108 protein-coding genes (2 of these 108 cut by a window edge) are annotated in these 115,343 nt (G+C 66.9%); 13 read left to right on the top strand and 95 right to left on the bottom strand.

Annotated features, from left to right (window positions below; all coding sequences use genetic code 11):
• The 9 genes in view from JW958_06790 to JW958_06750 are tightly spaced (at most 32 nt apart) and all read right to left on the bottom strand, a layout consistent with a single transcriptional unit that may run on beyond the window.
• Window positions 1-844, bottom strand: the start of a protein-coding gene (locus tag JW958_06790) for a hypothetical protein (protein ID MBN1825958.1). It extends 1,583 nt beyond the left edge of the window; only the first 844 of its 2,427 coding nucleotides appear in the window; it begins with the start codon at window positions 842-844; its stop codon lies off the left edge, out of view.
• A 4-nt stretch (window positions 845-848) separates the two neighbouring features.
• The gene (locus tag JW958_06785) at window positions 849-1,526 is read right to left on the bottom strand and encodes a glycosyltransferase family 2 protein (GenBank protein MBN1825957.1); all 678 of its coding nucleotides are present in this window, start codon (window positions 1,524-1,526) and stop codon (window positions 849-851) included.
• 15 nt (window positions 1,527-1,541) lie between these two features.
• Window positions 1,542-3,044: an oligosaccharide flippase family protein gene (locus tag JW958_06780; protein ID MBN1825956.1), complete on the bottom strand. Its 1,503-nt coding sequence runs from the start codon at window positions 3,042-3,044 to the stop codon at window positions 1,542-1,544.
• On the bottom strand, window positions 3,041-4,216 hold the full coding sequence (locus tag JW958_06775; GenBank protein MBN1825955.1) for an alkaline phosphatase family protein: 1,176 nt from the start codon (window positions 4,214-4,216) through the stop codon (window positions 3,041-3,043). The genes JW958_06780 and JW958_06775 overlap by 4 nt, the downstream gene beginning before the upstream one ends.
• Window positions 4,213-5,478 (bottom strand): hypothetical protein, encoded by a 1,266-nt coding sequence (locus JW958_06770; GenBank protein ID MBN1825954.1) that lies wholly within the window; start codon window positions 5,476-5,478, stop codon window positions 4,213-4,215. Before JW958_06770 ends, JW958_06775 begins: the two co-directional genes overlap by 4 nt.
• Window positions 5,479-5,510: 32 nt before the next feature.
• A complete protein-coding gene (locus JW958_06765) occupies window positions 5,511-6,260 on the bottom strand; it encodes a CpsD/CapB family tyrosine-protein kinase (protein MBN1825953.1) in 750 nt (249 codons plus the stop codon).
• Between the two features lie 8 nt (window positions 6,261-6,268).
• Window positions 6,269-7,675, bottom strand: coding sequence for a hypothetical protein (locus JW958_06760; protein ID MBN1825952.1), 1,407 nt, complete (start codon window positions 7,673-7,675; stop codon window positions 6,269-6,271).
• Between the two features lie 16 nt (window positions 7,676-7,691).
• The gene (locus JW958_06755) at window positions 7,692-8,543 is read right to left on the bottom strand and encodes a polysaccharide biosynthesis/export family protein (GenBank protein MBN1825951.1); all 852 of its coding nucleotides are present in this window, start codon (window positions 8,541-8,543) and stop codon (window positions 7,692-7,694) included.
• A complete protein-coding gene (locus tag JW958_06750; GenBank protein ID MBN1825950.1) occupies window positions 8,540-9,166 on the bottom strand; it encodes a sugar transferase in 627 nt (208 codons plus the stop codon). The genes JW958_06755 and JW958_06750 overlap by 4 nt, the downstream gene beginning before the upstream one ends.
• A gap of 506 nt (window positions 9,167-9,672) precedes the next feature.
• On the opposite strand from JW958_06750, the gene JW958_06745 reads away from it, so the two are divergent.
• From JW958_06745 to rfbB, 5 genes are all read left to right on the top strand, one after another.
• Entirely contained in the window at window positions 9,673-10,206 is a 534-nt protein-coding gene (locus tag JW958_06745) for a dTDP-4-dehydrorhamnose 3,5-epimerase family protein (protein MBN1825949.1), read from the top strand.
• 135 nt (window positions 10,207-10,341) lie between these two features.
• Window positions 10,342-12,210 (top strand): bifunctional homocysteine S-methyltransferase/methylenetetrahydrofolate reductase, encoded by a 1,869-nt coding sequence (locus JW958_06740; GenBank protein ID MBN1825948.1) that lies wholly within the window; start codon window positions 10,342-10,344, stop codon window positions 12,208-12,210.
• Window positions 12,182-13,090 carry a dihydropteroate synthase gene (locus JW958_06735; protein ID MBN1825947.1) on the top strand — a complete coding sequence of 303 codons (909 nt, stop codon included), beginning with the start codon at window positions 12,182-12,184 and terminating at the stop codon, window positions 13,088-13,090. The genes JW958_06740 and JW958_06735 overlap by 29 nt, the downstream gene beginning before the upstream one ends.
• 104 nt (window positions 13,091-13,194) lie before the next feature.
• Entirely contained in the window at window positions 13,195-13,935 is a 741-nt protein-coding gene (locus JW958_06730) for an NTP transferase domain-containing protein (protein MBN1825946.1), read from the top strand.
• A complete protein-coding gene (gene rfbB / locus JW958_06725; protein ID MBN1825945.1) occupies window positions 13,932-14,963 on the top strand; it encodes a dTDP-glucose 4,6-dehydratase in 1,032 nt (343 codons plus the stop codon). The genes JW958_06730 and rfbB overlap by 4 nt, the downstream gene beginning before the upstream one ends.
• 217 nt (window positions 14,964-15,180) lie before the next feature.
• Here rfbB and pruA read toward each other — a convergent pair whose 3' ends face one another.
• From pruA to JW958_06460, 53 genes are all read right to left on the bottom strand, one after another.
• Window positions 15,181-16,812, bottom strand: coding sequence for an L-glutamate gamma-semialdehyde dehydrogenase (pruA, locus tag JW958_06720; protein ID MBN1825944.1), 1,632 nt, complete (start codon window positions 16,810-16,812; stop codon window positions 15,181-15,183).
• Window positions 16,813-16,951: 139 nt separating this feature from the next.
• Window positions 16,952-17,854, bottom strand: a complete 903-nt coding sequence (locus tag JW958_06715; protein MBN1825943.1) for a hypothetical protein — start codon at window positions 17,852-17,854, stop codon at window positions 16,952-16,954.
• Window positions 17,855-17,934: 80 nt separating this feature from the next.
• Window positions 17,935-18,687 (bottom strand): DUF3108 domain-containing protein, encoded by a 753-nt coding sequence (locus JW958_06710; protein MBN1825942.1) that lies wholly within the window; start codon window positions 18,685-18,687, stop codon window positions 17,935-17,937.
• Entirely contained in the window at window positions 18,684-19,292 is a 609-nt protein-coding gene (locus JW958_06705; GenBank protein MBN1825941.1) for an HAD-IIIA family hydrolase, read from the bottom strand. Before JW958_06705 ends, JW958_06710 begins: the two co-directional genes overlap by 4 nt.
• A 27-nt stretch (window positions 19,293-19,319) precedes the next feature.
• On the bottom strand, window positions 19,320-20,327 hold the full coding sequence (locus JW958_06700; GenBank protein ID MBN1825940.1) for a glycosyltransferase family 9 protein: 1,008 nt from the start codon (window positions 20,325-20,327) through the stop codon (window positions 19,320-19,322).
• Window positions 20,324-22,189 (bottom strand): ABC transporter ATP-binding protein, encoded by a 1,866-nt coding sequence (locus JW958_06695; GenBank protein MBN1825939.1) that lies wholly within the window; start codon window positions 22,187-22,189, stop codon window positions 20,324-20,326. Before JW958_06695 ends, JW958_06700 begins: the two co-directional genes overlap by 4 nt.
• A complete protein-coding gene (locus JW958_06690; GenBank protein ID MBN1825938.1) occupies window positions 22,186-23,274 on the bottom strand; it encodes a glycosyltransferase family 9 protein in 1,089 nt (362 codons plus the stop codon). The genes JW958_06695 and JW958_06690 overlap by 4 nt, the downstream gene beginning before the upstream one ends.
• 4 nt (window positions 23,275-23,278) lie before the next feature.
• Entirely contained in the window at window positions 23,279-25,600 is a 2,322-nt protein-coding gene (gene lon / locus JW958_06685) for an endopeptidase La (GenBank protein ID MBN1825937.1), read from the bottom strand.
• Window positions 25,597-26,013 (bottom strand): Hsp20/alpha crystallin family protein, encoded by a 417-nt coding sequence (locus JW958_06680; GenBank protein MBN1825936.1) that lies wholly within the window; start codon window positions 26,011-26,013, stop codon window positions 25,597-25,599. Before JW958_06680 ends, lon begins: the two co-directional genes overlap by 4 nt.
• Window positions 26,010-26,438 (bottom strand): hypothetical protein, encoded by a 429-nt coding sequence (locus tag JW958_06675; GenBank protein ID MBN1825935.1) that lies wholly within the window; start codon window positions 26,436-26,438, stop codon window positions 26,010-26,012. The genes JW958_06680 and JW958_06675 overlap by 4 nt, the downstream gene beginning before the upstream one ends.
• Window positions 26,413-27,540 (bottom strand): N-acetyl-alpha-D-glucosaminyl L-malate synthase BshA, encoded by a 1,128-nt coding sequence (gene bshA, locus JW958_06670; protein MBN1825934.1) that lies wholly within the window; start codon window positions 27,538-27,540, stop codon window positions 26,413-26,415. Before bshA ends, JW958_06675 begins: the two co-directional genes overlap by 26 nt.
• On the bottom strand, window positions 27,537-29,162 hold the full coding sequence (gene bshC, locus JW958_06665; protein MBN1825933.1) for a bacillithiol biosynthesis BshC: 1,626 nt from the start codon (window positions 29,160-29,162) through the stop codon (window positions 27,537-27,539). Before bshC ends, bshA begins: the two co-directional genes overlap by 4 nt.
• On the bottom strand, window positions 29,152-29,958 hold the full coding sequence (locus tag JW958_06660) for an SAM-dependent chlorinase/fluorinase (protein ID MBN1825932.1): 807 nt from the start codon (window positions 29,956-29,958) through the stop codon (window positions 29,152-29,154). Before JW958_06660 ends, bshC begins: the two co-directional genes overlap by 11 nt.
• Before the next feature lie 3 nt (window positions 29,959-29,961).
• Entirely contained in the window at window positions 29,962-30,507 is a 546-nt protein-coding gene (gene amrA, locus JW958_06655; protein MBN1825931.1) for an AmmeMemoRadiSam system protein A, read from the bottom strand.
• The gene (amrB, locus tag JW958_06650) at window positions 30,504-31,352 is read right to left on the bottom strand and encodes an AmmeMemoRadiSam system protein B (protein ID MBN1825930.1); all 849 of its coding nucleotides are present in this window, start codon (window positions 31,350-31,352) and stop codon (window positions 30,504-30,506) included. The genes amrA and amrB overlap by 4 nt, the downstream gene beginning before the upstream one ends.
• 98 nt (window positions 31,353-31,450) lie before the next feature.
• The gene (gene nadB / locus JW958_06645) at window positions 31,451-33,031 is read right to left on the bottom strand and encodes an L-aspartate oxidase (GenBank protein ID MBN1825929.1); all 1,581 of its coding nucleotides are present in this window, start codon (window positions 33,029-33,031) and stop codon (window positions 31,451-31,453) included.
• A gap of 9 nt (window positions 33,032-33,040) precedes the next feature.
• On the bottom strand, window positions 33,041-34,087 hold the full coding sequence (gene lpxK, locus JW958_06640) for a tetraacyldisaccharide 4'-kinase (protein ID MBN1825928.1): 1,047 nt from the start codon (window positions 34,085-34,087) through the stop codon (window positions 33,041-33,043).
• Window positions 34,084-35,319 (bottom strand): 3-deoxy-D-manno-octulosonic acid transferase, encoded by a 1,236-nt coding sequence (locus tag JW958_06635; GenBank protein MBN1825927.1) that lies wholly within the window; start codon window positions 35,317-35,319, stop codon window positions 34,084-34,086. Before JW958_06635 ends, lpxK begins: the two co-directional genes overlap by 4 nt.
• A gap of 1 nt (window position 35,320) precedes the next feature.
• A complete protein-coding gene (locus JW958_06630) occupies window positions 35,321-35,992 on the bottom strand; it encodes a lysophospholipid acyltransferase family protein (protein MBN1825926.1) in 672 nt (223 codons plus the stop codon).
• Window positions 35,989-37,170, bottom strand: a complete 1,182-nt coding sequence (gene lpxB, locus JW958_06625) for a lipid-A-disaccharide synthase (GenBank protein ID MBN1825925.1) — start codon at window positions 37,168-37,170, stop codon at window positions 35,989-35,991. Before lpxB ends, JW958_06630 begins: the two co-directional genes overlap by 4 nt.
• On the bottom strand, window positions 37,167-37,790 hold the full coding sequence (locus JW958_06620; GenBank protein ID MBN1825924.1) for an isoprenylcysteine carboxylmethyltransferase family protein: 624 nt from the start codon (window positions 37,788-37,790) through the stop codon (window positions 37,167-37,169). The genes lpxB and JW958_06620 overlap by 4 nt, the downstream gene beginning before the upstream one ends.
• Window positions 37,774-38,751 (bottom strand): Gfo/Idh/MocA family oxidoreductase, encoded by a 978-nt coding sequence (locus JW958_06615; GenBank protein MBN1825923.1) that lies wholly within the window; start codon window positions 38,749-38,751, stop codon window positions 37,774-37,776. Before JW958_06615 ends, JW958_06620 begins: the two co-directional genes overlap by 17 nt.
• 21 nt (window positions 38,752-38,772) lie before the next feature.
• A complete protein-coding gene (lpxA, locus tag JW958_06610) occupies window positions 38,773-39,567 on the bottom strand; it encodes an acyl-ACP--UDP-N-acetylglucosamine O-acyltransferase (GenBank protein ID MBN1825922.1) in 795 nt (264 codons plus the stop codon).
• A gap of 23 nt (window positions 39,568-39,590) precedes the next feature.
• Window positions 39,591-40,916 (bottom strand): bifunctional UDP-3-O-[3-hydroxymyristoyl] N-acetylglucosamine deacetylase/3-hydroxyacyl-ACP dehydratase, encoded by a 1,326-nt coding sequence (locus tag JW958_06605; protein MBN1825921.1) that lies wholly within the window; start codon window positions 40,914-40,916, stop codon window positions 39,591-39,593.
• An 11-nt stretch (window positions 40,917-40,927) separates the two neighbouring features.
• Complete coding sequence (lpxD, locus tag JW958_06600; protein MBN1825920.1) at window positions 40,928-41,980, bottom strand: UDP-3-O-(3-hydroxymyristoyl)glucosamine N-acyltransferase; 1,053 nt, start codon at window positions 41,978-41,980, stop codon at window positions 40,928-40,930.
• A gap of 123 nt (window positions 41,981-42,103) precedes the next feature.
• Window positions 42,104-42,652, bottom strand: a complete 549-nt coding sequence (locus tag JW958_06595; protein ID MBN1825919.1) for an OmpH family outer membrane protein — start codon at window positions 42,650-42,652, stop codon at window positions 42,104-42,106.
• A gap of 152 nt (window positions 42,653-42,804) precedes the next feature.
• Window positions 42,805-45,102: an outer membrane protein assembly factor BamA gene (gene bamA, locus JW958_06590; GenBank protein ID MBN1825918.1), complete on the bottom strand. Its 2,298-nt coding sequence runs from the start codon at window positions 45,100-45,102 to the stop codon at window positions 42,805-42,807.
• 82 nt (window positions 45,103-45,184) lie between these two features.
• Window positions 45,185-47,674: an ATP-dependent Clp protease ATP-binding subunit gene (locus tag JW958_06585; GenBank protein MBN1825917.1), complete on the bottom strand. Its 2,490-nt coding sequence runs from the start codon at window positions 47,672-47,674 to the stop codon at window positions 45,185-45,187.
• A gap of 180 nt (window positions 47,675-47,854) precedes the next feature.
• Window positions 47,855-48,907, bottom strand: a complete 1,053-nt coding sequence (locus JW958_06580; GenBank protein ID MBN1825916.1) for a protein arginine kinase — start codon at window positions 48,905-48,907, stop codon at window positions 47,855-47,857.
• Entirely contained in the window at window positions 48,904-49,410 is a 507-nt protein-coding gene (locus JW958_06575) for a UvrB/UvrC motif-containing protein (GenBank protein MBN1825915.1), read from the bottom strand. Before JW958_06575 ends, JW958_06580 begins: the two co-directional genes overlap by 4 nt.
• Window positions 49,407-50,132: an ABC transporter ATP-binding protein gene (locus JW958_06570; GenBank protein MBN1825914.1), complete on the bottom strand. Its 726-nt coding sequence runs from the start codon at window positions 50,130-50,132 to the stop codon at window positions 49,407-49,409. Before JW958_06570 ends, JW958_06575 begins: the two co-directional genes overlap by 4 nt.
• A gap of 12 nt (window positions 50,133-50,144) precedes the next feature.
• Window positions 50,145-51,377 carry an ABC transporter permease gene (locus tag JW958_06565; protein ID MBN1825913.1) on the bottom strand — a complete coding sequence of 411 codons (1,233 nt, stop codon included), beginning with the start codon at window positions 51,375-51,377 and terminating at the stop codon, window positions 50,145-50,147.
• A 4-nt stretch (window positions 51,378-51,381) separates the two neighbouring features.
• Window positions 51,382-52,791 carry a lysine--tRNA ligase gene (gene lysS / locus JW958_06560; GenBank protein ID MBN1825912.1) on the bottom strand — a complete coding sequence of 470 codons (1,410 nt, stop codon included), beginning with the start codon at window positions 52,789-52,791 and terminating at the stop codon, window positions 51,382-51,384.
• A 196-nt stretch (window positions 52,792-52,987) separates the two neighbouring features.
• The gene (gene prfB / locus JW958_06555) at window positions 52,988-54,016 is read right to left on the bottom strand and encodes a peptide chain release factor 2 (protein MBN1825911.1); all 1,029 of its coding nucleotides are present in this window, start codon (window positions 54,014-54,016) and stop codon (window positions 52,988-52,990) included.
• 113 nt (window positions 54,017-54,129) lie between these two features.
• Window positions 54,130-54,756: a dephospho-CoA kinase gene (locus JW958_06550; protein MBN1825910.1), complete on the bottom strand. Its 627-nt coding sequence runs from the start codon at window positions 54,754-54,756 to the stop codon at window positions 54,130-54,132.
• Window positions 54,753-57,443 carry a DNA polymerase I gene (gene polA / locus JW958_06545; protein ID MBN1825909.1) on the bottom strand — a complete coding sequence of 897 codons (2,691 nt, stop codon included), beginning with the start codon at window positions 57,441-57,443 and terminating at the stop codon, window positions 54,753-54,755. The genes JW958_06550 and polA overlap by 4 nt, the downstream gene beginning before the upstream one ends.
• Window position 57,444: 1 nt before the next feature.
• The gene (gene rimO / locus JW958_06540; protein MBN1825908.1) at window positions 57,445-58,779 is read right to left on the bottom strand and encodes a 30S ribosomal protein S12 methylthiotransferase RimO; all 1,335 of its coding nucleotides are present in this window, start codon (window positions 58,777-58,779) and stop codon (window positions 57,445-57,447) included.
• A gap of 14 nt (window positions 58,780-58,793) precedes the next feature.
• Window positions 58,794-58,979, bottom strand: a complete 186-nt coding sequence (locus JW958_06535) for a hypothetical protein (GenBank protein MBN1825907.1) — start codon at window positions 58,977-58,979, stop codon at window positions 58,794-58,796.
• A gap of 4 nt (window positions 58,980-58,983) precedes the next feature.
• Complete coding sequence (locus JW958_06530) at window positions 58,984-61,407, bottom strand: DNA translocase FtsK 4TM domain-containing protein (protein ID MBN1825906.1); 2,424 nt, start codon at window positions 61,405-61,407, stop codon at window positions 58,984-58,986.
• The gene (gene thiE, locus JW958_06525; GenBank protein MBN1825905.1) at window positions 61,408-62,031 is read right to left on the bottom strand and encodes a thiamine phosphate synthase; all 624 of its coding nucleotides are present in this window, start codon (window positions 62,029-62,031) and stop codon (window positions 61,408-61,410) included. It lies immediately after the preceding gene.
• Window positions 62,032-62,084: 53 nt separating this feature from the next.
• Window positions 62,085-62,804 carry a 2-phosphosulfolactate phosphatase gene (locus JW958_06520; protein MBN1825904.1) on the bottom strand — a complete coding sequence of 240 codons (720 nt, stop codon included), beginning with the start codon at window positions 62,802-62,804 and terminating at the stop codon, window positions 62,085-62,087.
• Entirely contained in the window at window positions 62,801-64,171 is a 1,371-nt protein-coding gene (accC, locus tag JW958_06515) for an acetyl-CoA carboxylase biotin carboxylase subunit (GenBank protein ID MBN1825903.1), read from the bottom strand. Before accC ends, JW958_06520 begins: the two co-directional genes overlap by 4 nt.
• A 42-nt stretch (window positions 64,172-64,213) precedes the next feature.
• Entirely contained in the window at window positions 64,214-65,368 is a 1,155-nt protein-coding gene (locus tag JW958_06510) for a type IV pilus twitching motility protein PilT (protein ID MBN1825902.1), read from the bottom strand.
• A 42-nt stretch (window positions 65,369-65,410) separates the two neighbouring features.
• A complete protein-coding gene (accB, locus tag JW958_06505; GenBank protein ID MBN1825901.1) occupies window positions 65,411-65,875 on the bottom strand; it encodes an acetyl-CoA carboxylase biotin carboxyl carrier protein in 465 nt (154 codons plus the stop codon).
• A 13-nt stretch (window positions 65,876-65,888) separates the two neighbouring features.
• Window positions 65,889-66,452 (bottom strand): elongation factor P, encoded by a 564-nt coding sequence (gene efp, locus JW958_06500; GenBank protein ID MBN1825900.1) that lies wholly within the window; start codon window positions 66,450-66,452, stop codon window positions 65,889-65,891.
• Window positions 66,449-66,913, bottom strand: a complete 465-nt coding sequence (locus tag JW958_06495) for a 3-dehydroquinate dehydratase (protein ID MBN1825899.1) — start codon at window positions 66,911-66,913, stop codon at window positions 66,449-66,451. Before JW958_06495 ends, efp begins: the two co-directional genes overlap by 4 nt.
• A gap of 15 nt (window positions 66,914-66,928) precedes the next feature.
• Window positions 66,929-67,495, bottom strand: a complete 567-nt coding sequence (locus tag JW958_06490; protein ID MBN1825898.1) for a tetratricopeptide repeat protein — start codon at window positions 67,493-67,495, stop codon at window positions 66,929-66,931.
• 18 nt (window positions 67,496-67,513) lie between these two features.
• Complete coding sequence (gene aroB, locus JW958_06485) at window positions 67,514-68,626, bottom strand: 3-dehydroquinate synthase (GenBank protein MBN1825897.1); 1,113 nt, start codon at window positions 68,624-68,626, stop codon at window positions 67,514-67,516.
• A complete protein-coding gene (locus JW958_06480; protein ID MBN1825896.1) occupies window positions 68,623-69,663 on the bottom strand; it encodes a DUF4837 family protein in 1,041 nt (346 codons plus the stop codon). Before JW958_06480 ends, aroB begins: the two co-directional genes overlap by 4 nt.
• A 54-nt stretch (window positions 69,664-69,717) precedes the next feature.
• A complete protein-coding gene (locus JW958_06475) occupies window positions 69,718-70,377 on the bottom strand; it encodes a zf-HC2 domain-containing protein (protein MBN1825895.1) in 660 nt (219 codons plus the stop codon).
• A gap of 26 nt (window positions 70,378-70,403) precedes the next feature.
• The gene (locus tag JW958_06470; protein ID MBN1825894.1) at window positions 70,404-71,024 is read right to left on the bottom strand and encodes a sigma-70 family RNA polymerase sigma factor; all 621 of its coding nucleotides are present in this window, start codon (window positions 71,022-71,024) and stop codon (window positions 70,404-70,406) included.
• Window positions 71,025-71,128: 104 nt separating this feature from the next.
• A complete protein-coding gene (locus tag JW958_06465) occupies window positions 71,129-71,920 on the bottom strand; it encodes a hypothetical protein (protein MBN1825893.1) in 792 nt (263 codons plus the stop codon).
• Complete coding sequence (locus tag JW958_06460; protein MBN1825892.1) at window positions 71,917-73,776, bottom strand: tetratricopeptide repeat protein; 1,860 nt, start codon at window positions 73,774-73,776, stop codon at window positions 71,917-71,919. The genes JW958_06465 and JW958_06460 overlap by 4 nt, the downstream gene beginning before the upstream one ends.
• Before the next feature lie 107 nt (window positions 73,777-73,883).
• Here JW958_06460 and JW958_06455 point away from each other — a divergent pair, with 107 nt between their 5' ends.
• Both JW958_06455 and JW958_06450 read left to right on the top strand, forming a co-directional pair.
• The gene (locus JW958_06455; GenBank protein MBN1825891.1) at window positions 73,884-74,399 is read left to right on the top strand and encodes a hypothetical protein; all 516 of its coding nucleotides are present in this window, start codon (window positions 73,884-73,886) and stop codon (window positions 74,397-74,399) included.
• Between the two features lie 22 nt (window positions 74,400-74,421).
• Window positions 74,422-75,777 carry a hypothetical protein gene (locus JW958_06450; GenBank protein ID MBN1825890.1) on the top strand — a complete coding sequence of 452 codons (1,356 nt, stop codon included), beginning with the start codon at window positions 74,422-74,424 and terminating at the stop codon, window positions 75,775-75,777.
• A 136-nt stretch (window positions 75,778-75,913) separates the two neighbouring features.
• Here JW958_06450 and JW958_06445 read toward each other — a convergent pair whose 3' ends face one another.
• Window positions 75,914-76,846 carry a 2-dehydropantoate 2-reductase gene (locus JW958_06445; protein ID MBN1825889.1) on the bottom strand — a complete coding sequence of 311 codons (933 nt, stop codon included), beginning with the start codon at window positions 76,844-76,846 and terminating at the stop codon, window positions 75,914-75,916.
• Between the two features lie 168 nt (window positions 76,847-77,014).
• Between JW958_06445 and JW958_06440 the strand changes: the two genes are divergently transcribed.
• The 3 genes from JW958_06440 to JW958_06430 are packed head-to-tail and all read left to right on the top strand — an operon-like array spanning window position 77,015 to window position 80,705.
• Window positions 77,015-78,715, top strand: coding sequence for a polysaccharide deacetylase family protein (locus tag JW958_06440; protein MBN1825888.1), 1,701 nt, complete (start codon window positions 77,015-77,017; stop codon window positions 78,713-78,715).
• The gene (locus JW958_06435; protein MBN1825887.1) at window positions 78,712-79,239 is read left to right on the top strand and encodes an acyltransferase; all 528 of its coding nucleotides are present in this window, start codon (window positions 78,712-78,714) and stop codon (window positions 79,237-79,239) included. Before JW958_06440 ends, JW958_06435 begins: the two co-directional genes overlap by 4 nt.
• The gene (locus JW958_06430; GenBank protein MBN1825886.1) at window positions 79,236-80,705 is read left to right on the top strand and encodes an oligosaccharide flippase family protein; all 1,470 of its coding nucleotides are present in this window, start codon (window positions 79,236-79,238) and stop codon (window positions 80,703-80,705) included. The genes JW958_06435 and JW958_06430 overlap by 4 nt, the downstream gene beginning before the upstream one ends.
• A gap of 52 nt (window positions 80,706-80,757) precedes the next feature.
• Here JW958_06430 and JW958_06425 read toward each other — a convergent pair whose 3' ends face one another.
• The 26 genes from JW958_06425 to JW958_06300 form a co-directional block, all read right to left on the bottom strand.
• A complete protein-coding gene (locus tag JW958_06425) occupies window positions 80,758-81,939 on the bottom strand; it encodes a hypothetical protein (GenBank protein ID MBN1825885.1) in 1,182 nt (393 codons plus the stop codon).
• 201 nt (window positions 81,940-82,140) lie between these two features.
• The gene (locus JW958_06420) at window positions 82,141-84,048 is read right to left on the bottom strand and encodes a CehA/McbA family metallohydrolase (protein MBN1825884.1); all 1,908 of its coding nucleotides are present in this window, start codon (window positions 84,046-84,048) and stop codon (window positions 82,141-82,143) included.
• Window positions 84,049-84,162: 114 nt separating this feature from the next.
• A complete protein-coding gene (locus tag JW958_06415; GenBank protein MBN1825883.1) occupies window positions 84,163-85,182 on the bottom strand; it encodes a sigma 54-interacting transcriptional regulator in 1,020 nt (339 codons plus the stop codon).
• Window positions 85,183-85,447: 265 nt separating this feature from the next.
• Complete coding sequence (locus JW958_06410; protein ID MBN1825882.1) at window positions 85,448-86,185, bottom strand: tetratricopeptide repeat protein; 738 nt, start codon at window positions 86,183-86,185, stop codon at window positions 85,448-85,450.
• A 12-nt stretch (window positions 86,186-86,197) separates the two neighbouring features.
• Window positions 86,198-86,359 (bottom strand): hypothetical protein, encoded by a 162-nt coding sequence (locus JW958_06405; protein MBN1825881.1) that lies wholly within the window; start codon window positions 86,357-86,359, stop codon window positions 86,198-86,200.
• A 54-nt stretch (window positions 86,360-86,413) separates the two neighbouring features.
• A complete protein-coding gene (locus JW958_06400) occupies window positions 86,414-87,205 on the bottom strand; it encodes a hypothetical protein (GenBank protein ID MBN1825880.1) in 792 nt (263 codons plus the stop codon).
• 43 nt (window positions 87,206-87,248) lie between these two features.
• On the bottom strand, window positions 87,249-88,631 hold the full coding sequence (locus JW958_06395) for a sigma-54-dependent Fis family transcriptional regulator (protein MBN1825879.1): 1,383 nt from the start codon (window positions 88,629-88,631) through the stop codon (window positions 87,249-87,251).
• An 11-nt stretch (window positions 88,632-88,642) separates the two neighbouring features.
• Window positions 88,643-90,067, bottom strand: a complete 1,425-nt coding sequence (locus tag JW958_06390) for a hypothetical protein (GenBank protein ID MBN1825878.1) — start codon at window positions 90,065-90,067, stop codon at window positions 88,643-88,645.
• Between the two features lie 390 nt (window positions 90,068-90,457).
• Complete coding sequence (locus tag JW958_06385; GenBank protein MBN1825877.1) at window positions 90,458-90,700, bottom strand: hypothetical protein; 243 nt, start codon at window positions 90,698-90,700, stop codon at window positions 90,458-90,460.
• A gap of 318 nt (window positions 90,701-91,018) precedes the next feature.
• Entirely contained in the window at window positions 91,019-94,000 is a 2,982-nt protein-coding gene (locus tag JW958_06380) for a sigma 54-interacting transcriptional regulator (GenBank protein MBN1825876.1), read from the bottom strand.
• Between the two features lie 147 nt (window positions 94,001-94,147).
• Window positions 94,148-94,381, bottom strand: a complete 234-nt coding sequence (locus JW958_06375) for a hypothetical protein (GenBank protein ID MBN1825875.1) — start codon at window positions 94,379-94,381, stop codon at window positions 94,148-94,150.
• Window positions 94,382-94,470: 89 nt separating this feature from the next.
• The gene (locus JW958_06370) at window positions 94,471-94,620 is read right to left on the bottom strand and encodes a hypothetical protein (GenBank protein ID MBN1825874.1); all 150 of its coding nucleotides are present in this window, start codon (window positions 94,618-94,620) and stop codon (window positions 94,471-94,473) included.
• Between the two features lie 17 nt (window positions 94,621-94,637).
• Window positions 94,638-95,369: a class I SAM-dependent methyltransferase gene (locus tag JW958_06365; protein MBN1825873.1), complete on the bottom strand. Its 732-nt coding sequence runs from the start codon at window positions 95,367-95,369 to the stop codon at window positions 94,638-94,640.
• A gap of 4 nt (window positions 95,370-95,373) precedes the next feature.
• Window positions 95,374-95,703: a divalent-cation tolerance protein CutA gene (locus tag JW958_06360; GenBank protein ID MBN1825872.1), complete on the bottom strand. Its 330-nt coding sequence runs from the start codon at window positions 95,701-95,703 to the stop codon at window positions 95,374-95,376.
• 16 nt (window positions 95,704-95,719) lie between these two features.
• Window positions 95,720-96,751 carry a phosphoribosylformylglycinamidine cyclo-ligase gene (locus JW958_06355; GenBank protein MBN1825871.1) on the bottom strand — a complete coding sequence of 344 codons (1,032 nt, stop codon included), beginning with the start codon at window positions 96,749-96,751 and terminating at the stop codon, window positions 95,720-95,722.
• Window positions 96,752-96,758: 7 nt separating this feature from the next.
• The gene (locus JW958_06350; protein MBN1825870.1) at window positions 96,759-97,487 is read right to left on the bottom strand and encodes a hypothetical protein; all 729 of its coding nucleotides are present in this window, start codon (window positions 97,485-97,487) and stop codon (window positions 96,759-96,761) included.
• 241 nt (window positions 97,488-97,728) lie between these two features.
• Entirely contained in the window at window positions 97,729-98,628 is a 900-nt protein-coding gene (locus tag JW958_06345) for a sugar kinase (GenBank protein ID MBN1825869.1), read from the bottom strand.
• Window positions 98,629-98,642: 14 nt separating this feature from the next.
• Window positions 98,643-100,397 (bottom strand): arginine--tRNA ligase, encoded by a 1,755-nt coding sequence (locus JW958_06340; protein ID MBN1825868.1) that lies wholly within the window; start codon window positions 100,395-100,397, stop codon window positions 98,643-98,645.
• A 6-nt stretch (window positions 100,398-100,403) separates the two neighbouring features.
• Window positions 100,404-100,778, bottom strand: a complete 375-nt coding sequence (gene rsfS / locus JW958_06335) for a ribosome silencing factor (protein ID MBN1825867.1) — start codon at window positions 100,776-100,778, stop codon at window positions 100,404-100,406.
• Complete coding sequence (locus JW958_06330; protein MBN1825866.1) at window positions 100,775-103,180, bottom strand: ComEC/Rec2 family competence protein; 2,406 nt, start codon at window positions 103,178-103,180, stop codon at window positions 100,775-100,777. The genes rsfS and JW958_06330 overlap by 4 nt, the downstream gene beginning before the upstream one ends.
• 299 nt (window positions 103,181-103,479) lie before the next feature.
• Window positions 103,480-103,641, bottom strand: coding sequence for a hypothetical protein (locus JW958_06325; GenBank protein ID MBN1825865.1), 162 nt, complete (start codon window positions 103,639-103,641; stop codon window positions 103,480-103,482).
• A gap of 122 nt (window positions 103,642-103,763) precedes the next feature.
• Entirely contained in the window at window positions 103,764-104,420 is a 657-nt protein-coding gene (gene rplC, locus JW958_06320; protein MBN1825864.1) for a 50S ribosomal protein L3, read from the bottom strand.
• Between the two features lie 121 nt (window positions 104,421-104,541).
• Window positions 104,542-105,999 (bottom strand): trehalose-6-phosphate synthase, encoded by a 1,458-nt coding sequence (locus JW958_06315; protein MBN1825863.1) that lies wholly within the window; start codon window positions 105,997-105,999, stop codon window positions 104,542-104,544.
• Window positions 105,996-106,790: a trehalose-phosphatase gene (gene otsB, locus JW958_06310; GenBank protein ID MBN1825862.1), complete on the bottom strand. Its 795-nt coding sequence runs from the start codon at window positions 106,788-106,790 to the stop codon at window positions 105,996-105,998. The genes JW958_06315 and otsB overlap by 4 nt, the downstream gene beginning before the upstream one ends.
• 34 nt (window positions 106,791-106,824) lie before the next feature.
• Window positions 106,825-108,066, bottom strand: a complete 1,242-nt coding sequence (locus JW958_06305; protein ID MBN1825861.1) for a glycosyltransferase — start codon at window positions 108,064-108,066, stop codon at window positions 106,825-106,827.
• Window positions 108,063-108,743, bottom strand: coding sequence for a hypothetical protein (locus JW958_06300; GenBank protein MBN1825860.1), 681 nt, complete (start codon window positions 108,741-108,743; stop codon window positions 108,063-108,065). The genes JW958_06305 and JW958_06300 overlap by 4 nt, the downstream gene beginning before the upstream one ends.
• A gap of 212 nt (window positions 108,744-108,955) precedes the next feature.
• Here JW958_06300 and JW958_06295 point away from each other — a divergent pair, with 212 nt between their 5' ends.
• From JW958_06295 to JW958_06285, 3 genes are read left to right on the top strand one after another with little or no spacing between them, the layout of a single operon-like run.
• Complete coding sequence (locus tag JW958_06295) at window positions 108,956-109,561, top strand: sigma-70 family RNA polymerase sigma factor (GenBank protein MBN1825859.1); 606 nt, start codon at window positions 108,956-108,958, stop codon at window positions 109,559-109,561.
• A gap of 7 nt (window positions 109,562-109,568) precedes the next feature.
• Window positions 109,569-110,300, top strand: coding sequence for a hypothetical protein (locus tag JW958_06290; GenBank protein MBN1825858.1), 732 nt, complete (start codon window positions 109,569-109,571; stop codon window positions 110,298-110,300).
• Window positions 110,297-110,914, top strand: coding sequence for a hypothetical protein (locus JW958_06285; GenBank protein ID MBN1825857.1), 618 nt, complete (start codon window positions 110,297-110,299; stop codon window positions 110,912-110,914). Before JW958_06290 ends, JW958_06285 begins: the two co-directional genes overlap by 4 nt.
• A gap of 208 nt (window positions 110,915-111,122) precedes the next feature.
• Here the strand turns inward: JW958_06285 and JW958_06280 are convergent, their stop codons facing one another.
• From JW958_06280 to JW958_06255, 6 genes are all read right to left on the bottom strand, one after another.
• Window positions 111,123-111,449 (bottom strand): YkgJ family cysteine cluster protein, encoded by a 327-nt coding sequence (locus JW958_06280; protein MBN1825856.1) that lies wholly within the window; start codon window positions 111,447-111,449, stop codon window positions 111,123-111,125.
• Window positions 111,446-111,916: a redoxin domain-containing protein gene (locus tag JW958_06275; GenBank protein ID MBN1825855.1), complete on the bottom strand. Its 471-nt coding sequence runs from the start codon at window positions 111,914-111,916 to the stop codon at window positions 111,446-111,448. Before JW958_06275 ends, JW958_06280 begins: the two co-directional genes overlap by 4 nt.
• Window positions 111,917-111,937: 21 nt before the next feature.
• Window positions 111,938-113,116 (bottom strand): iron-containing alcohol dehydrogenase, encoded by a 1,179-nt coding sequence (locus JW958_06270; protein ID MBN1825854.1) that lies wholly within the window; start codon window positions 113,114-113,116, stop codon window positions 111,938-111,940.
• Between the two features lie 27 nt (window positions 113,117-113,143).
• Complete coding sequence (gene fbaA, locus JW958_06265) at window positions 113,144-114,175, bottom strand: class II fructose-bisphosphate aldolase (protein ID MBN1825853.1); 1,032 nt, start codon at window positions 114,173-114,175, stop codon at window positions 113,144-113,146.
• A 241-nt stretch (window positions 114,176-114,416) separates the two neighbouring features.
• Window positions 114,417-114,980 (bottom strand): manganese efflux pump, encoded by a 564-nt coding sequence (locus JW958_06260; protein ID MBN1825852.1) that lies wholly within the window; start codon window positions 114,978-114,980, stop codon window positions 114,417-114,419.
• A gap of 41 nt (window positions 114,981-115,021) precedes the next feature.
• Window positions 115,022-115,343 carry the 3' portion of a response regulator gene (locus JW958_06255; protein MBN1825851.1) on the bottom strand. Its footprint extends 56 nt past the window's final position, so only the last 322 of its 378 coding nucleotides appear in the window; its start codon lies beyond the right edge, outside the window; it ends in the stop codon at window positions 115,022-115,024.

Genomic DNA, 115,343 nt, shown 5'->3' with positions numbered 1-115,343 from the left:
GCCGCTCGCCTCGCCGCTCCTCCCCCCCGCCGCTTCGCAGGGCGAGTTCCACGGCGAGGAAGAAGAGGAGCAGCCCCGCCTTCCCCGGGTAGCCGGCGGTCCAGAACCACTCGTCCGCCGGTCCCCCTCGATAGAGAAGCGCGAAGAAGACGGCCCCCGCCGTCGCCTCCCCACGGCCCGGGAGGAGCGCCTCCGCCAGGCGGAGAAGGACCAGCAGAATCAGCCATACGTGAAGGACCCAGAACGCCGGGTAGGTGAAGAGGGGATCCGCGCCGGCGAGCAGGCCGATCAAAGCCCAGGCGGTGTGGTTCGTTCCCTTTCGCGGGTCGAGGTTCTCGATCCGGTCGGCGTGGAAGGACTCGTGCGGGAAGGGGTCTCCCCTCTCGATCATGTGGCGCACGCCTCCCAGATGATCGTAGGCGTCGCTGATCGGCCCCGTCCGTGGTTGAGCGACGAGCACGAGAAGAAGCGCCGCCGCCCCGATTAGGATCGTCTCGACCGTGTCCCGCCGGGATCCCCCTCCGCCACCGCGGAAGGCGGCGACGAAACCGAGGGCGCCGAGCGGGAGAAAGAGCGCGGCGAGCGGCAGCCGGAGCAATTGAAAGAGAACCGCGAAGAGGGCGAGCACGCCCTGGGCGGCGGCCCAGGCGAGGGGAATACGTAAACGCCGGCCCTCGCCCGGGCGAATCGACGAGGCGATCCACCATCCGGGGAGGAAGAGCACCAGGGCGGCGGCGGCGGCGAAACGGGCCGTCTCCGGCGCCGGCATGCCGAAGCGCGCCGAGGCGGCGACGCCCCAGAGCGCCAGTATGCCGAGAATGCGTGCGATGCGATTTCCCGTCATGACCTCACTTCACGCCGAAGCGTCTCTTCGCCAGAAACATGAGGTTCTCGAAACCGTCGGACCACATGTTCAGCTTCACCTCGCCGATCCGCTCGTGATAATCGATGTGGCACTCGCCGAATCGGACGTCCCGGTGAAGCATCGCCTCGATCTTGAATTCCTCCGAGAAGGGCATGCCGTCGCTCCGCACGTCCAGCTTGGGGAAGACCCAGGAGTAGAAAGCCCACATGCCGGACTGGGAGTCGCGGATCTTGCGGAAAAAGAGGAGCAGCGTGGCCGCCGTGAGCACCCAGTTGCCCATCTGGTTCATCCCGCGCATGGAGCCGCCGCTTTGTAAGGGGAAGCGGCTGGCGGTCACGAAATGCAGGTCCTTGTCGAGGAGATAGTCCAGCACCCGGGGGATCTCCTCGGGCGGGTAGCTCCCGTCGCCGTCCAGTGTGACGACGATCTCCGACGATGCGGCGGGGATGCCGGTCTTGTAGGCCCGCCCGTATCCCTTGCGTTTCTCGAGCACCACCTTCGCGCCGAGCGACTCCGCCACCTCGCCGGTGCGATCCGTGGAGTTGTTGTTGGCTACCACGATTTCGTCGATGAAATCGGGCATTCGCTCGATGACGTATCGGATTCCCTCTTCCTCGTTATAGGCGGGAATCACCGCGGATATTGTCTTGCCTCGATACATGCGCACACTCCCGTGTCATCGGGGAATTCCCGTCGAGCCGAGCCACCACTCGATCCATCGTTTGCCCGGCAGGTTGGATCGTTCGAACAACAGGCGCTCCTCCGGACCGATGGGACGGGCGAAGCGGAACGCCGCCGCCAAAACCACCGCCGCGAGGAGGAGCAGCAAACCGAATCCCCACGCGTTCCCGGCCAGGGAGCGCAGGGGATAAAGAAGAACAAGGGAAGCCGACGCGGCGTAGCACCTTCCGAGGAACGCCCAGGGAATCGGGACCGGACCGTGCAGGTTGCGTAGCGCCGCCCACCGGAGAAGGGGCGAGATGCCGATGGCGATCGCCACCGGCGGGATCGCGCCGGGAAGCCCGTAGCGCGGAATCAGGATCAGGTCGAGCCCCAGGTTGATCACCGCGAAGACGGCGGCGAGCACCAGGTTCACCCATGTCTTCTCGATCAGATAGAGGGCCATCGAGAAAGGAGTGCCGAAGAAGGAGAAATGAAAGATGATGAAGAAGATCCGCGCGTAGGAGCCGCTGAGCGCTCGTTCGGCGCCGTAGAGAACCTGGATCAACAGATCGCCGTAGAGCGCCCCGAAGAGCGTGATCGGCGTCACCAGAAGGAAGAGGACGCGGAAGTAGTGTCCCACCATCTCTTCGATCCTGCGGCGATCCCGCGTGTACACCTCCACGAAGGCGGCGAGCACGATCGGCCAGATCGTCTCCGGTACGAATGCCAGGAGGAGTTGGGGAATCCGGTAGGCGATGTCGAAGATCCCCGCCTCCACGGGTCCCCGGAAATGGCCGAGGAGCAACGTCTCCGACTGCTGCCAGGTGATGAGGTTGAGGATCTGAATCGCCGCGAGCGGCAGGGCGTAGCGGAAGAGCCTCTTCCACTCGGGCGGGGTCGAACCGCCGGCGAGCGTGGGGCGGAGCCGGAGGATCGCCCAGACGCCGACGGCTAGGTAGGGGAGCGAAGCCGAAGCGAGTACGCCGATCACTCCCCAGCCGGCGCGAAGCGCCCCCCAGGTGATGAAGAGCACCGCCGCGCTCAGTGCCCCCTGCAGGAAGGCGAGGCGCTTGGTGCGGAAGGTGGCGGTCAGCGCCAGGCCGACCAATTGGAAGAGCATGTTCCCGGAGAGCAAGGCGACGCCCGCCAGCAGGGGCGTGCCGATCGGGCTTCCGTACATCCGGTCGATGGGACCGCGCAGAACGAAGACGAGGACGGTGAAGAACGCCCATCCCGCCCCCTGCAGGGCGAGACATCCGGTGAAGAAATCCCGCGAGCCGCTTTTCCGCGTTTCCCGTTCCGGCAGGAAGCGGTTCAGCGCGTTCCCCAGCCCGAAGCCGGCGAGGGCCCCCGCGAAGAGCACTATCGTTCGCACGATGGCGAGGACGCCGTACTCCTCCGCCGGAAGGAGCCGCACCACGAGCATCGACGTGCCCATCGAGAAGACGAAGCGGATCGCCTTCGCCGCCAGGCTCCAGGGCGCCGCGCGGGACGCCCTTTCCAATGTGCCGCTCACGATCGGTCTCCGACACGTCCCTCTCCTCCCGCGTTCCGGGCGGCCCGCTCCATCTCTCCGGCCAGGTCGAGGATCGACCGGAGGGAGCCGGGGAAGGGCCGGTTCGCGAGGAACATCGCGTCCGAGCCCGGGTCGTCCGGATGGTAGCCGTGCATCGCACGCGCGGGCTTTTCACCCATGAAGGAAGGGGCGATCACCGTTCCCGGATCGGAGAGGAAGATCGCCTCCCCGTATTCACGGCCCGGAAAGAGAACCCCCAGCTCCCGCATCTCGATGTCGGTCAGAAGCCGCCCCCCCTCCTCCCCGTCCAACAGCTCCCGGATCGCCCTCTCCGCCCCGTCGTGATGGAACCAAAACCGGGCGAAGGTGGAGTCGTAGAAGGGGAGGTAATCGCGCCCCTCCCGGAAGGGGAGCCGCCGCACCCGTTCCATCAAATCGGAGACGCGGGTATGGTCGACCATGCCGTGATCGGAGAAAACCGCCAGCGTCGTCCTCTCCGCCCCGTGGATCCGCTCCGCCTCGCGAAGCGCCTCCCGAATCCTCTCCTCGTACCAACCGATCCGCGCGCGCACCGTCTCGGCGCCGGTCCCCACTTCGTGCATCAGACCGTCCAGGCCGGCGGCGTAGAGAAAGAGGAAGGGCGTTTCCCCGCGCCGGATCTCGCCGACCAATTCCCGGAAGCTCCTCTCCTCCGGGGTGGACCAGTACCAGGAGCGGAAGGGGACGCGCGCCGCCGAGAGCCGGTCGAAGATCCCCTCCGGCCGGTCCAGACCGCCCGGCCCGAATGGAGGGCGCGTCTCGGGGAGATCGAAACGGGGGAGCAGGCGGAGGGGAACGCGGTACAGGTTGTAGTAGCCGGTCACGTCGGTGGTGTGGCGGAAGGCGTGCTTGTAGGCGGTTCGCACCCGCGCGCCGAAACGGCCCGGACGTTCGAAGGGGGCGAGCAGGCGGGCGAAGCCGAAGGGGGACTCCGTCGGGTTATGCCGGAAGAGAAACCAGCGGCCGTGTTCTTCCGGGCGGAGGCCGGAAAGGAGCGAGGGGATCGCGGCGCTGCTGAAACCGAGCACGGTCCGGAGCGGGCGGCGCTCTTCCAGTTCGGGAAGGAAGGGATGCTCCTGCAGCACCCGCCACCCGAAGGCGTCGATCAGAACCGCGATCACCACGCCGCTCATCGCTCGCTCCGCTCCCGGGCGGGTCTCGTCCCGCCCATCACCTCCCGGTCCCAGAAGGCGCACACCTCGTTCCGGAGGCCCATCCAGTCGGTTCGAAAATCGCCGGTCCGCGCCGGCCTCCGGACCGCGTTCCGGTAGGCCGCCGCCAGGTGCCGACGGTCCTCGTCGCTCTCGCCGGCGCCGTGGATCGGTCCCCAGGCGAGAAGGAGCCGGACCGCCGCCGCGTACGTCGCGTCCAGAGGGGTCGCCGGCAGCCCGGCCGCGAGTTGGCGAAGCGCCGGACCGATCGCGGTCGGTCCCTCGCGGAGGAGATACTCCCCCCAACGCCTCGCCCGCCTCGGGAAACGCGCCGCCCTGCGGCAGGCGCTCCTCTCGTCCGATCCTTCCGGGAGGCCCCAGACGCCGCGCAGCTCCCAGCGATGGATCGACTCCAAGGCGTCCCGTTTGAGAATCTGGACCCGCCGCATTCCCGCGGATCCCCCGCCGTACCGGGCCTCGATCGCCGCCGGATCGGGGCGCAGCTTCCGGTCGCACCAGAAGTGGTGTTCCTCGATGAAACCGGCCGCGGTCGGTCCCTCACCGTCGCCTCCGAAAAGAAGGCGGACCGCCTCTCTCTGTTCCTCCAGGCCGGGCGCGAAACGCCCCGCCGCGACCAGGGCGCTGGCGCCCAGATCGCGAAAGGTCTTCCCCGTCCTGTACCAGACCTCGCCCTCGGCTTCGCCGCACTCCCCCGCGGGACGGAGTTCCACCAGCTCCTCCACGGTCCGGTTCAGAAGGAGCAGGTAACCGTCGGATCCCGGGATCTCGTCGAACCGCGGTCGCGCGGCTCCATCGAGAATCGACGGGTCTCCCCAGATCGTCCTTCCCCGCCGGGCGAGCGTCGCGTGGGCGATCGTCGGGCGGAGTCGCCCGAGTCGCTCCGGCGTGATCGTCCCCAGATCCACGACGAGACCGGGCGTCTCCAGGGAGGCGAGCATCCGGTCCCTGAGCGCGGCGACCCGGCGCTTGAGGTCCTCCCCCTCCCCGCCGTCGACCACCAGGTAGAGATCGATGTCGCTCCCCGGCGCCGGTCCCTCCGCTCCCGGAAGCGCGCACGCCTCGCCGAGGGCGAGGCTGCCGCCGAGCAGGAGCGCCAGGGGACGGGCGTCGCCGAGCCGCTCCGGGATCAGAGAGACGATACGGGTGAGATGGTCCCGGTAATAACGGTCCGCCGCCTCCGAAGGGGAGAGGGGAAACCGGATTGGGTCGTTTCCGCTATGCACCACGGACCCGCGGGGTCCCGATCGGCTCGCTTCTACAGGTACCGGTAGAGGAACTTCGGGATGACGTAACGCCTACGATTCAGAACCACCCCCAGAAGATTGGCATGCGCCTCTTGAAACGCGTCCTTCGCCCTCGCAACGATCTCGCGCTTGGTCCGGTCGGACTCCACCACGAGCACCACGCCGTCGACGACGGATCCGAGAATGGCCGTTTCGGCGTAGGGAATCATGGGAGGTCCATCGATCAGGATCAGGGAGTGCCGTTCCTTGGCATCCTCCAGAAAACGGGAGAAACGAGAGACGCTGAAGAGCGTGCTCGGCGATGTGGGTGTGGTGCCGGATGGGAGAACATACAGATTCTCTTCACCGATCCGAGAGACGCACTCCGCGAGCGGACGCCGGCCGAGGAGCACGTCGGCGAGGCCCGTCTCGTTGGGGAGGTCGAAGAGGGAGTGCAGGTTCGGGTTTCTCAGGTTCGCGTCCACGAGGAGGGTGCCCTTGTCCCCTCCCGTCCCCAGGGAGGCGCCGTACTCGGTGAGCACCGTCGTGGTCCCTTCCCCCTCCACGGAGGAGACGAAGAGGATCGCCTTTCCCCGAACGCCGCTGAGCACCTTCCCGAGGGAGCTGTGCAGGGCTTCGTAATGGGTCCAGACCTTGCGGAGCTGACGGCTCAGTTCCTTCTTGCCTGAAAGGTCGGCGCGGGCGGCTTCTTCGCTTCCCGCGGACCCGTTCCCTTCCCTCTCCCGCTTCGCTTTGTTCAACGCTTCATAGATCTTGCTCATCGTCTTCCCTAGCTCTTGGAGAGGTCCCGTCGGTTCGGGATCGATGCGAGCACCGGCAGGCGTATGTGCCTCTCCACGTCCTCGCGGCTCTTGAGCGAATGGTCCATGGTCTCGATGAAGAAGGCGAGGCTGATCCCCATCAGCAGGCTGAACGCGGGGACCAGGGCGAGACGGACCGGTTCGCGCGGGTTGCTCGCCCGCGGCTCCCCCGCCTCGGCGAGGAGGGAGAGGGTGAAGTCCCGGGAGCTGACCGTCGCCACGCCGATGGTGATCCGGTTCTCGGTCAGCTTCTGGTATGCCTCGGATGCGAGCAGGATCGAGCGGTCCAGATTGTCCATCTCGCGCTCGATGCGGGGGAAGCGCCGGAACTCCTCGGCGAGTTCGTTCAGCGATCTCCGGAGCGCCTCCAGCTCGGCCCGGTTCACCTCGAGATGGCGCTCCTTGAGCTGAATGATCTGCTCCGTCTCCCGGCGGAGTTCGTCCTGCACCTCCTGGATCTCCTCGTCCAGGATCAGCACGCGCGGGTGCTGGTCCGTGAAACGGGCGAGCAGCTCGCTCCGGTCGCGGCGGAGAGTCAACAGGTCGTCCTTCAGGCGGTGGAGGACGCGGAGCCGTCCCGACGTCGCTTCGAAGGTGCCCGACTCGAAGGGGACCTCCACGTTGTCCTCATAGAAGAGCTTCTTGTTTTGCTCCAGCTCCTCCTTCGCCTTCACGTACTCCTTCTCCGCTTCGGCCAGCTCTTGCCGCAGATCCGCCTGCCGCCGGACCAGGTTGTCCTGCTGCGTCCGGAGGCGGACCGTCTCCCCTTCCTCCTGCAGAAGTTGCTTGCGGGAGGTCAGGTCCTCGAGGTTCTCCTCGGCGTCCCGGATGTGGGTGTCGAAGAACTGCTCCACGTCCGGCAGGGCGAAGAGTTCCTTATGGACCTGGATGTACGACCGGACGAGCGCGTTCGCCACGGCCGGAACTTCCTCCGGGTTCAGGGACATGTACTCGATCCCAACCACGTTCGACTCGCCGAGGAGCAGGCTCGTCACGTGATTCGGATCGATCTCGACGGGGGGGATCAGTCCGTTCCGGGTCTGCTCGTTCAGGAGATCCTGCGCCCGCCGGATCACCGGTTGGCTCTGGGCGATCTGTAGCTCCGAATTGACCGTCTCGTCCCAGGTGAGAAGGGAGATGTTGCGGTCCAAGGCGCTGTTGCGCATTCCCCGGTTCAGCAGAACCTTGGAGACGGCGCGGTATTCCGTCGGGATGCGGCTCGCGTTCCAGAGCACGAAGATGAGCGTGGAGAGGAAGAGGATCAGGACGATCCACTTTCTCCGGAAAAGCACGGTGAAGACGTCCCGTCCGGTGAGCTGGGGAGCGCCGCGCTCCTCCATCTGGAGGTCCGGATTCTCCTTTGCCTGCTGGTTCACCCTAGAGTCCCCCTCGTCAACGATTGCGATAGCCGGTCAGAACGGCGGTCTTCCAGGCCGCGTCGATGGGCGGCAGAATGGTGTCGAAGAACCGGCCCACGAAATTGCGGGTCCCCGCCATCTTGCCCATCGGCACGTAAACCACATCCATATGTCTGAGAGAAAGATCGGCGAAGATCGCGCCGTTCATGATCTCTTTCACGTTCACTTTCATGGCGATCGGCGTGCGGTCCTCCCGCATGCGGATCACCATCACGTCCTCGGTGCGCGCGTCGTCGCTCCAGCTCCCCGCCATGGCGATCGCCTGCGTGATCGTCACCGGGTTGGTCAGCTCGAACTCGCCCGGCAGCTTGACCTCGCCGAGAACATAAAACTTCTGCGAGGCGAAGCCGCTGACCACCACGTTGATGTCCGGTTCCCTCAGGTAGACCGCGTACATCTCCTTCAAGGTCTCGGCGAGTTCGCTCGGCGTCATGCCCGCCACGGGAAGGTCGCCGAGAAGGTCGAAGGACGCGGCTCCGTCCGGACGGACCTCGATCTGGAGGTTCATTTCGGGATGGGTGACGAAGCGCAGGGCGATGTTGTCCCTCGCGACGATCCGGTACTCGGGCGTCTCGGCGGAGAGATCCAGCTCATCCTCCGATTCCACGTAGAGGCTCAGCTCCTCCTGCCGCAGCTCATCGAGGCGGGCGAGCCGTTCCTCCCGCGCCTGCTCCCGGGCTTCCAGGATCTCCTCGTCCGTCGGCGTGTCCGACGGCGATTCCGGCTTGCCGGTGAAGTCCTCCTCGAAACCGGGCCGGGATCCGCAGCCGGCGCAGAGGAAGGCGATCAACAGGGGAACGACGAAGACGATCACTGTTCGTTTCACGACGCTCTCTTCCATGAAAGGACGATTCCCACCGTTCGAAGCACGATCCGCAGGTCCGTCGCCGCCGATCGCGTCCGGATGTACTCCAAGTCCGATTCGATCCAGTCGTTGAACGCGTTGGAACAGCGCTCGGTGGCCTGCCAGAGACACACGATGCCGGGTATGACCGAAAGGCGCTCCCGCTGTTCCGGCGTGTACCGCTCCACCTCTTCGGGCAGATGGGGTCTCGGCCCCACCAGGCTCATCTCGCCCCGCAGAACGTTCCACATCTGCGGGAGCTCGTCGAGGCTCGTTTTGCGGAGGATTTTACCCACCGTCGTGACCCGGGGGTCCTCCCTCATTTTGAAGAGCGGCTCCTCCGCCTCGTTCAGATCCCGCAGACTCGTCTTATAACGCTCCGCGTCTTTAATCATCGACCGAAACTTGTAAAAGTTGAACGGTTTTCCCTGTTTTCCCACGCGGACCTGCCGGAAAAATGGTCCCCCCGGCGAATCGACACGGATCAGAACGGCGAGGATCAGGAAGAGGGGCGCGAAAAGGAGCAGGATGGACGCCGAAACGATCACGTCCATCAAGCGTTTCACGGTCCGATAAATCGGACCCGCCTCTCTCGCCTGGGTCACCCCGCGGCCTCCTTCCGACCGGACCCAAATGACAGGGCCGGGCCGCGCGATCCGCGTACCCGGCCGCCTCCGATCCCAACGACACGATGCGCACTTGGGAGTGGGCTTCCGAGTCAGCCGCGCCTGCTAAAGAGCCTCCCGAAGGAAGGCGTTCCTTCTTTTCCTCCGATCCGATGGTCGCGGCGGCGCCGCTTCGATTCCGTCGCGATGGCGCACGGCCATCGGCCGCTCCTTAGCAAGGTGTCCTAGGCGATACTCCTTTCCGCTGCGAAAGATGGGCGCCGCGCCCGCCCGGATCGCTCCCGGGCGACGGTCCGGAACCCCCCCGGCCGGGGGGGAAAAGCGCGGTGGCGCGGGATGGTTCCCGCGAGCGAACGGAATCATACCAAAGGAGTTGCGCCTAGTCAACCGGATCGTGGAGAGCCGAGAGTCCCCTCAATTTCCGCTGGACGGAAGGAGCGCCGGAGGGCTACACTTTGCGGGGTTTTTCCGCCGAGGAGGGATGTATGGAACCGGTCCGCGTAGAGCCCGTCCGTGCCCGGGGGCACGCCGTCATTGGAGGTTCGGGGGCCGAGGAGGGACGGATCGCCGGTGTGGTGGTGCACCCCATCGCCCTCTACCCGGACGACCGCGGTCATTTCGCCGAGGTGTTCCGCGACAGCGATCCGGTCGCCGAGGGATTCGCGGTCCGGCAGAGTTCCATCACCCGGACCCGGGCGGGAGTGATCAAGGCGTTCCACTATCACCGTTTCCAGGACGACATCTTCTGCCCTCTCACCGGTACCGCGCGGATCGCGCTCGTCGACTTTCGCCCCGACTCTCCCACCTACGGTCGAGCCAACTCGATCTTCGCGGGGGAGCTTTACCCGAAGGCGGTGCGCATCCCCGCCGGCGTGGCTCACGGCTATGAAGTCCTCCCCGGCGCGGACCTCCTGATGGTCTATTACACCAACCAGACCTACAACCCGGGCGACGAGTACCGTCTCCCCTACGACGACCCGGCGATCGGGTTCGACGGCTGGGGCGTGCGGAACCGCTGATCCCGCCTCCGATACTCCGCCACCGCCTCGGCAACGGATTCTCTTTTCGCGCGGCGAAAAGGTATCCGGTACCGGTGTCCGCCCGCCGATCCTCCGGATAGGCGCGGGACCGTCCGCGCGCGGGAGAGGCGGAGGATGCGGATCGATTTCCGAACGAGGTTGGAGCGGAGCCCCCTGCTCTTCGACGGCGGCGTGGGGACGACCCTCTACGAGCGGGGCGTCTCGCTGAACGCCTGTTTCGATCACCTGAACCGGTGCGATGCGGCGGCGGTCCGCGCCGTTCACGAAGCCTTCCTGGAGGCGGGCGCCGAGGCGATCGAGACGAACACCTTCGGCGCCAATCCGGTCAAGCTGGAGGCGCACGGTCTGGCGGAGGCGTGCCGGGAGATCAACCTCGCCGGCGCGCGGATCGCCCGCGAGGCGGCGGGCGAGGATCGCTACGTGGCCGGCGCGATCGGCCCTCTCGGCGTGCGGACGGCCCCTCTCGGCCGGCTCGATCCGGAGAGGGCGAAGGATCTCTTCCTCGTTCAGGCGCGCGCCCTCGCCGAGGGGGGCGTTGATTGCTTTTTGTGCGAAACCTTTATCTATGTCGAAGAGCTGGCGCTCGCGGTGCGGGCGTGCCGAGAGGCGGCGCCGGATCTGACGGTGATCGCCCAGGCGACGCTCGCCGAGCACGGCGGATCGCTCACGGGGGCGCCGCCGGAGGAACTGATCCGGGAGCTGCTCCGCATAGGAGCCGACGCGGTGGGGGTGAACTGCTCCGTCGGCCCCCACGCCGTGCTGGAATGGCTCGAGCGGGCGGCGCCGCTCGCCGCGGGGGTTCCCCTCTCGGTGATGCCCAACGCGGGGCGCCCTCGCGGCGTGGACGGGCGGAACATCTACCTCTCCACGCCGGAATATCTCGCCGCCTACACCGGGCGTTTTCTGGAGGCGGGGGCGCGAATCGTCGGCGGTTGTTGCGGCGTCTCGCCCCGCCACCTGAAGGCGATGTCCCGCGCCTTCCGCGCCGCGACTCCCCGCGCGAAGGCGATCCCCGCCCGGCCGAGGGACTCGGCGCCGTCGCCGGAGGCGGAGCCGGTTCCCGTGGAGAAGAAGAGCCGTCTGGCCGCGCGGATCGCCGCCGGGGAGTTCGTCACGATGGTGGAGGTGGTCTCTCCGCGTGGCGTCTCCCCCGTCCGGGAGATCGAGACGGCGCGGAAGCTGCGCGCCCTCGGAGTCGACGCGGTCAATATCCCCGACGGGCCGCGCGCGATGGCGAGGATGAGCGCTCTCGCTCTCGCGCTTCGCGTGCACGCGGATGCGGGGATCGAAACGGTGCTGCACTTCACCTGCCGGGACAGGAACGTGATCGGCATGCAGGGGGATCTCCTCGGCGCCTGGGCGCTCGGCGTGCGGAATCTTCTCGCCGTGACCGGCGACCCGCCCAAGCTGGGGAATTACCCGGACGCGACGGCGGTCTTCGATGTCGATTCCATCGGTCTCGTTCACATCCTGAGCCGGCTGAACCGGGGGCTGGACGCGGCGGGCGATCCGATCGGAGAGCCGACCGGCTTCTTCATCGCCGTGGGGGCGAACCCGGGGGCGATCGACCCGGCCCGCGAGGCGGAACGTCTCCACGGGAAGCTGCGCGCCGGCGCGGAGTGCGTCATCACCCAGCCGGTTTTCGACCCCGAGGTGTTGGAGCGTTTTCTGGAACGGGCGGCCCCTCTCCCCGCCCCCGTGGTGGCCGGCGTCTGGCCCCTCCAGTCGCTCCGGAACGCCGAGTTCCTCAGGAACGAGGTCCCCGGCTGCGACGTGCCGGACCGTTTGATCGAGAGGCTCGCGGGGTGCCGCACACGGGAGGAGGCGCGGGACGAGGGGATCGCCATCGCGCGGGAGACCTTCCGGGCGATCCGCGGGCTTGTGCGGGGGGTGCAGGTTGCGGCACCCTTCGGGAGAACGGAGGCGGTGACCGCCCTTCTCGAGGAGATTCGGAGTGACCAACGAGAGACCCTTCCGGTTTGACGATCCGGTCCGCCCCCTTCTGATCGGCGAGAGGACCAATGTCCTCGGCAGCCGTCGCTTCCGTGAGGTGATCGAAGCGGATCGCTGGGAGGACGCGGCGGGAATCGCGGCGGCGCAGATCCGCGCCGGGGCGGGGATGATCGACATCTGCGTGCAGAGCGTCACCCGGGACGAAAGCGCGGACATGGAGCGACTGATGGAAGCGCTTCTCGGCAGGCCGGACACGCGCGTTCCGGTTCTGATCGACAGCACCGACGCGGACGTGATGGAGCGCGCGCTCGGCATTTGGCCTGAGCGGTGCGTGCTGAACTCGGCGCAGCCGGCGGAGCCGGAGCGCGCGGCGCGTCTCGCGGAGATGGCGCGAGAGCGAGGCGCGGCGGTGGTGGCCGGGCTGATCGACATCGAGGGACCCGCGGTCACGGCGGAGAGGAAGCGGGCCGCGGCGCGCGAGGCGTACCGTCTCCTCGTCGACGAGGGGGGCCTCACGCCGGAGTCTCTCTGGTGGGACGCGCTCGTCTTCCCCTGCGCCTCCGGCGATCCCTCCTACGACGGAGCGGCGGCGGCGACGCTGGAGGCGGTGGCGTTTCTGAAGAGCGAGTATCCGGGGACGAGTACGGTGCTCGGCATCTCCAACGTCAGCTTCGGCCTCCCCCCCGCCGGACGGGACGCGGTGAACGCGCTCTTCTTCCGGCGCGCCGCGCAGAAGGGGCTGGACGCGGCGATCCTGAACCCGGCCCGCCTTCCGGTCTGGGAGACGATGGACGAGGAGGATCTCGGCGCCGCCGAGGAGGCGCTCTTCCCGGAAGGGGATCCGATGGAGGCGCTGATCCGCTTCACAAGGCGTTTCCGGGAGAAGAAGCCGATCCCCTCCGGGCGCTGACGCGGCGCCCTTCCTGGACAGCGCCGCGGGACGCCTGCTAGAATCGCGCCGGTCGTTCGTGAAGGAAGAGTGTCGCCGCGTCCGGAATGGGAGGATCCTCCGTCATGAAAGGTGTCGTGCTCGCCGGGGGATTGGGCACCCGCCTCCACCCCCTCACCAAGATCACCAACAAGCATCTCCTCCCCGTCTACGACAAGCCGATGATCTACTACCCGATCCGGACGCTGGTGGACGCGGGGATCACGGACATCCTGGTGGTGACCGGCGGGAATCACTCCGGCGATTTTCTCACCCTCCTGGGAAACGGAAAGAGTTTTGGCCTCAAGCATCTGAACTACACCTATCAAGAGGGAGAAGGCGGTATCGCCGAGGCGCTCGGGCTCGCCGCGTACTTCGTCGGGGACGAGAAGGTGTGCGTGGTGCTGGGGGACAACATCCTGGAGCGGTCGATCCGTCCCGCCGTGGAGGCCTTCGAGGCCCAGCCGCGGGGCGCCAAGATCCTCCTCAAGGAGGTCCCCGATCCGGAGCGTTTCGGCGTCCCCGAACTCAGCGGCGACAGGGTGGTCCGGATCGTGGAGAAACCGAAGGATCCTCCTTCCCGCTACGCGGTGACCGGCATTTACATGTACGACTCGCGCGTCTTCGAGATCGTGCGGACGCTGAGGCCCTCGGACCGCGGCGAGTTGGAGATCACCGACGTGAACAACGCCTACATCGAACGGGGCGAGCTGACATGGGATCTCCTCGAGGGGTGGTGGACCGACGCGGGGACCTTCCCCTCCCTCTACCGGGCGAGCACGCTGGTGCGGGAGCGCGAGGAAGGGGCCGAAGGAGAGGGCGCGTGAGGATCGTCGTCACAGGCGGATGCGGTTTCATCGGTTCGAACTACGTGCTGCGGCGTTTGAGGACCACCGAGGACGAGGTGGTCAACCTGGACAAGCTGACCGACGTCTCCAACAGGGCGAACCTCGCGGAGATCGAGGCCGACCCCCGCTACACGTTCCTCCAAGGGGACATCGCGGACCGGGAGGCGGCGCGGCGCGCCCTCGAGGGAGCGGAGGCGGTGGTGAACTTCGCCGCCGAATCGCACGTGGACCGCAGCATTACCGATGCCGGCGCCTTCTATAAAACCAACGTGGAGGGGACGCTCGTCCTTTTGGAGGAGTCCCTCCGCGCCGGCGTGCGGCGCTTCGTTCAGATCTCGACGGATGAGGTGTACGGTTCCCTCGGCGCCGAGGGTTCCTTCCACGAGGAACTCCCGCTCCGGCCGAACAGCCCCTACGCGGCGAGCAAGGGGGGCGCGGACCTGTTGGTCCGTTCTTTCGTGAAAACCCACGGCCTTTCGGCGACGATCACCCGCTGCTGCAACAACTACGGTCCCTTCCAGTTCCCGGAGAAGCTGATTCCCCTCATGATCATCCGCGCGCTCGGGGACTCCCCCCTGCCGGTCTACGGGGACGGGTCGAACGTGCGGGACTGGATTCACGTGAAGGATCACTGCCGCGCGGTGGACCTCGCGCTGGAGAAGGGGGCGCCGGGCGAGATCTACAACATCGGCGCCCGAAGCGAGATGCCCAACCTGGGGATCGTCAAGACTCTGCTCCGGCATCTCGGGAAACCGGAGACGCTCCTCCGTTTCGTCGAGGACCGTCCCGGCCACGACTGGCGCTATTCCATCGACCCCACCAAGATCGAGCGGGATCTGGGGTGGCGGCCGGAGCGCTCTCTCGAAGAGGGGCTCGAGGATACGGTCCGCTGGTATCTGGATCGCCGCGACTGGTGGGAGGCGATCATGAACCGTCCCGCCTGGCGAGCCTACTTCTCCGCCATGTACGACGAGCGCCTCGCCGGCGCCCGCACCACTCCGCGGTAGTACCCGGCGCCGGAACCTTTAAGGAAGAAATGTTCGAAGGCGCACCCCGATTCGGGATCCGGAAACGATCATAAACACATGAAATAAAATGGCATGGAGACGGGGTTCGCGTCCGGGAAGAGACGGAGAATCGGTACCGGACACCTCCTCGCTCGCTCTGCGCGCGAAAAGAATATCCGGTACCGATGTTCGATGTCCGAGTCGCCTCTCCTCCCCCCTACTCCTCCGCGAGGAAGGGGTAGCGGTAGTCCGCCGGCGGAGAGAAGGTCTCCTTCAGGGTGCGGGGGCTGGTCCAGCGGATCATGTTCAACATGCTCCCCGCCTTGTCGTTGGTGCCGGAGGCGCGGCTCCCGCCGAAGGGCTGCTGGTTCACCACCGCGCCGGTCGGCTTGTCGTTGATGTAGAAATTGCCCGCCGCGTCCCTGAGCGCGCGCGTCAGATCGACGATCGCCTTCCGGTCCTGCGCGAAGATCGCGCCGGTGAGCGCGTAGGGGGAGCCGGTATCGCACAGCTCGATCGCCTTCTTGAGGCTCTTGTCCTCGTAGACGTAAACCGTGAGGACCGGCCCGAAGATCTCCTCGCGCATGCTTCGATAATCCGGTTTCTTCGCCTGGATCACCGTAGGCTCGATGAAGTAGCCGACGGAATCGTCGCAGCCGCCGCCGCAGAGAATCGTCGCGTCGGCGCTCCTCTTGGCGTGGTCGATGTATCCCTTGATGCTGGCGAAGGCGCCCCTGTCGATCACCGCGTTCATGAAGTGGGTGAAGTCCGCTGGGTCCCCCATTTTGATCGTCGCGATCTCGCCGAGGAGCGCGTCCTTGAACTTCGGCCAGAGGGAACGCGGGATGAAGGCGCGCGACGCGGCGGAGCACTTCTGCCCCTGATACTCGAAGGCGCCGCGCACGCAGGCGGCGACCAGCGCCGGAAGATCGGCGGAGGGGTGGGCGAAGATGAAGTCCTTGCCGCCCGTCTCGCCGACGATCCGCGGATAGCAGCGGTAGTCTCGGATGTTGCCGCCGATGGTCTGCCACATCCCCTGAAACACCTCGGTGCTCCCTGTGAAGTGCACGCCGGCGAGGTTCGGGTGCCGGATCGCCGGATCGCCCACCTGGCCGCCCGGTCCGGGGACCATGTTGATCACGCCCGCGGGAAGGCCGGCGCGCTTCAGGATCTGCATGATGTACCAGGCGGAGTAAACGGCGCTGCTCGCCGGCTTCCAGACCACCGTGTTCCCCATCATCGCCGGCGCGGTCGGCAGGTTCCCGGCGATGGAGGTGAAGTTGAACGGCGTGACGGCGAAGACGAAGCCGTCCAGGGGGCGCGCCTCGCTCATGTTCCACATCCCCGGCGCGGACTCCGGCTGGGACTCGAGGATCTGCTTCATGAAGAAAACGTTCATGCGGAAGAAATCGATCAGCTCACAGGCCGCGTCGATTTCCGCCTGGAAGGCGTTCTTGCTCTGGCCGAGCATGGTGGCGGCGTTCAGGGTCATCCTCCGCTCGCCGGCGAGGATGTCCGCCGCCTTCAGAAAGACCGCCGCCCGCGCCTGCCAGGGCATGCGCGACCACTCCTCTTTCGCCTTGGCGGCGGCGTCGATCGCCAGTTCCACTTCCTTCTTTCCCGCCTTGTGGTAGGAGCCGAGGACGTGGGCGTGATCGTGGGGCATCACGCACTGGGCGAGCTTGCCCGTCCGCACGGCCTTGCCGCCGATGACGCAGGGAATGTCGATCTTCTTCTTCGACAGGCGGGCGTACTCCGCCTTCAGTTCCTTCTTCTCTTTCGATCCGGGCGCGTAGCCGAGCACCGGCTCGTTCTTCGGCATCTCGATTTTGGGAATACCTTGGATCATGGTTCCCCTCCGACGAAGAGGTTCGAGGATGGCCGCGCGCCGGGCCGCGGCGGCGCGTATCTATCTTGTTCGAGAATGGCAGGTTAGCAGAACGGGCGGATTCCGTCAACCGGTTGGGAAACATGGAACCGGATACCGTTTACAGCCTCGCGCGGATTCCGGCGCTGATGAGGGGAATCAGGATCTCGTGGTGTCCCGCGAGGTCGATCCCCTCCCCCGAGGGGCGGCGGAGGACGTTCTGCGTCGGCCGGTACATCCGGTTCATGTCGCAGTTGATCGCGAGAAACTCGCCGGGAGGCGTGCCCGCGTTCTGCAGCATCGAGACCGCCTTCAGGAGCACCTCGGGGAGGATCACCGCCGAGCCGGCGTGCCAGACCACGCTCTCACCGGTGAGGCGCCCCACCGAAGCGGTGAAGGAGAGGAAGTCGTTCATCGTCGCCCGGCCGATCGCCGCGCCGTCGGCGGAGGGGTGCATGTGAACGATGTCCGTACCGAGGGCGACGTGCACGGTGATCGGGACACCCGCGTCGTGGGCGGCGGCGAAAAGGGACTTTTCCCGGTGGGGGACGTCTTTCTCCGTAAGGGCGCGCCCGATCGACTCGCCGAAGCCGAGATCCTCTTCGAGTCCCGCGCGGACCGCCCCGTTGATCCCTTCCGCCGTCTCACGGGCCATCCCGAAGATCCCCTTGGGCAGGTTTTCGGAGACGTCTTCCGATGTCGTGCCGAAGCGGGCGATCTCGTAGTCGTGGATCGCGCCGGCGCCGTTGGTGGCGAGGCCGTCCAGGATTCCGTCGCGGACGAGGGAGATGAGAACCGGCGCGAGGCCGCATTTGATCACGTGTGCGCCGAAGAGGAAGAGGACCGGCGCGCCGCTCTTCTTCGCCGCGACGATCCGATCGATCGCCCGGTTCAGATCGCGCGCGGCGAGAATGTCCGGCAGGCCGCGGAGGAGATCCTCGACCGACGCACCCTTCCCGACGGGAGACCCGAAGCTCCCGGCCCGCACCTTGTGTCCCACGCCGGCGACGGAGACGGGGCGGATCTTCTTCCGGTCGAAACGTTCGTGTCGGGAAGGCATGGGAACCTCCTAATGGTTCGATCGTCTCTCTTTTGCCTTCCAGCCTACCGGTAATCGGTCAGCACCGCCTCGAAGGCGCCGAAAACGACCTTGCTCTCCAGCTTGACCGGCATCCGCCGCGAATCGGCGGTGATCCAGATCTGCAGGCGGCCGGTCTGCTTGAAGACGCCCACCGATTTCAGGCGCGGCTCGATGCGGATGCACCGGAACTCGCCGGCCGGCGTCTTCACGGTTTCCACGTTGTGCACCTTCACGGTGATCGGCCAGTTCTTCTTGCTCGAATGATAGACGAGAGGGATCTCCGCTCCGATGACGAGGCGCCGGGTACGAAGGTCGAAGAACGCGGCGAGCACGTCGCGAGCGTCCGGGGCGAGGGGGGTCTCCTTGCCGTCGTCGTAAACGGCGACCATCCTCTCCCGGTCGAAGATCACCATCTCGTCGTCCTCGTATTTCCCCTCCCGCAGCGACTTCTCGAAGCGGAGGCTCACGAACCCCTTCGGGTCGACGCGGGAGACGACGCGGTCCCGCACCTTGAAGAAAACGTCGAAGAAGGAATTGGTGCGCGCCTGGGTGGAAAAGACCAGCGTCGAGTCGTCGGCGTCCCGTTCGGTCGTTAACTCCGCCGTCCCCGCCTTGATGATGCCGTACTCGATGGAGTAGGTGAGCTTCTCTCCGGGGCGGATCGGCCCCGGCCCGGCGGCGCCGGCCGCCGTCGCGCCGGTGAGGAGGACGAGCAATGGAAGAAGCGCGATGGTTGCGCGCGCGAGGGGCGCCCGGGCGCGAGTATGTTTATTCATGAATCATCCTTCTCGTCTTCGCGGCGCAGGATCCAGTCCACCGCTTCCTCCAGGTTTTTCACGATCGCGTCCGGCGCCGTTTTCCAGCGATCCCGGCGGTGCGCCGCCTCGCCGCGGCCGTAGCCGGTCAGCACCAACACCGTCCGGGCGCCGACGCGACTCCCGAGGAGAATGTCCGACGACGAGTCGCCCACCACGTAGGAGCGACCGGGATCGAGGTTCATTTCCCGCGCCGCCGTCCGCACCAGCCCGGTCTCCGGCTTTCGGCAACGGCAGCGCCGCGGGCGTTCCCCCTCGGTGGGATGGTGGGGGCAGACGTAGATCCCGTCCACCCGCGCGTTCCCGCGAGCGAGGAGCGTTTCCATCCGCCGGTTCGTCTCCTCCAGAACTTCCACGGGAAAGAGACCCCGCGCCACGCCGCTTTGGTTGGTGACGATCACCACCGGGATCCCGTGTTCATTCAGCCTGCGGATCGCGCGGGCCGCGAAGGGATAGAGACGGAGCCGGGAGGGATGGTTGACGTATCCGACCTGGCGGGTGACCGTACCGTCCCGATCCAGAAAGACCGCCGGCCTCCCTTCGTTCTTCTTCCGCGGACGGCTCAAAGCGACTCTCCCCCTATGCGGCCCATTCTAACCATCCGCCGGGGGCGCGTCAGCGAGAATCCGGTTCGCCGCCTCCACCACCCGGTCCGCGTCCAGACCGGTCATGCACGTGTGGCTCCGGTCCGGGAGGGGGCAGCGGTCGCCGCCGTGAAGAGAACAGGGGCGGCACTCCAGGTCGAGCGAAAGGACCACGTCCTTTTCACCCGCCGGACCGAACCCCAGTTCCGGCACGGTCGGTCCGAAGAGGGCGATCACCGGGGTGCCGACCGCGCCGGCGACGTGCATCGGCCCGGAGTCGTTGGTGATGAGGAGCGCCCCGTCCCGCAGATGAGCGACGGTGGAACGGAAGGGGATTCCCGCGAGAACGCGCGCCCCTCCTCCCGCTCCGGCGGCGACCCTCTCGAGAAGGGGCTTCTCCCCCTCCGATCCGAGGAGCAAGATCGGCCGCCCGCTCTCCCGGCCGATCCGGCGGGCCGTCTCGGCGAAGCGCTCCGCGGGCCATCGCTTGGTCGCCCGTCCCGCGCCGGGCGCGAAGAGGACCGCACCCGGCGTCCCCTTCTCCTCCACCGGGAGCAGGCGGGGAGGATCGCGCCGCACCGCCGTGCCGAGACGCTCCACCGCGTCCAGGTAGCGGTCCCACACCGGGCGGGAGTGTTCCCCCTTCCCCCTCTTCCATCGGACCAGCGCGCGCCGCCGCATGGTGAGGCGCGGGTAACGGACCGTCCGCCCCGGCCCGGTGAGGAGCGCGAGCCAGCGGCTGCGCGTGTTTCCCTGCAGGTCGACGACCCGGTCGTAGCGCCTCTCCGGCAGGGAACGGGCGTAGCGAAGGAGGGCCCCCGCGCCGCCGCCGCCGAAAGGGAGCACCCGGTCCACGCCGGGGAGAAGCTCCGCCATGCCGGCCAGCTCTTCCTTTACGGCAAAATGAATCGCCGCCTCCGGGAAGGCGGACCGGAGCTCCCGCGTCGCCGCCGCGGCGAGCACCAGGTCGCCGAGTCGCCCCCAGCGGATCACCAGGAAGGATCGCGGGCGGCTCAAACCGTCCCCCCCGATTCGGATCGGAACTGCATATCGAAGAGTTTCCGGTAGACGCCCCCCTCGCGGAGAAGGGCGCCGTGGGTTCCCTGCTGGATCAAGCGTCCCCTCTCGAGCACGGCGATCCGGTGCGCCCGGAGAATCGTGGAGAGGCGATGGGCGATGACGAGGGTGGTCCTGTCCCGGACCAGTTTCTCGACGGCGTCCTGCACGAGCGCCTCCGACTCGGCGTCCAGGCTCGACGTCGCCTCGTCCAGGATCAGAATCGGCGGATTCTGCAGGATCGCTCTCGCGATGGCGAGGCGTTGCCTCTCGCCGCCGGAGAGGCGGACCCCCCGGTCGCCGACCACCGTGTCGTACCCCTCCGGGAGCCGCTCGATGAAGTCCGCCGCGTTCGCCGCGCGCGCCGCCTCTTCGATCCGCGTCCGCGGAATGTCGGCCCGCCCGTAGGCGATGTTGTCGCCGATGGTCTCGTTGAAGAGGATCGTCTCCTGGGTGACGATCCCCATGATCCCGCGGAGCGAGGCGAGGTCGAATGTGCGCAGATCGACGCCGTCCAGAAGGATCCGCCCTTCGGTGGGGTCGTGGAACCGGGGGAGCAGGTCCGCCAGCGTCGACTTCCCCGCGCCGCTCGGCCCGACCAAGGCGACCATGGCGCCGCTCGGGATCTCCAGAGTGACGTCGCGGAGCGCCGGCGCTCCGTCGGACCCGTCGTAGAGGAAGGAGACGTGGTCGTAGAGGATCGACTCCCGCACAGCGGCGGCGCGCCGTCCCTCCTCGGGACGCGGTTCCGGCGGCGTATCCAGGAGCTGGAAGATCCGCGTCGCCGCGCTGATTCCCTGCTGCACCACCGTGTTGGTATGCGAGAGCTTGCGGATCGGCTGCATCATGTTGAGAACAGCCGCGAGGAAGAGAAAAAACCCCTCCGGCCCGAGCCCGGCGCCGGCGATCACCTGCCGCCCGCCGTACCAGAGAACGATCACCGATCCGACCACGCCGAGCTGCTCCGCCACCGGACTGGCGAGCACCGCGAAGCGGCGGAAACGGAGGAAGGAGTTGAAGTAGTCGCCCGTGTAGCCTCGGAAACGCGCTCCCTCGTACTCCTCGGTGGCGAAGGCCTTCACGATACGAATGCCGGTAATCGTCTCCTGGAGGCTGCTGGTGATGCGCGCCATGTCCTCCTGAAAACGGGTGCTGTACTTGCGCAGTTTGCGGGAAACTTTGCTTGTGAAGAGACCGAGCAGGGGAAAGATGATGAAGGAGAGAAGCGCCAGGCGCCAGCTGACCACCGCCGCGACGGCCACGTAGACCAGGAGCAGCATGACGTTTTGGATCGCCTGGGTGAAGAGGACCGAAACCATGTCCTTTACGAGCGTTACGTCGTTGGTGATCCGCGAGATCAGCTCCCCCGTGCGGGTCCTCTCGAAGAAGGCGAGGGGGAGAAAGGTGGTGCGGCGGTAGAGGTCGTCCCGGATGCTTTTAATGGTCCTCTCCTGCAGCGTGATCATCAGGATCTGCTGCAGGTAGTTGAAAGTCCCCTTGAGCATAAAAACGAGGAAGATGCCGACGCACACCTTGAAGAGCGCCCGCTCCGGCTCGTCGTCGGCGAATAGGCCGAGGAAAACGTCGCGCCCGCGCGCCTTCCAGGCATCGAGCACCGGGGCCGAAAGAGGCGTGTCGCCGGCGGGCGCCGCCGCGATCTCCGCCTCATCGAGTTTGCCTTCGAAGAGGATCTTGGTGAACGGGAGAATCATGCCGACGGTGACGCCGCTGAAGAGCGCGAAGAGGAAGGTGCACAGGAGCGCGGCGATCCCCTTCCGCCACCAGGGGAGCACGTAACGGAAGAGCCGGAGGAACTCGTTCACGGCTCGGCGTCCACGCCGTCGCCGGCCAGAGTCTCCACGGCCCGGAGAAATCCCTCCTCGGTGATCTCCTTGTGGAGCGGGATGATTACCGCGGGGGCGCCCGCGGGGGGGAGAAAACGCGGATCGGTCTTCTCGGGGAAGAGGCCCACCGTGGGAATGCCGACGGCGACGCTGTAATGGAAGAGGGGCGTGTTGGAGGAGACCACCAAGTCGGATCGGGAGAGGAAGGCGACCGCCTGGGCGAGATCGTCGGTTTGGGCGCGGTAAGGCTCGAGGAAATCGAGACGTCTCTCGAGTTCCTCCGCGCGGTGGCGTTCCTCCGGCGACGATACGATCAGCACGCGCGCCCCATAGGCGCGGGAGAGGAGGCGTGCGATGGCGACGTACTTCTCCATATCCGGCTCGCGGCCCGGTTCCTCCGCGCCCGGTTCGATCGCCACGAGGAGGCGGTCCGATCGGGGCTGCCAGAAGTGAATCAATCGCTCGGCGCGGCGCGCGTCCGCCTCGGGCACCTTCCAACGGACTCGGTCGTCCAGAAAGCCGAGGAAACAGCCGGTGACGGCGCCCACCATTTTGAGCAGCGACTGGGCGAGGTAGGTCTCCCCCTCCGGCGGCGCGACCTCGAAGTTGAGAAAAGGAGCGTGATCGCCGCGGCCGAAGCCGAGGCGGATCGGGGCGCCCGACTCGAGAGCGACGGCGAGGAGCGTCGGATCGGGCGGCGCGTCGAGGAGGAGGAGAATCCGCGGGTCGTGCTCGGCGATCGCGCGCCCGGTCCGGCGGATCTCGCCGATGCGGGCGGTTCCCCGCTTGGGGGAGATGGCGAGCGCCTTGTCGGCGATGCCGTCGCGCCGGAAGACGGGGACGTTCTCCGGGCCGCCGACGAGAAGAAGCTTCACGCCGGGGTGTCGTTCGCGAATCAGGCGGAGCGACGGGAGGACCAGCGGAGGAAGCCGCGGGTCCCCGCCGAGAAGAACGGCGATCCGTTCCGGCTTGCGAAGCGTGTCCTGCACCGCGATCGGTTCGGAGGAAACGCGGCGCCGGGAGCGGACACGGCGGTAGCGGAGAAGGAGGTCGAGAAGATCCACGGACTCACCTCCTCCCCGGTTTGGGCAGGCAGGCGATCGGGAAGACCTCGTCCACGTGTTCCACCGGCACGATCTCCAGGCGGCGCAGGACCTCCTCCGGGACTTCTCTGAGTTCCGGCTCGTTGCGCGCCGGCACCACCACGAGGCGGATCCCCGCCCGGTGGGCGCCGAGAATCTTCTGGCGGATTCCCCCCACCGGCAGGACCCGGCCCCGCAGGGTGATCTCGCCGGTCATCGCCACGTCGTGCCGCACCGGCGATCCGGATAGGAGCGAGTAGAGCGCGACGACGATGGCGATCCCCGCCGAGGGACCGTCCTTGGAGACGGCGCCGGCGGGAACGTGGATGTGGATGTCCCGCCCATCGAGAAGGTCCGGCGGACCGCCGTGTCGATCAACGAAACTTCTAACATAAGATAAAGACGTCTCAGCCGATTCGCGCATGACCTCGCCCAACTGCCCCGTCAGCTGCAGCGATTGGCGGCCCGGCAGGATCGTCGCCTCGATGAACAGGATCTGCCCTCCCGCCGGCGTCCAGGCGAGGGCGGTGCTGGTCCCCACTTCGGGGCGCCGCGCCTTGATCTCGGGGAAGTACTGCGGCGTGCCGAGGTAACCCTCCAGGTCCTCCTCCCCCACCGTCACCCGCGTCTCCTCTCCTCGAAGGAGCGCGGCGGCCCGTTTCCTGCAGATCGCGGCGATGCTTCTCTCCAGGTCACGAAGCCCCGCCTCGGCGGCGTACACGTCGATGATCCGGCGGATCGCGCGGCGGCGGATCTTCAGCCGCGACGCCGCGAGGCCGTGCCGCTCGAGCTGCTTCGGGATCAGGTGCTTCTCGGCGATGGCCACCTTTTCCGCGGTGGCGTAGCCGGGGAATTCGACGATCTCCATCCGGTTCAGAAGCCCCGGCGGAATCGTGTCGGTGCTGTTGGCGGTCGTGATGAAAAAGACCTCCGAGAGATCGAAGGGAAGACTCAGATAGTGATCGGAGAAGCCGCGGTTTTGTTCCGGATCGAGCACCTCCAGGAGAGGCGCCGAGGGATCCCCCGAAAACTGGGGGCCCACCTTGTCGATCTCGTCGAGCATGAAGACCGGGTTTCGCACGCCTACGCGGCGCAGCTCCTGCAGGATCCGGCCGGGGAGGGCGCCGGAGTAGGTGCGGCGGTGGCCGCGGATCTCCCCCTCGTCGGTCACGCCCCCGAGGGAGAGCCTCGCCACGCGGCGTCCCAGCGCCTCCGCCACGGCGAGGCCGAGGGAGGTCTTCCCCGTCCCCGGCGGACCGACGAAGCAGAGGAGAGGAGACGGCGCGTCCCGCTTCAGCTTGCGCACGGCCAGGTATTCCAGAATCCGGTCCTTCACGTTCTCCAGGCCGGCATGGTTCCGATCGAGGAGCGCTCTTGCCTCGTCCAGGTCGATCCGGTCCTCGGACAGGGCGTTCCAGGGGAGGTCCATGACCCAGTCGATGTGATTCCGGGCGACGGTGAATTCGCTGCTCTGGACGGGGATCCGCTTCAGCCGGGCGATCTCCTCGCGACAGGAGAGCCGCGCCTCCTCGGGTAGGCGTACCGCGGCAAGGCGGCGATGGATCTCCCGGATCTGCGTCTCCCGCTCGTCCTCTTCGCCCAGCTCTTTCCGGATCGCCCGGATCCGCTCGCGCAGGTAGTTCTCGCGCTCCTTCTCGCCGAGGGCGGCGCTGACCTCCTCCTGAATGCGCGTCTCCAGCTCGATGAGTTTCCCCTCCCGGTCGAGGATGCGCGCCAACTCTTCCAGGCGCTCCCGCGCGCCGTCCGTCTCGAGCAGGCGGATCTGTTCCGGGAGTGATAGGTTCAGCTGCGAAGCGATCCAGTCGGCGAAGCGGTCCGCGCCGGGGATCGCCCCGGCGATCTCCGCGGTCTCCTCCGCGGCTCCGGGACGGCTCCGGAGGAGAAGGCGGAAGGACTCGAGGCAGTTTCGGCGGAGCGCCTCGACGACCAGCTCGTCCGTCTCGGGGGTGGGGGCTACGCGGACCGGCGCGGCCCTCCCTTCTTTCGGGAGCCCGCCCGTGGCGCGATCGACGCGGGCGACGCCCGCGAGAGCGACGCGAACCGCGCCGTCGGGGAGGCGGCGCATCCTCTCGATGCGGGCCGCCGTGCCTCGCCGCGACGGTTCCCCTTCGGGTCCGGGCGGGAAGAGGGCGAGGAAACGTTCGCCGGCGAGCGCGGCGTCGACGGCGGCGATCTCCTCTTCGCTTCGAAGGAGAAGGGTTTTCTTGGCGCCGGGAAAGAGGACGGCCCTCTTCGGGACGAGCCAGGGAAGCTCGCCCGGGATCGGGACCTCGGCGGCGGCGGTCACGGCTTCTCGCTCCTCACCGCCACGGGGAAGGAAACCTCCAGAACACCCTCCAGGTAGCGTGATTTGGGGCGGTTCCGGTCGAAGCCCTCCGGGATGGGGATTCTCTTCTCGAAGGCGCCGGTGTGCCTCTCCAGGGAATGAAAGCGTTTCTCTTTGCCGCCGTGGGGGGCGCGCCTCTCTCCGCGGATCAGAAGGGCGCCCTGCTCCACGCGGATCTGAAAATCCTTGGATCGCATGCCGGCGATCTCCAGAACCACGTACAGGCGGTCCTCCAGCTCGTAGACGTCCGCCGCGGGTGACCAGAGTCCTCGTTTCTCCGTTTCATCCGCCGCGTAGGGGGAATTGGAGGCGAGAAAGTCGAGCATCTCGCCGACCGCGCCCCTTTCCTCGCGCCCTTCCCGCCGCTTCATCATTCCTCTCCCCTCTCCCGCTCGGCGCCACGCGATCCGGAGACCATATCGACGGCGAAGGCGTTCTCGAAATCGAAAACGCCGTCGAAGTCGCGAAGGGTGTCTTCGTCGGTCCGGGAAAGGATTTTGTGGTCCACCAGATGGAAAACGATGTGGCCGAAATCGATCGTCCCGCGAATCCCCCAGTGTTCCAGGACGGTGCGCGCCATCGGTCCGTAAAGCTCGAGGGCGAGACCGCGGATCCCCTCGGAAAGCTCCGCGCCGCTGATGTGGCGGTGCTCCGCGAGCGATTCCACGACCCGGTTCAGCGCCAGGAGGACGAACTCGTACGCCTCGGCGTGATAGCGCGGGTCCTCCAGGCGAATCCGATCGATGACCTCTTCGAGCGGTCTCTCCTCCCGATCACTCTTCCGAGTCTGCGAGCACACGTCGGTATAACTCCTCGTACAGGGGGGTGACCCGATCGGTGGCGAAAACCTCCACCGCCCTCTCCCGCGCCTGATCGCCCATCTTCTTTCTCCATGGGCCATTCTGGAGCAGGTCGATGGTCATTTCAATCATTCTTTCCCGGTCGCCGAGAGGAGCGAGCAACCCATCCTCGCCGTGGCGGACCACCTCCGGGAGGCCGCCGCCGTCGTAGCCGATCACGGGGACGCGGCAGGCCATCGCCTCGAGCGCGACCAGCCCGAAACTCTCCACGGTGCTCGGGAGGAGAAGAACGTCCGCCAGAGGAAGGATCTTCCGAACCTCGATCTTGTCGCCGAGGAAGAAAACACGGTCCCGGACGCCCAGCTCCTCCGCCAGGATCCGGCAGGTGACCCGTTCCGGTCCGTCGCCGACCATGACGAGCACGCCGCCGGTGGACTCCCGCACCCGCGCGAACAGCCGCACCACGTCGGGTGTGTTTTTTACCTTCCGGAAGTTGGAGATGTGCATCAGCACCGGTCCCTCGTCCAACTCCAGGCTTTTCCGGAGTTCCTCGTCCCTCTCGCCGCGGAAGATTTCGGGATCGACGAAATTGGGGATCACGTCGATGCGGCGCCGGACGCCGAGTCGCTGCCGCGTCTCTCCGGCGAGAAAGCAGGAGACCGCGGTGACGATGTCGGACCGTTCGATGCTCAGCTTGGTGATCTCCAGAAAGCTCCGCTCCGTCCCCACCAGGGTGATGTCGGTCCCGTGCAGGGTGGTCACCACACGCACCCTCTCCGGCGCGAGGATCTCGTTCGCCAATAGGGCGCTCGTTGCGTGGGGAATGGCGTAGTGCGCATGGAAGACGTCGATCTTCTCGTTGCGCGCCACTTCCGCCATCCGCGCCGCCAGCGCGAGCGCGTAGGGAGGATACTTAAAGAGTGGATAGGTGACGGTTCGCACTTTGTGGAAGCATACGTTCGCCCCTTGTTCGAGACGGAAGGGGCGGGAGTAGCTGATGAAATGGACCTTGTGGCCGCGCCGGGCGAGGGCGAGACCCAGCTCGGTGGCGACCACGCCCGACCCGCCGGCGCTGGGATAGCAGGTGATGCCGATGTTCATCGTATCGGACCTCCTCCGCCGGGCACGACGAGGCGCGGCGCGCCGTCGCCCGGGCGGATCGCGCCGGTCAGGAGATCCGCCAGGCCGGGTCCGAAGCGGGCGAAAGGACCGATGGGGGAGAGAACCGTCTCCTGTGGTTTTCCGCCCGGTAAGAGGGCCGAGCGCGCCCTGTGGATCAGGTTCCGCCGGTTGTCTCCCGCCCGGTCCGCGAATCGGAGAACCCGGTCGGCGGCGCGTTCCGCCTCGCGGGCGACGCGGTTCCGGGCGGGATCGTCCGGCGGTACGGCGCCCGGCGCGAGACGGTCCGCCTCCCCCAGGAAGACGGCGGTCTCCTCGGCGATCCTCTCGCGGAATCGCTTCGCGCTCCCGGCGAGTTCCGGCGGATCCGGCGCCTTCTCCCTCCCCGCCAGGATCTCCTCGGGCGTGACGCCGATGTTTTCCAGGCGGTCCGCGATTCGTTCCGGCAGGAGGTAAAAGCCGGCCCGCGGAAAGAGCGGCGCGCGTTCCACGCCGAGGGCGGCGTAGAGAGGCCCGAGCGCGGCGTGGTAGATCAGTTCCGAGAGGCCGGCGGCGTAGGCGGCGACCGGAAGAACCGCGTCTTGCAGCACGGGGCGGAGCGCCGCCGCCGGTGTGGCGCGCACCGTTCCCTCCTCGATCCTCTCCGCGAGCGCCGCCGGCTCCATCGGGTTCCCCCCCTCGGGGTGGAACCGACCGCCGTCGAAGCGGAGCGGAATCCGCGTCTCGTCCTCCACGAGGAAGAAGGGAGGCCGGTCCGGCTCGACCGGCAGCAGGATCGGAAGCCCCGCCTCCGCGGCGAGACGCGCCCCTTTCTCGATGGCGGCGTGGACGCCTCGGGGATCGCGGGCGGCGGCGGCCAGCACGCGTCTCCCCTCGGGGACGCTTTCCGCGTCCCGGCCGTCCAGGAAGAGAAGGGGGAGTTCCGGGACGAAGGCGCGGGCGGTCCTCACGAAGAGGTCCGTGGCGCCGGTCTCTTCCGGGACGGCGGCGCGGAGGCGCTCGAAAAGGTCGTCCTTGTGCGGTCCGGGGGGAAGCAGCGCCGCGGCCTCTCCGAGGAACGACCTCCACCCCGCGGGATCGATCCGGAGGGCGCCGAGCCGGGCGCGGGCGGGCGCGTCCCGGAAGGGGGCGCGCAGGCGCCGCGCGTCCCCCCCTGCGTCGATCAGGGTCGCTCCCTCCGCTTCCCCCCTGTCCGCATCGTGTGAAGCGATCCAGAAGAGGGGGACCGGCCCGCCGCCGTCCGGTTTCGGCGTCTTCTCGACGACCGCCCGCAGGGTGAGCATTTTATAGAGAGCGAGGAGAGGCCCCAGAAGGACGCAGGGCTGATGGCCCGCCGCTACGAATTTCGTCTTTTTACCGTTTATACGTGCAAGGTTGGCGCGCGCCCCTTCCGGGGCGTTCTCCCCCCCGCTCCGGAGGGCGATCCCCTCGAAGAGGGAGGGCGCGATCGTCGCCGCCTTTCCGGGAAGACGGGGCGTCTCCTCGGGCGGGAATCCCGCGTAGAGGGGGGCGAGATCCGGGTCGCCGCGTCGCCAGCGTTCGAGGTGCTCCGGGACGGCGTCCATGAGCACGCGCACCCGCGCGCCGGGTCTTTCACCGGCCATGGATCTTCTCGAGGCGGACCGGTTCGCCGGACGCGACGCCGAGACGCTTGGCGGCGTTTCCGGTCACTACGGCGATCTCCACGGTCTCCCAACTGCCGTGGAGGACGATCAGGTCTCCCGCGTCCGCTTCCATGAAGGTGTGCACCCGCGTGTCGATCGAGGTTCCGCCCACCACGGCGCGGAAGGGACCGTCTCCCGCCCATTCCTCGACGGCGCACCTCTCCAGGTTCGTAATCAGGTTGCCGAAGCGATCGACCCAGACCACTTCACCCAGAAAGCGATTCTCCTCCCGGCGCGGCGGCCGGATCGGGAAGGGGGTCAGCCGGGAGGAATCGATCGGCGGGCCGAATTGCCCGATCGGTTCCCCGCGGGCGATCCGCCCCGCGACCGGCGCGAAGATGTCCCGGCCGTGAAAGGTGGGGCATACCCTGTCCGGCGTCCATTCCCCCTCCTCGATCCGGAAGGCGCGGACCCTCTCCGCCCGCTCGATGACAAGGCCGAGGACTCCGTTGTCCGGTCCGACGTAGACCGAGCCGTCCGCCTCCACGATGAGGCCGAGCCTATCCGTTCCCACGCCCGGGTCCACCACCACGAAGTGAATCGTCCCCGGCGGAAACCAGGGGGCGGTTCGGCTGAGAAGGAAACCGGCGCATCCCGCCGCGCCCGGTTCGATGTCGTGGCTGATGTCGACGAGCCGGGCTTCCGGCGCGAGCCCCAGCAGCACGCCCTTCACCGAGGGGACGTAGGACCCCTCGCCGAAATCGGTGAGCAACGTGACGATCGGGCGTTTCTCCATCGCCTATTCCTCCTCCCCCCAGACCTCGGCGGCGAATCGTTCCACCGATGCGCCCTCCTCCCTCCATGCGCCGGCGGGGAGCCCCGCCTTGCGGCAGGTCTCGTCCAGGAAGCGATCCGGGCTCCAGCCCTCGCGCTCGGCTACCTGGGGGAGCAGCAGGCCCGAGGATGCTCCTTTGCGAATCAAGAGGCCGTCCCGTCCCACGCGGACCTCCTCCGGGCCGCGGACCGGCTCCAGCGGCGTGAGGGCGCTGATTTCGATGCGCAGCTCGGGGATTTCCTCCTCCCGCACCGGGGAAAAACGGTAGTCGTGCAGCGCCGCCGCCGCCGCCATCTCGGCGACCACTTCGACGAGGGGACGGTCGGCGACCACGAGACCGATGCAGCCGCGCAACCTCCCCGCCCGGGTGAGAGTAACGAAGGCGCCCCGCGACTCGGCGAGGGGCCCCGCCTCCGGAACGGAAGGTTTGTGTTTCCCGCCTCGGAGCGCTTCCTCGATCGCCCGCCGGGCGACGAGGAGCAGCCCGCGCCGATCCTTTTCGTCGATCATCGTTCCTCCTCCCGCACGAAGGCGAAGGACGCGTAGCCGACCACTTCCCGGCGTCCGCCGGCGGTGTCCCCCGAGTTGGCGTATCCGAGAAGACGGGGGCGGGCGCCGAAACGCTCCGCCGACGCGCGGGCCAGCGTGAGAATGGGGCCGGCGCCGCACGCCTCCGTCTCCCCATGGTCGAGGGCTGCGGCGAGACGCTCCGTTTCACCGCTCCGAACCAGCTCGAGGAGCATCCGGTCGATCCGAACCGCGTCGTCGTAGGCGTGAAAATGAGAGAGATCGGAACTCGCTACGTAAAGAGTATCCTCGGCGCCGAAACAATCGGCGAGGAGCGCGGCGAGACGTTTCGCGAATTCCAGGTCCCGGTCGCCGAGAATAAGCGGGACGAGGGAAAAGCTCCCCAGCGCGACCTGTAGGAAGGGGATTTGCACCTCCAGGGCGTGCTCTTCCCTGTGGACCTCCGGTAGCGCGCGAACCAGCCCGTCTCCCCGCTCGACTAAAAGGCGCGCCCCCTCCCCGTCCACGGGGGCGTCGCCGAGCGGGGTTCGATAGGCTCCCTCGGGCCAGACCGAGGCGCCGTCGAAGACGGCCCGGTGGGACGGGGCCATCACCACCACCCGCCGGTAGGAGCGGCCGCGCACCGCCGCATAGGCGCGGCCCGCCGTCGGGCCGGAGTACACGTAGCCGGCGTGGGGCGCGATCAGGCCGACCACGGCGCCGGCGGGCGGCTCTGTTTCCGCGCCGTCGAGGTAGCCCAAAATCGTCTCACGGAGTTCGTTCGGATCGGACGGATAGAAGAGGCCCGCTACGGCGGTCTCGCGAATCAGGCTGGCGTGGTCGCTCATCGTCCCCCCCCTTCCCGGTCTCCCCGGACCCGGCGCGCCGCGCGTCTTTCCGCGCCGGACACCCGCACCCGGCGCGGGGGACACGCACTCCCTCCAACCTAATCCAATTTGCGCCGGTAGACAATGGTGTTCCGGCGCCAGCGCGGATCCTGCTCGGGATGGTCCTCCAGGTAATGCAGCCCCCGGCTCTCGCGCCGGCGGAGCGCGGAGCGGACGATCAGCGAGCCGACGAGGGCGATGCTTCGGAGTTCGAGAAGATCGCCGGAGAGGGAGAAGCGGTCGAACCACTCCTCCACCTCCCGGTGGATCGGCGTCAGGGAGCGGCGGGCGTTTTTCAGGCGATCCACGCTCCGCACGATCCCCACGTAGTCCCACATCAGCTGGCGGACGCGGTCCCAGGCGTGCAGGATCTCGAGACGGCCCTCCGGTCCCCGCCGGCCGTTCGGCGGCGCGGGAAGGCGGCGCGGGAAGGGAGCGCCGTCGAGCGCCGCCGAGGCGGCGTCCGCGGCGGCGGTGGCGTAAACGAGCGCCTCCAGCAGGCTGTTCGAGGCGAGGCGGTTGGCGCCGTGCACGCCGGTGTGCGCCACCTCTCCCGCGGCGAAGAGCCGCGGCACGTTCGTCCGCCCCGTGTCGTCGGTCATCACGCCGCCGCACATGTAGTGCGCCGCCGGCACCACCGGGATCGGTTCCCGCGTGATGTCGATACCGAGGGAGAGACAGCGGGCGTGGATGTTGGGGAAGCGGTTCCGGATCCGCCGCGGCGTCATCGCCGAGAGATCGAGAACCACGTGCCGGTCGCCGCGCTCCTTCATCTCGTTGTCGATCGCGCGGGCGACCACGTCGCGCGGCGCCAGCGATCCGGCGGAGTGGTAGCGCTCCATGAAAGAATCGCCGGAGAGCGCGCGGAGCACGGCCCCCTCTCCCCGAACCGCCTCGCTGATCAGGAAGGACTTCTCCTTCGGGTGGTAGAGGCAGGTGGGGTGGAACTGCACGAACTCCAGGTTCGCCAGCCGCGCGCCGGCGCGATAGGCCATGCCGAGCCCCTCGCCGGATGCGATGTCCGGGTTGGTCGTATAGAGATAAACCTTTCCGGCGCCCCCCGTGGCGAGCAGCGTGGTTCGGGCGAGGTGGGTCCGTACGCGACCGCTCCGGTGGTCCAGCGACCAGGCGCCGCGGATCTCGCCCCGGCCGTCCCGGATCAGGTCGATGGCGTGGTGGCGCTCCAGGATGCGGATGTTCCGCTCGGCGCGGACCGCGGCGAGAAGCCCGTGCTCCACTTCCCGGCCGGTCGCGTCCTTGGCGTGGATGATGCGCCGCCGCGAATGCCCCCCTTCCCGGCCGAGATCAAAACCCCGTCCCTTGCGGGAGAAATGGATCCCGCGATCCACCAATTCGCGGAGAAGCGCCGGTCCCCTCTCCACGATCATGCGTACCGCTTCCGGCCGGGAAAGGCCCTCGCCGCAGAGGAGGGTGTCCCGCACGTGCAGATCGAAGGAATCGTCGGGGCCCATCACGGCGGCGATCCCGCCTTGAGCCAGATTGGTGTTGGTCTCCACCGACTCCTTCTTGGTGAGGATCAGGACCCGTCCCGCCCGGGCCGCTCGCAGGGCGAACACGAGGCCGGCGATGCCGCTTCCCAGGACCAGAAAATCGCTCTCGGTCGCGGCGCCTCGCGCCATGATCCCCTCCTAGAAAAGCGCGGACAGGCGGGCGCGGATGATTTCGCCCCCCTCTCCAAGAAAACGAACCCCGGCGCGGAGGACGTGGATCCCGCAACCCGCCCTCTCCTCTCCGTCGATCCGCGCGGCGTCCTTTTCGGTCGTCACCGGGATGGCGCCGAGGCGCTCCACCCTCTCCCGGATTGTCGCATAATCGGCGGGCCGGAATCGATGGTGATCCGGGTAGTCGAGCCTCCCCGCCACGCGCGCCCCCGCCTCCTCCAATGTGCGGATGAAACGGTCCGGGTCGCCGATCCCGCTTACCGCGAGGACCGCGCGCCCGCGGAGCGTTTCGATAGGAATATCCGCGCCGTCCGGTCCGGCGATCGACTCCGGCTCGAGGCGGAAGAGGAGGCGGTCTTCGGGCGCGCCGTGACGGTCCAGCGCGCGTTGGAGGTCCTCGTCCGGGTCGACGGTGGCGTTGACGAGCACCAGGTCCGCGCGCGCGATCGCTCCGGGCGGTTCGCGTAACAATCCCCGCGGGAGGAGGCGGCCGCCGCCGAAGGGGTCGCGTCCCGGCACCACGACGATTTCGAGGTCCCGGTGGAGGCGGCGGTGCTGCATCCCGTCGTCCATGAGGAGGACCTCCGCGCCGTGGCGTTCGACGGCGCGTCGTCCGGCGCTGACCCGGTCCCGGTCGAGAAGGATGGGGAGATCGGGGAAGCGGAGGCGGTAGAGGCAGGGCTCGTCTCCGTAGAGGAGGTGGTCCCCCTCCGATGGCGGCCGTCCCGGCGGGACCAGGAGGGGCCGTCTCTCGTCCCGCCGCCCGTAACCCCGTGAGAGGAGCGCGGCGCGCCTCCCCGCTCCGACCAACTCCCGGATCAGTTCCATCGTGACGGGGGTTTTCCCCGTGCCGCCGGCGCTCAGGTTCCCTACGCTCACCACGGGGCGGGGGAGACGGCGGACCGGAAGGACGCCCCCGTCGTAGAGCCCGTTTCGGAGCGCGACGGCGGCCCGGAAGAGCGCCTCGCCCGCCGCGCCGGCCGGACCGCCGATCGGACTACGCCGTCCGGTCATCCTTCCCCCCTTCCCAGGAGCCCCTCTTGGACGAGCCGCCGGACAAGCGCCGCGGCGGCTCCCCGGTTCGCCTCCACCGCGCCCCTCGCCGCCCGTCCGCGGCGGGCGCGCTCTTCCGGGTCATCCAGCCAGGCGGCGGCGGCGATCGCCAGCTCCTCCCCGCTCCGGATCTCCCGCGCCCCCCCCGCGTCGAGAAGGAGATTCGCCGCCTCGGCGCAGTTCTCCCTGTGCGGGCCGATAAGAACGGGAACACCGAAGCGGGCCGGCTCGATCGGGTTGTGTCCGCCGTGCCGGGAGAGGGAGCCGCCGACGAAGGCGACGTCCGCGATTCCGTAGAAGGAGAGCAGATCCCCCACCGTGTCGATCAGGATCGCGCGCGCCCCCGCTCCCGGCTTTTCGCTCCAGAGGCGCCAGGGGATCTCCGTCGCGCGCCGATAGGGGCGCGACTCGTCCGGGTGGCGCGGCGCGACCGCCACGCGGATCCTGTCGTCGCGGGCGAGAAGCGCACGAATCGCACCCAGGACCGCCTCTTCCTCGCCGTCCCGAACGGAACCGAAGACGACCCATCTCTCTTCCGGACCGCCGCGCACGCCGGGATCGGGCGGGTCGGGCGGATCGGTGTCCATCTTGGTGTTTCCGTGAACGAAGAGACGGTCCTCGGGCGCACCGAGGCGGAGAAAGCGCTCCCGGTCCGTCTCCCTCTGAACGCCGAAGAGGCGGATCCGTCCGAGCGCCGCGCGATAGAGAGGGCGCGCGGCCCGCATCCGCCGGAAGGCGGGCCGGGAAATGCGCCCATTGGCGAGGGCGACCGGGACGCCGTTCTCCGTCGCGACTCGGATGAGATTCGGCCAGATCTCCGTCTCGATCAGAAGGAGGAGGCGAGGGCGCGTCGCCTCCAGCGCCCGCCGAACCGCCCCCTCCGTGTCGACCGGAACGAAGCGGCCGTGGATCCCCTCGATTCCGCCGGCGCGCCGCCTTCCCGCGCGGGTCATCGATGTGATCAGGATCGGCGCTTCCGGCGCGGCGCGTCGAATCTCCCTCGCGATCGGTTCCGCTCCTTCGGTCTCTCCCGCCGAGGCGGCGTGCATCCAGACCACCCCGCCGGGGATCCGGTCGCCCCAACGGCCGAGGCGTTCCTCCCTCTCCCCTCGGTCACGCACCCAGAGGGGGAGGAGAAGAGGCGATATAACTTCAATCGCCTTCGCGCCAATTCGATACAGGCCTTCGCTCATGTTATTTCGATTTCCCGCACACCCTATCCGCCTCCTCGCGGACGCGAGTGAGCGCCTCCTCGATCCTTACCCGATAGGCCTCCGACTCCTCCGGAGAGAGCTCCGGCGGGACGCGGATCGGTTCGCCCAGAACGACGGCCACGCGGGCGAAGGGGGCTGGAACCAGGAAAAGATCCCAGGAGCGGAGGAAACGGCCGCGATCCGCGGCGGTCGACATGGGGAGGATCGGCACCCCCGATCGCTGGGCGATCAGCACGATTCCCGCCTGCGCCTTCTCCCGAGGCCCCCGCGGACCGTCCGGCGTGATCGCCAGGTCGTCTCCGGCTCGGCCCCGTTTCGCCATCTCCAGAATCGCCCGAACCCCTCCCTTCCCCGGGCCGGTGGAACCGCGCACCGAACGAAAGCCGAGTCGTTCCGTGATCCGCGTGATGATCTCCCCATCTCTGTGGCGGCTGATCAGGATACGGATTCCGCGGTTCCGATGCGTGTAGACGAGTGCGAGAAGGCGGCCGTGCCAGAAAGAATGGATCACCGGTCCCCCCGCGATCCGCAGGACCTCCTCCTCCGGCACGCCGTGGAAGGTGATTCTCCATGTCCGCCCCAAAAGCCGGATCAAGAGCGGTCCGAGCCCGATCGCGAGACGGAAGAGGATTTCGTTCCCGATCCCTTTCACCACTTCTCCCCCGCGATCCTCAGCACCGCTTCCGCCGCGCGGGCGCTCGCCCCGCCTCCGCCGAGGACGGCGTGCACCGCACGCAAACGCTCCCGGATCGCGGCGAGCTCCTCCGGTTTCCTGAGCCACTCCCGCGCCACGGGGAGGAGTTTCTCCGGCTCGGCGTCCCCCTGCAGGAATTCGGGGGCGACTCTTTCGCCCGAATCGCCCCCCCGGGCCGGCGTCCACCCACCCTCCGCGTAGGCGGCGAGAAGGTTCACCATCCCCACGTGGGGAACACGCACGAGCGCCCGGCCGATCGCATAGGAGAGGGCGCTCACGCGGTAGAGGATCGCCATCGGCGTCCCCAGAACCGCCGCCTCGACGGTCATCGTGCCGGAGGCGACGAAGGCGAACGCGGAGGCGCGGAGAAGATCGTAGGAGCGGTCCCGGAGGAGAAGCGGACCTTCGCCGCCGAGCGCGTCCCGATAGACATCGTCTTCCAGGGTGGGTGCCGCGCCGATCACCGGCCGGACCGGGAATCCCTCCTCCCGGAGGCGGCGCGCCGTCTCCGCCATCGCCGGCAGGAGCGCCGACACCTCCTGGCGCCTGCTCCCGGGGAAGAGCCCGACGACGCGCTCCCCCTCCGCGGCGCCGATCCTCCGGCGGAAGTCGTCCTCCTCCTCGACCGGCCGCGCCAGATCGACGAGCGGGTGTCCGGTGAAGCGGACCGGAACCCCCGCATCGAGGAAAAAATCCTCCTCGAAGGGAAGGATGACGAGCATCTCCCGGACGAGGCGCCGGAGACGCGCCACCCGCCCCCGTCCCCACGCCCAAACTTGAGGGCTGACATAATAGGCCACGGGGACGCCGGCCCGGACGGAGCGCGCGGCGAGCCGCATGTTGAAACCGGGAAAATCGATGGGGACCGCCGCCGCCGGGCGCCTCTCCTCGATCATCCTTCCCATCCGGCGGAGCGCGCCGAGGAAAAAGGGAATCCGTCCCACCACCTCGGAGAAGCCGAGCACCGAAAATTCGCGGATCGGATAGATGATTTCCACCCCCTCCGCCGCCATCCGGTCCCCTCCGCAACCCCACAGAAGAACCGACGGGTCGAGCCGCCGGATCTCCCGGGCGAGGGCGGCGCCATACAGATCGCCGGAGGCTTCTCCGGCGACGAGAAGGAGGTTCTTTCTCATGACGCGGCCCTCCCTTGAATCAGACGAAAGATCAGAAAGCCGAGAAGGAGCGCGACGCTCGTGAGGGAGCGGCGCTCGGTGCGGATCGCTTGCGTCCAGCCGGACGGCTCCCCCCGGCCGCCGACCCGCGGTCGCCCGGGCAGAATGCGGGGAACGCGGCGCGCGTAGGCGGGCCACTCCTCGGGGAAGCGGCGCGCCATCTCTTCCTCCTCGGCGGCGATGATCGGGCCGTACTGGAGGACGAAGAGGAGGAGCAGCAGGGGCGGCAGCCATACCACGCCGGAGCAGACCGCGAGCCCGGCGCTCAAAAAGAGGTTCCCCGCGTAGAGCGGATTCCGGACCCATGCGTAGGGGCCGGTGTCGACGAGGCGTTCCGCCCCCATTCGCGTGGAGCGGGAGGCGCCGCCGATGTGGCGAAGCGCGGCGAGGCGGATCGTTTCGCCGAGAAGGACCGGTGGGAGGCCGAAGGCGAGGGAGGGCGCGCTCGGCCGCGCGAAGAGGAGGAGCAGAAGAACGAGAGGAAGCGGCGTCAGGCTCCGGTGTCGGTAGAGCCAGCGGCCCGCCGCGCGCGCTCCCTCGCGGAGCGGCGGCGCGGCCGGGCGCTCACCGGGCCCCGTCACGGTCCCCGTCCATCGAGGCGAGAACCCGGAGCGCCGTGTCCAGCGCCTCTGTTCCCTCGCGGGCGGTGACCCGTCTCGCCCCCTCTTCGCCGCGCACCGCCCGCAGGAAATGCGTGAGCTCGTTCCGGAGCGGCTCCCCCTTCTCCACCGCCGGCTGTTCCCGGCGGACCAGCTTGGCGAAGGAGTCCGGCGTGAGCCGGTCCGGAGAGGGAATCTCGCCGACCCGCCGGTAGACGGTGACCGTCTGGTCGGTGTAGCTGAGCGAGATGTAGCGGTCCCTCTCGAAGATCCGGATCTTGCGGGTCTTCTGCAGCGAGATCCGGCTCGCCGTCAGGTTGGCGACGCATCCGTTTTCGAAGCGGATCCGCGCGTTGGCGATATCGATCGCCCGGGAGAGAACCGGCACGCCCACCGCGTCCAGGGAGGCGATGGGAGAACGAACGAGCCGGAGAAGAATATCGATGTCGTGGATCATCAGGTCGAGAACGACCGAAACGTCCAGGCCGCGGACGTCGAAGGGGGAGAGACGGTGGATCTCGAGGAAGCGGGGATCGCGTTCTTCGGCGAGGAGCGCCTCCACCGCCGGGTTGAAGCGCTCCAGATGGCCCACGGCGAGGACGAGGCCGGCTTCGCGCGCCGCCCGGCCCATCTCCTCCGCCTCCTCCACGGTGCGGGCGATCGGCTTCTCGACGAGAACGTGGACTCCCTTCCGAATCGCTTGAAGGGTGAGGGAATGGTGCGCCGTGGTGGGCGCCGCCACCGTCACCGCTTCCACTTCCGCGAGGAGCGACCCCGCGTCCGGGAAGGCGCGGCAGCCGAAGCGCTCCGCCCCCTCCCGCGCCCGCGCCGCGTCTTCGTCGAAAACGCCGACGAACTCCGCCTCCGGCGCCGCCTGGAAAACCCGGGCGTGGTTCCGCCCCCAGGCGCCGACGCCGATCACTCCGATGCGTACCGGTTCCATGGGTCTCCGTTTCTCGGGGCGTCAGGAGATCCCCCGCTCCGAGGAATCGATGAACGCGACGAGCCGCTCGATCTCCGGCGTCGCGGGCAGGGTCTCCCGGATCGCGGCCAGCGCCTGGGTCGTGTTCCGCTTGGAGCGGTAGAGGATCTTGTAGGCCCGTTGCAGAATCAGCCGAGCCTCGGCGGAAAAACCGGCGCGGCGGAGGCCGATTACGTTGACGCCGATCATGCGGATCGGGTTGCCCGCCGCCAGGAAGAAGGGGGGCACGTCCTGCGCCGCCCGCGAGCCGCCTCCGATGAAAGCGTAGGCGCCGATCCGGACGAACTGGTGGACCGGCGTCACGCCTCCCACGCGGGCGTAGTCCTCGATGATCACGTGGCCGGCCAGGTTGACGGCGTTCGCCAGGATCGTGTGGTTTCCGAGACGGCAGTTGTGAGCGATGTGCACGTAGGCCATCAGTAGGTTGCCGTCGCCGATCCGCGTCTCCTCCCCCGCCAGGGTCCCCCTGTGGATGGTGACGAACTCGCGGATCGTGTTCCCGTCGCCGATGATCACCCGGCTCGGCTCGTTGCGATATTTGAGGTCCTGAGGTTCGGCGCCGACCACCGCGCCGTGGTGGATGATGCAGTCCGCGCCCACGTCGGTCCACCCCTCCACCACGACATGGGCGCCGATCCGCGTGCGATCGCCGATGGTCGCCTTGGGACCGATCCACGCGCAGGGACCGACGGACACGTCCCGGCCGAGCCGGGCGCCCGGCTCGATAATCGCGCTGGGGTGAATCCCGCCCCTCGGGGCATCCGGTTCGGGGGTCATACCTCTTTCCTTCCGCCCCGTCCCTAACGGTCGACGATCATGGAGAGCAGGTCGGCGCCGGCGACAAGGTCGTCGCCCACGTAAGCCCTCCCCCGCATCTTGCAGGTTCGGGTCTTGAGGCGGATCAGCTCGAGTTCGAACCGGAGCGTGTCGCCGGGGAGCACCGGTTTGCGGAACTTGGCGTCGTCGATACCCATGAAGTAAACCAGCTTGTGCTCCGGGTTGTCGACGGAGCTGAGCAGCAGGATCCCGCCGGTTTGGGCCATCGCCTCGATGATGAGGACCGCGGGCATGATCGGGTGGCCGGGGAAATGCCCGATGAAGAAGGGCTCGTTGATGGTCACGTTCTTGATCCCCACCACCCGCTTCTCCGTGAGTTCGGTGATCCGATCCACCAGCAGGAAAGGATAGCGATGGGGCATGATCTTCATGATGAAATTGATGTCCACGTTGGTGGCGCTCAGCGTTTCGTGGCGCAGCTTGAGGGTGGGCCCGTGCTTCTCCTCGGCGTAACGGCGGAGCAAGCGGGCGAGCTTCACGTTCGCCGAGTGGCCCGATTTATACGCCATGATGTGCCCCTTGAGAGGCATGCCGACCAGAAACAGGTCCCCGAGGAGGTCCAGCACCTTGTGCCGCACGAACTCGTCTTCGAAGCGGAGCCGTTCCTCGCTCTCCACTTTGCCGTTCTCGACGACGATGGCGTTGGAATAGCTTCCCCCCTTGATCAGTCCCATCTCCCGGAGGCGGTCCACCTCGTTCTGCAGCGCGAAGGTTCGGGCCGGCGCCACCTCGCGGACGAAGGAGTCCTCGTCGATGTCGAAGGTGACGTGCTGCGTGCCGATGAGGGGGTTGTCGTACTGGATGGTGAAGCTGATCCGGAACCCGTCGTGGGGAAGCGCCACCAACTCGATCCCGTTCTCCTGGAGCGCGATGGGGCGGTCCACGCGCAGATAGAAGCGCTCCGCCTCCTGCTCCTCCGTTCCCGCCTTCTCGAGCAGCCTCACGAAGGGGAGCGCGCTTCCGTCCGGCTCGGCGGGCTCCTCGGCGTCCAGCTCGATCCAGAGATTGTCGATGCCGAGGCCCGCCACGGCGGCGAGCACGTGCTCCACCGTGCTGACCCGGACGCCGTTTTTCTCCAGGATCGTCCGGCGGGAACTTCCCTCGCTGTCCACGGTGGTGGTGATGTCGGCGAGAATCTCGATCCGGCGGTTCCCGTCGGTGCGGACGAAACGGATGCCGGTGTTCTCCGGCGCCGGCTTGAAAGCCATGCGCACCTTCTCGCCGGTGTGCAGGCCCACGCCTTCCGTAAATACTTCACGAGCGATCGTTTTTTGTCTGATCCGAGACATGGGGATTTCTCCTAGCGCCCGGTGTCGGGAGGCGGCGCGTCCCGGTTTTCCAGGGCGGCGATACGCCGCTCCAGCGACGCAACCTTCCGGAGCAGGTCGGGGATGCGCTGAATCCCCGCGTAGATCCGACGGGAGAGGCTGTGTTCGCGGGCGGGATACCCGGAGACGGAGGTGCCCGCCGGGATCGATTTGGTGACGCCCGCCTGGGCTCCGACCTTGACGTTGTCGCCGATTTTAATGTGGCCCACGACGCCGGCCTGCCCGGCCAGGGTCACGTTGTTGCCGACTTCGGTGCTCCCCGAAACGCCCACCTGGGCGACGAGGATGCTGTCTTCGCCGATCACGGCGTTGTGGGCGATCTGGACCAGGTTGTCGATCTTGGTCCCCCGTTTGATCAGCGTGGTGCCCACGGTGGCGCGGTCGATGGTGGTGTTGGCGCCGATCTCCACGTCGTCCTGGATCTCCACCCGGCCGATCTGGGGGATCTTCATGTGCGCCAGTCCGTTCTTGGTGAAACCGAAGCCGTCGCTCCCGATCACGGCGCCGCAGTGGATGATCACACGGTCGCCGATCACCGTGTCCTCGCGGATCGACACGTTGGGATAGATCAGGCAGTTTCGTCCGATCCGCGCGCGGAAGCCGATGTAGCCCCCCGGGTGGATGCGCGTGCCGTCGCCGACGACGGCGTCGTCCTCGATCACCACGTGCGGTCCGACCGTGACGGGCGAGCCGAGGACCACGTTCCGGCCGATCACGGCGGTCGGGTGGACGCCGGTGGTCTTCTCGTAGTCGCGCGGCGCGAACAGCTCGATCACCTTGAGAAAGGCGAGATACGGGTTGGGACAGACCAGAAGAGCCTTCCCCTCGCCGGCGCTCACCCCGTTCCGGTTCAGGATGATGGCGGAGGCGTCCGTGCTCCGGAGGAAAGATTCGTAACGCGGATTGGCGAAAAACGTAATGTCGCCGGCCTTCGCTTCACGAATGCCCGCGACTCCCGTGATCTCGATCGAGCCGTCGCCGACGAGCTCACTCTCGATCCGTTTCGCGATTTCACACAGTTTCATAACTCGGGGATGGTAAAGGAGTCGTGGAGAGGGAGTCAAGAAGATTTTCCCCCCCTCTCCACGCCAAAAGATTGATGCGGATGAAGTTAGCGCGTGTCGGCCGGAAGAGGCCGCCCCCCTCTTTTACTCCAGGCCTTTGTTCAGTTCCTCGAGCACCCGATCGGTCAGATCGAGCCCGTCGGCGGCGTAGACGATCCCGCCCACGGCGGCGTCGAGCACGATCGTGAAGCCCTCGTCGTCGCCGATCACCTGCAACACCAGGTTGATCTTGTCCACGATCGGCCGCACCAACTCGCCGTTCTTTTCCGCCACGCGCCCCTGGGGACCGAAAACGGACTGCACGAAGGTCTCGTATTCCGCCTGTTTGGCGGCGATCTCCTGCTGGCGTTCCGCCTTCTTGGCGTCCGAGAGCATCAGACTCTGGCTCTGGTAAAGCTCATGAAGGGAATCCAGTTCCGCCTTCATCTGCTGCGCCTGCTGCTCCCAGGCGGCGACCTCCTGGTCGAAGGAGCGCTGCGCGTCTTCCGTTCCCTTGTATTCGGCGAAGATCCGCGCCGAATCGATGTAGCCGATTTTCATGTCCGCCGCCGCGATCCCGGCGGGAATCGAAAGGATCGCCGTGGCCAAAACGAGGATTCGGCGGGCGCCGGTCCGGACCGTTTGCGTCTTCACCAGTTTCGCCTCCTGCTTGCGTGTTCGGTCCTCCCCGATTCGGGAGGACTGTTTCCATCATCGAAAAAGGATACCATCGGGGGACGGGAATCTCACGCCCAATCCGGTGAAAAGATCCCGCCCGGCCGGGACAGCAGGCGCGGCGCGGGGCGTCAGAACTGGTTGCCCAGCTGGAAGTGGGGCTCCCAACCCCCGCCGTCCTCCTTGTCGAGCCCGTAGCCCATGTCGAAGCCGAGCTGGCCGAGCATGGGAATCTCGAATCGGACGCCGAGTCCTGCGCCCCTCCGGAGTTCGTTGGGCCGCACCTCGCGGAAGCTGTTCCATGTGTTCCCGGCGTCGAAGAAGAAGAGCCCGAAGATCTGCTGCTCCACGAGGGGGAACTTGTACTCCGCCGAGAGGATCAGCATGGTCCGGCCGCCCACGTCGAACGCGTTCCCCTCGGGAACCACGTCCCGGTCCTCATAGCCGCGGAGCCCCCAGAGCCCGGTACCGCCGAGCCGGTAGCGTTTGTAGATCGGCACCGTGGAGGGGTTCTCCAAGCCGTCCACCACGCCGACACGCGCGCGGAGCCCGAGGAAGAACTTCCAGAAGCTGGGGAAATACCAGCGGTTCTCCAGCTCGTACTGCTGGTACTCCACGTCGCCGCCGATCGGCCCGCCGGCCCACTCACCGGCCACCACGGCCACCGTTCCCCGGGTCGGGTGGAAGAGACGGTCCGTCGAGTTCCGGGTGAAGGAGAGGCGCGTGCTGGAGAGCGTTTTCGTTCCCGCCGCGTCGAGGATGATGGCGCTCGCGTTGTCCCGCGGCTCGATCTCCCGTTCCTCCAGACGATACTGCCAGTCCGCGCGGGAGTAGTCGAGCCAGGGGAGCCTGCGGCCGAGGCGAATGCCTCCTCCCCGCCGGTTCTCGTAGTAGGAGTCCCAATTGCGGCGGATCATGGTCACGTCGAAGCCGGCGGTGGTGGGGGTGTCGAAGAGCCAGGGTTCGGTGTAGGAGAGTTCCAGCTGGCGATACTCGCCGAATTCCCACATCAGGTTGGCCCGCTCGCCGCCGCCGAAGAGGTTCACCTGGCCGAGGCGGATGAAACCGGTGGCGCCGTAGGCGGAGCTGATGCCGACGCCCGCCTGCGCCTCCCCGGTCGGCCGTTCGAGAACATCGAAGGAGAGATCGATCTCGTCGGTCCCGCGCACCGGCCGGTAGTCGAAACGAATGTCCTGGAAGAAGCCGAGCTGCATCAGCTCCCTCTGCGAACGGATGATGCGGGAGCGCTTGAACAGGTCGCCCGGCGCCACCACCAGCTCCCGGCGGATCGTCCTCTCCTTGGTCCGCTGGTTGCCGCTGATCTCGACACGGCCGATCCGCGCCGGATTCCCCTCGACGATGTGGAAGACCAGGTCGATCGTGTCTCCCCGGGCGGATCGCTCCGGGACGATGTTGGCGAAAATATACCCCTCTTCGGTATAGAGGTTGTAGAGGTTCGCCACCGTTTCGTCGTAGTCGTTCTGATCGAAGACCGATCCGGGCCGGAGACGGACCAATTCGCCGAGCGTGGCGTCGCCGAATCGCACGTTCCCGTCGAAGGAGACCTCGCCGGCGTCGTACCTCTTCCCCTCGTCGACCCAGATGGTGACGGTCAGGTCCCGTGGGTTCGCCCCCGGGGAGACGTCGGTGGACTCGACCACCGCGTCGAGATAGCCCCGCCGGCCGTACTCCTGCAGGATCCGCCCCTTGTCCTCCTCGAACTCTTCCGGCTTGAACTCACCGCTCCGGATCCAGGAGTCGGGCTTGGTCTTCATCCCCTTGCGGAGCTTCTTCTCCTCCAGGTTCTTTACGCCGTGGAAGACGATCCTCTTCACCCGGACCTTCTCCCCTTCGCCGACGCGAAAGAGGAGATTCCTCCGGCCCAGGCTGTCCGAGCCGGCGTCCTCCCATTCGACGTCGGCGTTCCTGTATCCCTTCTCGGCGTACTTCTCGCGGATCCGCTTCCCTTCTTGGAAGAGCCCCCGCGGCGTGAGGACGAGCCCTTTTTGGAGGAGCGATTCCTCGGCCAGGTCGCGCGATTTGATCTTCTCGTTCCCCTCGTATCGGATCGAGCCGAGGAGGGGCCGTTCGACCAGGTGGATCGTGAGGACGACGCCGGCGACGGTCTCGTCGCGGGATACGCGGATCTGTTCGTACTGCCTCGTGGAATAGAGGTTGCGGATCCCCTCGGCGACCATTTCCGGATCGTAGGGGTCGTCGGGGCGGACGCCGAAGGTGCGGATCACCGATGTGTCGCCGATCCGCGCCGCCCCCTCCACTCGGATCTCCGTAACCGGCTCGGCGTCGCCGCGGACCGCGGCGAGTGCCAGAAGGACGCAAACGACAAGGAGAGAGGCCGGCTGCCGCCGAGCCCCTCTCCGGTTCGTCGCGCGTGTTCTTCGCTGTCGCTCTTCCGTTCGTCGAGTCATGTTCCGCCACGGTCGGGGCCAGGGCCGCGAGCCGTGGCCTGCTTAAGGGGAAGTGTTTTCGTCCGACCCCCCCTTATAGCAGTTACGACTCGTCCTGTCCAGAAGCGGATGCCGCTTCCACCTCCTGTTCACCCTCCGTCTTCGGCGGGGTTCCCTCGTGGAAGACGAGCGCTTCGTTTCCGCGGTCCACCAGGATCCGGTCCCCTTTTTTGAAACGGCCGGCGAGGATCTCCTCGGAGAGAGGATCCTCCACCCGCTGGCGGATCACCCGGCGGAGCGGACGGGCGCCGTTGGCCGGATCGAACCCGTTCTCGACGATGTACTCCCTCCCGTCGGGGGTGAGTTCGATCTCGTATCCCCGCTCGGAGAGGCGCACCTGCACTTCGCGCATCAGGATGTCGACGATGGCGTACATGTCCTGCCGCTCGAGGGAGCGGAAGACGATCGCCTCGTCGATCCGGTTGAGGAACTCGGGATTGAAGGTCTTCCGCATCTCGTCGGTGATCTGATTCGACATCACGGTGTGCTTCGCCTCCAGGTCGGCGCGCTGGAAGCCCACCGTGCCCCCCTGGGTGATCTTGCGGGCGCCCAGGTTGGAGGTCATGATGATCACCGTGTTGCGGAAGTTGACGCGCCGGCCGAAGCTGTCGGTCAACACGCCGTCCTCCAGAACCTGGAGCAGGATGTTGAACACGTCCGGGTGGGCTTTCTCGATCTCGTCCAGGAGAACGATCGAGTAGGGCTTGCGCCGCACCTTCTCGGTCAGCTGGCCCCCCTCCTCGTGGCCCACGTAGCCCGGAGGCGCGCCGACCAGCCGGGAGACGGCGAACTTCTCCATGTACTCGGACATGTCGATGCGGATCAGCGCGTCCCTGTTGTCGAAGAGGAACTCGGCCAGCACACGGGCCAGCTCGGTCTTGCCGACGCCGGTGGGGCCGAGGAAGATGAAGGAGCCGATCGGCCGTTTCGGGTCCTGCAGGCCGGCGCGGTTCCGGCGGATCGCCTTGGAGATCGCCTCCACCGCCTTGTCCTGGCCCACGATCTTGCGGCGGATCTCGTCTTCCATGTGGAGGAGCTTCTGCGACTCCTTCTCCTCCATCTTGTGCACCGGCACGCCGGTGATGCTGGAGACGACGGCGGCGACGTCGTCCACGTCGACCACCGCTTCCTTCTCCTGCTTCTGGGCGTTCCAGTCCTTCTGGAAATCCTCGAGATCCTGCTGGAGGTTCTTCTCCTGGTCGCGCAGGTTGGCGGCTTTCTCGAACTCCTGGTTGCAGATCGCCGCTTCCTTCTCCTGCGTGACGTTGTGGAGTTTCTTCTCCATGTCCGAAAGGTCCTGCGGAATGGCGCACACCGACAGGCGCGCCCGCGAGCCCGCCTCGTCGATGATGTCGATCGCCTTGTCCGGCAGGAATCGATCGTTGATGTATCGGTCCGCCAGCCTCGCCGCCGCCACGATCGCCTCGTCGGTGATCTTGGCGCGGTGGTGCGCTTCGTACTTGTCCCGGAGGCCCCGGATGATCTCGATCGTTTCCTCCACGGAAGGCGGATTGATGGTGATCATCTGGAAACGCCGCTCCAGCGCGCCGTCCTTCTCGATGTGCTTGCGGTACTCATCGAGAGTCGTGGCGCCGATGCACTGCAGCTCGCCCCGGGCGAGGGCGGGTTTCAGCATGTTCGAGGCGTCGATCGCCCCCTCGGCGCCGCCGGCGCCGACGATGGTGTGCAATTCGTCGATGAAGATGATCACGTTTTCCGATTCGCGGATCTCGTTCATCACCGCCTTGAGCCGCTCCTCGAACTGGCCGCGGTATTTGGTGCCCGCCACGATCGAGGCGAGGTCGAGGGTGACCAACCGCCGGTTCATCAGGATGTGGGGCACGTTGTGGCTGGCGATGCGCTGCGCCAGTCCCTCCGCCACGGCGGTCTTGCCGACGCCCGGCTCGCCGACCAGGGCGGGGTTGTTCTTCTTCCGCCGGCAGAGAACCTGGATGACCCTCTCGATCTCCTCGCCGCGGCCGATGACCGGATCCAGTTTTCCCTCGCGGGCGTACTGCGTCAGGTCGCGGCCGAACTGGTCGAGCGCCGGCGTCTCGCTCTTCTGAGGCTGCGCCGCCGTCTGGCCGGGGGAAGTCGCGCCGCCGAGGAGCTTGAGCGTCTCCTCGCGGACCTTCTTTTTGTCCGCGCCCAGGTCGATCAGCGCGCGGGCCGCCACCCCTTCCCCCTCGCGGATCAGGCCGAGGAGAAGGTGCTCGGTTCCCACGTAGCTGTGGCCGAGGAGGCGCGCCTCCTCCACCGCCAGCTCGAGGACCCTCTTCGCCCGAGGCGTGAACGGAATCTCGCCGACGGTGAGCGTACCGCCGCTCCCGGAGACCATGTTCTCCACCGCCTGGCGAATCTGATCGAGGTCGAGGCCCAGGTTGCTCAGCACGGTCGCGGCGATCCCCTCCCCCTCCCGGACGATGCCGAGAAGGAGATGTTCCGTGCCGATGTAGTCGTGCTGCAACCGCCCCGCTTCCTCCCGGGCCAGGTACATCACCTTCCGTACCCGTTCCGTGAATCGATCGTGCATGCTTCCCCCCTCCAGCGGGTCTTCCTTCCGGTCCGAGTCGAGAGGCCGTCCGGGCGGGCTCTCCACGGAATCCGATGACAATTCGTAAGTTAATCCGGAGCGTCCACCGGCGCCACAACCGCCGCCGGTTCTCCCCCTCCCACGGATCGGCTCCAGGGGGGGAAATCGTAAGCGATCTTTTTAGTTACTGCTAAGCATCGCGCGGACCCGGTTGGCCCGCCGGACGTCCCTCTCCGGCGGTTCCAAGGCGCCGCCTGCCTCCTTCTGCAGGTGCGCCGGGAGGGTCTCGATCATCAGACGGTTCAGCGTCGGAATCGGCGTTTGTTCGAGGATCCCGATGGTCGCGCCGAAACGGACCGCCGAGAGAAGGCTGAGGACCTCCTGAGAGGAGACGACGCGGCAGTGGGTCAGGAGGCCGTAGGCGCGGTACACCTTGTCCTCCACCTGCGGGCGGAAGCTCTCGAGAAGCGATTCGCTGGCGCTCCTCTCGTGGTCGATGATCTGGCGCGTGACCCGGCCGAGACTGTCCAGTGTGTCCGCCTCGCTGACGCCGAGAGTGGTCTGGTTGGAGATCTGGTAGAAGTTCCCGGTCATCTCGCTGTGCTCGCCGAACATTCCCCGCACCGCCAGGCCGACCTGGGTGATGCCGCGGAGCACCTTGGAGATCTGCTTGGTGAGCGCCAAGGCGGGGAGGTGAATCAGCACCGAGGCCCGCATCCCCGTGCCCGTGTTGGTCGGACAGGCGGTCAGGAAACCCCACTCCTCGGTGTAGGCCACGTCCAACCTCTCGCTCATCTCGTCGTCGATTCGGTCCGCGGTCCGCCACGCCCCGTCCAGCTCGAAGCCGGGGCGCATCGATTGGATCCGCATGTGATCCTCTTCGTTGATGAGGACGCTGACCCTTTCCCCTTCGCCGATCGCGACGCCTCGGGGGCCCCGTCCGGCCGCCAGATCCTGCGAGATGAGGCGGCGTTCCAGAAGGAAGCGGTTCTCCAACGGGTCGGACCGATCCACGCGGACGATTCTCGATTCCCGGAGGGCTTCGGTCTCCCGAGCCGCTTTTTCCACCGATCCGAAGACCGTCTCTTTCTGCTCGTCCGTCGCCGTTTGGGAGAAGGGGATCCCCTTCACGTTCCGGGCGAGGCGGATCCGGCTGGAGAGAACGATCGCCGGTTCGGCGCCGTCGCCGTCGAGCCAGGCGGGAGGATCGGGGAAACCGTTCGGGGGAATCATGCCTCCTCCTCGCTTTCGAGGCGCCGGATCTCGTCCCGGATCCGCGCCGCCTCCTCGTACTCCTCGCGGCGGACGCAGGCGTCAAGACGCTCCTTCTTGTTGCGGATCTCGCGGGCCCGCCGGTGCTCCTCCCCCGCCTGCCGGGGGATCTTCCCCAGATGACGGCGGCTTCCATGGATCCGCCGGAGGAGCGGCACAAGCGGTGCCTGGAAGGCGTCGTAGCAGTGGGCGCAGCCGAGACGGCCGGAGGCTTTGAAACGGGCGTAGGTGAGACCGCAGTGATCGCAGCGGAGGGGTTCCGCCCCCTCGCCCAGCTCTCCCTGCGCCTCTTCCGCCATGCCGGCCAGCAGATTGGGCGTGCCGATCCCCCCCGCCCCGCCCGAGACGGTGAACCCCTTCTCGGAGGCGCATTGATCGCAGAGGTGCATCTCCCGGACCTGGTCGTCCTTGATCTCCGTGTAGTGGACCGACGCCTCCCTCTCCCCGCACTTATCGCACTTCATCGGCTTGCCCCCCTATCCCGCCGGTCCTCCTCCACCTCGAGCGATCCCTCTCGCAACCGGAGCCTCCTGTCCGCCCGCTTGGCGAGCCGCTCGTCGTGGGTCACGATGACGAAGGCCTGGCCGAAACGCTCCCGCAGCTCCCAGACGAGGTCGTGCAGGGCCGTACTGTTCCGGCCGTCCAGGTTTCCCGATGGCTCGTCCGCCAACACCACCCGGGGCCGGTTCGCGAGCGCCCGCGCGACGGCGACCCTCTGCTGTTCCCCCCCGGAGAGTTCCGAGGGGAGATGGCCCGCGCGCGCGCCGAGGCCGACCGCCCGGAGCAGTTCTCCCGCGCGCCCATCCGCGTCCCGCCCGCCGTTGCCGATGCGGATCGGAAGCGCCACGTTCTCCAGGGCGGTGAACTCCGGGAGGAGATGGTGAAACTGAAACACGAACCCGATCATCCGGTTCCGAACCCGGGAGATCTCCCGGTCGCCGAGTCGGAATACGTCATGGCCGCCCAAGAGGACCGTGCCGGCGCTCGGCCGGAGGATCGCACCCAGGATGTGCAACAGGGTGCTCTTCCCGACGCCCGAGTCGCCGACCACGGAGAGAATCTCCCCCTCTTCCACGTCCAGGTCGACGCCGCGGAGCACATCGAGTTCCTCCTCGCCCGAGCGGAACCGCTTGCACAGCCCGCGGGCGGAGAGCACCGGTCCGCCGTTTCGGTTCTCTTCGTTCATCGCCTGATCACTTTACTCGTAACGAATTGCCTGCAACGGATCGAGACGCGAAGCCTTCCAGGCCGGGTAGAGCGTCGCGGCGAAGCAGATCGCCATCGCCGCCGCGGCCACCCGAACGAAGTCGGCGGGATCCATTTGCACCGGCAGCGAGTCGATGAAATAGACGTCCGCCGGGAGGGGGATGAACTTGTACCGCTCCAGGAGCCAGCAAACGGTCCATCCGCCCAGAAGGCCGAGCGCGGTCCCGAGGGCGCCGATGATCGCCCCCTCGAGGACGAAAACGGCCAGCACTCCCCGGAGGCTCGCGCCCATCGACTTGAGCACCCCGATCTCCCGGGTCTTCTCCATCACCACCATGATCAATGTACTCGCGATATTGAACGCCGCAACCAGGATCACCAGCGCCAGGATGACGAACATCACCCTTTTTTCGGTGCTCATCCAGGAGAAGAGGGTCCGGTTCAGGTGGATCCAGTTGTTCGCCCGGAAGGGTGGGGCGCCGACGCGCTCCAGAATCCGGTCCGCCACGATCGGCGCCCTGTATGCGTCCTGCACCCGGATCGCCACGCCGGTCACCTTCTCCCCCATCCCGAGGAACTCCCGCGCGGCGTCGATCGGGACCAGCGCGAGATTGGCGTTGTACTCGTACATGCCGGAATCGAAGAAGCCGGCGACGCGGAAACGCATCATTTTGGGGACCGTGCCGAAGGGGTTTCTCGCCGTGTTCTGGAAGGAGGCGAGGATCACCGTTTCACCGCTCAGCGTTCCCAGGTCGAGGGCGAGTTCCCGGCCGAGCAGGATCGGCGGCGGCGACCCGGGTTCCCAGGTGAGGTCCGCGTCGGAGGGGACGGTGCGGGAGAGAAGCTCCGAGACGCGCGGCTCGCCGGCGGGATCGATCCCCTTCACGGCGATGCCGTCCTGTTCCTCGCCCGCCTGGATCATCGCCTGGGTGTACACGAAGGGAGAGGCGCCGACCACTCCGTCCGTTTCCGTCACCTCACGGAGGAGTTCCTCGTCGGCGACGAAGGGCTCGTTGCCGTACTTCAGCAGGATCACGTGGGCGTTGGTGCCGATGATGCGGGACTTGACCTCCTGCTCGAAGCCGTTCATCACCGCGAGCACGACGAGGAGCGCGGCGACGCCGACGAAGACGCCGAGCACCGAGATCAGCGTGATGATCGGCACGAACCCGAGGCTGCTCTTGGAACGGAGGTGCCGCCGGGCGATGAAGAAGGCATATCCCATGGCGTCATTCCGGGACTTCGGGGCGGAGCTGCGGGAAGAGGAGCACGTCGCGGATCGAGGGTTGATCGGTCAGGATCATGGCGATCCGGTCGATGCCGAGGCCGAGCCCGCCGGTGGGAGGCATGCCGTGCTCCACGGCGCGGAGGAAGTCCTCGTCCATCTGCTGCGCCTCCTCCCCCTCGACTCCGGCGAGCCGTTTCTGTCCCTCGAAACGGCGGCGCTGTTCCACCGGATCGTTCAGCTCGGAAAAGGCGTTGCCGATCTCGATGCCGAAGAGGAAGGGCTCGAAGCGCTCCACCACGCCGGGACGGTCGGGGCGTTCCTTGGCGAGCGGCGAGATCGCCTTCGGGTGGTCGATGACGAAAGTGGGCTCCTCGAGGCCCGGCTCGATCCAGGTCTCGAAGAGCTTGTCCATCAGGCCGCCCACGCTGGCGTCCTCCGGGATCTCCACGCCGCTCCGGGCGAGGGCGCGGCGCAGCTCCGCCTCGTCCGTCTCCAGCGCCGGCCGGCCGAGCCTTTCCGACAGGGCGTCCACGAAGGAGAGGCGCCGCCAGGGACGGCCCAGGTCCGCTTCCTTTCCGCCGTAAACGATCCGGGTGGTGCCGCACAGTTCCAGCGCCAACTCGCGGAGCAGATCCTCCACCAAAGCCATCATGTCGTTGTAGTCCCGGAACGCCTCGTACAACTCGAGCTGCGTGAACTCCGGGTTGTGGGTCCGGTCGATCCCTTCGTTCCGAAAATCCTTGGCGATCTCGTAAACCTTCTCCAGGCCACCGACGATGAGACGTTTCAGGTAAAGCTCGTCGGCGATGCGGAGATAGAGCTTCATGTCCAAAGCGTTATGGTGGGTCGTGAAGGGGCGCGCCGAAGCGCCGCCGTAGATCGGCTGCAACGCCGGCGTCTCCACCTCCAGGAAGCCGCGCTCGTCGAGGAAGCGCCTGGTCCGGCGGATCAGCGCCGCCCGCTTGCGGAACACCTCCACCACCTCGGGGTTGGCGATCAGGTCGAGGTAGCGGCGGCGGTAGCGGATCTCTTTGTTGGTGAGGCCGTGCCACTTCTCCGGAAGGGGGAGGAGCGATTTGGAGAGCACCGTGAAAGAGGAGACGTCGATCGACATCTCGCCCGTCTTGGTTCGAAAAGGGGCGCCGGTCGCCCCGACCCAGTCTCCCGGCTCGAGGCGTTTCCAGGCGTTGTACGCCTCCTCGCCGACGTTGTCGCGGCGGAGGTAGAGCTGGATCGTCCCGGTCCTGTCCCGGAGATGGGCGAAGCACGCCTTCCCCATCCGCCGGATCGTCATGATCCGTCCCGCGGGCGAAACAGGCGTTCCCGCCTCGGCGAACTCGTCGAAGCGATCGCGGATCTCCACCGCGGTCCTGTCCCTGTCGAAACGAGCCGGGTAGGGATCGATCCCCATCTCCCGGAGGGCTTGCAGCTTCTCCAACCGGACCCGGAACAGACTCTTCTCCTCGGACAAGGCCCTCTCCTCTTTCCCGGGGTGTCGCGCGACGGCGGGGGGATATGCGGACGCGCCGCGCGTCCCCCCGCCGGGAACGGCCTCACCTTAGGGGCACCGCCCCCCTCGCGTCAAGCGGGGCGGGACACGGCGCGGCCTAGCCCTTTTTGCCGCCCCCGCCGCCCGACCGGAGGCGGAGGAACGCGTCGATGAACCGGTCGATCCCGCCGTCCATCACCGCCTGCACGTTCCCGCTCTCTTCGCCGGTCCGGTGGTCTTTCACCAGCGTATAGGGCTGGAACACGTAGCTGCGGATTTGGTTTCCCCAGGCGATGTCCTTCTTCCCCTCCTCCTGCTCCGCCCGCTTTTTGTCCTCTTCCTCGATCTTGAGCGCCATCAGGCGCGCTTGAAGCACCTTGAGGGCGTTCGCCCGGTTGCGGTGCTGGGAGCGTTCGCTCTGGCAGGAGACGGTGATTCCCGTGGGGATGTGGGTGATCCGCACCGCCGAGTCGGTCTTGTTCACGTGTTGCCCGCCCGCGCCGCTCGCCCGGAAGGTGTCGATCCGGATCTCGCTCTCCTGGATCTCCACGTCCTCGATCTCTTCGGGCTCGGGATAGACGAAAACGCTGGCGAAGCTGGTGTGGCGGCGATGGGCCGCGTCGAAGGGGCTGATCCGGACGAGCCGGTGCACCCCCGATTCGGCTTTCAATAATCCATACGCGTAGGGACCGCGGATCTCGAGCGTGACGCTCTTGATCCCCGCCTCGTCCCCCGCGAGCAGGTCGAGAAGGGATCGCTGGAAGCCGCGCGCCTCCGCCCAGCGCTGGTACATGCGCAGCAGCATCTCCGCCCAGTCCTGAGACTCGGTGCCGCCGGCGCCGGGGTGGATGGTGAGGATCGCGTTCCCCGGGTCCTCGGGCGAGCTGAGCAGGCTTTTCAGCTCCGATTGATGAATCAGCTCGGCGAGCCGCTCGAGTTGCTCCTTCAGTTCATGCTCCAGCTCGGGGTCTTCGCCGCCCTCCAGGGCCATGTCCAGGAGAACCTTGGCGTCTTCCTGCGCCGTTCGGAGCCGGCCGAACTCCTCCACCACCCGCTTGTCCGCGGAAAGGGCTCGGGTCGTCTCGCCCGCCCGGTTCCGGTCGTCCCAGAAATCGGGGGCGCTCATCCTCTCTTCGCATTCGGAGATCCGTTTCTTTCGTCCGGCGACGTCAAAGGTACCCCTCGAGCTCGTCGATCCGCCGCCGGCTCGCTTCGATGGTCTGCTTCACTTCCTTGGGATCCCACATCGTCGAACCTCCTCTATTCCGCGTCGCGCCGGGCGCAGCGGGAGGGGCCCGGCGCGATGGCGTCCCAGACGCGACGGGCCTTCCACTCCAGCTCACTCCGGTCGCCGTTGTTCTCGATGACGAAGTCCGCCTTCGCCGCTTTGGACGATTCGCTCTCCTGGCTCTCCACGCGGCGGATCGCCTCTTCGAGGGAAACTCGATGCCGCTCCGCCACGCGCCGCGCGCGCGTCTCCTGGCGGGCGATCACCGTCACGATTCGGTCCACGCGCTCTTGGAGACTCCACTCGAAGAGAAACGCCGCGTCCAGGACGACGAGACGCTCTTCGCCGCCGCGGGCCTTCTCGATCTCGGCGATGATCCGCTCCCGGAGGAGGGGCTGCACGATTCGATCGAAGGCGAGCCGCTTCTCCCCGTCGCCGAAGACGGCGCGGCCGAGGAGGAATCGGTCCACCTCGCCGTCGGGGCCGGTCACCTCCGGGCCGAGCGCGCCGGCGATCCTCCGGCGCACCGCCTCGTCCTCCTCCCAGACCTCTCGGCCGATCCGGTCCGCGTCGATGCGGCGGCCCTTTCCCCAGAGGGCGAAGAGTTCCGCCACCGACGTTTTGCCGGCGCCGGTGTTGCCGGTGACGGCGACGATCACGAAGCTCCCTCCATGCCGTGCGCCTCGAGCCAGTTCCGCCCCGCCCCCGCGTCCACCGTCAGCGGGACCAGGAGTTCCATTCGGCTTTCCATGATCCGGCGGGCGAGGCCCGTCGCCTCCTCCCGCTCCCCGTCGGGCGCCTCGAAAACCAACTCGTCATGAACCTGCAGAATCATACGAGTCTCCATCTTCTTCCGCAAGAGCGCCCGGTCGATCTCGATCATGGCGAGCTTGATCAGGTCCGCCGCCGAGCCCTGAATCGGCGTGTTCACCGCCGTCCGCTCGGCGAAGGCGCGGATCCGCGCGTTCCGGTCGTTCATATCGGGCAGGTTTCGGCGACGCCCGAGGATCGTCTCCACCCAGCCGCGTTCCCGCGCCTCCGCGACGGTCCGCTCCAGCCACCCCTTCACCAACGGGTAGGCGCGGAAGTAATCGTCGATGAAGTCCTGCGCCTCGCCGCGACCGATGCCGAGTCGAGTCGCCAGCCCGAAGGCGCCCATGCCGTAGAGGATCCCGAAGTTGACCGCCTTGGCGCGGGAGCGCATCTCGCCGCTCACCTCCGACTCGTCCAGGCCGAAGAGGGTCGCCGCGGTGCGCCGGTGGATGTCCGTTCCCTCCCGGAAATCGCGGATCAGCGCCTCGTCCCCGGAGAAGTGCGCCAGGATGCGGAGTTCGATCTGAGAATAGTCGAGTGACAAAATGATTCGGTCCGAACCGCCGGCGATGAATGCGCGCCGGATCTTGCGGCCCGGGGCGGTGCGGATCGGGATGTTCTGCAGGTTCGGGTCCGACGAGGAGAGCCGTCCCGTGGCGGTAACGGTCTGATTGAAACTGGTGTGGATCCGCCCCGTTTCCGGGTGAACCATCTTGGGAAGGGCGTCCACGTACGTGCTCCGCAGCTTCTCCACCTGGCGGTACTCGAGCAGCTTCGCGGGGAGCGGGTGCATCGGCGCCAGCTCCTGCAGCACCTCCGTGTCGGTGCTGAACCCCGTTTTGGTTTTCTTCACCGGTTTCAGGCCGAGCTTCTCGAAGAGAATCTTCTGGAGCTGCTTCGGCGAGTTCAGGTTGAAGGGCTCGCCCGCGAGGCGGTGGATCGCTTCTTCCATGCCGGCGATCTCCTCCGCCATCTCCCTCCCCATTCCCTCCAAAAAGGGAACGTCCAACGCCACGCCGGTCATCTCCATCCGCCGGAGCACGTCCGACAGGGGAATCTCCACGTCCCGAAAGAGGGTGGTCAGCCCCGTCTCCTCCAACATCGGCCCGAAACGCTCGGCGAGACGGAGCGCGAAGTCGGCGTCCTCGCAGGCGTAGTCCCGGGCCTCCTCCGCCGTCACCCGGTCCATGGTGGTCTGAGCGCGGCCGGAGCCGATCACCCGGTCGATGGGAATCATTTTGTGATTCAACTGAATAAGGGCGAGGTGGTCCAGGCCGTGCTGCCTCTGCCCCGGGTCGAGAAGGTAGGAGGCGATCATGGGATCGAAGGCGATCCCCTTCACCGGCATGCCTTCCTTCTCCAGAACGATGGCGTCGTATTTGGCGTTTTGCGCCGTCTTGGGGAGGGAGGCGTCGGCGAGGAGCGGACCGAGGATCTCCCGGACCGTTTCGAGCGGGATGTTCCCCTCTCCGGCATGGCGCACCGGCACGTACCACGCCTCGCCGGCGTGTCGGGCGAGCGAGATGCCGACCAGCTCCGCGCGCATCGGCTCCACGGACGTGGTTTCCGTGTCGAAGGCGAAGCGCCCCGCCCCGCGAAGCGATTCCGCGATCCGCTCCAGATCCTCCCGGTCCGCCGCCAGGGCGTAGCGGGTCGACCGCTCCTCGGGTGGCGAGCCGATCTCGTCGAGCAGGCGGTGGAACTCGAACTCGCGAAAGAGGGGCGCCGCGCGGCTCGCGTCGATCTCGCGACGCTCCAGATCCTCCAGCGCCGCGCCGACCGGCGCGTCGGTGCGGATCGTCACCAACTCCCGGGAGAGGCGGACATCGTCCAGGTGGGCGCGAATCTTCTCACCCAGCTTCCCCGGGATCCGTTCCGGGTGTTCCAGGATCGTTTCCAGAGAGCCGTGAGCGATGAGGAGCTTCGCCGCGGTTTTGGGACCCACGCCGGGGACGCCGGGGACGTTGTCGCTCGTGTCGCCGGAGAGGGCCATCAGATCGACGATGAGCCGCGCCGGCACGCCGGAGCGGTCCTCCACCGCCGCGTCGTCGGCGACGGATCGGTCCTCGTCCTTGCTCGGGACGGTCACCGACACGCCGGGGCGGACGAGCTGGAGAAAATCCTTGTCACCCGAATAGATCTCCGCTTCGATTCCCGCTTCGGCGGCGCGGAGGGCGAGGGTGCCGATCAGGTCGTCCGCCTCGAAACCCTCGCCGGAGAGGACCGGCACGGAGAGAGCTTCCACCAGCTCGATCGCCCGGGGGATCTGCTCGATCAGCTCCGGCGGCGCGGCGGCGCGGTTCGCCTTGTACTCGGGATAGATTTCGTGCCGGAAGGTGGGTTTCCCCGTGTCGATCACGAAAGCGACATAGTCCGGTTTCTTCTCCCGCAGCAACTTGAGGAGGGTGTTCGCCACGCCGAAGGCGACGCTCGTCTCCTCCCCCCGGGAGGTGCGGAGCGGGTTGCGGATGAAAGCGTAGTAGGAGCGAAAGATCAGGGCGGACCCGTCCACGAGCAGAAGCCGTTTGGCCATGTCATCGTCTCCTTCGCGCCACGAGGAGGGCCCCCCCCGCTTCGGTGATCTCCACCTCGAGGAAGGTCCCCGCCGGCGCGCTCTCCCCGGGAATCAACACCGCGCCGTCGATGTCCGGCGCGTCCGCCTCGCTCCGCGCCCAGAGGCCGTCCTCGTCGCCGCCGTCCACCATCACATCGAGGCGCGCGCCGACGAGGCGGCGCCCCCGCTCCTCCAGGATCTCCTCCTGCAGTGTGACCAGCTCCTGGTGCCGCTCGCGGGCGGTCTCTTCGGGGACCGGATCGGGGAGGCGCGTCGCCGCGGTTCCCTCCTGGGGGGAAAAGCGGAAGACGCCGAGCCGATCGAAAGCCGTTTCGGCGATATAATTTCGTAGCTCAAAAAAATCCGCCTCGCTCTCGCCCGGGAAGCCGACCATGATTTCGCTTCGGAGGGTGATCTCGGGCGCGCGCTCCCGGATGCGCGCGATCTTCCTCCGGAGGTCGTCCCCCGTCATCCCCCGTCCCATGAGGCGGAGCATCCTGTCGGAGACGTGCTGGATCGGCACGTCCAGATAGCGGCAGGCGGCGCCGGAGGCGAGGCGGTCGAGGAGGAGATCGTCCACCGTTTCGGGATGGCCGTAGAGAACGCGGATCCAGCGGACCTCACGGACCTCGGCGAGGCGGTCGATCAGCCCGGCGAGACCGGCCGGCTCCCCCAGGTCCCGTCCCCACGCGGTGGTCTCCTGCGCGACGAGGACCAACTCCCGGGCGCCACGGGCCGCCAGGGCCCGCGCCTCCCGCTCCAGGGACTCCGCCGGGCGGCTCTCCAGTCGTGTTCCCCGAAAAGAAGGGATGGAGCAGAAGGTGCAGGTTCGCCCGCACCCCTCGGCGATCTTCAGGTAGGCGGTGTGCTTCGCGCCGAGGGGGATCCGTCCCTCACCGATCCGGTCCGGGTCGGGAGCGGGGAGGGCGCGCTCGGTATCGCCGCCGTCCTCCCCTTCGAGAAGGCGCCGCGCTTCGACGCCGACGAGGTGGAGAGAACGGACCCCGATCACGCCGTCGATCTCCGGCATCTCCCGCATCAGCTCGGCGCCGTAGCGCTCGGCCATGCAGCCGGTGACGAGCAGTTTGCGTCCCCCCTTCGCGGCGCCCGCGTCGAGGATCGCCTCGATGGATTCCTCCTTCGCTTCGTCGATGAAGGTGCAGGTGTTCACCACGATCAGGTCGGCCCGCTCCGGGTCGTCCGTCGCCTCCAGCCCCTCCCGCGCCAGAATGCCCGCCATCGCCTCGCTGTCCACGTCGTTCTTGGGACAGCCGAGGGTTAGGATATAAACCTTGTTCTTGTTCGGTTCGCGCATCGATTTTCCCTCGATCAAGATAGCACGGCCGGAAGGGGGAGGAAAGCGCCGCGGCGGTGGGTCCGGATGGCGTGAGCGAGCGGCCGAAAACCGGCGTGGCTCTCTTTCGGGAAACGGAGCGCTTCGGCGGCGCCGGGGATCGACCGGAGGCAGAAGAAGAACGCGACGCCGGCGTCGAGGAGGACCGCGCCGGCGCGCACCGCCCTACTCGCCCGTCTCCGCCGGCTCGGCGTCCGCTCCTTCCCGCGCCCGGAGCCACTCCTCGTCGACAAGCACCTCCCGCGCCTTGGAGCCCTCGAAGGGGCCGACCACGCCGGCGTCTTCCAGGAGATCCACCAGGCGCGCCGCCCGGGAGTAGCCGACCCGGAGGCGCCTCTGCAGGAGCGAGACCGAGCCCTGGCCGGAACGGATCACGATGCGCGCCGCCTCGTCGAAGAACTCGTCCTCCCGGTCTATCTCCAGGCCGCCGCCCGACTCGCCCCCCTCCTCGTCGAGGAGCACCGTCCGCTTGTCCTTCGGTTGGTACCCCTGCTCCTTGAGGAATGTGACGATCTCGGTGGTCTCCTCGGTGGTGATGAAGGCGCCGTGGATCCGGCTCACCTCCGGGCGGCCGCTGAAGACGAAGAGCATGTCTCCGCGGCCGAGGAGCTTCTCGGCGCCGTTGGCGTCGATGATAGTGCGGGAATCGATCTTGGAGGCGACCTGGAACGCGATTCGCGAGGGGAAATTCGCCTTGATCACGCCGGTGATCACGTTCACCGAGGGGCGCTGCGTCGCCAGAACCAGATGGATACCGACGGCGCGCGCCATCTGCGCGAGCCGCGCCACGGAGTCCTCGATCTCGTTCGGCGCCGTCAGGATCAGGTCGGCGAACTCGTCGATCACCACCACCAGGTAGGCGAGCGGCTCCAACACGATCCCCTCGTCCTTGATCTCCTGGCTCTCGCGAAGCCGCGGGAGCTGCCGGTTGTACTCGAGGATGTTCCGTACCCCCACCCGGGCGAGCAGCTTGTAGCGCCGCTCCATCTCGAAGACCGCCCAGCGGAGCACCCGCGCGGCCTCCTTCGCGTCGGTCACCACCGGCGTCAGCAGGTGGGGGATCCCGTTGTATACGGCCATCTCGAGCATCTTCGGGTCGATCAGGACCAGGTGCACCTCTTCCGGGGCGGCGCCGTAGAGAAGGCTGGTCAGGATCACGTGGATGCAGACGCTTTTCCCCGCGCCGGTGGCGCCGGCGATCAGCAGGTGGGGCATCTCTTCCAGACTGACGCAGAAGGGGCGCCCGCCGATGTCCTTCCCGAGGGCCACCGTGAGGGTGCTCGATCTCTCGGCGTATTCCACTGAGGTCAGAATCTCTTTGAGATAAACCGTTCGCGTCTTCGGGTTCGGGATTTCGACTCCCACCGCTCCCTTTCCGGGAATCGGCGCGACGATACGGATCCGTTTGGCGCGGAGCGCCAGGGCGAGATCGTCGGCGAGCCCGGCGATCTGCTGCACCTTCACGCCCGGCGCGGGCTCCAGCTCGAAACGGGTGATCACCGGCCCGGGGTGGACCTCCGTCACCCGCGCCCGGACGCCGAAGTCCTTGAGCACTTCCTCGAGGCGGGCGGATTGGTCGCGGAGATAGGCTTCCGCCACCGTCGGCTCCTCCACGGGAGGGTCGCCGAGGAAACCGATCGGCGGGAAGAGGTATTCCTTCTCTCCGCGGGCGGCGCGGCGCTTCTTCGGCACCGCGTTCTTCACCGTCCGCGGCTTCTCGGCGCGCACGATCGGCGGCGCATCCCCTTCTTCCCCGCCTTCTTCCTCCGCCGTTTCCCCTTCCGGTTCTTCCTCCTCCTCGTCCCCCTCCTCTTCCTCCTCCTCCATCCCCTCCTCGTCCGCCCATTCCTCTTCGGCGACCGACTCCTCCTCCGCGTCGAGGACGGCTTCCTCCGCGGCGCGTATCGCCTCTTTCTCGGTGCGGGCCGCCTCCCTCTCGGCCCGGGCGGCTTCGCGGTGCCGCGCGATCCATGCGCGACCCTCGTGGAAGCGCGCCGCCAGCGCGCCGCCGACGCTCCGCAGGAGTCGCAGGATCCCGCCCGGGATCCGGCGAAGGACGCTGGAGCCGGCCGGCGCCGAGGGACGGGGAACGCTGATGTCGTAAAGCGCGATCAGTACGACGAGGAGGAAGGTGACGCCGATCAGCGTGGAGCCGAGGGCGCCGAACATGCGGTCGGTGAATCCGAAGAGCGCCGACCCCAGTCCCCCGCCCACCTCGGCGAGCTTCTCCGCGGAGACGTGAAAGAAGAGCCTGCCGGCGGAGAAGACCAGAAGGGCGAAGGTGATCAACAGACTGAGAAAGAGGACGAGGTGCCTGAGAAGCGATCGGAGCGATCCGGCGGTGAGGCGGTTCCAGCCGAGACGGAGAAAAGCGACGGGAACGAGCCAGGCGCCGAATCCGAGGAAACCGATGAGGGCGCATGAGATGGCCCGGTTGAAGCGTCGGAGGTCCCCCCCGTCGCCTCCCCGGTGCTGCACGAGGCCGATGGCGACCAAAAGGCCGAGCGAGACGAGGAGAACGCCGAGGATCTTCCGTTCGCGGTCGGCCGTCGCGGGCCGGCCGCCGCTCTTGCCGCCGTTCCTTGCCACCTACACTTTTCCCCCGTGAAACTCCTCGACCAAACGACGGGCCGCCTCCTCCGGGTCCGGGGCGCCCCAGACGGCGGAGACCACCGCCATGCCATCCATCCCGCGGGCCGCCGTTTCCGAAGCCCGGCCTGCGTCGACCCCGCCGATCCCCACCAGAGGCAGAGCGGTCGCCTCTCGGATCTCGCGGATCCTATCGGTCGGTAGTGGGGTCAACTCCGGCTTCGTGTCCGTTCGGAACTGGGGGCCCACGCCGAGATAGGACGCCCCCTCCCGCTCGGCCCGGCGGGCGGCTTCGGCGTCCCGCACGGTGGCGCCGACGATCGCCTCGGGACCGAGGAAGCGGCGCGCATCCCGGACGGGAAGATCGTCCCGTCCGACGTGAACGCCGCGTGCGCCGACGAGGGCGGCCACGTCCGCCCTGTCGTTGACCAGAAAGGGGAGCCCGGCGGCGCGCGCCGCCCGGCCCGCTTCGCGAACGTAGCGGATCCAATCGCCGGTGACAAGCCCTTTCACGCGGATCTGCAGCCAGGTGGCGCCTCCGCGCGCCACCGCCGCGATGCGTTCATCGAGCATTTCCGGGGGAACGAAAGAGCCGTCCACGATGACGAGGAGCGTCCAGTCCACGGTGGGTTCCGATTTCCCCCGGGGCGGGGACGGTTCCGGCCGCGCGGGGTTCTTCAGGGCTTCAGTATCCGGCCGTCTTGAACGACCGGCACGATGGGGACCGTGTCGATTCGGGAGCAGAGTTCCACGTCTCTCTCGAAACCTTGCTCCGCGAGCGCCTTTCCCGCCTCGGTCCCTCTCAGGATCGCGGGGAGGTCGCCGCCGGCGCTGCGGAAGAGGAACTCGGCGCTCCGGCCGGCGTCATTCGCGTCCAGCGGGAGGCCGCGGTTTCGAATGCCGCTCACCAAGGCGCCGGCGCAGAGCGCGTCCTCCAGGGCGAAACGGCCGTTCCGCCCGGCGCAGATGACGATCCAATCGTCCTCCCGGGCGACGCGCTCCACCAGAGCGCCCAGGTTCACCAGCGAGGCGAGCAGGATCTCCTTCGCTCCGTCGCACCGGGCCACCGAAGCGGGACCGTTGTTGGTGCTCATCAGGAGCGTTTTCCCTCCCACCGTCTCCGGCGTGTATTCCTCCGGCGAGTTGCTCAGCTGGTAGCCGTCGAGGCGCTTCCCGCAGAGGAGCGTCTCCTTCCGATCCAGGCTTCCCATCAGCCGGGCCACGTCGTCGGTGGAGGCGACCGGGATGATCCTCTCCGCCCCGGCCTGCAAGGCGCAGGCGACGGTGGTGCAGAAACGGAGCACGTCCACCACGACCGCCCGTTTCCCCTTCACCGTCTTGTCCCCCATTTCGAGGGGGGTGAAGTGCAGATCCAAACGGATCGCGTCTTCGCTCATACAGCGCGGCTCTCCCGCTTCTCCTCATCGTTCTCGCGGTTCTCCAGGAAGGCCACATCGTGGGTCCCTTCCCGGAAACGGGGGTGGTCGAGAATCTCCAGTTGGAAAGGAATCGTGGTCTTTACGCCCTCGATCACGCACTCGTTCAGGGCGCGGCGCATGCGCGCGATCGCCTCGTCGCGGCAGCCGCCGCGGGCGATCACCTTGCCGAGGAGGGAATCGTAGTGAGGGAGCACCTCGTAGCCGACGTGGGCGTGCGAGTCGACGCGGATCCCGGGCCCGCCCGGCGAGTGGAAGGTGCGGACGACGCCGGGGGACGGGGCGAACCCGCGCTCCGGGTCCTCCGCGTTGATCCGGCATTCGATGGCGTGGCCGGTGAGAACCACGTCCTCCTGCCGGTAAGGGAGAGGCTCGCCGGCCGCGACGAGAATCTGGGTCTTCACCAGGTCGATGCCGGTCACCTCCTCGGTCACCGGGTGCTCCACCTGTATCCGCGTGTTCATCTCCATGAAGTAGAACCTCCCCTCGCCGTCGAGGAGAAACTCGATGGTGCCGGCGCCGCGGTAGCCCACATGGTGGACCGCCCGCACCGCCGCCCGCCCCATCGCCTCGCGTGTCTCTTGGTCCAGCACCGGGCAGGGGGACTCCTCGATCAGCTTCTGGTGGCGGCGCTGGATGGAGCAGTCTCTTTCGCCCAGGTGGATCGCCGCGCCGTAATCGTCGGCGAGCACCTGGATCTCGATGTGCTTCGCCCCCTGCACCAGCTTCTCCATGTAGAGGCCGGGGTCGTCGAAGGCCTTCTCCGCCTCGGCGCGGGCGAAGGGGATCGCCTCGGCGAGGGAACGATCGTCCCAGACGATGCGCATCCCCTTCCCCCCTCCGCCGGAGGCGGGTTTGATCAGGATCGGGTAGCCGAGTTCGCGGGCGATCCGGAGCGCTTCGGTGTCGGATTCGATGAGCCCTTCACTGCCGGGGATGACGGGCACCCCCGCTTCGATCATGGTGCGGCGGGCCGCCGACTTGTTCCCCATCCGGCGAATCACCTCCGCCGGGGGCCCGATGAAGCGGATGCCGCAGGACTCGGCGATCTCGGCGAAACGGGGGCTCTCGGCGAGGAAGCCGTAACCCGGATGGATCGCGTCCACGCCGCTGATCTCCGCGGCGGCGATGATGCGCGGGATATTCAGGTAGCTCTGCGAAGCCGGCGTGGGGCCGACGCAAACGTCCTCATCGGCGAAGCGGACGTGAAGGGAATCCTGATCGGCTTCGGAGTAGACCGCCACCGTCTCGATGCCCAGTTCCTGGCACGCGCGGATCACGCGCAAGGCGATCTCTCCTCGATTGGCAACCAAGACCTTCCGGAACATGGAAGGCCCTCCTTTCCTGTTCGGGCGGGGCGGACCACCGGATCAGGGCTCCAGCTTCAGGTCCTCCCCCTCCTCCTCCGGGGGGGCGGCCGACCTCCCCTCGAAATAGTCCCAGCTCTTGTCCGATGTCGCCTCGATCCCGCGCACCCGCAGCTCGAATTCGTTCGGATTGGAAGAGTGCCGGAGCGCGTCCTCGAAGGAGATGGCGTTTTCCTTGAACAGCTTCATCAGCGACTGATCGAAGGTCTGCATGCCGTATTCGGTGAATCCGTCCTGCATGGCCGAGCGGATCAGCGTGGTTTTCTCCTGATCTAAAATGTAGTCGCGGATCGTGGCCGTGGCGACCAGAACCTCCGTCGCCGGGACCCGGCCCACCTTGTCGGCGCGGCGGATCAGGCGGAGGGAAACGATGGACTGGAGGCAGGAGGCGAGCAGGAACCGGATCTCCTTGTGCTGGTGGGGCGGGAAGAAGGAGATCACCCGGTTGATGGTCTGCATCGCGTCGATGGTGTGGAGGGTGCTGAACACCAGATGGCCCGTGTTGGCCGCCGTCAGCGCCACGCCCATGGTCTCCATGTCCCGGATCTCGCCGATCAGGATCACGTTCGGGTCCTGTCGGAGGACGTGTTTCAGCGCGTCGCGGTAGCTGTGCGTGTCGTCCCCCACCTCGCGCTGGATCACCAGCCCCTTTCGATCGGTGTGCACGAACTCGATCGGATCCTCGATGGTGATCACCTTGGCGTTCCGGGTCCGGTTGATCCGGTCGATCATGGCCGCCAGGGTCGTCGACTTGCCGCTCCCCACCGTGCCGGTCAGCAGGACCAGGCCCCGGGGCTTTCCGGCAATGTCGCCCAGCACCGGCGGCAGGTTCAGCTGATCCAGCGACGGGATCTCGAAGGGGACCCACCGGAAGGTCATGGCGAGCGTGCCGCGCTGGGTGTGGAAGTTCGCCCGAAAACGGGCCACGTCCGGAATGTTGATGGCGAAATCGACTTGAAGGTCCCGCTCCAGAATGTCCTTCTGGTGCGAGGTGAGCACCTGGTCCGCCATCATCAACAGATCCTCCGGCCCCAGGGGCGGGAGGTCGGTCCGCTTCAGCTCGCCGTCGATCCGGTAGGTCGGCGGCGCATCCACCTTGATGTGAAGGTCCGACGCCCGCAGGCGAACCATCTCGTTCAGGAGGGATCGGATTTCGATCAACACGCACCTCCCATCGCCCGGCGGGGCCGGACGGAAACGCTAGGCCGGGGAGAGCAGGAACAGCGGTTGTCCGTACTCGACGGGTTGCCCGTTCTCCACGAGAATCTTCGCGATCCGCCCGTCCGATTCGGACTGGATCTCGTTCATCAGTTTCATCGCCTCGACGATGCAGACGGTCTGGCCCTTGTGCACCAGGTCGCCGAGCTTCACGTACGGTTCGGCGTCGGGAGCCGGCGCGGAGTAGAAAGTGCCCACCATGGGGGCCGGCACCGGAGTCAGGTTGGAGACGTCCACTTCTTCCGAAACCGCGCCGCCCGCGGCGGCGGAAGGGAGCGGAGCGGCGGACGGGGAAGCCCCGCCGTGGATCACCGCGGGATGGACCGCGCCGGCGACCTTCTTGGCGATGCGCACCCTCTTCCCCCAGGGATAGTCGTGGATCTCGATCTCCTCGATCTCGCTTTCCTCCACGATCCGGATCAGCTTTCGCAGTTCATCGCTTCGCACGTCGCGCTCCTTCCTACGACGAGACCCGCTCCACGTAGGAGCCGGTGCGGGTGTCCACCTTGATCATTTCCCCCTCCTCGATGAAGAGGGGCACCTGCACCACGGCCCCGGATTCCAGCGTGGCCGGTTTCGTTCCGCCCGAGGCGGTGTCGCCCCGGACGCCCGGATCGGTCCGTTCTATCCGCAGGACCACGAAGGTGGGGAGTTCATAATTGATCGCCTTCCCGTCGTTCATCATCACGTCGATGGTGATTCCCTCTTTGAGGTACTGTACCCCTTTGCCGAGGAACTCCGCGGAGAAACCCAATTGGTCGTAGGTCTCCGCGTTCATGAAGAAGTACTCACCGCCCGCTTCGTATAGGAACTGCATCGGCGTCCGCTCGAGACGGACGTCGTCGAACTTCTCACCCGCCCGGAAAGTCCGGTCCACCACGGAACCGCTCACGGCGTCGCGCAGCTTGATCCGGACGAAGGCGCCCCCCTTCCCCGGCTTGACGTGTTGGCGCTCCAAGATCGTCCAGAGAGCGCCTTCCAGTCGGATCACGTTTCCCGACCTCAGGTCCATCGCACCGATCATTTTCCCTCATCCTTTTTGGCGAGAGCGTCTAAAGCCCGCACCGCGAGCAGATAGCTCTCTCCGCCGAAACCCAGGATCTTTCCGACCACGAGATCCTCGATCATCGATTGCCTCCGGAACGGCTCCCGGGCGTAAACGTTGCTCATGTGAACTTCCACCACCCGGGCGTCCAGCGAGGCGACCGCTTCCCGCACCGCGACGCTCGAGTGGGTCCAGGCGCCCGCGTTCAGGACCACGCCCGCGCTTCCCGCTCCCCGGTCTCGGAGGAGACGCACCATCTCCTCTTCCCGGTTGGTCTGATGGATCTCGGCTTCGTATCCAAGCGCGACGACGAGCGACCGGATCTCTTCATCGATCTCTTCGAGCGTTTTCCGGCCGTACCACTCCGGCTCACGGGTCCCGAGCTTGTCGAGATCCGGTCCGTGCAGGACGACGATTCTGGCGACGCGCTTACCACCCATCGTCCCGGCCGCCCCTCAGGCCGCGCTCAGCTTTCTCTTCAGCCGCTCGATCCTCTCTTGGACGTCCGGCCGATCCGGCTGGAGGCGGAGTACGCGGTCGTAGATCAGGAGCGCCTTCTCGAAGAATCCCTGCTGCTCGAAAACCTCCGCCATGGAGAAGGTGAAGAAGGCGATCTCCTCCACGCTCTCCGCCGTCCCCTCCGCAGGAGGTTCCCCGTCCGCCCGGTTCTCCTCGCGCCGCTTCTCCTTCTCCTCCAGGCTCCTGCGGTGTTCCGCTTCGGCCAGTCTGCGCGCGGCGATCCGGTTCCCCGGATCGAGCTGCACGACCTCCTGAAACTCCTGAATCGCCTCCTCCTCCGCGTCCCCCTTCTCGAGGGCGATCGCGAGGAGCAGGTGTCCCGTGGAGTGATTCGGATGGTGCGCGAGTCCGGCCCGGCAGAGACGGATCGCTTCGTCCGTCCGCCCATCCCGGATGCAGAGATGGGCCAGACCGACGAAAGCGAGGGAGGCGGGGTCTCTATCGAGTTCCTCCCGTAGGAAATGACCGATCGTTCGGTCCCCGGTATCGGGCGCCCGATTCATCGAGGAATCCCTCCGGTATCAGTTTCCGGATTCGTCGACCCGGGGAGATGAGCAGATCTCCCGGAAGGCGCGCAAAACCGGGGAGTCCGCCACCGACTGCGGGAAGGTAGCAAAGCCGATACTCTTTGTCAATACGAATCCTACGCGGTTCCCGACCCGCTTCTTGTCCCGCCGGGTCAGGGGGAGGAGTATGCCGGGATCGAGGGGAACCCCCCCGGTCGGGAGCCCGAACCGCCGGATGAGAAGAACGACTCTCCGGCGCTCCTCTTCCGCGAGGAGCCCGAGCCGGGCGGAAAGAGCGGTGGCGGCGACCAGACCGAGGGCGACCGCCTCGCCGTGCCGGTAACGATACCCTCCCCCCGTCTCCAGCGCGTGGGCGAAGGTGTGACCCAGGTTGAGCGCCGCCCGGACGCCCGTGCGGTCCCTCTCGTCCGCGGTGACACGTTCCGCTTTCCGCCGGACCGAGCGCTCCAACACCCGCGCGAGCGCTTCCGGGTCGCGCCCGAGAAGACTCTCCGCGTCCCGCTCGAGGATCGCGAAGAGGCCGCGATCGGCGGCGACGGCGGTCTTGATCACCTCGCCGAAACCGGCGCGGAAATCGCGCGCCGGGAGCGTGGCGAGCATGTCCGGGTCGATCAGGACCGCCCGGGGCTGGTGGAAAACGCCGACCAGGTTCTTCCCCTCCGGGAGGTTGACGGCGGTCTTTCCCCCCACCGAGGCGTCCGCTTGGGCGAGGAGGGTGGTCGGGATCGTCGCCCAAGGAATGCCGCGCCTCCAAAGGGCGGCGACAAAGCCGGCCAGATCGATGAGGATCCCGCCGCCGAGCGCCACGATCGTTCGGCTGCGATTCCCCTCCTCGCGGGCGAGCGCGCCCCAGATCCGACTCGCCGTCCGGGGGGTCTTGCTCCTCTCCCCCGACCGAACGAGAAGAGTGCGCGGCGCAAGGCGGGCCGCCCGCAGGGAGCGGCGGAGACGGTCCCCGTACAGTCCGTCCACGCGCGCATCGGAAAGAAGGAGCACCGGGCCTTCCAGGCCTGCGTCCCGGAGCGCCCTCCCCGCCTCATCTAAAAGTCCCGCCCCGATCCGCACGGGATAGGAGCGCTCTCCCAGACGGACCCGGACGGTTCTCAAGAGTCCTCCGGCTCGGGCGGCGGCTTGGTGTCGAAGGTCTCCACCACAGCCTCGAGTTCCCAGAGGTAATACTTCTTGTCGTAACCGGGGGCGTAGACCGCGTAATCGAGGAAGTAGAGCCGGTTCTTCTTCTCGTCCCGGAAGGCGATGGATCGGAAGGGACCGCCGATGGTGTATTTTTCGTTCTGCCAGAGCCCGCGGATACGCACCGCTTCGTGCCCCTGGAAAGAGCCGCGGGAGGTGTGGTTGTAGTCCGGTTCCGCGAAGTCCTCGTCGTAGTGTTTCCAGGTGAGCGAGTCCCGGAGGGCGATCAGCTCCTCCTCCGTCGGCAGCGACTCGACGCCGTCCCGCCAAGAGACGAACAGCATCCGCCCCGGCCGGTCCATCTTCATCGAGAAAAAGCGCTCCCCGAGGAGGGAAACGTCCGGCGTGAAGGGGGCGGGGATCCGGATCCACCAGCCGAAGGCGTCGAAGAGCTTTCTTTCGAGGGTGCGCTTTTCCCCGCGGAAAAGGAGATACTCCAGGATCCGTTTTCGGTTCAGCTGTAAGAAGCCGTCCCGGATCCGGGAGCCGTACTGCTCCACCACGAAGGGGAGCCGCTCCCGGCTGGGAGAGAAGAGAATGGCGTGCGCCTGTTGCCTGGCCCAGGCGTTTTCGACGAAACGGAGAGCGGCGCCGCCGCTTCGCCGGATCCGGTTCACTTCCTCGCCGCCGATCAGCCGGCGCGCCTCCCGAAGCAGATTCTCGTCGCCGGAGAGGTCGACCAAGAGGAGGAAGTTCTTTCGCGTGTCGATTTCCTTGAACCCGGAAGATGTGAGCGGAATGATCTGGAAGAGCGTCTCCATCTGGACCGTCTCGAACTCGACTTCCAACTCCCGCCGGAGCGGGCGGAGAATTTCCTCGCTCGGCTCCCGTTCGGTCACCACGTAGATCTCCGCGTAGGATCCGACCGCGGGGAGAAGTCCTTCACATCCGGAGAGGAGGAGAAGAAGGGCGAGAGGAATGAGGAGGAACCGGGCGCGGGCGGAAGGGAACACCGCCTACCTCCTTGCAGTGCCGATGGACGAAACGGAAACGGTACGCCGGCTACGTTACCCTCGGGCGCGCCCGGTGTCAACCGATCCGCGGGTGTCGTGGGAATCGGTCGGCGCCCCTTCGGCGTGGGGATTCGCGGGGTGCGAGTAGTCGGGTCCCATGATCGGGTCTCCGTTCCAGTCCACCTGCCGGCCCGCGGGAGTGGGGCGAAAACGGACCGGATGAGGGGGGCCCATCTCGCCGCCGGAGACCGTGCTCATGCCGACGTTGCCTGAGCCGATCCCCCCGGGGAGAAAACTGGGGAGAGTATTCTCGCGGGTGTGGGCCGTGTCCGCGACCAGCGCGCCCGGCGCGTTCTCCCCCATCGGTGGCGCCGGCCGGTCGGCCAAGCGGGTGTACGAGAAGACCGCCACCAGAAGAAGGGCTGCGGCGCCGACGGGGAGGGGAAGCGGCATGCGGGAGAGGTCCTGCCACCAGGCGCGCCGGGGCGCCTCCTCGCGGCGGATTCTCGCGCGGAGCCGGGCCTCGAAATCTCCGGAAACCTCGACCGGCGGGAGGTTCCGTACCTGCCGGTAGAGGCTTCGATAGGAGTTCCAGGCCTTCCGGCATTCCGGGCATGCGTCCAGATGCCGCTCCAGATCCCTCTTAGAATCTCCTTCAAGTATTTCGTCGAAATACTCGGAAAAACGCTGTTTTGCTTTCTTGCAGTCTCTCATTTTCACACTCGTCCGGTGGTTCCTTCCTATCCAGTGCCGAACGTTTCACCCAGGATGGGCTCCACGAGTTCCTTAAATTTTTGCCTCGCCCGGTTCATTCGCGATTTTACCGTACCTTTCGGAACCTTAAGGATTTCGGCGATTTCTTCGTAGGTCAGTTCCTGCACGTCCCGGAGGACCAGGACGGTTCGGTAGCGGACGGGGAGGCGTTTCAAGGTCCGGTGAATGATCTCGTTCAGCTCCCGGTCGGAGGCGTCATCGTCCGGTCGCGAAGACTCGTCCGGGATATCGTAGGTCCCCTGGTCGGAGTCGGTGGCGGCGCCGAAACCGTCCAGTGAGACGAGGCGCTTTCTCTTGGTGTTGCGGAGTTCGTTCCGGGCCACGTTGAGGGCGATGGTGTAGATCCAGGTGGAGAAGCGGGCGATGGAGCGGTAGCGGGCGGCGTTCCGGTGGACCCGCAGGAAGGTCTCCTGGGCCACGTCCTCCGCTTTGGCGTAGTCCCCCACCACGCGGTAGGCGGTGCTGACGATCTTGTTCTTATAGCGATGCACCAGCTCGGTGAAGGCGTCCTCCTCCCCCTGCTGGTAGAGGAGCATCAGCTCTTCGTCGGTGACGCGCGGCTCCGATGTGGATCCCCTGCCGGTCATGGCCTCTCCCCGCGTCGCGGAAGCGCGGCCGCCCCGGCGACGATCCATCGCATCGTAAGGAACCCGGAGGGCGGCCGCAAGAGGAACCGCCCGCCCGGTCCTCCTCAGGGGAGGAGGTGATCGGCCCGGAAGATCCGGTCCGGCAGGTCCGGATTGAGGGTGGTCGAACCGTAGCGCGTACGGAGGATCGTCCTCTTCCGGGGTATGCGGCACTCCGTCTCTTCCGGGAAGGGGTCCCCCCCGCCCTTCTCGTCGCCGTAGAAGCAGATCAGGAGCACCTCTCCTCCGGGCCGCGTGACGCGCCGCTCCAGAAGTCGGCCCGCCGCCGGGTCGGCGATCAGCACCTCCCGGTTGCCGTCGTCCCTCTGGAGGACGAGGCGTTCCGCGCCGGTCCGCCCGTCCCTTGCCGAAGCGAGGAGTCGGTGCGGCGTGAAGAGGTCGGGCCTCCCGGTGAAGGGGGCGATGAGATAGGCGGCGTCGCCGAAGCCGAGACCGGTCTCATCGAGGAAGGCGAAGGAGGGGTCGCCGATCAATCCGCGGCGGGGGAACTCCTCGTCCGGCAGGAGCGCCTCCAGCGTGTCTCCCCTCTCCGCCACGGTCAGCCTGCCGCTGCCGAGGCCGAGGGGACCGCCGACGTCCAGATCGACGCGAAGCCGGTCGGGACGCCTGTACCGTGCCTGGAAATGGATGAAGTGCTTCTCCGTCTCCGTCTCGAGAAGCATCGTTCCTTCGCATCGGAAGGATCGGACCGCCTCGATCCGCTCCCGGAGGCGTTCCAGGAGCTTCTCGGTTGCGGCGCCGTCCCGGGCGACGGGGGCCGCGTCACGGGCGGGCGGGGCGCAGCCGGCCGTGAGGAGCAGGGCAGCCAGGAGGGCGGCGGAAGCCGCGCGCTTCACGGCGTTTCTCCCAGTCTCTTCAGCTTCTCCCGCAGGTTTTCGTCGGAGGGGGCGCCTCCGAGGAGCCGGCGGTAGATCTCTTTCGCTTCCTCGCTTCTCCCCGCGCCGGCATATGCGTCGGCCAGATGTTCGAGGATGACCCGGTCTTCGGGGAGACCGCGGACGGCCCACTCCAACTCCCGCGCCGCCTCCTCGAAACGGCCCTGCCGGTAGTAGACCCATCCGAGGCTGTCCCGGAAATAGGGGCTCTGCGGGTCGATCTGAAGAGCGCGGTGGATCAGCATCTCCGCCTGTTCCAGAAGGAGACCCTTGTCGGCGAGCATGTAGCCGAGATAGTTGAGACCGGAAGCGTGGTTGGGGTCCACGTCGATCAGGCGGCGGAGGGTGCGCATCGCGTCCTCCGTCCGTCCCAGTTCGTTCTCCAGAACACCCTTCCGGAAGAGGAGATCGCCGGTGACCATCCCCAGCTCCAAGGCGCGGTCGAAGCGTTGGAGCGCCTCGGTCCCTCGTCCCTCGTCCAGATAGGCGTTGGCGAGGAGGAATTGGATGTTCGCGTCCTCGGGGAGGCGCGTCGAGGCGCGTTCGATCAGGGCGACCGACTCCTCTCCCCGGTCGGTTCGGAAGAGAACGTAGGAGAGCTGGGTCCACACCCAAGAGAGGCCGTCCTTCTCGGCGAGCACCCGGCGGAGAACCGACTCCGCCTGCGGGTAGTCTTCTTGGCGGATGTGGATCTCGGCGATCCGGCGGGCGTAGCGGTACTCCTCCGGGTTCGATTTCCAGAGAAGGCGGTACTGCTCGAGCGCCTCGTCGTCCCTGCCGAGAACGGCGAGAAGGTCGGCCGTCTCGGAGCGGAGCCGATCGTTCTGCGGGTCCATCTCGCGGAGGAAGAGGGCGTGCCGGAGCGCGTCTTCGGGCCGACGGAGCTGGAGATAAATCCCGACGAGGTGGAAACCGGTCTCCATCGGGCGGTAACCCTTCGCGGCGAGTTCTTCGAAGACCTCCGCCGCCTCTTCCCACCGTTCCTCCTCCTTGTACATCGAACCGAGCGATTGAAGGATCGGCCGGTCGTTGCCGGCTCTCTCGAGGGCGCTGCGGTAAGCCTCCTCGGCGCGGTCCAACTCTCCCCGGGCGCGGAAGGACTCGCCGAGCCGGAAGCGGTAGAAGGGGTGTTCCGGAGCCGCCTCCACCGCCTTTTCCAGCTCGGCGTGGGCTCGCGCTTCGTCCCCCCCGCTCCCATAGAGCATGGAGAGGAGGTAGTGCGCCGCCCCTTGGTCCACCTCTCCACCGAGCAATTCCTTAAAACGCTCGATCGCCTCCGGCCCCCGGCCGGCGGCTAAATAGGAGCGGGCGAGAAGGGTGAGGTAGTCCTCCGAATCCGGATCGCCGCGCACGGCCGCTTCGGCGTGCGGGAGGGCGCGCAGCGGTTCGTTCCGCTCCAGATAGATCGAAGCGAGGCGCCCGTGGGCGTCCGCGGCGGAGGGATCGAGTCGGATCACCTCCTCGAAGGCGCGCGCCGCCTCCACGATCTCCCCCCGCTCCTCGTGGAGGAGGCCCTCGAGGTAGAGACCATAGGTGCCGGCGCTCGTGTCGCCGCTCTCTCCCTCCTCGAATACCGTGTGTTCCGGGGCGGGCGGATCTTCCCAAGCGCCGGACGGCGCCGGGGCGGCGCCCGCGGCGACCAGAAGAACCGGGAAGAGGATCGTGCGGGTGAGCGTCAAAGGAACGGCCTTTCTCTTTACAGGGTTCACCACCGAAAGCGCCCGCGGTTCCCCGGTTCGGCGCGGGATCTCCGTCCGCACCGCCGGGGTGTGGTCGATGGTTCGGGGGAAAGGATCCCTCCCCTTCGATCGCACCATACCAGGGGAACCCCCGGCGGGCAAGGCGCTGAAAGAAGTTGGATTGACGTGGTTTCCCCGATCGGTTACATTAAAAGCGTGACCATGACCCCTTGTGAGGAGCCGACGTGAAAAGAACGAAGCGACTCCGGAGAGCGGTCCTCTTCCTTCTCCCCTTCGCGCTCGCCGGCTGCTACACCGTGCTGCATCATCCGACCGATATCACCGCCACATCCTCCTCCTCCCCGCACGAGGGGGACGCGGAAATGACCTCCCCTTGCTCCGAGTGCCATTACGAGAGCGAGTGGCTCGGTTATTACGATCACCCTCTCGTTTGGGGGTATCCGGCGTACAGCGGCTACACCTGGTGGAACGACTACTACGGCCGGCCCTGGTGGTACGACAACTACTGGTACGAAGAGGGATCCTCATCCGGAGGTTCCTCGGGCGGCCGCTCCTGGTGGGAGAGGCGCACGCAGGAACGGGAACGGACCGACGAGAGCGGGAACTACGGAATCTATCCGGGCGCGCAGGCGCCTTCCTCCTCCGGCGCCGCTTCCGGGTCCCCCTCGAGCCCGTCGTCGAACACGGAAAAGAAAAAGGCCCCGGAATCCTCTACGAAGAAAAAGAAGACACGAGGCTGATACCCCTTCGGGAGAAGCGCCGATGAGTCACCGTTTCCTCGCGATCTTGGTTCTGTGTGTTCTGCTGCCCGCCCCCCTTTTCGGAGAGGGGCGTCCCTTCACGGAGCTGGAGATCCAGCTGCCGAACTACACGGGCGCGCACGCCCGCGCCCTCGGCATGGGGGGCGCGCACATCGCCGTCGCCGAGGACGCCTCGGCTCTCACCTGGAACCCGGCCGGGCTGGTCCGCGTGCGAAGGATCGAGCTGACCGCCACCCTGACCCGCGCCGAGCGCGAGGCGCGCGCCACATGGATGGGCGAGCCGGACGACTGGGGGGGGACGGAGAATCAGCTGGGCGGGCTCACGTTCCTTTATCCCTATCCGACCTACCGCGGATCGCTGGTGCTCGCCTTCGGCGTGGATCGATTGCGAAACGACTACCTCCGCTACAGGCGGAGCGCCGTCGACGACGACTTCGGTTTCTTCGAGGGGAACCTCGCGCGCCGTACGCACACGCAGCTGACCGACGGCAAGCTCTCCGCGTACACCGCCGGCGTCGGTTGGGACATGAGCCCCCGCTTCTCCATGGGGGTCACCCTTTCCTACCTGCGCGGATCGCTCTACGACGAGCAGCGCTACATCGCCGAGGACGTCGCGGACCGTGATCCGGACGTCGCCTCCATCGAGGATTTCTTCCTTCTCGACTCGGATATTTCCGGATGGACCGGATCGGCGGGGGTTCTCTACCGCGCCTCCTCCCGCGTCCGAATCGGCGGCGTGCTCGGCTTCCCCCGCTGGGTGACGCTGGATCGCTACGAGATGACCCGCCTCTACGACGTGAACGATGACGGCTCGACCTCCTCCACGTGGGAGGAGAGTTTTCCTCCAGACGAGGAGTTCACCTATCCTTGGTGGTTCGGCCTCGGCGCTTCCTACGCGGCTCGCGGGGTCATCCTCGCCGCGGACGTTCGCTACTCCGATTGGAAGGAGCTCAAGAACGACGTGGAGGGGCGTGAGGTTTACCGGCGCCCCTACTACAGGAGCACCACTTCCTACGCGGTGGGAGCCGAGTTCCTCGTCCCCTGGTTCCCTCTCCGTCTCCGCGGCGGCTACCGTTACGAGCCGGTCCCCTTCCGTCTCACCTACTGGCCTCTTTCGGATAATGATATCGACGAGAGCATCGTCGGGCGGGATCCGGACGAGATCGACGTCGCCTACGACCAAGAGCGGCGCGTCTACGCGCTGGGCGCCGGCTATCTGGTCGGGGAGCAACTCTCCGTCGATCTGGCCTGGGAGACGGGCGCTTATAAAAGGGTGATCGAGGGGCCCGATCCGGACCTGTATCGGGAAGAGCGGGACTCGGATCAGTTCCTTCTGACGATGGGGTATCGTTTCTAGGCGGGCGGTCCGGGGCCGGATCGTCACGATGCAATCGAACGAGTGCGGGGTGCTCCGGCGCCCCGCTTTTTTGCGCGGTCCTTCCCCGGCTTCTCCCCTCTCCTCCTTTCTCTCTCGCTCTTCGAGGAGAGGCCGACTAGGGTTCGGGGAGACCCTCGCGTTCCCCTTCCATCGCTTTCACCAGTCCATAGACCGCTTCCTGGGCGGGCGTGGGGATCCCCTTCTCGCGGGCGGCGCGGAGGAGGGCGCCGCAGAGGAACTCGATCTCCGTCCTCCTCCCCCTCTCCAGGTCGAGGAGCATGGAGTTGCGATTCTCCGCGGTTTGACGCGCCGCCTCCATCGTCGCGGCGTTCAGATCGAAACGGTAACCCGCCGCGGCGAGCGCCGTCCTTTCCCCCTCCTCCACGAGGGCGCCGAGCAGGTGTCGGAGCGCCGGGGTGCGGATCAGTTCGCCGTTCGGAAGGCCGGTGATCGCTCCCAAGGGATTGATGGCGGCGTTCACGATCAGTTTGCGCCAGATCTCCCGGCGGATGTCTTTCGCGGGTAAAGTTTCCCAGTCGCCGGCGGTGAGCGCGCGGGCCAACTCCTCCGTCTCCGGATCCCCGCCGGACGGAGCGCCGACGAGGGGACGGCCGATCCGGAGGGGGGCGCCGCGGTGCCAGAGGAGCCTTCCCGGCCCTTCCCAGGACGCGCCGTGGTAGAGAAGCCCCCGGTAGATCGATTCGGGGGGAAAGGAGTCTCGGAGGAGGGACTCGTTTCCGAGCCCGTTTTGCAGGAGCAGGATCCGGCGGATGCGGAGGCCGCCGGCGGAGAGAGCGGGGAGGGCCGCTTCGAGATCGAACGCCTTGACGGCGATCGCCGCCAGGTCGAAATCCCCTTCACGCGGGGGCGACTCCGCCGTCTCGGGATCGAAGCGCCGCGTCCCGCCGACGGCGCGAATGAAAAGCCCCCCCCTCCCGATCGGATCGATTCTCTCCCGTCGCCCCACCAGGAGCACCCGGTGCGGACCGGAGAGACAACCGCCGAAGAGGGCGCCGACGGCGCCCGCGCCGAAGACCAGGACGCGCATGCGATCAATCCTCCGCCGGCGATCCTAGCAGTCGGCGGGCCGCGGCGGCAACCGCGCCGGGGAGGTGTTTTCTCCGGCGGCGACGTTTCGACCCATGTTTGACAGGCGTCCCGGCGCCGGGTACACTCCCGCGCGACGGTTCCAGTTCTTACCATCGGGAGTGTTCCCTTGTGGGTCGTTCTCTCCATCTCCCCCTCCGGCTGGGAGGATCGGGCGCGTTGGGTCCTCCGGCAGACGCTCCACCGGATCGGTCTCGGCACGCTCCGTAAGGGACCGGCCGGAGAACCCTTTCTCGCGGTCGTATACGGCGATCCCCCCTCCGATCTCCCCGCCGGGACGCCCCGGGTGATCCTCCCGCGACGCGCCTCGCCGCCGGAAACCTATATCCCCGGCCGCCCGGAGCGCTTCGATCTCCCGGGCGGCGGAGAGTGCCTCGCCTTTCCTCCCCTCCTCGATCCGGGCGAGGGAGAGCCGGTGCTGCGCGATCGCTCCGGCCGTCCCCTCGCCGTGCGGAGCGGGGATCGGCCCGGCGAGGTCCGCTTCGCCTACGATCCGGTGGCGCCCGCCCTCTTTCTGCTCTCCCGCGCCGAGGAGCGCGCGGGCGGTCGGGACGAACACGATCGTTTCCGACCCGAAGAATCTTGGGCGGTTCGGGAGGGGTTGTTGGGCGAGCCGGTGACGGATCTCCTCGGAGACGCGATCCGTTCGGGAATCGAGGCCGCCCTCGCCGCGTCCGCCGCCGCGGCGCTCCGGATTCATCCGTGGCCGGAGGGGGAGCGCTTCGCCGTCGCCATCACCCACGACCAGGATCTGGCGGTCCGTTGGCCGAGGCGTCTCGCCCGCCACGCCTCCTCCTCCCTCCTCGGCAAGGGACCGGGGCGCGCCGCGTCGATCCGGCGCTTCGCCCGCGATCTCCGCGAAGGGGCGGTTCCGCCTACGCTTTACTCAGAAAGAATCCGCGACGCCGAGGAGCGCCGCGGTCTCTGCTCCACCTTCTTTTTCCTCGCCGAAAAGAAAGACCGTCTCGACGTTCGTTACGACGTCTCCTCTCCCCCCTTCCGCCGCTTCCTCCGCTCCCTGGCGGAGCGCGGCTTCGCGGTGGGGCTGCACGGCGGGCTCGATTCCTACCTGTCCGCGGAGCGGCTCGCCCGGGAGAGGGCGGTCGTTTCCGAGGCGGCGGACCGGGAGGCGGTGGGTGTCCGGCAACACTATCTGAGGCTCCGGCTCCCCGAGACGTGGATCGCCCAGGCGGAGGCGGGCTTCCATTACGACGCCTCCCTCGGCTATCCGGACCATCCGGGTTTTCGAGCCGGAACCTGTTTCCCCTTCGAGCCGCCCGATTGGGAGAGGCCTCTGGCGATTCCCCTCCTCGGGATGGATCGGGCTCTTCTCCGGGCGGGGGTGGTGACGCCGCCGGATTGGGAGGAGTGGAGCGGGCCGGTGAGGCGCGCCGGGGGGCTGGCGTCGGTGCTCTTCCACCCTTACGCGGTCGATCCGGACCGGGGGGACGCGGGGGACCGCGCCTTCGAGGGGCTTCTCGATTGGGCGGCGTCCCGCAAGGGGGAGGCTTGGGTCGCCACGCTGGACGAGGCGGCGGACTGGTGGAGGACGCGGCGTTTCGTTTCGCTTTTGGCGGCGCGGCGGGAGGGCGCGGAGACCCGGCTTCGCTATCGTTTCGGCGTCCCCTTCCGCGCGCTGACGCTCACCCCTCTCCCCCGGCGTTCCGATACGCGGATCGAGGAGGCGTCGGGCGGTCGCGCGGAGATCCGCGTCGTGGACGGATGTTCCGCCGTGCTCCTCCGCGATTTCGAAGCCGGCGGCGAGTTGGTCGTGGCGGTGCGGCCCCGGCCGGAGGGATCGGAGCGATGAAAGCGGCACTGCGGAGTTTCGTCCGGCGCCTTTTCCGCGTCCCCGAGGGGATCTCCCTCTCCTTTTGGTGGATGAACTGGTACGGCAAGAGGATCCTGCGGATCAACGCGGGCGTCCCCTGGCCGGTGCACTTCACGAGCACCATCCACCATCCGGAGCGGATCCGTTACGGCGCCGGGCCGCATTGTCCGGGCGATTCGCCGAACACCTACATCCAGGCGTACAACGGGATCGAGATCGGCGACGACGTGAACATGGCCCCCGGCGTGGGGCTGATCAGCGCCAACCACGATCCCCTCGACAACAGCCGCCATCTTCCGGCGCCGCCGATCCGGATAGGGAACCGCTGCTGGATCGGTATGAACGCGGTGATCCTCCCGGGCGTGGAGCTGGGAGAAAACGTGATCGTCGGCGCCGGCGCGGTGGTGACGAAGAGCTTCCCGGGTCATGTGATCCTCGGCGGCAACCCGGCCCGGGTCCTCAAGGAGTCGGCCCGACCGGAGCGGGGTGAGGGGACCCGTTGAGCGGCCTCACGAAAAAGGTGGGCGTCATCGGTTTCTCCCGGATGGTCGCCCTCTCGCTGAACGTGCTCGTGGTGAGCATGTTCCTCTCCCGCCATCTCGACGCGGCCGCATACGGCACCTTCCAGCAGACCTGGTTTCTCACCCACATGGTGCTCGAGATCGCCTTGCTCGGGTTTCCGGTGGGGATTCTTTATTTTCTACCTAAAATGAGTCAACCGATGCGGCGTGGTTTTCTGGTTCGCGCCGCCGCGGCCCTCACCGGGATCGGCGCCCTTCTCGGTTGCCTTCTGTGGTTCGGCGCGCCGCTGGTGGCGCGCTGGTTCGACAACCCATCGCTGTCGGGCACGCTGCGCACCTTCGCCGTCTACGCCTTCTTCGTCCTCCCCGGCCTGCCGATGGACGCCTTCCTCATCTCCCAAAACCGCCATCGCCTTCTCGGACTCCTCACGGTGATCCACGCGGTGCTGCTCGTCTCCGCCGTCCTCCTCCCCTCCCTCGCGGGCGCGGCGCTGGCGACGGTCCTCTGGTGCGTGGTCGGCTACGGGGCGGTCCGGACCGGCCTGATGCTGTTCGGCGCCGGCTCGACGGTGCGGGGCGTTCCCACCGAATACCCGAGCGGTCTGGCACGGCGATTCCTCGCCTATTCGTTGCCGGTGGGGCTGAACGACGTGCTCCGCGTCGCCTCGCGGTGGTTGGATAAAAACATCGTCTCCGCGTATTTCACGCCGGAAACATTCGCGATCTACGCCAACGGCGCCGTGGAGATTCCCTTCGTGGGGGTGCTGGCCGGCGCGATTTCCTCGGTGGTGATCCCCGAGTTCTCCCGTCTCTCCGAGGAGGGGAAGCGGGACGAGCTGATCGCCCTCTGGCACCGGGCGATTCTCAAGGCGGCGGCGATCCTGGTCTCCCTCTTCGCTTTTCTGATGGTGTTCGCGCCGGATTTCCTGGCGGTTCTTTTTTCGGATCGCTACCGGGCGAGCGCCGCCCCCTTCCGGATCTACCTTATTCTGCTCCCTCTCCGGTGCGCCACCTACACGCCGATCCTTCTCGCCCTCGGCCGGTCCCGTTTGGTGGCGATCGGCGCGGCGGCGGACGTGCTCGCCAACCTGGGCCTTTCGATCCTTCTCATCCCCCGCCTCTCCTACCTCGGGCCGGCGGTGGCGACGGTGATCACCACCTACTGCCAGGCGACGTTCTATCTCTTCTGGAGCGGCCGGATCCTCGACGCGCCCCTCCGGCGGCTCTTCCCCTGGGTGGGAATGGGCCGGCTCCTTCTCCTCGCGCTCGGCGCGGCTCTCCCCCTCCCGCTGATCGCCGGCCTCGGGTGGCCGGCCCTTTTGGGGCTCGCCGCGGGAGCCCTCTCCTACTTCCCCCTTCTGGGATTCCTGCTTTGGCGATTCGGACCCTACAGCGACGAGGACCGGGGGACGGTCCGGCGCGTGGCGAGGCGACTGCTCCGCCGGTAGGAGAATCGATCGGGGCGATCGGGCGGCCGAGGGGCGCTCGGGCGCGGTCCGTCTAGCGCGCGCCGGCGATTACGAAAGGGCTCTCGCCGGAGTAACGGTGGAGCGGGAGAAGCGGGATCGAGTCCGCCAGATCCCGGAAGGTGGTCAGGCTCTCGGCGAGGAAGGGGACCAGGTCGTCCCGCGCTCCGTCGAAAACGGAGAGAAGCTCCACGCCGTTGATGCTGGCCGCGCCGTTCAGCGTTTCCAACCGGGCGAGTAGGGAGGCGTCCTTGCAGGGCTCCTCCTTCCCCTCTTCGCCGACGAGTCGGAGAAGGATCTCCTCCTTTTCGTGAAGGTCCTCGGCGATCCGGCTTCGTCCCTCCACGAGCAACGCCTTGGCGGAAGGGTCGTGCAGGTTGCTCTTGAATCCGACCCGGACCTCGCCCACCACGTAATCGACGCGAAGGAAGAGTCCTCCGACCGAGAGGAGGCGCGGGTCCCACGACTCGTCGGCGTACTCCTGGTGAAGGACGCGGGGCGCCTGCCAGGGCATATCCTCGTCCTTGCCGTCCCGGGGGGAGATCCGCTGAATGCCGCTCCCCTGGAGGTGGCGCTCCAGATCGGAGAGGAGGAGGCGGACCGAAGTCTGCAGGCGGTCGATGGCGGGGAGGCTCTCCCGGTAGTCGCGCAGGACGGCGTCGTGGAAGCCGATGAAGGGGGCGCGCCCCTCGGCGGCGAGAAGGCCGAGAAGGTCGTTCACCAGTTCCTTCGCAGGGGCTTCCTCTTTACGCTCCCGCAGGCTCTGGTAGAGGGTTCTGTAGATCGATCTCCAACCGACCCAGCGGAAGGGCGCCTCGCGGTGGCCGGGGAGGTCTTGGTTCAACTCCTCCACCTCCGGCGGCGCGGCGTTCCCGTCGCTGATCAGAAGGAGGTTGAATCGGGGCGAGAGCTTCCAGCCGTTTTCCACGAGGAGGTGCAGCTTGCGCTTGTCGAACCTCCCCGGATCCCAGCCGACCACGAAGAGGAGCAGGCTGTCGCTCTCCAGAATCACGTCGGGACTACCGTGGCCCAGTTCCGGCCAAAACTGGATCTGCGTGGAGGCGATCTCTCGGGCGGGGATCTCCACCTTCGCCTGGCGGAGGATCTCGCCGAGATAAGCTTCCCGGTCCACGATTTCCAGGGTTCCGAAAAGGCGGGAGAGGAGGACCTCCTCCCGGGTGGTGCGCGCGTGAGCTTCCGCTGCGTACAGTGACACTCCTCCGTACCTCCCTGGACCCGAATGGGCCCACCTTTGATTCCGCAAGGTTCGTACCAACCCGGCGTGCCGGGCGGTGTTTCTTATCGCGTTGTAATGTTTGAGGTTATGGTTGCGGCGTTGGCCCGGATGCGTAAGGACACCCTCGCCGAATGCAACGATCCGGCGCCGGCGCGGATCATACTGCAAGAGGCGTCCCGATCAGGGGACGACCCAGATCGGGCTCGACCAGGCGAGTGCGCCGTCCATCTGGGAGACACGGACGTAGTAGAAAGCGGTGTTCTCACCCGGCGCCTCGGCGGTCATATCCCCGTCGAGCTTGTTCGCCTCGCCGTAAAGTGTGTCCACGACCGCTCCGTCACGGATCAGCTCCGCCCTGTCCAGCTCGCCGGTCCCGCAGACCGACACATGGAAGATGAGCCTTTCCGGGAGCGTCTCCGCGGGGATCTCCTCCCCCATCCGGTGGTCGCCGAGTCGAACGTCCAGGAGGATCCGGGGACCGGTGGTGGCGTAGACGCGGCGCGCCTGGAGGGCATCCCAGATCGCCTCGCGGGTGCGGCCGGCGGCGTAGATCCCCGCCATACCACCGGGTCCGCTCTCTCCGTAATTCACCCCCGGATGGCCGATGTGACCGTCCCCGCCGCCGAGGAATCCGAGGTGGTAGCCCCTGCCCAGCGCGTCCCGAACGAAGGAGCCGGAGACGGGGTTGTAGATCTCCCCCGGACAACCGAGACACTCCGAGGAACCGTGAACGGAGCTGATCTCCACGAGCCGTTCGAGGCGTTCGGGCGGCGCCGCGCTCCAGTCGACGGCGATCGGACCGCCGCCGGTGTGATGAGCGATGGTCATCGCTTCCCCCTCGGGGAGCCGCGCCCAAAGCTCGTTGGGGGTGTCGGTGGCCGGATCGGCGGTGGAGAGGAGTTCCCCCGTGCCGCCACGGTAATAGACGTTGCGATGCCCCCACACCCAGTTGGTCCACTCATAGGCGAGGAAGGGAACGAACACGCCCGGCTCGTGAAATTCCTCGTTCACCCGCCGGATCCACTCCCATTCCGCCGTGCCGAGGGGGCGGAGTCCGTGGTGGTCGTGGTCGGTAATCGCGGCGGCGTCCAGGTTCGCGACGTCCCTCGCGTATCGGTAAAGATCCTCCGGCTCGCCCGTACCGTCGGAGAGGCGGGAGTGCTGGTGTAGGTCCGCCCAGAGGAGCGTGTAGGGGGACTCGTCGCGGAAGGAGCGCACCAGAATCGGGTTGGAGATCCCCTCCATCGTCCCTCCCTGCTCCACCACGCGCAGGCGGATCAGGCCGGGGCTCGTGAAGCGGGCGACAAAGACGTGCGCTCCCTCGTCCTCGGGCGTGAAGGTGTAGCTCACGGGAAGGCCGAGCACGTTCCAGCGGTGGGAGAAGCGGACCGTCCCCTCGTAGCGGACGGCCCGGTTGCCGAAGCGGTCGAGGGCGGCCACGGTGACCCGCGTGGAGTCGTTCCGCACTGCTTCACCACGGAGCGTGAGGAGAAGGCGGGCGGCTTCGCCCGGGAGAATGTCGATTCGGGGCGATTCGCCGATTTCGGCGAAGAAGCGGTCCCCGTCGCCGTCCACCTTGACGAGGAACTCCTGCCCCCTCTCGGCATAGGAATCGGCTCGGGCGCGCCCCTCCGGATGGGCGCCGCCGAGGGTGTCGCCGTACACGACGGTTACCGTGTCGCCGTGGACGAGTTCCCCTTCGGTCACCTGGACCATCACATAGTGCTGCTCGTGATCGGCGTAGAAGTCGATCACCGCTCCGTCGGATGCGCATACGGCGGTCACGTATCCCGCCATCTCGGGCGAGGCGGTCTGCGGCGGGCTCCACTCCCAGAAGAGAGGAAAGTGGACCACCACCCCGCCACCCGCACCGATTCCCTCGGGACCGGCGACGTATCGGATGGTCCAGGTTCCGGGGGAGCCGCACGCCGCGGGCGCGGCCGGTTCGATCGACGCGGATCCGCCGCCGTCCCCGAAACCGGAAGGACGCTTCGGTCCCTCGCTTGCGCCGCGGAGCGCGACGAAGATCCATACGCCCGCGACGATCGCCGCGGCGCCGAGCGCGATGAGCGGGAAGCGCCCTCGCACCCGCGCCCTCCATTCTCCTCGCTCGCCTCCTTCGTCCATGAAAACCGCTCCGGATAGGGAAAAGACCGATGATCGAATCGTAGACGTTCCGCGCCGGCTTCGCAAGCGGAGCGCTTAACTCCCTCCCGCCCCCGCCACCTCGTCCGGCAGCGGTTCCGCGGCCCAGAGGCCGTTGGCGTGCGGCCCGTCGACGGTGATTCCGTGTCGGAGCAGTTTATTCTTCAACCCTTGGCGCGAGAGGCCCAGCTCCCGGGCGGCGCGCGTTTTGTTGCCGCTCAGGCGGCGGAGGGCGCGCAGAATCTCCCTCTTCTCCATCCGGTCGATTTTCTCCTGCAATGTTTTCGGTTCGTATTCCTCTTCGCCCGCGCCGATCCGAACCGTGTCGGACAGGCGGCCCGGGCCGATCCACCCCCCTTCCTCGGTGAGCGCGACCACTCTCTGCATCTCGTTCTCCAGCTCTCTCACGTTGCCGGGCCACCGGTACCGTTCCAAGAGGCGAAGGGCTTCGTCGTCGATGCCGGCGATCGGCCGGCCGAGACGCGCGGCGTGGACCGCGAGGAAGTAACGCGCCAGGCGCGCCACGTCTCCCGATCGCTCCCGGAGCGGCGGCAGGCGCAGGGTGACGACATGCACGCGGTAGAAAAGATCCTCTCGGAAGCGGCCGCGGTCTCTCTCCATTCGGAGGTCGCGGTGGGTCGCGGCGATCAGGCGGAAGCGGACCGGGCGGGGAACGCACTCCCCCACACGGCGGATGGTCCCCTCCTGCAGAACGCGGAGCAGTTTCGCCTGCAGGGGGGGCGCGAGGTCGCCGATCTCGTCCAGGAAGAGGGATCCGCCGTCGGTTTCCTCGAAGAGGCCGCGTCGTTCCCGGAGCGCGCCGGTGAAGGCCCCGGCCACATGCCCGAACAGCTCGCTCTCCGCCAGGTTTTCACAGAGGGCGGCGCAGTTCACGGCGAGGAAGGGACGATCCGCGCGGCCGCTTCTCTCATGGAGCAGTCTGGCGAGAAGCTCCTTGCCCGTGCCGCTCTCCCCTTCCAGCAACACCGGCACGGGGGCCGGAGCGATCCTTTCCGCCTCCCGGAGAACGGCGCGCGTTCCGTGGTCGCCGGTGACGATCCGTTTCGCTCCGTCCATTCCTCTCCTTCCTCCGCTTTCGAGTTTGCAGGGATCGTGCCAGGGAGAGGCTCGGCTCGGTGGCGCGCGGAGCGGTGTTGTTCGGGAGGGTGGGCGGGACGGATCCATCGCAGGAGGGATGTTCCTTCCGTGGGGCGCCGCTCCTCGGCGGGGCAAGACGCGCCCGAGGAAGGGTTGAAAGAGGAAAAGGAGCGGGACGAGATGGGATGTGCTATGGCGCACAAATTACACTAAAACGCAGCCCGGGAGGTGGGGCCGGGGCCGATTATCTCTCGATCGCTTCGAGAAGCATGTGGAGCGAATCGGTGAGGGCGGGCTCGGGAGTGTGGGTCGAAAGAAACCCTCGAATGCTCTCCGCCGCTTCCTCCTCCCTACCCAAGGCGAGCAGGATCTGAATTCGATTCATGTAGGGAGGCTGAAAGTCGGGATCGAGTCGTATGGCGGAATCGAACAGATCGAGCGCCGACTCCAGCTGGTCCGCCCGTTGAAGCAGGAAGCCGAGGTTGATGTAGGCGGCGGTGAAGGTGGAGTCCGCTTCGATCGCTTTCAGATAGAACCGGACCGCGTTGTCCCAATCCTCTTTTTGTTCGTAGGCCCGCCCCAGGTTGTAGTAGGCGCGGTGATAGGTCGGGTCCATTTCCGCGGCTCGGCTCCAGGCGGCGATCGCATCGTCGATCCGTTCGAGGGTGATGAGGCAGATCCCCCGGCGGTAGTGCGCCTCCACCAGCTGGGGGCGGAGGATCAGAACGGCGTTCCACTCTTCGAGGGCTTCGGCGAAGCGGCCCGATTCCTCGAGGCTGCGGGCGAGGTAGTAGCGGACGTCGAAATCGCGGGAGTCCGTGCGGGCGAGGGAGTCGAGCGTCTCCGCCGCTTCCGCGAAACGGCCCGCGCGGAACTCTTCGACGGCGCGCTCTTTCCGCTTGTCGAATGAAGACGATTTGCCGCAACCCGCCGCCAAGAAAAGCGACGCGAGAAGGATCCCGACACCGGCGATCCGCATCATGCGAGTCCGCTCCTAGCCGCCCCAAACGAGGCGATGAATCAACACGAGCACGGCGAGTATGACGAGGGACCAAACCACCGTCGGAAAATCGATTTCGTCCGCGTCCTCGCGGGGACGGGTCTTCTCATTCTCCGCCGCGGGTTTTTTCTCCCCTTTTTTCTTCGTCTTGGCCACCTCTGTTCTCCTCCGTAAGGATGGAAATAGTCTAGAAGAGGGGTGCGCGCCCCGTCAATCCCCATCTCCGGAGTTCGTCGCGGCGATTCTCTGCGCGAGGACGCGGACCTTGGAGGCGTAGGTGCGGTATTCGCGGAGGAACACGTCCCGGCGGTCCGCTCCGTCGGACTGTAGGACCTTCCGGTACAGCATGAGCAGATCGAGCTGCCTTTCGTGGGCGGGGCGCACTTCCTGTTCGAATTGCCGGCTCAGATCGTCCGCGAAGGGGAGAAGAGCGACGCGGGCGCCGGGATGGTCGATCGATTCGAAAACGCTCCGCCCCTCCTCCGTGAGGCGGAGCAGGTTCCGATAACGCCGGTCCGCCCCGGCCTCGAGCGCTTTCTGGCGGGCCGGAATCGCCTGTTCTTCCTTGAGCAGTTCGCCGATCCGCCGGAGGAGAATCGTTTGATCCGCCAACTTCGGCGACGCCGCCTGCGGCATGGGGGCGTTGTCGTTGCGGCTCGCCTGGAAGGCGTTGTCGATCCAACGGCGGTCCACCATCTCGAAAAGCGCCCGCGCCTCTTGGAGGAGACGGCGGCGGGTCTCGATGGTTTCTCTCTTCAGGAAACGGGCGAGTTCCTCCACCGCGTCGAGATAGGAGCGGACCTCGCCCCGGGACGGATCACCGACGGTTCCGTGGATCCGGATCAGCTTGCGCGCCGCGAGAACGATTCTTTCGCGCTCCTCGGGGGAAAGGTTCTCGAGGGAGACACCGGCGAGGACCTGCGTTTCCGGCTCCTCATCCGGCGCCGCGAGGACCGGGCCGGGAAGCGCCGCGAACAGCGCCGCGAACAGGAGCGCCGCCACCGTCCTTCTCCGGTTCTTGCCTTCCCCGCGCGTCCTCACGGGATCACCCCTTCCGGTTCTTGGGGTCCTCGTCCCCCCGGATCCGGTACTTGTCCAGCCTGTATCCGAGGATCCGCCTGGTCAGCCCGAGAAGCTCCGCGGCCCGCGTCCGGTTGCCGCCGGTCTTCTCCAGTGCTTGAAGGATAAACTCTCTCTCCACCTGCTCCAGATCGATTCCCTCGTCGGGGAGCCGGAAGGCGAAGGATTCGCGGGAGGGCGCCGCGCCTCGGATCTTCTCGGGCAGATCCTCGGCGCGGATCATCGCGTCCCGGCTCATCAGGAATGCCCGCTCGATGGTGTTCTCCAGCTCCCGTACGTTCCCCGGCCAGGAGTAGGAGCGGAGCGCGTCCATCGCCTCTTCGTCGATCCCCTCGATCGGTTTGGAGAACTCCGCGTTGAAGCGTCTGAGGAAGTGCTCCACGAAATGGGGGATGTCCTCGCGCCTCTCGCGCAGTGGAGGGATCTCCACGGTGATCACGTTCAACCGGTAGAAGAGGTCCTCCCGGAAGCGTCCCTCCCGCACCGCCTCTTCGAGGTTCACGTTGGTGGCGGCAAGGATGCGCACGTCCACGTCGACCATTTCCTTGCCCCCCACCCGCTCGATCCGGTGGGACTGCATCGCCCGGAGCACCTTCGCCTGCGTGGCGAGGCTCATGTCGCCGATCTCGTCCAGAAAAAGGGTGCCGCCGGAAGCCTGCTCGAACTTCCCTTCCCGGCGGTCCACGCCCGTGGCCACCCGCTTCTCGATGCCGAAGAGCTCGCTTTCCAGAAGCGTGTCGACCAGGGCGGCGCAATTGACCTCCACGAAGGGGCCGCCCTTGCGCGGGCTCGCCCGGTGGATCGCCCGGGCGATCACCTCCTTGCCGGTGCCGCTCTCGCCGCGGATCAGCAGGTTGGAGCCGGTTCCGACGATGCGGGGGAGCATCTCGTAGACCCTTTGCATCTTCGGGTTGGATCCGACCACGATGTCGTCGAAGACGAGAGGACGCACCGGCGCCTCCACGGAGTTTTTCTTCTCGCCGACGGTCCGTTTCCTCTCGATCTGACGAACCCGCTCGCGGAGGTCGCCGATCTTGACCGGCTTGATCAGATAGTCGTAGGCGCCGCTCCGGATCGCCCGCGCGCCCGTCTCGATGGTGGCGTACCCGGTGATCAGGATCACCGCCGTGTCCGGCGCGGTTTTCATGACCCTTTCCAGGATCTCGAGCCCCGCCTCGTCGGTCTCCATCTTGAGGTCGGTGATCACGGCGTCGAACGCGATCTCGTCCAGAAGCTCCAGGGCGCGACGGAGCGACCCGGCGCTCTCGGTGCGGTGGCCGTCTTTCGCGAGAGCGTGGGCGATCAGACTCTGCATCTTGGGTTCGTCGTCGACGATCAGGATCTCCATGGAAACCTCCCTCAAACGGGCAGTCCGAAGCCGACGGTCGCGCCGCCTCCCCGGTCGCTCTCCACGAACAGATAGCCGCCGTGGCCCTGGACGATCCCGTGGGCGATGGACAGGCCGAGACCGGTCCCGCGCTTCCGGGTGGTGAAGAACGGATCGAACAGTTTGTCGCGGACCTCCTCGGGGATGCCGGGTCCGTCGTCGGCGACGCGGACCTCCACGAAGCCGTCTCGTCCCGCCGCCGGCGAGGTGCGGATCGCCGAAGAGGGGGCGCGCCGCCGCCGCCGGACCGAAATCTCCACGCGCCCCCCCCTTCCATCGAGCGCGTCCCGGGCGTTCCAGATAAGGTTGAGAAGAACCTGTTCGATCCGTAATGGATCCAGATCGACCGGCGTGGTCTCCGGGGGGATGTCCCGTTCGAGGCGGATCCCCCGGTCCCGGAACTCCGCTTCCACGCGGCGGCAGGTCTTGTCGGCCAGGGCCGCCAGATCGATCCGCTTCTTCTCCAAACGATCGGGGCGCGCGAAATCGAGGAAACCTTCGAGGAGGCCGCCGAGGCGGTCCACCTCGCCGAGGATCTCGCCGGCGAAACGGTCCCCCGCCGTGCCGCCGGAGTGCTCCTCTTGCAGCAGCTCGGCGGAGGCGCGGATGATGGCGAGGGGGTTGCGAATCTCGTGGGCGAGGCCGGCGGTGAGCGTGCCGAGCGCGGCGAGGCGTTCGGCGTCCTTGATCTCGCCCTGCAGGGCGACGAGACGGCGGGCGTTCCGGCTCACGAAGAGCGCCAAGCCCCCCGCCACGACCAGGCTGAGAAGCGCGGTCAATAAGAGAGCCCTGCGGAGGATCCGCAGGTCGTCGAGGAAACGGGCGCTCGCGTCGGCGCCGACCACGGCGCGCAGTTCCCCCTCCTCCAAGACCGGCGCCAGAACCCCCTGGAACGGTTCCCCCTCGATCTCGTAAAGGGGGAGCCGGACCGCCTCGCCGGCCCACAGAGGCGACAGATCCTCCGATTCGAGTTCCACCAGGGGATTGGACCAGCCGACCGGGATGTCGGGACGCGTGTCGAGAAGACTCCCCTGATAAGGAGCGACGAGGAAAAGATTGTCCAACTCCGCCTCGTCCCTCAGGCGGCGCATCTTCTCCGCCTCCTCGGCGTAGGGCGCGGAGGATTCGTCCCCCGGAACGAACCGGTAGAGGCGCTCCTTGTCGACCTGGGCCGCCGCGGCCCTGGCCCAGGAGACGAGCCTTCTGCCGTTGGCGTTCTCCATGTATCCTCTCGCCTTCTCGTAGAAGAGCCAGCCGCCCACGTTGATCACCACCAGGACGAAAAGGACCAGGCCGAGCGTGAACCGGACCTCCAACCGAGGAAGGGAGGGATGCGGATCCTTTCCCTCCGCGGCTCCGCGATTCCGCGCGTTCTTCACCGCTCCGCCAAACAACATCCAACCTCCGGCGGGAAGGAGAATCATGAGGAGGAACAACGCCCCTCCCGCGAATCGCACGATCGGCCGCGCCCGGCTTCCGGCCCACTTCGCCGCGCCGCTCGTGATCGATCTCGACCCGTGAGTCGCCCCCATCTTCATTCCCGCCGATTCCTCGCGGATAGGAAGGAGGGGTCTTCCGCTCCCTCCTATGTCCTTCCGGAAAGGGCAAGGGGCGTGCCAGATGGTTCCGATCAGTCTTTCCCGCAGATCTCCAAGCGGATCAACCGGATAGAAGACACGGTTCCGGTTTGTCCCTCGTAAGGGTCTCTCTCGGGCATGCTGAATTGTACGAAATGGTACGCGGTGTTGGGAAGGAAGAACGATCCGGGACGTCGCACGGAACCGCGATTAGGGGAGTTTGAGGTGGAGTTTGTACTCGACCGCGCCGCTGTAGTAGAGGTAGCGGAGCGGCCTCAGTCTACGCATGTCGATGAATTCCTTGCAGCCGATCAAAGGGATGTAACGGTGTTTCATGGGGGAGCATCGCGCGCACCGCGTGCAGGTCTTCTCACATGTGGCGCAGAGGCAGAACTCGCACGAGTGCCGATCCTCCGGAACGCTCTTGCGCGGCTCTCCCTTTTTCTCCCTCATCCGCCCTCTCCTTTGGGCTGAACTTAGCCTCTGGGGCTCGTACGGTCAACTGCAATCATACCACAAAAAAGGAGGGATTTCAGCCCGGGAATCGTCTAGAAAACAGGTTAGATTGGCTTTTTAAGAAACTGATAAATATGTAGTTATGAATACTCGGTCCTCCAATCGCGCCCGGTGGTTTCTCTCTTTTCACGCGGACGCTCCGATCGTCTTCGCCTTGCCCGAACATAGGGACGACGGCGGGGAAGAGATGCCGGCATAGTCCCTTACTCGGGCGGGCCGACTGCGCTTTTCTCTTTTTCTCGGTGAATGGGGGGATCAGCGGATGCGGTAGCGTTCCAGTTTGTTCAGGAGGCCGCGGCGGGAGAGACCGAGCTGGCGCGCGGTTCGGGACTTATTCCACTCACAGTCGGCGAGTGCTTCCCGAATCAACTGTCGCTCGACCCGCTCCACCACCTCGGCGAGGGTGCTCCCCTCCCCCAGCGTCATCCCCTGGGTGACCTCCGGGTTGAGATCCGTCGCGCGGATCGGCGCCTCGTCGGCCGTGATGGCGACGACCCGCTCGATTTCGTGCTCCAGGTCACGCACGTTTCCGGGCCAACCGTGGCTCATCAGAGCCTGCATCGCGTCCGGCCGGACCTCGCCGATCCGCTTGCCCGCCCGTTTGGCGTGCTTGCTGAGGAAATGCTCCACCAGGATCGGGATGTCTTCCTTCCTCTCCCTCAGAGGAGGCAGATAGATCGAGACCACCCGGAGCCGGTAGTAGAGGTCCTTTAGGAAACGGTCTTTCTCCACTTCCTCCCGGAGGTTTTTATTCGCCGCGCAGACGATCCGAACGTCCACCTGTATTACGGAGTCCGCTCCGACCGGTTTGATCTCTTTGCGGTCCACCACGCGAAGGAGGGTGTCCTGGAAGTGGCGGCTCGCCTTATCGATTTCATCGATGAAGACGGTCCCGCCGTTGGCGCGCTCGAAGAGGCCGATCTTGGAGGTTTTGGCGTCGGTGAACGCGCCCTTCCGGTGGCCGAAGAGTTCGCTCTCCAGCACGTCCTCGGAGAGTTCCGCGCAGTTCACCGTCACGAAGGGTTTGTCTTTGCGGAGCGAGGAGGAATGAACCGCCCGGGCGAAAAGCTCCTTCCCCGTCCCCGTCTCCCCCTGCAGGAGGATCGTCGCCGTCGATTCCCGCAGGTTCTTGAGCGTCTCGATGATCTTCAGCATCCTCTGGCTCTGGGTGACGATCCGTTCGAAACCGTCGCCGTGGCCGAAGCGGTGCCGCAGCCGGAGGTTTTCGCTCCGGATTTCCTCGGTTTTCAGATCCCGGAGAACCCCTCCCACCACCGAGGCGAGGGCGAGGGCAAAATCGAGTTCCTCCTGCCCGAAGGAGGGTTCGCCGAGCGGCCTGTCGAGGTAGATTCCCCCGGTGATCTCCGTCTCGCCCAGAATAGGGATGGCGAGAAGGGAGCCAATACGCGCGAAACCGGGTCGAGTGGTGTCGAGCCGAGAATCTCCCATGGGATTGGTGGAGAGAATCGGTCTCGCGCCGTTGGTCAGGGTGTGCCCCACCGCTATTCGGGACACCTCGACCGAGAGGTGCCATTCCTTGGCGGGAACCCGCCGCGAGTCTCTGACCTCGAGCGGGCCGCCCGGCGAACCCTGGAGGAGAAGGACGGAGCGCTCCGCCCGGGTCCTCTCCAGAAGGATGTCCAAAGCCGTCTGTAGGCGGTCTTCCAGGTTGTGGATCTCCTGAAGCCGCTGGAGCAGAACGTTGAAACTGGCGAGGGTGCCGGCGTCGGAGACCGAGCTGGAGACGATCAGCCTGTCCGCACGAACGCGCGCGTCCCGCAGGCGCTCCCGGTCCTCATCGGCGCCGTTCTCCTCGATGACCGGTTGGATTGCGCCGATCCGCTCTGTCGCGCGCAATCCCTCCCCCTCCTCGATGTGGAGTTCCGCCTCGACCAGGCCGAGGCGCGCCTCCTCATAGGCGCCGCCGCTCCCCTTGAACGCCTCGAGCGCTTCCGGGACAAGACCCATCGCCTCGCGGCGCAATGCCGGCCGATTCACCGCAAGCTCGGCGAAGGCGTGGACGGCGAGCGCCCATTCGTAACGCGCCCCGATCGTGCCCAGCAGGCGCATCGCGCGGCGGAGGGTCTGTTCCGCATGATCCGGCTCCTTGCGCAGCCGGTGGAGCACGCCGAGTGCGCGCAGTATGGTCCCCTCCTCGAAACGATCTCCTACGCGGCGCCCGATGGTGAGGGCGGTCCGCAGGTCCTCCGCGGCCTCCTCCCAGTCTCCCGAAAGAGTGCGGCACTCGCCGCGCCGCCGCAGGATCTCCGCGATGATCTCGTTTTCGGGGTGCATGGTCTTGGCGCGATCCAGCCCTTCCGTGAAGAGACGGTCCGCGCGCTCCAGTTCCCCCCGGCGCACGCAAAGCTCGCCGAAATGTTCGTGGTAGAGGACCACGCAGCGGCGGTGGTCGTTTTCCTCCGCGGTGCGGCGCGCCAATTCGAAAAGTTCCTCCGCCCTCTTCCAGTTCCGGGTCGCCCTGTGGATCTGGGCCAGGTTGAGGTAGCCGAGGGAGATCTCCCACTTGTTCCCCAACTCGCGGAAGGTGCGGATCGCCTCCTCCCAGGCCTCCTTCGCCTCGTCCCATTTCCCCAGCTTGAACTCGACGATGGCGTAGTTGTTCAGACGAATACCGATCTGCAGTTTGTTCCCCAACTCGCGGGCGATGGAGAGCGCCTTGCCGAAGTAGTCCGCCGCTTCGTTCAAACGGCCCAGGTTCTTCGCGACGAGACCGAGGTTGTTGAGGCACTTCGCCACGGTTTGGCGGTCGCCGAGGGCGCGGGCGATGGCGAGGCTCGCCTCGTATGCTTCCTGGGCTTTCTCCATCCGTCCGGTTCGAAGGTAGTAGTGCCCCAGCGAGCGAAAGACTTCCGCCAGTTCCGTGGAGAGAGTGTGCGCCTTGAGGATTTCCATCGCCTCGAAGGCGTCCTTGCGCGCTTCGTCGTAGTCCCCGGTGCGGAGGTGGACGTGGGACCGCTCGATCAGCACCCGCGAAGTGTCGATCGGTTGTTTCTCCGTGTCGATGTTCCGCTTGGCGAGATCGAGCATTTCCAAAGCTTGTTTGTATTTGCCGGTCCCCTGCAGGCAGACGGCCATCTTGAGGGCGGTCTGGGCGAGAAGGTCGCCCGAACGGCTGGCCCGATCGGCGAGGTCGAGGATCTGTGTGTAGTACTCCAGCGCGGTGGGGAATTCCCCGGCGTTCTGGCAGAAGTCGGCGAGTTCCTCCAGAAGATTCATACGATCTTCCGAAGAGCCCGGAGGAGTGGGGGGCGCGCCGGACGCCCTGCCATTCAGGATGTCTTTTTTTCCATCCTTGGCCATCGCTTCTCACTTTACGCCCGCGCGGGGCGGTCCGACCATGGAGACCGTCTACAGGCTCCCCTTTTAGGGAAGAGCCGCCAGCGCCCGGATCACCAGATCGAAAAGCAGGGAGAGGTCGGTCGCGACGTCACCGGAGACGTCACGTTCCTCACCGCTCACCACATCGATCAGGACCCCGCTGGAGGTGCACATCTGGGGTCGGGCTTCGGGGATATCCCCGTCCCCGGATAGCGCGAAGGCCGTGGTCGGGATGAGAAACGAGAGAACAAGAAGGAAGATTCCCAGGTTTCTTATCATGACGTTTTTCCTGTCTCTCTCGAAGCCACCACTCTATATTAACTGTAACCCCGTCCGCTTCTCCTGTCAACCCTCGAAGCGGCAGTAGATTACAGAGATCCCCGCACCCAGCGGCCCAGGGGGATGGCGTAGATGTGAAAGAGGCCGGTCAGCAGAAACGCGACGAGGATCCAAAAAAGGACCGTTCCGAGGATCCTCTCGAAAGACCGGCCTTCACCCGATTCACAACCGTTGGTCATTCTCATGCGCTCCTCGTTCAGGGACCGCTCCTTCGAGAGAAAAGAATACATCGCGAGGAGGATCGCCGCCAGGCCGAACCGTCGTATTCGCCGATTCTCTCCTCGACCCGGAATCCGGCCCTTTCCAACTCTTCTTCCAGCTCGGCGGGGAAGAAAAGCCGCAGGCGCTCCTCCCATGATTCCTCCTCCCCTCCCACCGGATCGGTCCAGATCACCTTTTTCACCAGGGAACGCGTGTCCGGGAGGTAGAGCCTCTTCTCCCGAACGACGGCGCGGCCCACCCGCCTCTCCCCCTCCGGTTCGAGGCGGCGGAGCGTCTCCTCCGGGTTCAGCGTGTCGAGAAGAAACCAGCCTCCGCCGCGGAGAACCCCGGCCGCTTCATGGAGAACGCGGACGTTCTCTTCGGCCGTGGGGAAATAGCCGAAGGAGGTGAACATGCAGACCGCGCCCTCCTGGGATCGGGGAAGGATCGGAAGGCGCCGCATGTCCGCGCGCGCCGCCGGCGCAACGGCGACCGCTCGCCGGAGAAGAGGGGTGGAAAGGTCGATCCCCGTTGGGCGCGCCCCCGCTTCGCGAAGGGCGGCGAGGTGCCGTCCGGCGCCGCAGGCGATGTCCAGCACGCGGCTCCCCGCCAGCGGAACCCGGGCGGCGAGAAGAGCGACCGCGCGGGCCGCCTCCTCCTCGTTCCTATGGGCGTACAGTTCGAGGTAGCGTCCCGCGAACGCCCTTTCATACCATGCGCCGCCCACGTTCCTATTCCTCCAACGAAGCGGCGATCCAATCCAGATAGGGAGCCGATCCCCCGTCGATCGGTAGAACGAGCATTTCCGGGACTTCGTAGGGATGAAGCTCCCGGATCGTCTCTTCCAATCGGTCCAGAAGGGGCGCGGCGGTCTTCACGATCAGGAGATCCTCTCCGCCCGACTCGATCGTCCCTTCCCATCGATAAACCGATCGGATTCCCGGCACCCGGTTCACGCAGGCGGCGAGGCGGCGCTCCACCAGCGCGCGGGCGATGGTCTCCCCCGCGCCGTCCGCGGGGGCGGTCACCAGGAGCACCGCGTAACCTTCCCGTTTCTCCATTGTCCCGCACCTCCGGTCAGGCGAAGCGGACGCGCCTCTCTCCCTCGACGATCCCGCCGATCACCATCGCGCCGGGCTCTTTCCCCGCCGCTTGGAGCGCCTCCTCCTCCCGGCCGGAGGGGACCACGGCCGCGAGGCCGATCCCCATGTTGAAGGCGCGGTACATCTCTTCCCGATCGACCCCGCCGTGGCGCTCGATCAGGCGGAAGATCGGAGGGACGGTCCAACGGTCCCGGTGGATGAGGGCGTCGCATCCCTCCGGCAGGATCCGGGGCACGTTGTCGACGAGGCCGCCGCCCGTGATGTGGGCGAAGCCGCGGGCGAGTCCGGCGGCGACGATTCCCTCGATGGCGTTCCGATAGCTCCTGTGCGGCCGCAGGAGCGCTTCCGCAAGCGTTTCCCCCAGCTCCTCCACGGGATCCTCCAGGTGGAGGCCCGCCTCGTCCAGAAGCGCGCGTCTCGCGAGGGAGTAGCCGTTGGTGTGGAGTCCGGTGGAGGGGAATCCCACGATCGAGTCGCCGGGTCGGATCGCGGCGCCGTCCACCAACCCCTCCCGCGAGGCGATCCCCACGATGAAGCCGGCGACGTCGTAGTGTCCCTCTCCGTAGAGACCGGGCATCTCGGCGGTCTCTCCTCCGAGGAGCGCCACGCCGTGCCGGCCGCAGGCGTCGGCGAAGCCCCCGAGGAGCGGCTCGAGGACCTCGGGCGGCAGAGAACCGCCGGCCAGATAATCGAGAAAGAAGAGGGGGCGGGCGCCGAGCACGGCGATGTCGTTCACGCAGTGGGCGACAAGGTCCTCTCCGACACGGTCGTGCCATCCCATGCGGGCGTGGAGGAGCACCTTCGTTCCCAGACCGTCGGCGCTGGCGACCAGCACGCGGTCTTCCGCTCCGGGCAGGGCGAAGCACCCGCCGAACAGCCCCACGTCGCGAACCACCTCCGGGCCGAAGGTCGCCCGGATGCGTCCCTTCACGCGCTCCAGCGCGGCGGCGTTGGCGTCGATATCGACGCCCGCGTCTCGATACTTCAAGTTGTTTCTCCCTGCGATCTCGCGGTTACGAAGGGGAGGGGCCGGGCGTGGAGCCCGCCACCCACTCGATCCCTTCCGCGGCCTCCAAACGGCCGACGTATCGGTTCACCGCGTTCAGGGTAGCGTAAAGTGCGGAGAGATTCACGTCCCGATGGGCGAGTGCGGATCCGAGCAGGGGGAAGGAGCGGTCGGCGGAGACATGCTGCACGTGCACGAAAACCGCCTCCCCGTCGCCGAGGGAGCCGCGGTTCACATCGCCGAGTTGGAAGTTCCCTTCGGACACGAAGCGATCGACCGCCTGAAGGGTGGCTTCCGCGACGGCGCGCAGAGGACCGGAGGCGAGCGAAAAGGAGGCTTTGCCGAAGCTCCGGAATTCGCCGCGGGCGAGGATCACCTCCACCTCCCCTCCTGTCGGGTTGAGGGTGGTGCGGAGCGTGAAAAAACGGATCCGCTCCGAAACGGGAGCCCGGCGCGTCGGTTCCGGGGCCGCCTCCGCCTCCGACACGACGGCGATGCTCACTTTGCGGTGGTCGATACGGGCGTCGAAAAGGGCGAGGCAGACCGTTTCCACGTCCCGGATGATTTGCTTGGGGTGCCGGTCTTGTCCGGCGATGACGTGGATTTCGAGGAGGCCGTCTTCGGCGTCGGTGACCACCCGGCAGGAGCGCACGCCCGTGATCTTGCGTATCTCCCCCTCGGCGCGACGGGGATCACGAATCCGGGCCTCTCCTGGGCGGGCGGTTCCTTCAGGCATCGGCTCCGTCGTCCGTGGGATCGAAGGGATCGATCCCACTCGTTCCACGGCTCGATCTTCGCCGACCGCCCGAGGGAGCGATCCCGAAGAGCCGTCGATTATTGTTAAGCGGTCGTGCGGACCGGACCGGCTTGGCGGGCGCTTCTATGGATCCGGAAACGTGCTAGATTCTAGCATATCCGGGCGCTCCGTTCCAGGGAAACCTGGCCGCGGGTTCTTCTCGGAGCGTAAAAGAGCGGTTTTAGATCGTGATCATGGAACGGATCGTCCGCACTCTCTCGTCGTATTCCCCGTCGGTCAGACTCTCCAGGCGCCGGGGACCGAAATCCTCCACCACGAAGGACGCGATCGCCGTTCCGTGGAGCATCGCCTCACGGAAAGAGGAGTCGTCGAAGGAGCCGCGACCGGCGAGGCGCCCCAGCATACCGCCGGCGAAGGAGTCGCCGCCGCCGGTCGGATCGCGGACCGTTTCGACGGGGTAGGCGGGGACGGCGAAGAAAGCGCCGTTCCGATAGAGCACGGCGCCGTGCTCTCCCTTCTTCGCCACCACCGTGGAGGGCCCGAACTCGGTCACCCGCCGGATCGCCTTCACCAGGTTCTTTTCGCCGGTCAGCTCCATCGCCTCCGAGTCGTTGAGGAAGAGGGTGTCCACACGGCGGAGCAGCCGCTCCAGCCCGGCCCGGTCCCCCTTGATCCAGTAATTCATCGTGTCCGCGGCGACGTGCTTGGGGCACTTCATCTGGTCCAGCACCTCTTCCTGGAGGGCCGGCGCGATGTTCCCGAGGAAAAGCACGGGCGTGTCGCGGTATCGCTCGGGAAGCTTCGGATGAAAACCTTCGAACACGTTGAGGCGCGTGTCGATCGTCAGCCTGTCGTTCGGATTCCACCCGTATTCGCACTCGTAGGCGAAGGTCTCGCCCGGAAGAGTCTGGAGCCCTTCCAGGTCCACCTTCCGGTCGGCGAGGAAGCGCATCCCTTCCTCGGGGAAGTCCTCGCCCACCACGCCGACGAGTCGGACTTCCGTGAAACGGGAGGCGGTGCCGGAGAAATAGATCGCCGAGCCGCCCAGGGCCTTGTCCGTCTCGCCGTAGGGCGAACGTACGGTGTCGAGCACGATGGATCCGACGACGAGAATCGACATGGTCTCCCCCATTGCTACATCGATTCCGGCGCGTGAACGCCGATAAGGTCGAGGCCGTTTCGGAGGACCAGGCGGATCGCCCGCAGGAGGGCGAGGCGCGCGGCGGTGCTTTTTGCGTCTTCGGTTACGACCTGAACTTTGTGATAGTAACCGTGGAAGGCGGCGGCCACCTCTTTCAGATAAGTCGGAAGGCGATGCGGTTCCCGGGTGGCGGCCGCGAGGGCGATCACATCCGGGAAGGCGTCCAGCATGCGGAGGATATCGAATTCCTCCTCCCGGTCCACTCCGGTCCGGTCCTCCGCGCTCTCCCCCGCCGCCGGCGCTACGCCCGCCGCCTCGGCGTGGCGGAAGACGCTGCATATGCGGGCGTGAGCGTATTGCACGTAGTAGACCGGGTTGTCCAAGCTCCGGCTCTTCGCCAGGTCGAGATCGAAGTTGAGGTGGCTGTTCGGCCGGAGCATGAGGAAGAAGAACCGCGCCGCGTCCGCCCCCACCTCCTCGATCAGTTCCCGGAGGGAGACGAACTCGCCGGCCCGTTTGGACATCTTCACCGTCTCGCCGCCGCGGAGCAGGTTGACCTGCTGCACGATCATCACCTCGAGCCAGTTCTCGGGCGCGCCGAGGGCGAGGAGGGCGCTCTGCATGCGCGGCACGTGGCCGTGGTGGTCCGGGCCCAGGATGTCGATGGCGTGGTCGTAGCCGCGATTCTTCTTGTCCCGGTGGTAGGCTACGTCGGCGAGGAAATAGGTGGGCGCCCCGTTGGAGCGGATCACCACGCGGTCCTCGTCGTCCACGTACGCGCTGGAACGGAACCAGCGGGCGCCGTCCTTTTCGTAAACGTCCCCCGCCCTCTCCAGGTCCGCCAGGGCCGCCTCCACCGCCCCCTCCGCGTGAAGCTCCGACTCCCGGAACCATCGGTCGAATCGGACGCCGAATTTTTCCAGGTCGGCCCGTTGGGCGGCGAGCATCTTTTCGAGCGTCCAGAGGCGAAGAAGGAGGCGATGCGCGGCGTCGTCGATCGGGCAGGGATCGGGGAGAGCGGAGTCGCCGCCGGCGGGCGAAGAGCCGAGCCGCGAGAGAAGCGCGGATGCCGCCGGCCCGATCCGTTCCGCGCCCAGCCCTTCCGGTGAACGGGGAAAGCGCGGCTCGAAGATCGCCCGCGCCTCCTCGGAAAGCTCCTCCACGTAGGCGCCCCTGTATCCTTCGCCCGGGAAATCCCCCGCCTTTCCCTCCAGATACCAGAGGACCGTGTCGACCAGATGGTCCACCTGGGAGCCGGCGTCGTTCACGTAGAACTCCCGATCCACGGCGTGGCCGGTCGCTTCGAAGAGGCGGGCGAGGGTGTCCCCCACCGCCGCCGCCCGGGCGCTCACCACGTTCAAGGGACCGGTCGGATTGGCGCTGACGAATTCGATCTGCCTGCGTAAAGCCCGTTCCGGTTCGGAACGGCCGTAGCGTTCCCCCTCTTCCAGGATGTGGCCGAGCAGATCGTGCAAGGCGGCGGGGCGGAGCTTCAGGTTGAGGAAGCCGGGGCCGGCGATCTCGACGGACCGGAAGAAACCGGAGGCTTCCAGGTCGGTTTTCAACTCCTCCGCCAGCTCCCGCGGCTTTCGCCGGAGCCCTTTGGCGAGAACCATGGCCGCGTTGGCGGCGAAATCGCCGTGGCTCTTCTCCCGCGGCGGTTCCACGCGAAGGTCGGCGGCGGCCTCCTCCCCCCAACGGGAGCGAACCGCGCGCCGGAGAATGTCCTCCGTTTTGCTTCGCAGCATGGTTTTTTAATCCTCGAATTGTTCGGCCGGGGCGTCGCCCCAGAGGCGTTCGAGCCCGTAGAAATCGCGCAGCTCGTCGAGGAACACGTGGATGACCACGTCGAAACAGTCGATCAGCACCCACCGGCGGTCGGTATACCCTTCGACGTGGTTGACGCGGACACCCCTCCCCTCGAGCCCCTCGATCACCGCGTCCGAGACCGCCCGGACCTGTTGATCGCTCCCGGCGCCGCCGATGACGAAGAAATCCGCCGTGCTCGTGATGCTCCGGAGATCCATCACGACCACGTGGGACGCCTTGCGGTCCAGCATGCGCTCCGCGGCGAAGCGGGCCGCCTCCTGCGCGGAGAGGATCCCGGGGTTTCCGTTTTGCTCGCTCATGGCGCCTCCGGGGACGTGCGGATTTTGGTCCGAAACCGGTTTGCGATCCTATCACAGCGCCGCGATTCCCCTCCAGCGAAAAGCCCCCGCGGTTCCGGGCGAAACGGAAGCCTCCTCTCCAAGCGGGGCGCCTCCGCGGCGCGCCCCCGCATTCGCACGCGGCGCCCGTCGGTGACGATGGTGATTCCCCCGTGCAGGTCGGTGCGGAAGAGCGCCGACCCCGCCCGTTCGACGCGGGCGAGCACCCCGCGGTCCGGATGGCCGTAGCGGTTGTTTCGACCGCAGGAGACGATCGTCGCCGCCGGGCGGGCGGAGACGAGAAAGGGAAGAGCGCAGCCCCTTCGCGCGCCGTGATGGGAGGCGATGAGCACGGTGATTCCCTTCGCCTCGCCGCTCCGCCGGAGCGCCCTCTCCATCTCCGGCGTCGCGTCGCCCGTGAAGAGGATGGTGAAGCGGCGGTACCGGAGAAGGAGGGTCAATGAAGAGGCGTTGCTCTGATCGGGCGGCACGCGCCCCTCCGGCGCCGTGAGCACGCGCAGCTCCGCGCCGCATCGGAAGCGGTGCGTCGCCCCGCGGAGCGCCGAGGCTCGGATCACGCCCCCCGTGTCCCCGGCGGAGGCGCTCCTCCCTTTCGCCGGATCCGCGCGGACGACGCCGTTTTCCAGCAGACGCCGGATCGCGCCCTCCTCGATGAGGCGGTCCAATCCTCCCATGTGATCGCCGTCCGGGTGGGTGATCACCGCGAGGTCCAGCGCCTCCGCGCCCCGCCGCCGCAGGAAGGGGAGGACTACGTGCCCGCCGGCGTCGAAGTCCCCCCAACGGGGACCGAGATCGACGGCGACTCTCTCCCCTTCCGCGGTCTCGATCACCGCCGCCGAGCCCTGCCCCACGTCCAACACGGTGATTCGGAGAGGCCAAGGGTCGTGAAAAAGGAGGACGGGGAGGGGCGACAAACCGACGAGAAGGAAAAGCGCCGCGCGGCTCCTGCGATAGCGGAAGACGACCGCGAGAAGAAGGACGGTCAGGGCCAGACCACGGGCGTCCTCCACTCCCAGGCGGATCGTGTCCGGCCCCCAATGGTCCCACCGGCCGACGGCGCCGCGGAGGAGCGCCAACGACCCCCATGCGGCGTCTTCCAGAAGGCGGTCCGCGATCGGGTGAACCGGTCCGAGGGTCGTCCAAGCGGAGCCCGCGGCGAGGGCGAGGATCAACGCCGGCGCGGTCGCGGCGGTGGCCGCCGCCCCGAGCGGAGCGAACCGGCCGAAGTGCCAGAGCACGGCGGGAAGCGTCGCGGTTTGCGCCGCCGCCCCAACCAGGATGGGCGCCGCCGCGTAGCGGCCGATCGGGCCTGCGGCGAGCTTCCTGAGGAGGGGAAGGACGGCCAGAATCCCCGCCGTGGCGGCGAAGGAGAGCTGAAAGGAAACCTCGCCCGCCGCGGCGGGATCGAAGGCGAGGGCGATCAGCGCCGCGACGCCGAGGGCGTTTCCCGGCGCGGGCCGTCTCTCCAGCAGGCGGCCGATCGCGAGGAGGGAAGCCATCACGAGGGCGCGCAGAAGAGAGACGGGAAACCCCGCCGCCGCCCCGAAAAACCAAAGCAGCGCGACCGCCGACACCGGGACCCACCGCCGCGGGATCGGGACGACGCCGAGGGGGACGCGGAGGAGCGCGTAGAAAATACCGAGGTGAAGACCGGAGAGGGCGAGCAGATGGGCGAGCCCGGTTTCCCGGAACGATTCGACCGTCTCCGGGTCCAGCCGGGAGCGGTCTCCCAGGAAGAGAGCGAGATAGAGCGCCCCCTCCTCTCCGCCGAGACGGTCCGCCCTCTTCCGTATCCCGCCGGCGATCGGGGCGAGAAACCCCCCTCCCTTCCCGCTCACCCGCGCGCTTTCCGCGCGAAGGATCCCCGCCCCTCCCCTGCGGCGTTCTCCCGCGTAACGATCCGGGGCGTAGGGATTTCGCGGTTCCGGATACGGTTCGAAGCGGCCCTCCGCTTCGATCCACGTTCCCTTCGGGAGAACGGAACCTGCACCGCTCCACTCCTCCCCTTCGGGGAGCCGGATCAGAAGGCGGTTCCCCGCGCCGGGTCCGGCGGTGATCCGGACGGGAGCCGCTCCGCTACGATCCACACCGCCGAGGAGGCGCGCGGCGAGATGGACGGTCCGTCCCGTGGGCGGGGGCGGCCCGGACGGGGTGGTCCTCGTCTCCCATGCCGCGAGGGCGGCGACGGCGGGGATCAGGAGGAGCGCGATCCTATCGATCGTCGCGCTCGCCCGTAAACGGGCTGCCGCATGGAGGAGCAGAAGCCCGAACAGCGCCCCGGCGGCCGCGTGCGGGGGGAGAGTGACCCGGTGAGCCGTCAAGATACCGGGGAGGGCTAATAGGAAGAGGCGTAGTGCGGGCATAATTCCTGTGGGGATCGTGGGTGGGCCTTTGGCGGGTACCGGCCGCCGGGCCTTCTCTCTCCCTCGCTTCTTCTGGGGAATGGCAAGGGACGTGCCCGCTCCCGCCGCCGCGCCGAATCGACGAAGCGGCTTGCTTGCAACGGATTGGCGTTCGCTTTCCGTGGCGTGTCCGGCCGGGGGGGATCACGGCGTGGTCGATCGGGGCCGCCGGGCGCCTACATCGTGGTCGTTACGGCGCCGCCGAAAAAACAAAAACGGGTCGCCGGAAGCGGCCCGCGCGTTCTGTCCGAACGAGGCGATTAAAAGAGGGTGTAGATGAACGGGGCGACCGCGGATCCCTCGGTCAGAACGATCAGAAGGCTGAGAAGGACGAGAAGCACCAGGATCGGCGCGAGCCACCACTTCTTCCGGTGGATCAGAAACTGAAACAGCTCGCGGAGGATCGACAGTTTCCCCCCCATGGGGTTCCTCCCTCTTGCCGGCTCGCGGCTCCCCGGTCGGGGAGCGGATCCCTTTCGCGACGGGGCGCGAAGAAAAAGGGAGCCCCGCGGGGCGGGACTCCCGGACGGAACCGGTTCGTCGGTCAAACCTTCTTGCGACCCGCCTTCTTGACCGCTTTGCGGATCAGGACCATGCCGTTCCGCGCGCCGGGGATGCCGCCGCGAATCAGGATCAGGTTCTGATCCGGTAGGACCTCCTCCACGCGGAGGTTCATGACCATGGTCCTTACGTTCCCCATCTGCCCGGGCATCTTCCGTCCCTTGAAGAGACGGCCCGGCGTGGCGCACTGGCCGATGGAGCCGCCGTGGCGGAAGAACTCGTGGGTGCCGTGGGTTTGGTTCTTCCCGGAGAAGTTGTGACGCTTGATCACGCCGGCGAAACCGCGCCCTTTGGAACGGCCCACCACGTCCACCCAGTCGCCCGGCTCGAAACGATCGATATCGATCGTGCCGCCCACTTCCAGCTCCGCGATCTCATCGTCGGAGACTCGCGATTCCATGAGCACGCGGGCCGGCTCCACTCCCGCCTTCTGGAAGTGCCCGGCCATCGGCCGCGTGGTCCGGTTCTTTTTACGCCGCCCATAACCGATCTGGATGGCGTTGTATCCTTCCTTGTCCTTGGTTTTCTTCTGAACGATCGGGCAGGGAATCGCCTCGATCACGGTGACCGGGATGGCGTGTCCCTCTTCGTTGAATCGCTGGGTCATGCCGATCTTGCGGCCCAGCATACCGATAGCCATACTCTCTATCCTCCTGAACTGACGGTTTTCCAAGCCAGAAATGAAATAATGGCATGGGAGGGATGACTTGTCAACCCGTTCCTTCGGGGTTCCGGGGAGCTTTTCGGGGGGATGCGGCCGGCTAGAAGCCGGGCTCCACCGGTGGATAATCGTCCAGATCCCGGGCGACCGCGGCCCGGAGGAAAGAGTCGACCCACCAAAAGATATCATGTTTTCGAATGCCCCGCCGCAGCTTCCGCATCCGTTTCCGGCGCTCCTCGTGGGGCATGACAAAGGCGTCGTGGATGGCGTCCCCCACGGCGTTCACGTCGAACGGGTTCACCAAGATCGCGCCGTGGCGGAGCTGGGCCGCGGCGCCGGCGAACTCGCTCAGAATCAGCACGCCCGTCTCTTCCAGGCTGGAGGCGCAGTATTCCTTCGCCACCAGGTTCATGCCGTCCCTGAGCGGCGTGATCACGGCGATCTCCGCGGTGCGGTAGTAGGCGAGAAGCTCGGCCGTATCCAGGCCGCGGAACACGTAGTGGATCGGCACCCACCCGGAAACGGTGAATCGGCCGTTGATCTCGCCGACCAGGCTTTCGATCTCGATCTTCAGGGCTTGGTACTCGGGTATGTCCTCGCGGCTCGGCACCACCACCTGGATCAGCGTCACTTTTCCGTGGAGGTCGGGGTAGCGGATCAGCGCGTTGCGGAACGCTTCGAGCCGGAGGGGAATCCCCTTCGTGTAATCGAGACGGTCCACCCCGAGGATGATCTGCCGCTCCGGAATGTTCTCGTGGATTCTCCAGGCGATGTCCGCCACTTCGCCGGTGCCGGCCCGCTGGGAGAAATAACGGTAGTCGATGCTGATCGGGAAAACGCCCATGCGGGTTTGGTGTCCCTCGTGTTCGGCCGCGATCACGCGTCCCTTTCCGCGGATCGTGACGTCGCCGAGAAGCGTGCGCAGGCATTGGACGAAGTTGATGCGGTCTCGCTGCGTTTGAAAGCCGATCAGATCGTAGTGGAGAAGGTCACGGAGCACCTGCTCCCGCCAGGGGAGTTTTTGAAAGATGTCCGGGCAGGGGAAGGGGATGTGGAGGAAGAAGGCGAGCCGCCGCGAGGCGCGGACCGACCGCACTTCCTGAGCGGCGCTCATCAGGTGATAGTCGTGCACCCAGATCGTATCCCCGTCCCGGGTGTGTTCCAGAATCGCGCCGGCGAATTTCCGGTTCACGGTCTGGTAGGTCTCCCAGTAGGCCGGGTCCATGTTGCACCGGTCCAGGAGATCGTGGAAGAGTGGCCAGATGATCTCGTTCGAGAAGCCGAGGTAGAAATTGCGCTCCTCGGACGGGGTGAGGGGGATCGCGCGCAGGTCGTACCCGCTCCGGCGGCCCGCCTCCTCGAGTGCCCCGGAAAGGTCCCCCTCGGCGGTGGTGCCGGACCATCCGATCCAGATGCCGCCACGGTCGCGCAGGATCGGCGCCATGGCGGTCACCAGACCGCCCGAACCGCGGCGGATCCGCCAACCCGATTCGTCCCGGTCGACCACCACCGGCAGGCGGTTGGAAACGACGACCAGGCAGTTGGGGCAGCGCGTCATTTCCGATCCCCCATCGCATCGATCCAGCGGCCCAGAAATTCGAGAAGTTCCCCCGGCGGGCGGATCCAGAGGTCCGCCGCGGTGGGCCGGAGCTCTTCCCGCACCAACACCCGGAGCCCCCTCCCCTCGAGTGCACGGAAGGCGTCCTCGTCGGTCCAGTCGTCGCCGAGGTACGCCGAGGGGACGTCGTCCTCCACCTCGGAGATCACGGTGTCCACGGCGAAGCCCTTGGTCCGTCCCCCGGCGCGGAGTTCCACGCCGCCGTCGAACTCGGCGATCAGGAGTTCGTTTCCGGCGGCGAAACGTGTCCAGGCTTCGACGGCGCGCGCGCGGAGGTCCTCCACGCGATCGGGCGGGAGGCCGCGCCAGTGCAGCGCCAGCCCCGCCGGCTTTCTTTCGATCCTGTCCTGCAACCGCTCGGCGATCGCCCAATCATCCGCCTGGGCGAGTCCCATCACCGTCGGCTCCTCGAGAGGGGCCAGCTCCACGCGGCCGTCGGGGAATCGCCTTTCCCATCCGTGGGATGCCCAGATCTCCGGCGGCCGTTCCAGTCCGAGCAGGGGGAGGACGTGTTCGCTCCACCGTCCGGTGACCAGCACGACTCGGCAGCGTTTCAGCCGGAGCAGATCGCGAAGAAGATCCCGGACGCCCGGATAGGGGACGGCGAGTTCCCTCTCGACCCGGAAGGGGGCCAGCGTGCCGTCGTAGTCGAGAAGGAGCACGCTCCGCGCCGCGGCCGCAAGTCGCCCGAAGAATTCGTCCGGATCCGTTCGGTCGTTCAGAACGCGCATGCCGGTCTTCGACGAAGGGGCGGGGCGATCTTCATCAGTCCAGGACCACACGATCGCCGGTCCCACGGGTGAGGGTCAAGATCAGGGTGAGGTATTCCCGGAGGTGCCGCGTGAGCAGGAAATGCTCGCGCACGAACTCCCTCGCTTTTCGGCCCATATCCTCCATGAGCGGCCTTTTACTGTACAGATAGCGGATCCGGAGCGCCGCTCCCTCCGGTGTGTTGACCAGGAAACCGGTTTGGTGGTTGACCACCTGGAGGCGGATCCCGCCGGTGTCGCCGCCGATCACCGGCTTCCCCTTCCACATCGCCTCCGTCACGGTGAGTCCGAATCCTTCGCGCGTGGATTTTTGAAGCACGATGTCCGACGATCGTTGCAACGCGTTGATGGTCCGGTGCGCGTCGGCCGGTAGGAGGAGGATGTGCACGTCCGGATCGTCCTCGGCGGCCGAGCGGACCTCCTGCAGCACCGCTTCCCCCTCCGGATCGTCGCTGGCGCCTCCGCCGGCGAGCACGAGCTGTAATCCCGAGACGAAACGCTTGGTCATCCGGTACGCCTCGATGACGCCCACCGGATCCTTGAAACGATCGAAGCGGGAAACCTGCGTGATCATGGGGCGCTCCGGATCGATGCCGAACCGGGCGATCGTCTCGCCGATCTCCTTCGGGTCCAGTTCCCGGTTTTTATCGCTCAGCGGATCGATGCTGGGAGGGATCAGATATTCCGGGTGCGGGAGGGCTTGGGAGAAGGCGGCCAGGGAGAAGATGCTGGCGTCGTAATCCGCCACGAAACCTCGCAGATACTTCCAGGTGGGCCGGTAGGGGCGGCTCGCGTCGATGTGGCATCTCCAGACCCATTTGCCGGTTCTCTCGGGGACGAATCGGAGGAGTGGCGCGGGCTGGGGGTCGTGAATGATCACCAGGTCGGCCGTCGCCAGTTTTTCCCGCAGCTCCTCGGCGTTTTGCCGGTTCGTCTCCTCGAAGACGCGGAGGAGCGAGTCCGAAACGGGCGCCCGGTTCCCCTGGAGACCGTTGTGAAACGACTTGGTGCACTGGTAGAACTCGCTCGGTCCGGAAATCACCTCCCACGTCGCGTCGATTCCCAGTTCCCGTTTCAGGGGAACCAATTTGTCCAGAATCTCCGCCACGCCGCCGCCGACGCGAGTGGAGTTTACGTGGACCACCCTCATCCCCCGGAGCGGTGCCGCCAATTGGTGGAGGTGTTCCACTACCTCCTCGCCCGCCACCTCGGCGTACTGTTGCAGCAGGTCGCTCACGCCTTCTCCCCTCCCAGGTGTTTCCGGAAAATGCCGGACAGGTGCCGCCGCAGATCCGCCAGAGTGGTGAAGTAAGGATCGACCCCGGTCAGCTCGTTGCAGAGGGGGCTGTAGGCGTCGCCCAGGTCCCGGAGCCACCCATGGAAATCGTCCACCCCGTCCGGGGTCCGGCGGCGGGCGTCGATGACGTGAAAGAAGATGCTCCCCAGGGAGATGTGCGGGATCGCCTCGACCAGTTCCTCGGGGTGGTGGAGTCTCCGGTGGGTGTTGAAGACGACGATCTGGGACCGGATAAAGGCGAACTGGTTGTCCACGCTCGACCAGGGGACGTATTCGCTTTCGTCGAGTCGCTCCTCGACCACGTCGAGGATGTCGCTCCGCAGATTTTCCAGGTCGTCGTAGTCGGTCGGATCGATGATGGCGAGTCGTTCCGCCAGGCGCTCGTCATGGAGGCCGTGGGCGGCCCAGGCGGCGAAGTCGTTGTTGTACTCCGGGTCGTCGATACGCGGCCGGAGGAGCCCCCCCCAGAAGTGGTAGTAAATCGCGTCCGGGTGGATATCGCGGAGGAGGTCCCTCAGTTCCCGCAGGTTCTGAGCCCTCACGCCGATGGCGATCGCGGAAAGGGCGCAGTCGCGTATCACGAAGGGTCGCATCGTTTTTTTTCGCTTCGAAGTCATAAGCCCTCATAGCCCAAGCTAGACAAATCACGACAACGAGGCAAGGATTTTCCCGGAAACGCCCCCTCCCCCCCTTCTTGACAGCCCCGTGTTCGCTCGCATAGCCTGGGGTCGCGCGGGGGTCCGCGGGACATTCGATCCTCTATTCTCTTTAAGCGGAACGCGGACCCGATCCGTCTATTCTGGTGAGAACCGTGTACCGGGAGGGAGCGTTGGGCCAAGCCATGGAGCCGATGGATCTGGCCCTTGTGGGACAGGTCCTGGAAGGGGACGTACAAGCCTTCAACCGGCTGGTCGCTCGATGGGAACGGGGCATTTACTGCTTCGTCTACCGTGTGGTCGGGCACGAGGAGGACGCCCGCGATCTGGTCCAGGAGACCATGATCCGGGTCTATCAAGGGCTGGACCGCCTGAAGGATCCGGCCAAGTTCCCCTCCTGGCTGTTTCGGATCGCGCACAACGTCTGTCTCGACAAGCTGAGGAGCGGGAAGAACCGCTCCATGATCTCCAAGGAAACGCTCGTCGAGAACGGTATGGAGCGGATCCTGGAGGAGAGGATCGACCGGTTTCAAGGGCTGCCCGATCCGGACGAGGCGCTCTACAGGCGGGAGCTGTCGGAAATCCTCGGGCAGGCGTTGATGACGCTGTCGGAGGAGCAGAGAACGGCGCTCGTGATGCGCGAGTACCACGGATACACCAGCCGGGAGATCGCCGACATCCTCGGCATCCCGGTCGGCACGGTCCGATCCAGGATATTTCACGGTCTTCGGAACCTCGAACGGGTGCTTCGCAGGTTGCGTGCCGAGGAAGGACGGTAGATCGCTGATGGATCGACGCGAGATGGAAGAACTTCTCGTGGGATACCTCTACGGAGAGCTTTCCTCCGAGGAGCGGGAGCGGGTGGAAAGGGAGATCGCTCGCGATCCCGTTTGGGAGAAAACACTGGAAGAGATGCGGGGCGTTTCGGGGTTGCTGCGCCGTATGGAGGAGCCCGAACCGAAGGTCCGTTTCGCATGGACCGCGCTCTCCGAGCGGCGGCCCTTCCCGCGGCGGATGTCCGCCGCCCCCCGGTTGCTTCGCAGGCGGACACTCTGGAGCGTCGCGGCGGGCGTGGCCGCGGCGGTCCTTTTGATTCTGGGGAACGCGCGTGTGACCTTGGATGAGGGGCGGGTCGCTTTCTCCCTCGGCCGCTCTTCCTCGCCCGACGTGTTCCTGGAGGCGCCCGACCGGGGCGTCCCGTTGCAGCTCACCTCGGGCGGCGGCGCCGTCGCGCCCGTCGCCGACTACATCACCCGCGAGGACTTCCTCCGTGGCCAGGCGGAATTGGTCCGTTTCGTGGCCACTCTGATCCGGGAGAGCGAGGATCGTCAGGCCGACCGCTACCTCGCCACCTTCCAGAACTACCTGCGGGACGCGGAATCCGAGCGGCAGGACGATATGTTCCTGATGGACCGCCGCCTCGGAGAGATGGAGGAAGGAACCCGGGACATCATGAACCGGATCGACACGGAACACAACGACGCCCGGACGGGTCCCCCCGAGGAGGATCGACGATGATGCGCAAGGCCCTTCCGGTCCTGCTCTGCCTGGTCTTCGCGGCGCCCATGGCGCACGCGACGCCCCCCGACACGGAGCTGATCGGTAAGAAGATCGGGATGATGGAGAAGATCCTGGACGCCACCCTGATCGACAGCAAGCATGCCCTGGTGATGCGGGGCGAGAACACGCAGGGGACCTATCTGGAAGGACTCGGCGCGTTTTTTACCCTCGAGTTCTCCTTTGTGGACGAGGCGGACACCAAGAGACTTCTCGGTTTTCTGAACGATCTGGACTCTCTGAAGGCGTTCTGGGGCGAGTTGGTCGGCAAGGAAGACCAGAAAAAGATCGAGGAGATCTCCGACCGCCGCCGCCGCCAGCTCGATAAGATCGAAGAGGAACTCGTGGAGACGATCATCGATTACGGCTCTTCCCTCTCCATGATCGGCGGCGACGAATCGATCCTGCTGGTCGCGTTCCCCTACAGTTGGGACAAGGAGTGGGTCGTCGCGCCGGTCCCCCTCCGCCATCTCACGATTCGGGTTCGCATGAAGGATCTCGAAGACGGCGACGAGGGCCGTATCGATGAAGACGAATTGCGGCGGAGGGTCACGGTGACGGAAATCGCGCGGTGAACGCTTTTCCCGGGACGGGATTGAACCGGGAGGAACGCGAAGAAAGCCGGGAAAAGAAATCTCCCGCGGAGACGCGGAGGTGGAGAGAGAAGAAGGAGCGCGGCCTCCGTTTTTCCGATCTCTCCGCCTCCGCGTTTTCACGGGACGGGGTTTTCTTTATCGTCTCTCATTCGTTTCGTGATCGTCGCTGTCCGGAACCGGGCCTCTTCTAACCACCCCAACCCGGGCAGTCGTCATCGGTCCTCCATAGACGCGGATAATCGCGGCACTGGCGCGGCCTCGCCTCGTACACCGCGCACCGGTCTCCTTCCAGGAACACGCAGGACCCGTCCTCTTTTTCGATCAGGCTGAGCTGGGCCCGGTTGGAGGCGACGCGCGCGTAGCGTGCGAGGAAAACCGCCTCGTCCAGTCCGAGGGCGGCCGCGAGGCGCTCGCGATCCGCACGGTCGAGCAGGACGTAGCCGGGGCGCCGGCAGCAGGCGCCGCAGCGGCGGCACCGGAAGGAGCGCTCTCCGGTAGAATCCCTGACGCTCATCCCGTCGCCGATCGATCCAGGGCTTCGAGAAGATCCCGGTTCGGCGCGATGTCCGCCATGGTGCGGCCGTACCGGGCGAAGAGCACCTCGCCGGAGCGGGCGATCACGAACTGAGCGGGGAGACGGCCGAGGGAGAGAAGACTTGCACTTTGACCATACCGATCCAAAACGATACGTGCCGGATCGGGAAGCCCCGGAAAAGGTAGCTTCAGATGGACCCAATGGCGCCGGAAGTCTTCGGGACGCTCGGGAGCGATGACCAGGATCTCCGCGCCTCGCCGGACGAATTCCGGATAGGCGCGGCGGAGGCGGATCATGTGCCTTTTACAGAAGGGACAGAGAAACCCGCGGTTCAGGATGAGCACCACGGCGCTCCGGGCGAGCAGATCGGAGAGACGGAAGCGTTCCCCGTCGGCGCTATCGAGAGTGAAATCGGCCGCCGCCGCGCCCGCGATGACGCGCGCCATGCCGTCCCCCCTTCCTTTTTATCATGCCTTCCCGCGCGCGGCCGTTCCGGAAGCGAGGCGGAGAATCTCCTCCACCTCTTCCCGGCCGATGTCGCGGTGTTCGCCGATCCGTCCCCAACGCGCCTCGACCCGCGCGGGGATCGGCGCCCAACCCTCCGGATCGATGCCGTAATCGGCGAGCCGGGTGGGACAGCCGACATCGCGGAAGAAATGCTCCGTCCTCTCGATCGCCTCGTTCACGGCTCGATCCTCGTCGTCGCCGTCGATTCCCCACACGCGGCGGGCGTAGAGGAGCAGCTTTCCCCGTTTCGCTTCCTTCCGAAGCCGGAGCATCGCCGGCATCACCACCGCCAGCGAGCGCCCGTGATCGAGGCCGTGGAGGGCGGTCAGCTCGTGGCCGATCAGGTGGGTCGCCCAGTCCGACGCCACGCCGACGCCGATCAGTCCGTTCAACGCCTGCGTGGCCGCCCACATCAGGTTCGCCCGGGCGTCGTAATCCCGCGGGTTCGCGCGGACCTTGGGCGCCTCTTCGATCAACGTGTGCAGGATCGCTTCCGCCTGCCGGCCCTGGAGCGGCGCGTTTACATCGTAGGTCAAATACTGTTCGAGCACATGAACGTAGGCGTCCACGATCCCGTTGGCGGTTTGCCGCTCCGGTAGCGAGAACGTGGTTTCCGGATCGAGGATGGAGAAACGGGGGAAGACGAGCGGGCTTCCCCATGGAATCTTCTCCCCCGTGGAGCGGCGACTGATCACGGAGCCGGAGTTCATCTCCGAGCCGGTCGCCGCGAGGGTCAGCACGCCTCCGAAGGGGATCGCCTCGCGTACCGGCGCGTGCTCGCTCACGATCGTCCACGGGTCTCCGGCGTCGAAGGGGATCGCGGCGGCGATGAACTTCACGGCGTCCCAAACCGAACCGCCTCCCACCGCCAGCAGGAATTCGGCCTTCTCCCGGCGACCCGTCTCGACGGCTTCCATGCACGTCTCGTAGAGCGGGTTCGGCTCGATCCCGCCGAAGGCGCTCCAGCCGCGTCCATCGAGGGCGGAGGCCACCTGGTCGTAGACGCCGTTTTTCTTGATCGAACCGCCTCCGTAGATTACGAGCACGCGCTTTTCCGGCGGGATCCACTCGGCGATCTTGGGGATGGTTCCCCTGCCGAAGAGGATCCGCACCGGATTATGATACGTAAAATTTTTCATCCCGCCCCTCCTTCCACTCGAGGACGCCTACCCGCCGAAGAGGGTCGTCCCGGCCGCCCGCAGATCGTCCACCGCCCGCATGACCCTCTCGGCCATGCCCCGCTCTCCCTTCTTCAGGTAGGCGCGGGGATCGTACGCCTTCTTGTTTCCCACCTCGCCGTCGGTCTTCAGGACGCCGTCGTAGTTCTTCATCATGTGGTCCACGATCGGCCGGGTGAAAGCGTACTGGGTGTCGGTGTCCACGTTCATCTTGATCACGCCGTATTCGAGGGTTTCGTGGATCTCTTCCGGACTCGACCCGGAGCCGCCGTGGAAGACGAGCCAGAAATGGACGTCGTCGCCGTGGGCCTTGCGGAGCGCCTCCTGCCCCTCCCGGAGGATTTTCGGGCGGAGCTTCACGTTTCCGGGTTTGTACACGCCGTGCACGTTGCCGAAGGTGGCGGCGAACATGTAGCGCGCCCCCTTCACCTCGCCGAGGCGGCGATACACCTCGAGCATGTCCTCGGGCGTGGTGTAGAGCTTCTCCTTCGGGCCTTCGTGGGCGACGCCGTCTTCCTCGCCCCCCACGACTCCCGCCTCCACCTCGAGGATGATCTCCGAGTCGTGGCAGCGCCGCAGCAGCGCCACGGCGGTTTCCATGTTCTCGCCCAGCGGAAGCGCCGAGCCGTCAAACATATGACTGTTGAAGAGATTCGGCAGCCCCGCGGCGCGGCGGCGCTCCGTCTCCTCGATGAGGGGAACCAGGAAGGGATCCACCTTCTCCTTCTGGCAGTGGTCCGTGTGGAGCGCCACGTAGATGTCGTACTTCTCGGCGGCGCGGTGGGCGTACTCCGCCAGGGCGATCGCTCCCTCGGCGGCGTTCTTCACGCCCAGCCCGGAGGCGAACTCGCCGCCGCCCGTGGAGACCTGAATGATCCCATCGCTCCGTTTCTCGGCGAAGGCTTCGAGCACGGCGTTGATGGTGACCATGGAAGTGATGTTGATGGCCGGATAAGCGAAACGGTTCTTGTAGGCGTTCTCCAACATCCGAACGTAAGTGCGATAATCGGCGACTGGCATGTTCTCTCCTCCGAATCGAGCGCGGGCAAAGGAGCCGCGTCGTGGTTTCTCGAATCCGAACTCGTTCCCGGCGGGCGGTTCCCGATGGGGAGTCGGAAGCGCGCGGTCCCTCCGGCGGGAACGGTCCGTGCCGGTCGGAGGGCGCCCGTCGGGAACGCCGGCCGGCCGGACCGGATCGGACCAAGGAAGGACATGCTTTATCTTAGGTCCGGTCATCGCCGGAGGCAACCATTCCCGGAGGTCAGCCCAGAAGATGGGCGAGAAGGATCCGAATGCCGATCGCCCAGAGCACGACGCCGCCCGCGATCTCCGCCCTCCCCCCGAAGACGCGGCCGAGGCGGCAGCCGACGCGTGTGCCGACGAACGCGATCCCGGCGGTCACCACGCCGATCACCACGGCCGGGAAAAGGATCGGGCCGCGCAGCAGGGCGAGCCCGAAACCGACCGCCAGGGCGTCGATGCTGGTGGCGAGACAGAGGGTGATCATGAGCCAACCCCGAGAAGGATCGCCGCGGCGGCTCTCACCCCTCCCGCCCCCCTCTCGGATCATCCGCGTCCCCACGAAGGCGAGGAGGCCGAAGGCGATCCAGTGGTCCCAGGAATCGACCCAGCCGGCGATGCTCCGACCGGCGAGCCAGCCGAGCACGGGCATGATCGCCTGGAAGAGGCCCGTGTGAAAGGAGAGACGCAACGAGGAGCGGAGGCCGGACACGCGGCCGGCGCAGAAGGCGGCGGTGCAGACCGCGAAGGCGTCCATGGCGAGGGCGACGGCGAGAAGGAGGGTTTCAGCGATGCCCGGGCGCATGGACCCCCCCCGGACGGCGGCTGTGGGATCGCGCCATCCGGCTAAATGCCGGCGCCCGGCGCGAGCAGTTTCCCCACCTTTTCCGCCAGCGTCTCCGGTTTGATCGGTTTGGCGAGCAGCCCGGCGATCGGCAGGTCCCGCCGCTCCTCGACCCGGCCCGGCATGCTGGTGATCATCAGGATCGGCGGGCTTCCGTTCGTACGACCGATCTCACGGGCGACCCGGAAGCCGGTCTCCTCGTCCTCCATCATCAAGTCGAGGATCACCAGGTCGGGCCGCTCCGCGCGGAACGATGTGATCCCCTCCCGGCCGCTCAAGGAGGCCACCACACGGTAGCCCCGCGCTCCGAGCACGGTCTCGCAG

The organism is Candidatus Eisenbacteria bacterium (assembly GCA_016930695.1).
Lineage (GTDB): Bacteria > Orphanbacterota > Orphanbacteria > Orphanbacterales > Orphanbacteraceae > JAFGGD01.
The sequence above is the reverse complement of the archived record's forward strand: the minus strand, read 5'-3'. Positions and strand labels throughout refer to the sequence as shown.

Excerpts from the sequence above, each read along its gene's own strand:
- JW958_06280 (MBN1825856.1), bottom strand. The coding sequence starts at position 111,449 with ATGAGCGTCAGGGATTCTACCGGAGAGCGCTCCTTCCGGTGCCGCCGC.
- JW958_06350 (MBN1825870.1), bottom strand. The coding sequence starts at position 97,487 with ATGCCTGAAGGAACCGCCCGCCCAGGAGAGGCCCGGATTCGTGATCCC.
- JW958_06495 (MBN1825899.1), bottom strand. The coding sequence starts at position 66,913 with ATGGGTGGTAAGCGCGTCGCCAGAATCGTCGTCCTGCACGGACCGGAT.
- JW958_06300 (MBN1825860.1), bottom strand. The coding sequence starts at position 108,743 with ATGACTTCGAAGCGAAAAAAAACGATGCGACCCTTCGTGATACGCGAC.
- JW958_06370 (MBN1825874.1), bottom strand. The coding sequence starts at position 94,620 with ATGACCAACGGTTGTGAATCGGGTGAAGGCCGGTCTTTCGAGAGGATC.
- JW958_06450 (MBN1825890.1), top strand. The coding sequence starts at position 74,422 with ATGAGTCACCGTTTCCTCGCGATCTTGGTTCTGTGTGTTCTGCTGCCC.
- JW958_06345 (MBN1825869.1), bottom strand. The coding sequence starts at position 98,628 with ATGTCGATTCTCGTCGTCGGATCCATCGTGCTCGACACCGTACGTTCG.
- JW958_06325 (MBN1825865.1), bottom strand. The coding sequence starts at position 103,641 with ATGGGGGGGAAACTGTCGATCCTCCGCGAGCTGTTTCAGTTTCTGATC.
- JW958_06340 (MBN1825868.1), bottom strand. The coding sequence starts at position 100,397 with ATGCTGCGAAGCAAAACGGAGGACATTCTCCGGCGCGCGGTTCGCTCC.
- JW958_06615 (MBN1825923.1), bottom strand. The coding sequence starts at position 38,751 with ATGGAACCGGTACGCATCGGAGTGATCGGCGTCGGCGCCTGGGGGCGG.
- lpxA (MBN1825922.1), bottom strand. The coding sequence starts at position 39,567 with ATGACCCCCGAACCGGATGCCCCGAGGGGCGGGATTCACCCCAGCGCG.
- rimO (MBN1825908.1), bottom strand. The coding sequence starts at position 58,779 with ATGCGCGAACCGAACAAGAACAAGGTTTATATCCTAACCCTCGGCTGT.
- JW958_06745 (MBN1825949.1), top strand. The coding sequence starts at position 9,673 with ATGGAACCGGTCCGCGTAGAGCCCGTCCGTGCCCGGGGGCACGCCGTC.
- nadB (MBN1825929.1), bottom strand. The coding sequence starts at position 33,031 with ATGGCGCGAGGCGCCGCGACCGAGAGCGATTTTCTGGTCCTGGGAAGC.
- JW958_06285 (MBN1825857.1), top strand. The coding sequence starts at position 110,297 with ATGATGCGCAAGGCCCTTCCGGTCCTGCTCTGCCTGGTCTTCGCGGCG.
- JW958_06445 (MBN1825889.1), bottom strand. The coding sequence starts at position 76,846 with ATGCGCGTCCTGGTCTTCGGCGCGGGCGCCGTCGGCGCCCTCTTCGGC.
- JW958_06570 (MBN1825914.1), bottom strand. The coding sequence starts at position 50,132 with ATGAACGAAGAGAACCGAAACGGCGGACCGGTGCTCTCCGCCCGCGGG.
- bshA (MBN1825934.1), bottom strand. The coding sequence starts at position 27,540 with ATGAACATCGGCATCACCTGCTATCCCAGCGCCGGCGGGTCGGGCGTG.
- JW958_06470 (MBN1825894.1), bottom strand. The coding sequence starts at position 71,024 with ATGACCGGCAGGGGATCCACATCGGAGCCGCGCGTCACCGACGAAGAG.
- JW958_06730 (MBN1825946.1), top strand. The coding sequence starts at position 13,195 with ATGAAAGGTGTCGTGCTCGCCGGGGGATTGGGCACCCGCCTCCACCCC.
- JW958_06410 (MBN1825882.1), bottom strand. The coding sequence starts at position 86,185 with ATGATGCGGATCGCCGGTGTCGGGATCCTTCTCGCGTCGCTTTTCTTG.
- fbaA (MBN1825853.1), bottom strand. The coding sequence starts at position 114,175 with ATGCCAGTCGCCGATTATCGCACTTACGTTCGGATGTTGGAGAACGCC.
- pruA (MBN1825944.1), bottom strand. The coding sequence starts at position 16,812 with ATGATCCAAGGTATTCCCAAAATCGAGATGCCGAAGAACGAGCCGGTG.
- amrA (MBN1825931.1), bottom strand. The coding sequence starts at position 30,507 with ATGATCGACGAAAAGGATCGGCGCGGGCTGCTCCTCGTCGCCCGGCGG.
- JW958_06315 (MBN1825863.1), bottom strand. The coding sequence starts at position 105,999 with ATGACGCGCTGCCCCAACTGCCTGGTCGTCGTTTCCAACCGCCTGCCG.
- JW958_06375 (MBN1825875.1), bottom strand. The coding sequence starts at position 94,381 with ATGATAAGAAACCTGGGAATCTTCCTTCTTGTTCTCTCGTTTCTCATC.
- JW958_06260 (MBN1825852.1), bottom strand. The coding sequence starts at position 114,980 with ATGCGCCCGGGCATCGCTGAAACCCTCCTTCTCGCCGTCGCCCTCGCC.
- JW958_06785 (MBN1825957.1), bottom strand. The coding sequence starts at position 1,526 with ATGTATCGAGGCAAGACAATATCCGCGGTGATTCCCGCCTATAACGAG.
- JW958_06360 (MBN1825872.1), bottom strand. The coding sequence starts at position 95,703 with ATGGAGAAACGGGAAGGTTACGCGGTGCTCCTGGTGACCGCCCCCGCG.
- JW958_06390 (MBN1825878.1), bottom strand. The coding sequence starts at position 90,067 with ATGTTGTTTGGCGGAGCGGTGAAGAACGCGCGGAATCGCGGAGCCGCG.
- JW958_06275 (MBN1825855.1), bottom strand. The coding sequence starts at position 111,916 with ATGGCGCGCGTCATCGCGGGCGCGGCGGCGGCCGATTTCACTCTCGAT.
- rplC (MBN1825864.1), bottom strand. The coding sequence starts at position 104,420 with ATGGCTATCGGTATGCTGGGCCGCAAGATCGGCATGACCCAGCGATTC.
- lpxD (MBN1825920.1), bottom strand. The coding sequence starts at position 41,980 with ATGAAACTGTGTGAAATCGCGAAACGGATCGAGAGTGAGCTCGTCGGC.
- lpxB (MBN1825925.1), bottom strand. The coding sequence starts at position 37,170 with ATGAGAAAGAACCTCCTTCTCGTCGCCGGAGAAGCCTCCGGCGATCTG.
- JW958_06710 (MBN1825942.1), bottom strand. The coding sequence starts at position 18,687 with ATGAATAAACATACTCGCGCCCGGGCGCCCCTCGCGCGCGCAACCATC.
- JW958_06575 (MBN1825915.1), bottom strand. The coding sequence starts at position 49,410 with ATGAAGTGCGATAAGTGCGGGGAGAGGGAGGCGTCGGTCCACTACACG.
- JW958_06680 (MBN1825936.1), bottom strand. The coding sequence starts at position 26,013 with ATGATGAAGCGGCGGGAAGGGCGCGAGGAAAGGGGCGCGGTCGGCGAG.
- JW958_06290 (MBN1825858.1), top strand. The coding sequence starts at position 109,569 with ATGGATCGACGCGAGATGGAAGAACTTCTCGTGGGATACCTCTACGGA.
- accC (MBN1825903.1), bottom strand. The coding sequence starts at position 64,171 with ATGTTCCGGAAGGTCTTGGTTGCCAATCGAGGAGAGATCGCCTTGCGC.
- JW958_06580 (MBN1825916.1), bottom strand. The coding sequence starts at position 48,907 with ATGATTCCCCCGAACGGTTTCCCCGATCCTCCCGCCTGGCTCGACGGC.
- JW958_06270 (MBN1825854.1), bottom strand. The coding sequence starts at position 113,116 with ATGAAAAATTTTACGTATCATAATCCGGTGCGGATCCTCTTCGGCAGG.
- bamA (MBN1825918.1), bottom strand. The coding sequence starts at position 45,102 with ATGACTCGACGAACGGAAGAGCGACAGCGAAGAACACGCGCGACGAAC.
- JW958_06775 (MBN1825955.1), bottom strand. The coding sequence starts at position 4,216 with ATGAGCGGCGTGGTGATCGCGGTTCTGATCGACGCCTTCGGGTGGCGG.
- JW958_06330 (MBN1825866.1), bottom strand. The coding sequence starts at position 103,180 with ATGCCCGCACTACGCCTCTTCCTATTAGCCCTCCCCGGTATCTTGACG.
- JW958_06490 (MBN1825898.1), bottom strand. The coding sequence starts at position 67,495 with ATGAATCGGGCGCCCGATACCGGGGACCGAACGATCGGTCATTTCCTA.
- otsB (MBN1825862.1), bottom strand. The coding sequence starts at position 106,790 with ATGCGCGTTCTGAACGACCGAACGGATCCGGACGAATTCTTCGGGCGA.
- JW958_06585 (MBN1825917.1), bottom strand. The coding sequence starts at position 47,674 with ATGCACGATCGATTCACGGAACGGGTACGGAAGGTGATGTACCTGGCC.
- rsfS (MBN1825867.1), bottom strand. The coding sequence starts at position 100,778 with ATGAGCGAGCAAAACGGAAACCCCGGGATCCTCTCCGCGCAGGAGGCG.
- bshC (MBN1825933.1), bottom strand. The coding sequence starts at position 29,162 with ATGGCCGGTGAAAGACCCGGCGCGCGGGTGCGCGTGCTCATGGACGCC.
- JW958_06660 (MBN1825932.1), bottom strand. The coding sequence starts at position 29,958 with ATGGAGAAACGCCCGATCGTCACGTTGCTCACCGATTTCGGCGAGGGG.
- JW958_06605 (MBN1825921.1), bottom strand. The coding sequence starts at position 40,916 with ATGTCTCGGATCAGACAAAAAACGATCGCTCGTGAAGTATTTACGGAA.
- efp (MBN1825900.1), bottom strand. The coding sequence starts at position 66,452 with ATGATCGGTGCGATGGACCTGAGGTCGGGAAACGTGATCCGACTGGAA.
- JW958_06740 (MBN1825948.1), top strand. The coding sequence starts at position 10,342 with ATGCGGATCGATTTCCGAACGAGGTTGGAGCGGAGCCCCCTGCTCTTC.
- JW958_06765 (MBN1825953.1), bottom strand. The coding sequence starts at position 6,260 with ATGAGCAAGATCTATGAAGCGTTGAACAAAGCGAAGCGGGAGAGGGAA.
- amrB (MBN1825930.1), bottom strand. The coding sequence starts at position 31,352 with ATGAGCGACCACGCCAGCCTGATTCGCGAGACCGCCGTAGCGGGCCTC.
- lpxK (MBN1825928.1), bottom strand. The coding sequence starts at position 34,087 with ATGACCGGACGGCGTAGTCCGATCGGCGGTCCGGCCGGCGCGGCGGGC.
- JW958_06385 (MBN1825877.1), bottom strand. The coding sequence starts at position 90,700 with ATGAGGGAGAAAAAGGGAGAGCCGCGCAAGAGCGTTCCGGAGGATCGG.
- polA (MBN1825909.1), bottom strand. The coding sequence starts at position 57,443 with ATGGCCAAACGGCTTCTGCTCGTGGACGGGTCCGCCCTGATCTTTCGC.
- JW958_06635 (MBN1825927.1), bottom strand. The coding sequence starts at position 35,319 with ATGAGCGAAGGCCTGTATCGAATTGGCGCGAAGGCGATTGAAGTTATA.
- JW958_06565 (MBN1825913.1), bottom strand. The coding sequence starts at position 51,377 with ATGGGATATGCCTTCTTCATCGCCCGGCGGCACCTCCGTTCCAAGAGC.
- JW958_06435 (MBN1825887.1), top strand. The coding sequence starts at position 78,712 with ATGAAAGCGGCACTGCGGAGTTTCGTCCGGCGCCTTTTCCGCGTCCCC.
- JW958_06415 (MBN1825883.1), bottom strand. The coding sequence starts at position 85,182 with ATGGACGGAGCGAAACGGATCGTCACCGGCGACCACGGAACGCGCGCC.
- JW958_06380 (MBN1825876.1), bottom strand. The coding sequence starts at position 94,000 with ATGAATCTTCTGGAGGAACTCGCCGACTTCTGCCAGAACGCCGGGGAA.
- JW958_06520 (MBN1825904.1), bottom strand. The coding sequence starts at position 62,804 with ATGAGCGAAGACGCGATCCGTTTGGATCTGCACTTCACCCCCCTCGAA.
- JW958_06460 (MBN1825892.1), bottom strand. The coding sequence starts at position 73,776 with ATGGTGCGATCGAAGGGGAGGGATCCTTTCCCCCGAACCATCGACCAC.
- JW958_06395 (MBN1825879.1), bottom strand. The coding sequence starts at position 88,631 with ATGGAGATCCTGATCGTCGACGACGAACCCAAGATGCAGAGTCTGATC.
- JW958_06475 (MBN1825895.1), bottom strand. The coding sequence starts at position 70,377 with ATGAGAGACTGCAAGAAAGCAAAACAGCGTTTTTCCGAGTATTTCGAC.
- lysS (MBN1825912.1), bottom strand. The coding sequence starts at position 52,791 with ATGGGGATCGATCCCTACCCGGCTCGTTTCGACAGGGACAGGACCGCG.